The 115,343-nt window shown below is 69.4% G+C and carries 95 protein-coding genes, 1 tRNA gene and 7 pseudogenes (1 of these 103 running past the window's edge); 61 read left to right on the forward strand and 42 right to left on the reverse strand.

Going from position 1 to position 115,343, the window contains the following annotated elements; genetic code table 11:
• Positions 1 to 224, reverse strand: a pseudogene (locus tag ABZS61_RS07220) (electron transfer flavoprotein subunit beta); the annotation flags it as partial.
• A gap of 180 nt (positions 225 to 404) precedes the next feature.
• On the opposite strand from ABZS61_RS07220, the gene ABZS61_RS07225 reads away from it, so the two are divergent.
• The gene (locus tag ABZS61_RS07225; protein ID WP_356417510.1) at positions 405 to 1,076 is read left to right on the forward strand and encodes a TetR family transcriptional regulator; all 672 of its coding nucleotides are present in this window, start codon (positions 405 to 407) and stop codon (positions 1,074 to 1,076) included.
• 89 nt (positions 1,077 to 1,165) lie between these two features.
• Here the strand turns inward: ABZS61_RS07225 and ABZS61_RS07230 are convergent, their stop codons facing one another.
• Both ABZS61_RS07230 and ABZS61_RS07235 read right to left on the reverse strand, forming a co-directional pair.
• Positions 1,166 to 2,107, reverse strand: a complete 942-nt coding sequence (locus tag ABZS61_RS07230; RefSeq protein WP_356417166.1) for a DUF3048 domain-containing protein — start codon at positions 2,105 to 2,107, stop codon at positions 1,166 to 1,168.
• Positions 2,108 to 2,352: 245 nt separating this feature from the next.
• Entirely contained in the window at positions 2,353 to 4,488 is a 2,136-nt protein-coding gene (locus tag ABZS61_RS07235) for a cellulose binding domain-containing protein (protein WP_356417167.1), read from the reverse strand.
• A 420-nt stretch (positions 4,489 to 4,908) separates the two neighbouring features.
• On the opposite strand from ABZS61_RS07235, the gene ABZS61_RS07240 reads away from it, so the two are divergent.
• Positions 4,909 to 5,628: a DUF3592 domain-containing protein gene (locus ABZS61_RS07240; protein WP_356417511.1), complete on the forward strand. Its 720-nt coding sequence runs from the start codon at positions 4,909 to 4,911 to the stop codon at positions 5,626 to 5,628.
• Between the two features lie 102 nt (positions 5,629 to 5,730).
• Here ABZS61_RS07240 and ABZS61_RS07245 read toward each other — a convergent pair whose 3' ends face one another.
• Both ABZS61_RS07245 and ABZS61_RS07250 read right to left on the reverse strand, forming a co-directional pair.
• Entirely contained in the window at positions 5,731 to 5,976 is a 246-nt protein-coding gene (locus ABZS61_RS07245) for a hypothetical protein (protein ID WP_356417168.1), read from the reverse strand.
• 172 nt (positions 5,977 to 6,148) lie between these two features.
• Positions 6,149 to 7,324, reverse strand: a complete 1,176-nt coding sequence (locus ABZS61_RS07250; RefSeq protein ID WP_356417169.1) for a LuxR C-terminal-related transcriptional regulator — start codon at positions 7,322 to 7,324, stop codon at positions 6,149 to 6,151.
• A 188-nt stretch (positions 7,325 to 7,512) separates the two neighbouring features.
• Here ABZS61_RS07250 and ABZS61_RS07255 point away from each other — a divergent pair, with 188 nt between their 5' ends.
• Both ABZS61_RS07255 and ABZS61_RS07260 read left to right on the forward strand, forming a co-directional pair.
• Positions 7,513 to 8,952, forward strand: a complete 1,440-nt coding sequence (locus ABZS61_RS07255) for an FAD/NAD(P)-binding protein (RefSeq protein WP_356417170.1) — start codon at positions 7,513 to 7,515, stop codon at positions 8,950 to 8,952.
• Positions 8,953 to 9,169: 217 nt separating this feature from the next.
• Positions 9,170 to 9,487 carry a hypothetical protein gene (locus tag ABZS61_RS07260; RefSeq protein ID WP_356417171.1) on the forward strand — a complete coding sequence of 106 codons (318 nt, stop codon included), beginning with the start codon at positions 9,170 to 9,172 and terminating at the stop codon, positions 9,485 to 9,487.
• Positions 9,488 to 9,631: 144 nt separating this feature from the next.
• Here ABZS61_RS07260 and ABZS61_RS07265 read toward each other — a convergent pair whose 3' ends face one another.
• Positions 9,632 to 10,108 (reverse strand): hypothetical protein, encoded by a 477-nt coding sequence (locus tag ABZS61_RS07265; protein ID WP_356417172.1) that lies wholly within the window; start codon positions 10,106 to 10,108, stop codon positions 9,632 to 9,634.
• Positions 10,109 to 10,187: 79 nt separating this feature from the next.
• Positions 10,188 to 10,994, reverse strand: coding sequence for a VOC family protein (locus tag ABZS61_RS07270; protein ID WP_356417512.1), 807 nt, complete (start codon positions 10,992 to 10,994; stop codon positions 10,188 to 10,190).
• Between the two features lie 312 nt (positions 10,995 to 11,306).
• Here ABZS61_RS07270 and ABZS61_RS07275 point away from each other — a divergent pair.
• Both ABZS61_RS07275 and ABZS61_RS07280 read left to right on the forward strand, forming a co-directional pair.
• Positions 11,307 to 11,913, forward strand: a pseudogene (locus ABZS61_RS07275) (NAD(P)H-dependent oxidoreductase).
• A 200-nt stretch (positions 11,914 to 12,113) separates the two neighbouring features.
• On the forward strand, positions 12,114 to 14,459 hold the full coding sequence (locus ABZS61_RS07280; RefSeq protein WP_356417173.1) for a phosphoketolase family protein: 2,346 nt from the start codon (positions 12,114 to 12,116) through the stop codon (positions 14,457 to 14,459).
• Between the two features lie 593 nt (positions 14,460 to 15,052).
• Here ABZS61_RS07280 and ABZS61_RS07285 read toward each other — a convergent pair.
• Positions 15,053 to 15,427 carry a VOC family protein gene (locus ABZS61_RS07285; protein WP_356417174.1) on the reverse strand — a complete coding sequence of 125 codons (375 nt, stop codon included), beginning with the start codon at positions 15,425 to 15,427 and terminating at the stop codon, positions 15,053 to 15,055.
• A 380-nt stretch (positions 15,428 to 15,807) separates the two neighbouring features.
• Between ABZS61_RS07285 and ABZS61_RS07290 the strand changes: the two genes are divergently transcribed.
• From ABZS61_RS07290 to ABZS61_RS07310, 5 genes and pseudogenes are all read left to right on the forward strand, one after another.
• Positions 15,808 to 16,413 (forward strand): hypothetical protein, encoded by a 606-nt coding sequence (locus ABZS61_RS07290; RefSeq protein WP_356417175.1) that lies wholly within the window; start codon positions 15,808 to 15,810, stop codon positions 16,411 to 16,413.
• A 96-nt stretch (positions 16,414 to 16,509) separates the two neighbouring features.
• Entirely contained in the window at positions 16,510 to 17,583 is a 1,074-nt protein-coding gene (locus tag ABZS61_RS07295) for a hypothetical protein (protein ID WP_356417176.1), read from the forward strand.
• A gap of 43 nt (positions 17,584 to 17,626) precedes the next feature.
• Positions 17,627 to 17,959, forward strand: a pseudogene (locus ABZS61_RS07300) (hypothetical protein); the annotation flags it as partial.
• 186 nt (positions 17,960 to 18,145) lie between these two features.
• A complete protein-coding gene (locus ABZS61_RS07305; RefSeq protein WP_356417177.1) occupies positions 18,146 to 18,502 on the forward strand; it encodes a hypothetical protein in 357 nt (118 codons plus the stop codon).
• A 211-nt stretch (positions 18,503 to 18,713) separates the two neighbouring features.
• Positions 18,714 to 19,340: a class I SAM-dependent methyltransferase gene (locus ABZS61_RS07310; RefSeq protein ID WP_356417178.1), complete on the forward strand. Its 627-nt coding sequence runs from the start codon at positions 18,714 to 18,716 to the stop codon at positions 19,338 to 19,340.
• Between the two features lie 146 nt (positions 19,341 to 19,486).
• Here ABZS61_RS07310 and ABZS61_RS07315 read toward each other — a convergent pair whose 3' ends face one another.
• Positions 19,487 to 20,131 carry a type III effector protein gene (locus ABZS61_RS07315; protein ID WP_356417179.1) on the reverse strand — a complete coding sequence of 215 codons (645 nt, stop codon included), beginning with the start codon at positions 20,129 to 20,131 and terminating at the stop codon, positions 19,487 to 19,489.
• Positions 20,132 to 20,260: 129 nt separating this feature from the next.
• Between ABZS61_RS07315 and ABZS61_RS07320 the strand changes: the two genes are divergently transcribed.
• The 5 genes from ABZS61_RS07320 (at position 20,261) to ABZS61_RS07340 (ending at position 23,121) form a co-directional block, all read left to right on the forward strand.
• Positions 20,261 to 20,695, forward strand: coding sequence for an Hsp20/alpha crystallin family protein (locus tag ABZS61_RS07320; RefSeq protein ID WP_356417180.1), 435 nt, complete (start codon positions 20,261 to 20,263; stop codon positions 20,693 to 20,695).
• A gap of 339 nt (positions 20,696 to 21,034) precedes the next feature.
• The gene (locus ABZS61_RS07325; RefSeq protein ID WP_356417181.1) at positions 21,035 to 21,469 is read left to right on the forward strand and encodes a DUF2267 domain-containing protein; all 435 of its coding nucleotides are present in this window, start codon (positions 21,035 to 21,037) and stop codon (positions 21,467 to 21,469) included.
• A gap of 428 nt (positions 21,470 to 21,897) precedes the next feature.
• Positions 21,898 to 22,257 (forward strand): SDR family NAD(P)-dependent oxidoreductase, encoded by a 360-nt coding sequence (locus tag ABZS61_RS07330; RefSeq protein ID WP_356417182.1) that lies wholly within the window; start codon positions 21,898 to 21,900, stop codon positions 22,255 to 22,257.
• A gap of 240 nt (positions 22,258 to 22,497) precedes the next feature.
• Positions 22,498 to 22,626: a hypothetical protein gene (locus ABZS61_RS07335; protein ID WP_356417183.1), complete on the forward strand. Its 129-nt coding sequence runs from the start codon at positions 22,498 to 22,500 to the stop codon at positions 22,624 to 22,626.
• 153 nt (positions 22,627 to 22,779) lie between these two features.
• Positions 22,780 to 23,121: a DUF1330 domain-containing protein gene (locus ABZS61_RS07340; protein ID WP_356417513.1), complete on the forward strand. Its 342-nt coding sequence runs from the start codon at positions 22,780 to 22,782 to the stop codon at positions 23,119 to 23,121.
• 190 nt (positions 23,122 to 23,311) lie between these two features.
• Here ABZS61_RS07340 and ABZS61_RS07345 read toward each other — a convergent pair whose 3' ends face one another.
• The 4 genes from ABZS61_RS07345 to ABZS61_RS07360 all read right to left on the reverse strand — a co-directional run bounded on the left by ABZS61_RS07345 (position 23,312) and on the right by ABZS61_RS07360 (position 28,093).
• Positions 23,312 to 24,115 carry a phosphatidate cytidylyltransferase gene (locus tag ABZS61_RS07345; RefSeq protein ID WP_356417184.1) on the reverse strand — a complete coding sequence of 268 codons (804 nt, stop codon included), beginning with the start codon at positions 24,113 to 24,115 and terminating at the stop codon, positions 23,312 to 23,314.
• Positions 24,112 to 25,893 (reverse strand): histidinol-phosphate transaminase, encoded by a 1,782-nt coding sequence (locus ABZS61_RS07350; protein WP_356417185.1) that lies wholly within the window; start codon positions 25,891 to 25,893, stop codon positions 24,112 to 24,114. Before ABZS61_RS07350 ends, ABZS61_RS07345 begins: the two co-directional genes overlap by 4 nt.
• A 403-nt stretch (positions 25,894 to 26,296) precedes the next feature.
• A complete protein-coding gene (locus ABZS61_RS07355; protein ID WP_356417186.1) occupies positions 26,297 to 26,929 on the reverse strand; it encodes an SMI1/KNR4 family protein in 633 nt (210 codons plus the stop codon).
• A 294-nt stretch (positions 26,930 to 27,223) separates the two neighbouring features.
• On the reverse strand, positions 27,224 to 28,093 hold the full coding sequence (locus ABZS61_RS07360; protein WP_356417187.1) for an alpha/beta hydrolase: 870 nt from the start codon (positions 28,091 to 28,093) through the stop codon (positions 27,224 to 27,226).
• 257 nt (positions 28,094 to 28,350) lie between these two features.
• Between ABZS61_RS07360 and ABZS61_RS07365 the strand changes: the two genes are divergently transcribed.
• The gene (locus ABZS61_RS07365) at positions 28,351 to 28,905 is read left to right on the forward strand and encodes a 3'-5' exonuclease (protein ID WP_356417188.1); all 555 of its coding nucleotides are present in this window, start codon (positions 28,351 to 28,353) and stop codon (positions 28,903 to 28,905) included.
• A gap of 110 nt (positions 28,906 to 29,015) precedes the next feature.
• The gene (locus ABZS61_RS07370) at positions 29,016 to 29,513 is read left to right on the forward strand and encodes a hypothetical protein (RefSeq protein ID WP_356417189.1); all 498 of its coding nucleotides are present in this window, start codon (positions 29,016 to 29,018) and stop codon (positions 29,511 to 29,513) included.
• A gap of 829 nt (positions 29,514 to 30,342) precedes the next feature.
• On the opposite strand, the gene ABZS61_RS07375 is transcribed toward ABZS61_RS07370, so the two are convergent.
• Together ABZS61_RS07375 and ABZS61_RS07380 are read right to left on the reverse strand one after the other, a co-directional pair.
• Positions 30,343 to 30,768 (reverse strand): hypothetical protein, encoded by a 426-nt coding sequence (locus ABZS61_RS07375; RefSeq protein WP_356417190.1) that lies wholly within the window; start codon positions 30,766 to 30,768, stop codon positions 30,343 to 30,345.
• A 256-nt stretch (positions 30,769 to 31,024) separates the two neighbouring features.
• On the reverse strand, positions 31,025 to 31,222 hold the full coding sequence (locus ABZS61_RS07380; RefSeq protein ID WP_356417191.1) for a hypothetical protein: 198 nt from the start codon (positions 31,220 to 31,222) through the stop codon (positions 31,025 to 31,027).
• Between the two features lie 629 nt (positions 31,223 to 31,851).
• Here ABZS61_RS07380 and ABZS61_RS07385 point away from each other — a divergent pair.
• The 6 genes and pseudogenes from ABZS61_RS07385 to ABZS61_RS07410 all read left to right on the forward strand — a co-directional run.
• Positions 31,852 to 32,634 (forward strand): amino acid ABC transporter ATP-binding protein, encoded by a 783-nt coding sequence (locus tag ABZS61_RS07385; RefSeq protein ID WP_356417514.1) that lies wholly within the window; start codon positions 31,852 to 31,854, stop codon positions 32,632 to 32,634.
• A gap of 65 nt (positions 32,635 to 32,699) precedes the next feature.
• Complete coding sequence (locus ABZS61_RS07390) at positions 32,700 to 33,551, forward strand: glutamate ABC transporter substrate-binding protein (RefSeq protein ID WP_356417192.1); 852 nt, start codon at positions 32,700 to 32,702, stop codon at positions 33,549 to 33,551.
• An 88-nt stretch (positions 33,552 to 33,639) separates the two neighbouring features.
• Positions 33,640 to 34,305 carry an amino acid ABC transporter permease gene (locus tag ABZS61_RS07395; RefSeq protein WP_356417193.1) on the forward strand — a complete coding sequence of 222 codons (666 nt, stop codon included), beginning with the start codon at positions 33,640 to 33,642 and terminating at the stop codon, positions 34,303 to 34,305.
• Entirely contained in the window at positions 34,302 to 35,243 is a 942-nt protein-coding gene (locus ABZS61_RS07400; protein WP_356417194.1) for an amino acid ABC transporter permease, read from the forward strand. Before ABZS61_RS07395 ends, ABZS61_RS07400 begins: the two co-directional genes overlap by 4 nt.
• An 18-nt stretch (positions 35,244 to 35,261) precedes the next feature.
• Positions 35,262 to 35,366, forward strand: a pseudogene (locus tag ABZS61_RS07405) (IS5/IS1182 family transposase); the annotation flags it as partial.
• Between the two features lie 140 nt (positions 35,367 to 35,506).
• Positions 35,507 to 36,140: pseudogene (locus ABZS61_RS07410) on the forward strand (transposase family protein); the annotation flags it as partial.
• A gap of 519 nt (positions 36,141 to 36,659) precedes the next feature.
• Here the strand turns inward: ABZS61_RS07410 and ABZS61_RS07415 are convergent.
• Positions 36,660 to 37,184, reverse strand: a complete 525-nt coding sequence (locus tag ABZS61_RS07415; RefSeq protein ID WP_356417195.1) for a hypothetical protein — start codon at positions 37,182 to 37,184, stop codon at positions 36,660 to 36,662.
• Between the two features lie 296 nt (positions 37,185 to 37,480).
• Positions 37,481 to 38,020, reverse strand: coding sequence for a hypothetical protein (locus tag ABZS61_RS07420; protein ID WP_356417196.1), 540 nt, complete (start codon positions 38,018 to 38,020; stop codon positions 37,481 to 37,483).
• Positions 38,021 to 38,049: 29 nt separating this feature from the next.
• Between ABZS61_RS07420 and ABZS61_RS07425 the strand changes: the two genes are divergently transcribed.
• Positions 38,050 to 38,355, forward strand: a complete 306-nt coding sequence (locus ABZS61_RS07425; RefSeq protein WP_356417197.1) for a hypothetical protein — start codon at positions 38,050 to 38,052, stop codon at positions 38,353 to 38,355.
• A gap of 201 nt (positions 38,356 to 38,556) precedes the next feature.
• Here the strand turns inward: ABZS61_RS07425 and ABZS61_RS07430 are convergent, their stop codons facing one another.
• Positions 38,557 to 39,009, reverse strand: a complete 453-nt coding sequence (locus ABZS61_RS07430) for a hypothetical protein (RefSeq protein ID WP_356417198.1) — start codon at positions 39,007 to 39,009, stop codon at positions 38,557 to 38,559.
• Positions 39,010 to 39,140: 131 nt separating this feature from the next.
• Between ABZS61_RS07430 and ABZS61_RS07435 the strand changes: the two genes are divergently transcribed.
• Positions 39,141 to 39,491: a hypothetical protein gene (locus ABZS61_RS07435; RefSeq protein WP_356417199.1), complete on the forward strand. Its 351-nt coding sequence runs from the start codon at positions 39,141 to 39,143 to the stop codon at positions 39,489 to 39,491.
• A gap of 101 nt (positions 39,492 to 39,592) precedes the next feature.
• On the opposite strand, the gene ABZS61_RS07440 is transcribed toward ABZS61_RS07435, so the two are convergent.
• On the reverse strand, positions 39,593 to 40,483 hold the full coding sequence (locus tag ABZS61_RS07440) for a LysR substrate-binding domain-containing protein (RefSeq protein ID WP_356417200.1): 891 nt from the start codon (positions 40,481 to 40,483) through the stop codon (positions 39,593 to 39,595).
• Positions 40,484 to 40,577: 94 nt separating this feature from the next.
• Between ABZS61_RS07440 and ABZS61_RS07445 the strand changes: the two genes are divergently transcribed.
• From ABZS61_RS07445 to ABZS61_RS07455, 3 genes are all read left to right on the forward strand, one after another.
• Positions 40,578 to 41,276 (forward strand): HAD family hydrolase, encoded by a 699-nt coding sequence (locus tag ABZS61_RS07445; RefSeq protein WP_356417201.1) that lies wholly within the window; start codon positions 40,578 to 40,580, stop codon positions 41,274 to 41,276.
• A 146-nt stretch (positions 41,277 to 41,422) separates the two neighbouring features.
• Positions 41,423 to 42,232 carry a transposase family protein gene (locus tag ABZS61_RS07450; RefSeq protein ID WP_356417202.1) on the forward strand — a complete coding sequence of 270 codons (810 nt, stop codon included), beginning with the start codon at positions 41,423 to 41,425 and terminating at the stop codon, positions 42,230 to 42,232.
• A gap of 485 nt (positions 42,233 to 42,717) precedes the next feature.
• Complete coding sequence (locus ABZS61_RS07455) at positions 42,718 to 43,890, forward strand: amino acid decarboxylase (RefSeq protein WP_356417515.1); 1,173 nt, start codon at positions 42,718 to 42,720, stop codon at positions 43,888 to 43,890.
• A gap of 140 nt (positions 43,891 to 44,030) precedes the next feature.
• Here the strand turns inward: ABZS61_RS07455 and ABZS61_RS07460 are convergent, their stop codons facing one another.
• Together ABZS61_RS07460 and ABZS61_RS07465 are read right to left on the reverse strand one after the other, a co-directional pair.
• Positions 44,031 to 45,221, reverse strand: a complete 1,191-nt coding sequence (locus ABZS61_RS07460) for a S8 family peptidase (RefSeq protein ID WP_356417203.1) — start codon at positions 45,219 to 45,221, stop codon at positions 44,031 to 44,033.
• Positions 45,222 to 45,547: 326 nt separating this feature from the next.
• Positions 45,548 to 47,104, reverse strand: coding sequence for an RICIN domain-containing protein (locus ABZS61_RS07465; protein WP_356417204.1), 1,557 nt, complete (start codon positions 47,102 to 47,104; stop codon positions 45,548 to 45,550).
• A 143-nt stretch (positions 47,105 to 47,247) separates the two neighbouring features.
• On the opposite strand from ABZS61_RS07465, the pseudogene ABZS61_RS07470 reads away from it, so the two are divergent.
• A pseudogene (locus ABZS61_RS07470) lies at positions 47,248 to 47,480 on the forward strand (IS5/IS1182 family transposase); the annotation flags it as partial.
• Between the two features lie 12 nt (positions 47,481 to 47,492).
• Here ABZS61_RS07470 and ABZS61_RS07475 read toward each other — a convergent pair.
• Entirely contained in the window at positions 47,493 to 47,867 is a 375-nt protein-coding gene (locus ABZS61_RS07475) for a hypothetical protein (RefSeq protein WP_356417533.1), read from the reverse strand.
• Positions 47,868 to 47,920: 53 nt separating this feature from the next.
• Positions 47,921 to 48,085: pseudogene (locus ABZS61_RS07480) on the reverse strand (methylmalonyl-CoA mutase family protein); the annotation flags it as partial.
• A 131-nt stretch (positions 48,086 to 48,216) separates the two neighbouring features.
• Here ABZS61_RS07480 and ABZS61_RS07485 point away from each other — a divergent pair.
• A complete protein-coding gene (locus ABZS61_RS07485; RefSeq protein ID WP_356417205.1) occupies positions 48,217 to 48,897 on the forward strand; it encodes a TetR/AcrR family transcriptional regulator in 681 nt (226 codons plus the stop codon).
• An 83-nt stretch (positions 48,898 to 48,980) separates the two neighbouring features.
• Here ABZS61_RS07485 and rph read toward each other — a convergent pair whose 3' ends face one another.
• Positions 48,981 to 51,578 (reverse strand): rifamycin-inactivating phosphotransferase, encoded by a 2,598-nt coding sequence (rph, locus tag ABZS61_RS07490; protein ID WP_356417206.1) that lies wholly within the window; start codon positions 51,576 to 51,578, stop codon positions 48,981 to 48,983.
• An 858-nt stretch (positions 51,579 to 52,436) separates the two neighbouring features.
• Here rph and ABZS61_RS07495 point away from each other — a divergent pair.
• Positions 52,437 to 53,060: a hypothetical protein gene (locus ABZS61_RS07495; RefSeq protein ID WP_356417207.1), complete on the forward strand. Its 624-nt coding sequence runs from the start codon at positions 52,437 to 52,439 to the stop codon at positions 53,058 to 53,060.
• A gap of 385 nt (positions 53,061 to 53,445) precedes the next feature.
• Complete coding sequence (locus tag ABZS61_RS07500; RefSeq protein WP_356417208.1) at positions 53,446 to 53,811, forward strand: amphi-Trp domain-containing protein; 366 nt, start codon at positions 53,446 to 53,448, stop codon at positions 53,809 to 53,811.
• A 164-nt stretch (positions 53,812 to 53,975) separates the two neighbouring features.
• On the opposite strand, the gene ABZS61_RS07505 is transcribed toward ABZS61_RS07500, so the two are convergent.
• A complete protein-coding gene (locus ABZS61_RS07505; protein ID WP_356417209.1) occupies positions 53,976 to 54,599 on the reverse strand; it encodes a DUF308 domain-containing protein in 624 nt (207 codons plus the stop codon).
• Between the two features lie 196 nt (positions 54,600 to 54,795).
• Between ABZS61_RS07505 and ABZS61_RS07510 the strand changes: the two genes are divergently transcribed.
• The 10 genes from ABZS61_RS07510 (at position 54,796) to ABZS61_RS07555 (ending at position 63,310) form a co-directional block, all read left to right on the forward strand.
• Positions 54,796 to 55,641 (forward strand): endonuclease/exonuclease/phosphatase family protein, encoded by an 846-nt coding sequence (locus ABZS61_RS07510; RefSeq protein WP_356417210.1) that lies wholly within the window; start codon positions 54,796 to 54,798, stop codon positions 55,639 to 55,641.
• A gap of 246 nt (positions 55,642 to 55,887) precedes the next feature.
• On the forward strand, positions 55,888 to 56,589 hold the full coding sequence (locus ABZS61_RS07515) for a hypothetical protein (RefSeq protein ID WP_356417211.1): 702 nt from the start codon (positions 55,888 to 55,890) through the stop codon (positions 56,587 to 56,589).
• A gap of 7 nt (positions 56,590 to 56,596) precedes the next feature.
• Positions 56,597 to 57,232, forward strand: a complete 636-nt coding sequence (locus tag ABZS61_RS07520; protein ID WP_356417212.1) for a MauE/DoxX family redox-associated membrane protein — start codon at positions 56,597 to 56,599, stop codon at positions 57,230 to 57,232.
• Positions 57,208 to 57,756 (forward strand): hypothetical protein, encoded by a 549-nt coding sequence (locus tag ABZS61_RS07525; protein ID WP_356417213.1) that lies wholly within the window; start codon positions 57,208 to 57,210, stop codon positions 57,754 to 57,756. The genes ABZS61_RS07520 and ABZS61_RS07525 overlap by 25 nt, the downstream gene beginning before the upstream one ends.
• Positions 57,753 to 58,670, forward strand: a complete 918-nt coding sequence (locus ABZS61_RS07530; protein WP_356417214.1) for a peptidoglycan-binding protein — start codon at positions 57,753 to 57,755, stop codon at positions 58,668 to 58,670. Before ABZS61_RS07525 ends, ABZS61_RS07530 begins: the two co-directional genes overlap by 4 nt.
• Positions 58,671 to 58,859: a hypothetical protein gene (locus ABZS61_RS07535; RefSeq protein WP_356417215.1), complete on the forward strand. Its 189-nt coding sequence runs from the start codon at positions 58,671 to 58,673 to the stop codon at positions 58,857 to 58,859.
• Positions 58,860 to 58,931: 72 nt separating this feature from the next.
• Positions 58,932 to 59,435 carry a hypothetical protein gene (locus tag ABZS61_RS07540; protein WP_356417216.1) on the forward strand — a complete coding sequence of 168 codons (504 nt, stop codon included), beginning with the start codon at positions 58,932 to 58,934 and terminating at the stop codon, positions 59,433 to 59,435.
• 215 nt (positions 59,436 to 59,650) lie between these two features.
• Entirely contained in the window at positions 59,651 to 60,385 is a 735-nt protein-coding gene (locus tag ABZS61_RS07545) for a D-Ala-D-Ala carboxypeptidase family metallohydrolase (RefSeq protein ID WP_356417217.1), read from the forward strand.
• Positions 60,386 to 60,588: 203 nt separating this feature from the next.
• Positions 60,589 to 62,337 (forward strand): glycoside hydrolase domain-containing protein, encoded by a 1,749-nt coding sequence (locus tag ABZS61_RS07550; RefSeq protein WP_356417218.1) that lies wholly within the window; start codon positions 60,589 to 60,591, stop codon positions 62,335 to 62,337.
• A gap of 34 nt (positions 62,338 to 62,371) precedes the next feature.
• Complete coding sequence (locus tag ABZS61_RS07555) at positions 62,372 to 63,310, forward strand: penicillin-insensitive murein endopeptidase (protein ID WP_356417219.1); 939 nt, start codon at positions 62,372 to 62,374, stop codon at positions 63,308 to 63,310.
• A gap of 55 nt (positions 63,311 to 63,365) precedes the next feature.
• On the opposite strand, the gene selD is transcribed toward ABZS61_RS07555, so the two are convergent.
• The gene (gene selD / locus ABZS61_RS07560) at positions 63,366 to 64,409 is read right to left on the reverse strand and encodes a selenide, water dikinase SelD (protein ID WP_356417220.1); all 1,044 of its coding nucleotides are present in this window, start codon (positions 64,407 to 64,409) and stop codon (positions 63,366 to 63,368) included.
• 56 nt (positions 64,410 to 64,465) lie between these two features.
• On the opposite strand from selD, the gene ABZS61_RS07565 reads away from it, so the two are divergent.
• The 3 genes from ABZS61_RS07565 (at position 64,466) to selB (ending at position 67,692) form a co-directional block, all read left to right on the forward strand.
• Positions 64,466 to 64,559 (forward strand) — tRNA-Sec (locus ABZS61_RS07565).
• 23 nt (positions 64,560 to 64,582) lie between these two features.
• Positions 64,583 to 65,902, forward strand: a complete 1,320-nt coding sequence (selA, locus tag ABZS61_RS07570) for an L-seryl-tRNA(Sec) selenium transferase (RefSeq protein ID WP_356417221.1) — start codon at positions 64,583 to 64,585, stop codon at positions 65,900 to 65,902.
• Between the two features lie 2 nt (positions 65,903 to 65,904).
• The gene (selB, locus tag ABZS61_RS07575) at positions 65,905 to 67,692 is read left to right on the forward strand and encodes a selenocysteine-specific translation elongation factor (protein WP_356417222.1); all 1,788 of its coding nucleotides are present in this window, start codon (positions 65,905 to 65,907) and stop codon (positions 67,690 to 67,692) included.
• A 145-nt stretch (positions 67,693 to 67,837) separates the two neighbouring features.
• On the opposite strand, the gene ABZS61_RS07580 is transcribed toward selB, so the two are convergent.
• The 6 genes from ABZS61_RS07580 to ABZS61_RS07605 form a co-directional block, all read right to left on the reverse strand.
• Positions 67,838 to 69,859, reverse strand: coding sequence for an ABC transporter ATP-binding protein (locus tag ABZS61_RS07580; RefSeq protein WP_356417516.1), 2,022 nt, complete (start codon positions 69,857 to 69,859; stop codon positions 67,838 to 67,840).
• Positions 69,860 to 70,039: 180 nt separating this feature from the next.
• A complete protein-coding gene (locus tag ABZS61_RS07585) occupies positions 70,040 to 70,609 on the reverse strand; it encodes a hypothetical protein (protein ID WP_356417223.1) in 570 nt (189 codons plus the stop codon).
• Positions 70,606 to 74,673 (reverse strand): NEW3 domain-containing protein, encoded by a 4,068-nt coding sequence (locus tag ABZS61_RS07590; RefSeq protein WP_356417224.1) that lies wholly within the window; start codon positions 74,671 to 74,673, stop codon positions 70,606 to 70,608. Before ABZS61_RS07590 ends, ABZS61_RS07585 begins: the two co-directional genes overlap by 4 nt.
• A 4-nt stretch (positions 74,674 to 74,677) precedes the next feature.
• Positions 74,678 to 75,499: a carbohydrate ABC transporter permease gene (locus ABZS61_RS07595; RefSeq protein ID WP_356417225.1), complete on the reverse strand. Its 822-nt coding sequence runs from the start codon at positions 75,497 to 75,499 to the stop codon at positions 74,678 to 74,680.
• Positions 75,499 to 76,419 (reverse strand): sugar ABC transporter permease, encoded by a 921-nt coding sequence (locus ABZS61_RS07600; RefSeq protein WP_356417226.1) that lies wholly within the window; start codon positions 76,417 to 76,419, stop codon positions 75,499 to 75,501. The genes ABZS61_RS07595 and ABZS61_RS07600 overlap by 1 nt, the downstream gene beginning before the upstream one ends.
• Positions 76,416 to 77,777, reverse strand: a complete 1,362-nt coding sequence (locus ABZS61_RS07605) for an extracellular solute-binding protein (RefSeq protein ID WP_356417227.1) — start codon at positions 77,775 to 77,777, stop codon at positions 76,416 to 76,418. Before ABZS61_RS07605 ends, ABZS61_RS07600 begins: the two co-directional genes overlap by 4 nt.
• A 104-nt stretch (positions 77,778 to 77,881) precedes the next feature.
• Between ABZS61_RS07605 and ABZS61_RS07610 the strand changes: the two genes are divergently transcribed.
• Complete coding sequence (locus ABZS61_RS07610) at positions 77,882 to 79,054, forward strand: ROK family transcriptional regulator (RefSeq protein ID WP_356417228.1); 1,173 nt, start codon at positions 77,882 to 77,884, stop codon at positions 79,052 to 79,054.
• Positions 79,055 to 79,246: 192 nt separating this feature from the next.
• Positions 79,247 to 81,256, forward strand: coding sequence for a GxGYxYP domain-containing protein (locus tag ABZS61_RS07615; protein ID WP_356417229.1), 2,010 nt, complete (start codon positions 79,247 to 79,249; stop codon positions 81,254 to 81,256).
• A gap of 113 nt (positions 81,257 to 81,369) precedes the next feature.
• Here ABZS61_RS07615 and ABZS61_RS07620 read toward each other — a convergent pair whose 3' ends face one another.
• The 3 genes from ABZS61_RS07620 to ABZS61_RS07630 form a co-directional block, all read right to left on the reverse strand.
• The gene (locus ABZS61_RS07620) at positions 81,370 to 82,074 is read right to left on the reverse strand and encodes a DUF2470 domain-containing protein (protein ID WP_356417230.1); all 705 of its coding nucleotides are present in this window, start codon (positions 82,072 to 82,074) and stop codon (positions 81,370 to 81,372) included.
• Positions 82,075 to 82,159: 85 nt separating this feature from the next.
• The gene (locus ABZS61_RS07625) at positions 82,160 to 84,547 is read right to left on the reverse strand and encodes a SpoIIE family protein phosphatase (protein ID WP_356417231.1); all 2,388 of its coding nucleotides are present in this window, start codon (positions 84,545 to 84,547) and stop codon (positions 82,160 to 82,162) included.
• Between the two features lie 184 nt (positions 84,548 to 84,731).
• The gene (locus ABZS61_RS07630) at positions 84,732 to 85,526 is read right to left on the reverse strand and encodes a VOC family protein (RefSeq protein ID WP_356417232.1); all 795 of its coding nucleotides are present in this window, start codon (positions 85,524 to 85,526) and stop codon (positions 84,732 to 84,734) included.
• A 473-nt stretch (positions 85,527 to 85,999) separates the two neighbouring features.
• Here ABZS61_RS07630 and ABZS61_RS07635 point away from each other — a divergent pair, with 473 nt between their 5' ends.
• A complete protein-coding gene (locus ABZS61_RS07635; RefSeq protein ID WP_356417233.1) occupies positions 86,000 to 87,814 on the forward strand; it encodes an ABC transporter ATP-binding protein in 1,815 nt (604 codons plus the stop codon).
• Positions 87,815 to 87,857: 43 nt separating this feature from the next.
• Here the strand turns inward: ABZS61_RS07635 and ABZS61_RS07640 are convergent, their stop codons facing one another.
• Together ABZS61_RS07640 and ABZS61_RS07645 are read right to left on the reverse strand one after the other, a co-directional pair.
• Entirely contained in the window at positions 87,858 to 88,559 is a 702-nt protein-coding gene (locus ABZS61_RS07640; RefSeq protein WP_356417234.1) for a hypothetical protein, read from the reverse strand.
• A 145-nt stretch (positions 88,560 to 88,704) separates the two neighbouring features.
• On the reverse strand, positions 88,705 to 89,976 hold the full coding sequence (locus tag ABZS61_RS07645) for an alpha-L-fucosidase (RefSeq protein ID WP_356417235.1): 1,272 nt from the start codon (positions 89,974 to 89,976) through the stop codon (positions 88,705 to 88,707).
• Between the two features lie 469 nt (positions 89,977 to 90,445).
• Here ABZS61_RS07645 and ABZS61_RS07650 point away from each other — a divergent pair, with 469 nt between their 5' ends.
• The 6 genes from ABZS61_RS07650 (at position 90,446) to ABZS61_RS07675 (ending at position 97,566) form a co-directional block, all read left to right on the forward strand.
• Positions 90,446 to 91,540 (forward strand): substrate-binding domain-containing protein, encoded by a 1,095-nt coding sequence (locus ABZS61_RS07650; RefSeq protein WP_356417236.1) that lies wholly within the window; start codon positions 90,446 to 90,448, stop codon positions 91,538 to 91,540.
• Positions 91,541 to 91,668: 128 nt separating this feature from the next.
• Positions 91,669 to 92,976 carry a sugar ABC transporter substrate-binding protein gene (locus ABZS61_RS07655; RefSeq protein ID WP_356417237.1) on the forward strand — a complete coding sequence of 436 codons (1,308 nt, stop codon included), beginning with the start codon at positions 91,669 to 91,671 and terminating at the stop codon, positions 92,974 to 92,976.
• Between the two features lie 84 nt (positions 92,977 to 93,060).
• Entirely contained in the window at positions 93,061 to 94,020 is a 960-nt protein-coding gene (locus ABZS61_RS07660; protein WP_356417238.1) for a sugar ABC transporter permease, read from the forward strand.
• Complete coding sequence (locus ABZS61_RS07665; protein ID WP_356417239.1) at positions 94,017 to 94,949, forward strand: carbohydrate ABC transporter permease; 933 nt, start codon at positions 94,017 to 94,019, stop codon at positions 94,947 to 94,949. Before ABZS61_RS07660 ends, ABZS61_RS07665 begins: the two co-directional genes overlap by 4 nt.
• Before the next feature lie 80 nt (positions 94,950 to 95,029).
• Positions 95,030 to 96,007, forward strand: coding sequence for a hydroxyacid dehydrogenase (locus ABZS61_RS07670; protein WP_356417517.1), 978 nt, complete (start codon positions 95,030 to 95,032; stop codon positions 96,005 to 96,007).
• A 65-nt stretch (positions 96,008 to 96,072) separates the two neighbouring features.
• Positions 96,073 to 97,566 carry an HAD-IA family hydrolase gene (locus ABZS61_RS07675; protein WP_356417240.1) on the forward strand — a complete coding sequence of 498 codons (1,494 nt, stop codon included), beginning with the start codon at positions 96,073 to 96,075 and terminating at the stop codon, positions 97,564 to 97,566.
• 54 nt (positions 97,567 to 97,620) lie between these two features.
• On the opposite strand, the gene ABZS61_RS07680 is transcribed toward ABZS61_RS07675, so the two are convergent.
• The 3 genes from ABZS61_RS07680 to ABZS61_RS07690 all read right to left on the reverse strand — a co-directional run bounded on the left by ABZS61_RS07680 (position 97,621) and on the right by ABZS61_RS07690 (position 101,503).
• Positions 97,621 to 98,331 carry a hypothetical protein gene (locus ABZS61_RS07680; RefSeq protein ID WP_356417241.1) on the reverse strand — a complete coding sequence of 237 codons (711 nt, stop codon included), beginning with the start codon at positions 98,329 to 98,331 and terminating at the stop codon, positions 97,621 to 97,623.
• A gap of 93 nt (positions 98,332 to 98,424) precedes the next feature.
• Positions 98,425 to 100,899: a polysaccharide lyase 8 family protein gene (locus ABZS61_RS07685; protein WP_356417242.1), complete on the reverse strand. Its 2,475-nt coding sequence runs from the start codon at positions 100,897 to 100,899 to the stop codon at positions 98,425 to 98,427.
• A gap of 187 nt (positions 100,900 to 101,086) precedes the next feature.
• Positions 101,087 to 101,503 (reverse strand): DUF3459 domain-containing protein, encoded by a 417-nt coding sequence (locus ABZS61_RS07690; protein WP_356417243.1) that lies wholly within the window; start codon positions 101,501 to 101,503, stop codon positions 101,087 to 101,089.
• A gap of 122 nt (positions 101,504 to 101,625) precedes the next feature.
• Between ABZS61_RS07690 and ABZS61_RS07695 the strand changes: the two genes are divergently transcribed.
• The 6 genes from ABZS61_RS07695 to ABZS61_RS07720 all read left to right on the forward strand — a co-directional run bounded on the left by ABZS61_RS07695 (position 101,626) and on the right by ABZS61_RS07720 (position 111,922).
• On the forward strand, positions 101,626 to 102,621 hold the full coding sequence (locus tag ABZS61_RS07695) for a helix-turn-helix domain-containing protein (RefSeq protein ID WP_356417244.1): 996 nt from the start codon (positions 101,626 to 101,628) through the stop codon (positions 102,619 to 102,621).
• Between the two features lie 196 nt (positions 102,622 to 102,817).
• Positions 102,818 to 106,675: a S8 family serine peptidase gene (locus ABZS61_RS07700; protein WP_356417245.1), complete on the forward strand. Its 3,858-nt coding sequence runs from the start codon at positions 102,818 to 102,820 to the stop codon at positions 106,673 to 106,675.
• 233 nt (positions 106,676 to 106,908) lie between these two features.
• Complete coding sequence (locus ABZS61_RS07705; protein ID WP_356417246.1) at positions 106,909 to 108,063, forward strand: serine hydrolase domain-containing protein; 1,155 nt, start codon at positions 106,909 to 106,911, stop codon at positions 108,061 to 108,063.
• Positions 108,064 to 108,264: 201 nt separating this feature from the next.
• Positions 108,265 to 108,966, forward strand: coding sequence for a DUF4232 domain-containing protein (locus tag ABZS61_RS07710; RefSeq protein ID WP_356417247.1), 702 nt, complete (start codon positions 108,265 to 108,267; stop codon positions 108,964 to 108,966).
• 599 nt (positions 108,967 to 109,565) lie between these two features.
• A complete protein-coding gene (locus ABZS61_RS07715; protein WP_356417248.1) occupies positions 109,566 to 110,432 on the forward strand; it encodes an acetylxylan esterase in 867 nt (288 codons plus the stop codon).
• A 77-nt stretch (positions 110,433 to 110,509) separates the two neighbouring features.
• Complete coding sequence (locus ABZS61_RS07720) at positions 110,510 to 111,922, forward strand: carboxylesterase family protein (RefSeq protein ID WP_356417249.1); 1,413 nt, start codon at positions 110,510 to 110,512, stop codon at positions 111,920 to 111,922.
• A gap of 58 nt (positions 111,923 to 111,980) precedes the next feature.
• Here ABZS61_RS07720 and ABZS61_RS07725 read toward each other — a convergent pair whose 3' ends face one another.
• Both ABZS61_RS07725 and katG read right to left on the reverse strand, forming a co-directional pair.
• On the reverse strand, positions 111,981 to 113,093 hold the full coding sequence (locus tag ABZS61_RS07725; protein WP_356417250.1) for a helix-turn-helix domain-containing protein: 1,113 nt from the start codon (positions 113,091 to 113,093) through the stop codon (positions 111,981 to 111,983).
• A 141-nt stretch (positions 113,094 to 113,234) separates the two neighbouring features.
• Positions 113,235 to 115,343 carry the 3' portion of a catalase/peroxidase HPI gene (gene katG / locus ABZS61_RS07730; protein ID WP_356417251.1) on the reverse strand. It continues 123 nt past the right edge of the window, so 2,109 of the gene's 2,232 nt are visible here — the last part of the coding sequence; the start codon falls outside the window, past its right edge; its stop codon occupies positions 113,235 to 113,237.

The following is a 115,343-nucleotide window of genomic DNA, read 5'->3' on the forward strand; positions in this document are numbered from 1 at the left end:
TTGCGCAGCGCGTCCTTGGCGTCCTCGGGGCCCACCGTCAGCACGGTGATCTCCGCGTCGTCCGCCTCGTCGGCGATCTGCAGCGCCTGCTCGACCGCGTACTCGTCCAGCTCCGACAGCAGACCGTCGACGTCGTCACGGTCCAGGGTCAGGTCATCGGCGAAGTGCCGGTCGCCGGTGGCGTCGGGCACGTACTTCACACAGACAACGATCCTCAAGCTCACGCCGGCTCTCCTAGCTGATGCGGTTCGTGGGACCGACAGTATGGCACTCAGTACCCTCATGCAAGGCACGTAGTGCCATCAGTGCTGCTCCGGTGTTACGTTCCCCGCATGACTGAAGCGCGCAGGCGACGCAAGGCGGCAGCCGCACCGGACTCCGCAGGACCCCCCGTCAAGGTGCCGATGCGTGAGGCGCTCGCCGAGTCCGCCTTCCGGCTCTTCCTGGAGCGCGGCTTCGAGCGGACGACGGTGGACGACATCGTCGCCCGGGCGGGCGTGGGGCGTCGTTCGTTCTTCCGGTACTTCCCGTCGAAGGAGGATGCCGTCTTCCCCGACCACGAGCGCTGCCTGGCCGACATGACGGATCTCCTTGACGGGCGCGAGGATCCCGATCCCGTCGGTGTCGTGTGCGACGCCGCACGGCTCGTCATGCGGATGTACGCGGCGAACCCTCAGTTCTCCGTACAGCGCTACGGGCTGACGCGAGAGGTGCCGGGGCTGCGCATGTACGAGCAGTCCGTCGTGCGCCGCTACGAACGCACGCTGGCCGCCTACCTTCGCAGGCGCTGGGCCGGGGCCCCCGAGGGCGGGCTTCAAGCTGACGTGGTGGCCGCCGCGGTCGTGGCCGCCCACAACAACGCGCTGCGGTCGTGGCTCCGTTCGGGCGGCGTGGGGGATGCCGAGATCGCTGTGGACGGCGCCCTCCGCCTGGTGCGTGACGTGTGGGGGGAAGCGGCTGACCGGCCCCCCGGTAGGCCTGAACCGGAGGGTGAGGTGGTGGTCATGGTTGCCCCGAAGGGGGCCCCGATGTGGCGCGTCGTGCAGCAGATCGAGTCCGCCCTGGGTGAAGACTGATCCTGTGAGGGAACTCAGTGCCTTTCCCCTCGGCACTCGGTTCCATGCTCGGAAGCTTCGCGCGACCGACCGGGCGGGGCGGCACCGCGTCACTTCGGTACGAGCGCGATCCAGATCTGGCCGGTCGCGAACGTCATCGGCTCGCCGCCCTCGGTGGTGAAGCCGGTCGCCGACTCGGCGGTGTTCCGCTCCCATGCCACGTCGTACGACTTGCCGTCACGCAGGACGGCCGCCGAGCCGGACCCCACCGTCGCACTGAAGGGCGAGGTGTTTCCTCCGCGGTCCCGGAAACGCGAATCCTGCACGTCCACTTCCTGCAGGACCACTGTGGCCGCTCCGAGCCGGTCTCCGGAAGCCGTACGGGCCGGGGTGCCATCCAAACTCACCAGCCACTTGTGCCCGGTTGCGGACCAGGTGAAGGTGAACCGTGCCGACGGGTACGACACCGTGCGCCCGCTGACGGGCGTGCCGCCCGGGGGCGGCGCGGCGAAACGGAGCCCGATGTCCTCGGCCGCGTTCACCCCGGTGGGGGCGTGCGGGATCTTCCCCGGGCGCAGGTACAGATTGTGCGGGGCGGCGCGGTCACCGCTGCGGAAATAGGCGTTCGGTGCCTTCGACGGCGGCAGCGCGTCGAGGGGGGCTGCTTCGATCGACGGCCGGAGCGCGGACTGGGCGCCCGAGTACGCGAGCGTGGGCTCGTCGAACTGGCGCAGCAGCTCCAGATCCGTCTCGCGAGCACTGCGTACGGGACCGATGACGGACGGCACGTCGGAGGAGTAGGCGGCGAGTATGCGGCTGAGGCCTGCCTCCACCTGCTCCACGTAGACGATGTCGGCCTTCTCGAGTCCGGTGGGCGGCCGGGCCGTGGCTACGTTGTCGATCTTCACGGCGAGCACGTCCGCGCGTGCCGCGGATGATGCTGTCGTGGGAGCTTTCCCACCTTCGCCCGAGCTGCCGCAGGCCGCTGTGAGGACGAGCGTGAGCGCGGCGAGTGCGGCGGCGGCCGATCTCTTCGTTCCGGAGGTAGGCATGGCTGCCGCCCCTTTCGAGCCGACGCGGCGGTACGGCACCGGCTCATGTCTTCTGCGGCGATGACTCTTCCGTCCATCATCACGCAGAAGACCGGCCGGAGCGCCTCAGGCGCGGCGTCCGAACCTCACCGGCGCCTCGCCGCCGACCGGCGAGTCGGAGGCGGCTGTGGGCGGCGACGAGCCGGAGCGGTGGCCGTTCCGCCCGGGGCAGGTCGTCCTGCCGCCGTTCCCGGGCGGAACGGGTCTCAACCGACCGAGCAGACAGTGCCGTTGAGGCGGATGGCCGTCGGATCGGGGTTGGGGCCGTCGTTGGCACCGACGAAGCCGAACGACGCCGTCGACGCGCCGTCCGGGGCCAGCGGCCCGGCGCCCTCGGGTGCGGTCACGCGGACGTGTCGACCGGTCTGCTGGAACGTGGCGTTCCAGCCGGAGGACACCGACTGGCCGTCGGTCGGCCAGTCCCAGTCCACGGTCCAGCCGGTGATCGGGGTGTCCGAGAGGTTCCGGACGGTGACCGTCGTCACGAAGCCATTGCCCCAGCTCGTGTCGCGGTGGAAGGCCAGCGCGCAGGCTGCGTCCGCTGGAGTACCTGTGGTGAAGGTCAGCGGAACGGACGGACCGGAGATCCGCCCCGTGGCGTCGGCGGCCAGCACGTTGACCGTGTGGGTGCTGCCCGGGGGCAGATTCCGCAGGGTCACGGACGTGCCGGTGGTCTCGCCGACCAGCCGGGTGTGCGCGCCGTCCCGCTCCTGGACCAGGTAGCGGGCGGCACCGGCCGCCCCCTCCCACGACAGGCGCGCGGTGGTGTCGGTCGCCGCCTCCAGCTTCGGGGTGCCCGGAGCGCCCGCCGCCGAGGCACCGGCCCCCGTGCCGGGCTGCGGGGTGAGGGTAACGGTGAGCATCGCGTACGGTGGCACGGTGACCTGGGAGGCGGACGCCCCACTGCCGGTGACGTCGGTGATGTCGCTGTCGCCGCGGGCGTAGCGGCTGACCTCGGGTGCGGCGCCTGACGGGGTGAAGCCCGCGTACTCGAGGTCCACGGTTCGTGCGGCGTCGGGGTCCTTGTTGATGAGCAGGACGCTGAGGCGGCCGTCGCGACGGTGCACGGCGTGTGCGGAGACGTCCTGGGCGGAGGACGAAGCGGCGACCAGGGCGTCGCCGGCGGTGCCCAGTTCGCTGGTCATCTTCAGGCCGTAGTAGGGGTGGAACGGCGTGTTCGTCGCCGGTTGGCAGATGTCATCTGTGCAGGAACCGCTGGAAAGCATGCCCATGTCACCGAAGTCTGTTTCGCCGTCGACGGTGGTGATACTGCCCGGGCCGTTGTGGGTGTTCCACCAGTCGACGGTGAACACACCGTTCTCCAGAGCCGTCATGAAGGCGTCGGCGGCGAACAGGCCGTTGGGGCGGGCGGTGAGCAGGGCGCCGCCGGTATTGGTGTTGATTTCGGTGAGGGCGATGCCGATGCGCGGGGAGTCCTCGCCCGCGTACCGGTCGAGCTGGTTGCGCACTTCCCGAAGTTCGCCGGGCAGCCGGGTCAGCCGCGACAGGGCGGCGTCAGCGGTGGTGTCGGACCCGCCCGCGTACCAGTGGACGCTCACGAAATCGATGACGTCGGTGACCTCGGAGAGCACGGTGTGGTTCCAGTCGCCCGCATCGCCCTCGCCGACGACGCCGTCCGGCCAGTTGCCCGGGGTGGTGAGGACCGCGCCGACCTTGATGGTCGGGTCGACGGCCTTCATGGCGGCGGCGTAGGCGCGGACCTGGCGGGCGTACTCCCGAGGGCTCTTGTCCGCGTGGTCGTCGTGCTCCCAGCCGCTGCCGTAGTGGCCGTTTCCATAGATCTCGTTGCCGATCTCCCAGTACTTCGCGTCGTAGTCCTTGGTGACGTTCGCGTACCGGACCCAGCCGGCCGCCTCCTCGGGCGTGCCGGAGCCGTAGTTGGCGATCAGGATCGGCTGCGCCCCGGTGGCGCGGACAGTGCCCATGAAGGCGTCGAAGCCGGTGCCGGGGGCGACGTATCCGCCGGGCGCGGTGTGCGTTTCCCAGTGGTAGATGTCGGCGTACGAACCTCCCGGGTAGCGCATCGCCCCGACGTCGGCCGTCTTCATGAGGTCGGCGACTTCGGGGTCGTTCATGTGCGCGTCCCAGACAGCGGCGTTGACACCACGGGCGGTGTCGGACATTCGGCCGAGCGATGCCTGCGTGTTGATCCGGACACCGACGTCCGCGGTCGGCGCCTCCTGCGCGGCGGCGGATGCGTTTCCGGCGGTGCCGAGCGGGGACAGCAGGGCGAGCGTTGCCGCCACGGCTGCGGCGGTACGGGCGAAGTGACGGGGGCGACCGGCGCGGGCCGGCCCGACGGGTCTCTGCGGTAAGGCCATGGGGGTCCTTCCTAGGGGGCGGCGACACGAACTGGCCGGCGCGTGCCGGGCATGCCGTACGACCGGACGGGCGGGCGCCGGTGCGGCGGCAGGATGTTGCTCTCCGGGGCACGGGTGACGGGCGGTGCGTTGCGGTCTTGCACAGGTGGTCAGCGGCCGACGTGCGGCCGATACCGGAATGGGAGCGCTCCCATGATGGGAGGAGGGTGATGTTCTGTCAACGGACGGGGGTCAAGTGTTCTCCGCCGCCCCTCGCCAGGAGACGCGACCGCCTGACCTGAGCCTGCCCCGCCTCCGTTCCAGAGCGCGCGCCCCGTGGAGTGCCAACCATCCTTGTGCCGTCGAGCGTGCAACTGTTCCCGGTTGCGGACTGTCTCTGAAGACGAGTGCGGCGGCGAAGGGAGCACGGCGTTGGCCGAGGTGAAGTCCCCCGATTCGGAGCAAAGTTTCCCTGCCCTGGGCTGGCCGACGGTCCTTGTAGCGGTGTTCCTGTCGGCCTGGTTGGTCTTTCGGCCGTTCGGCACGCTCTGGATGTTCGTCGTCCTGGGTACCGCGCTCGCCCTCCTCAGGGTGCTGCGCCGTCTGGTGGCGCGGCACCCCACTTCCCGTATCGACAGATGGTGCCGCACGAACGCCACCCCCGCGCTGTTCCTGGCTCATCTGCGGCATGGCGGGAACCGGGCTTGGCTGCACGATGCTCAGTGGCGCACTGTCCGGGGGGCCGCCGTGTTCGCCATCGTGTGCGTGACTGCTGCGTGTTTCATGGGCTGGGATGCCTGGAAGGAGGACCAAGCGTTGAACGATCTGCGCAGCCGGGGCCGGGAGGTCACTGCCACGGTCGTTTCGGTCACCGGGTGGTCGGACGCTGACGAGGCGCTTCATGTCGACGTGCGGTTCGAGACACCGTCAGGTCCGATTCGCGAAGATGTGGATCTCGAAGGTGACGCCCTTGACTCGAGGCCTGGGGACCAACTGGCGGTCGTCTACGATCCGGTGCGTCCCGCCACCGTCAGGCTTCCCTCGCAACTCGACGGACATGCCATCGGCGGGTTGGTGACGGGCGTGGTCGCCGTGACGCTGCTGGCACTCTTCGTCCTCGCCCTCGCGATACGGGACGGACTGCGGGCCGGCAGGCGTTGATGTCGAATGCTGCTGGTTGCGCTGGTGCGGCGGTCGATGGCATCTACCGGTGGACCTCGCTGCCTACCGGAAGCGGGCAAGGCGAAGGGCAGTGACTGGCGGTCAGCCCTGCCAAAAACGCCAGCGGGCGTGAGGCGGTGCGCAGTCACCCGAGGCGACGGCCTGCCAGTAACCGCGATCCATGGCTTCCCGCTGTTCCGCCTCGGTCCCCAGCGTGAATACCGCGTACGTGCAGCTCGGACGGACGTCCTGTGCGGCGAACCAGCCGAGGGCACCAGCAGCGAGCGCCGTGACTGTGCAGGCGACGAGGAGAAGCTGACGGGTGCCGGCAGGTATGGGAGGGATCACCGGCTCATCGTACTGAGCACATCGGTGACCTCGGCCGAGGGGTCGGTGCCTGTGTGCGCCCCGCTGTCCGGGCCGCGCAGGCCGGAACCAGACCTGACGGTTTGCCGGTCGCAGTAGCTGCCCCGATCGACGCCGGCCACCCGCTATCAGGATCTGGGACGGCGTCAACCGCTCACGAAACGCGGACGTCCGGCCTTGAGCCGGCGCGGTCCATCCGACGGGGGAGCCGGCCTGACTTCGAGGCACTGGGCCGGTAGTGCTCAGCGAACAACCGCGCAACGAGCTCTCCCCGGCTGGAGACCTCCATCTTGCCGAAGACGGCCTTGACATGGTCGCGCACGGTGTGTGGGGAGATGAACAGCGTCGAGGCGATCTCGCTGGTGGGCAGCCCGCGCGTGATGAGCTGCGTGATCTCCAGCTCGCGCGGCGTGAGACCGTACGCGTCGGCGATGATGACCGCCCGGTCGGCGGCGGCCACCGGCTCGATGACGAGAGCCACGGGGCCGGGTCGCCCAGCGAGGCCGCTGAGGCACGAGGCGTGGCAGATGAGCCAGCGGCCGTCGACAGTTCGAATGCGCACCCTCGCACGGCCCGTCCGCTCGCGGCCCTGGGCGATTGCCCGCGCCTGATGTGCGGTGGCGACCACCCAGATCGGGAGCCGCAGACCCAACTGTGAAGGGATGGACGGGCCTTGAGGCAGCTGCGACAGATGCTGGCGCGCCTCCTCGTTGATCGACGTCGGCTCACCCGAGGAATCGAACAGCACCAGTCCGGGTGCGGGTACATCGGTTCCGGCGGCGGACGCGGACGGGCGGGCGAACCGGCGGATCAGCAAGGCCAGCGGACCGGACAGACCGGCGAGCAGCGTCGTCTCGGCCGGGCCGAACGGGGCGCCCCCGTGCATACGGAACAGGCTCACCACGGCCCACGGCCGGTCGTCGACCCGCAGGACTGCCCGCAGCTCGTCGTCCACACCCTGGCTTCCGAGCAGCCGTCGGAAGCGCGCGCTGCGCGCGGGCAGGTCGCCAGTGACCGCGCGCAGACCGGCCGCCGGCACGACGGCGCGGGCAAGGTCCCGAAACGGGAGGACATCCTCCTCCAGGAGTTCGCTCTCCCAATATGCGGAGCAGCCCTCGCCGGAGCCGAGGTTCTCCACCAGCATCGGTGCGGTGATGAGACCGGTCTCCGGATCGGTGGCCGCCCATACGGCGGAGTCGAACGGCATGAGCCGCCGCAGCTTCGCGGACGTACGGCCGAAGAGTTCGCGCGTGTCGGTGGCCCGCTCCGCACCCGACAGCACCTTGGCGTGAGCTGACAGCACCTCGGCACGGCGGTGCGTATCGGACATGGCGATCTCCCGTGTTCTGGATGCAGACCAGCCTGCCCGCCCGGCTTGCAGGAACCAACCCCCCATTTTGAGGGGGCCTTCCCGGCCGGTCACCGAGCCCGGGGGATGGGGACCCGGCCCGGTGCCGACGAGGCTCAAGGAAGCCGTGGCCCCTGTCTGCGGCGTCCTGGAACGTGGAGGGAAGAACATTGGACATCGCAATCGTCGGAGCAGGTGCTGCCGCGGTAGGCCTGTTGGACTCGCTGGCGGCCACCGCCCACAGTCCCGGAGCCATCACCGTGTTCGAGCCGTCCCCGCACCTTTGGCGGGGCCGCCCCTACGGCCCCGACCTGGACACGGTGCTGGTCAACGCACCCCCCGCCATCATGTCGATCCGCCACCTGGACTTCGGGCACTACGCGGCCTGGCTGGGCTCGCGTGGCACCGCCCACCTCGACGAACGGATGGGACAGCCGCTGGTTCCGCGCGCGCTGTACGGCGAGTACCTGGCGCACACCGCGGAGAGGGCAGTGGCCGCCCTGCGCGAAGAAGGCTGGCAGGTGCGCATCATCAACGCCCGCGTCATCGAGGTGACGCGGTCCGGGGCCGGCTGGTCGCTCCGTACCGAGAACGGGCATGGGCACGAGGCGGACCACGTGGCGCTGTGTGTGGGTGGGGGGACACCGCAGGACCACTACGGCCTCGGTGGTGCCCCCGACTTCGTGGGCGATCCGTACCCGCTGGCACGCACACTCGACCGGGTGCCGGCCGGCAGCAACATCGCGGTCATCGGGAGCGGGCTGACCGCGGTCGACGTCGTCGTGTCGCTCGTCGCGCGCGGACACACCGGGCCGATCACCCTGCTGTCCCGCAGCGGAATGCTGCCCCACGTCTGGCAGCGCCCGGTCGCACACCGGCCGCAGCACGTGACCGCCGAACGGGTGACGGCGCTGCACCGGCAGCACGGTGCCGTCAGCCTCGAGCACCTCGCCGGGTTGATGCGGGCCGAACTGGCGGACAGGGGGGAGGACTTCGAAGCTTTCGTGGCAGAACTGCTGGCGTCCGGGACCGAGGATCCGGTTCGGCGACTGAGGGCCCAACTGGCCGCTGTCGACGACCCCGGGATCGGCCGCCGGGTACTCCAGGAGACAGCGCACAGCGTTGGCCCCCACGCGTGGCGGTTCATGCCCGAGGCCGACCGACTGCGGCTCTGGCGTCACTTCCGCATGGTGACGAGTGTGGCGTCACCGATGGTCCCGGTGAACGCCGCCACCATGATGCGGCTGCTGGACTCCGGACAGCTCACCGTCGCTTCGGGCGTCCGGAGGATCGGGGTTGCCGATGGAGTGTTCCGGGTGCACGGAGGTGGCGGCGAACGCACCTTCGACGTTGCGGTCAACGCCGTGAACCCACCGCCGCGTTCGATCCCTCGGGGCGCGGGCCCGTCGGTCGCGTCCCTGCTCGCCGACGGCGCGGCCGACCGGCATCCGGCCGGTGGACCGGTACCGGCTGACCCGCGCCTGCACGTGGTGGGAGACCTTGCCGGGGGAGGGCCGTTCATCACGTCGAGCATTGCGGGCATAGCCGCCCAGGCGGCACGAGCCGCGCAGGCGATCGTTGCCGCGCCGCACGCAGCGAGGGTGATCTGACGCGCACGACGAGTCATCGGCCTCGGCGGTGACGGCGTCGCGGCGACATGGTGGACAACAGCCCGGTCGAGCAGGAGAAGGCGATGGAGTTCAATGCCCTGCCGACCCGATGGGTCGCCGAAGCCGCATCGTGATCCGGGCGATACCTTGCCGGGCTGGTGCTTCGGGCCCACCGGTGTGACGTTACTGGCACCGTCTACCGATATCGAGGTCCACCATGTTCGGCCTGGCTTTTGTCGCCCCCTGGCTGGTACTTGCCTCCGCGCTCTGGGCGATGGTTCCGCTCGTTCTCCCCCGGCGGCGCCGACCGGGCATCATCATCGCCGGCTCTCATATCGTCGTGACGCTGGCGATGATGCGGCCCTGGACCGAGGACTGGTACTGGCACGACGGAGCATGGCTGATCCTCGTCATCGGGCAGGGCGCCCTCATTGCGCTGGGACGGCTGGCCTTCGAGCTCAGCCCGCTCGGCGCCCGCCGGGCGAAGCCCCTTCCCCCAGTCGGCGACGCGGTGACAGCCCGGCCTCAGCCCTGACTGGGCGTGCGCTCCTGACGGCTTCAGGTCCGGAGTCCCGCCGAACTGATCCCAACGATGCCTTGGAGTAACGGGTGCCAAAACGGGGAGGGCCGGCAGTGGTCTGCCGGCCCTCCCCGGGGTCGTGTGCGTGCCGCGGTCCGGTCAGAGCCGGCCGCCGGTGAGACGGGTGATCGGCCCGGCATGGGTCCTGGCCGTCTGGCGTCCGAGGGTGAACGCTCCGGCGAGGAGTCCACCGACGCCTGCGGCGGCGCCCACAGCCATGGCCTTGCGGTGCTTGCCGACGGTCCGGGCGATGGTGGCGTTCGACGTCACCTTGCCCGCCGTGTCCAGGACGGTCTGGCGGCCCGTCTCCCACCCGGCGACAGCGGCCCGCTTCGCCGCCAGGCCGGCCAGCCGCACACCGGTCCCCGCCGACCCGGCGGCTTCCTGTGCCGACGACTTGGCGTCCTGGGCCGATGACCTGGCCTCCGAGGCTGCGACCGCCGAGCCGGACTTGGCCTGGTTCCCGGCGGTCTCAGTGATCTGTCGCCCCTCGGTGGCAGCCGTCCGGGCACCCGTACGGGCCTCCGCCGCAGAACCGTTCATGTTCTTCCTGGTGTCATCATTCTCTGCAGTCATGGTGTTCGTGTTACCCCTCGACGCAGCTCGAAACAGAGGGATGCTCAGGCACGCGTCCTCGCACCGGCATCCCGGGGCATCAGTCCGTCGAACCCGATCCGACCGTTGCCCCTCGATGGCTGAGTGTGAACAGGCCCCCGTCCGGGCTCTGCAGAGTCCGCGAGAACCCCTTCGGTGCCCAGGAAGTCGCTGCGAGCTGGGGCCTGGTCGCTCCGGCCCCGATCGCCGCAGAGACGGCGCGCTCGACGTCGTCCACCGGGAAGTTGACGAGCCAACGTGGCCGGAGCTGCGGTTGTTCAGCACGTGCAGCGCCACCGCCGCGCAGTGAGAGGGCTGGTCGGCCGTCCCGTTCGACGACGACATGTTGATGACGGTAGGTCACGTCGATCGACGCTTCCTCTGCCCAGCCGAAGACTTCCCCGTAGAACCTCGCTGCGTCGAACACGTCCCGGGTCTGCAGATCGAGGCGGGCGGGGGCGCTTTCCCCGCCCGGTGCCCACGTCAGGGCGGGACCTTCCCAGAAGCCGAATGTGGCCCCGTCCGGGTCGGCGGCCAGCCCGGCGCGCCCCCGGCCCAGAGGGATGGGTCCCACTGCGAGGGTGGCCCCTCGCTCCTGGATCCGAGCTGCCGTCACATCGGCGTCGCTCACGGCGAAGTACGGCGTCCACTCCGAGGCGGGAGCGAGCCCGGGCCGACGCTCGCCGATGCCCGCCACCGGCAAACCATAGGCCGACGCGACAACGAACTGATCGCCCAGGGAACTCCTACGGAACTCCCAGCCGAGTACCGCTGCGTAGAAGGCCCGCGCAGCGACGAGGTCGCTGACCATAAGGTTGATCCAGCACGGCATACCCGCAACCGGCACCACCTGCTCCGCGCCTGACACAGACACCTGCGCTCCTCACATCGACCGACGACCAGTGTGCGACCGGGGGCGTGTCCGCCCCGCCCAGCCGCACCCGCCGTAGCGAACCTATCCCGTGCCGGCTGTCCGTCGGCGTCGCCCCCTGCATGCTCCCGGGCAAGCCTTTCCGTGGGCGTGTTGACAGACGTCCGGGATGCCTCTTGTGGAACGGTGAACGCTCTTGCCCGCATGAGCTGGCCGAGTGGCCAGGCCCCCAGGAAGCGCGCAGGTGTCACACACCGGCACGTGACGATGGGGCAACCATTCCCTGCCAGGATCAGAAGGAGCTCACCGATGACGCGCGCACTCGCTCTCGTCTGCACCCTGTCACCGTCCCCGAACCCTTCCAGCAGCCAGCTTCTGGCGGATCAGATCATGGCTGAACTGTCGGGTCTCGGCGTCCGTGGAGAAACCGTACGTGTGGTCGATCACGAGGTGCGACCGGGTATCGAGCGGGACATGGGCGAAGGAGACGCCTGGCCCGAGCTGCGCGAAAAGGTGATGGACGCAGACATCGTGCTGGTGTCCACCCCCATCTGGCTGGGGCACCCTTCGAGCGTGTGCCAGCGCGTACTGGAGCGTCTCAACGCCGACATCTCCGAAACCGACGGCCAGGGGCGCCGGCTGACCTACGGCAAGGTGGGTATCGCCGCCGTGGTCGGCAACGAGGACGGAGCACACAAGGTCAGCGCGGACATCTTCCAAGGGCTCAACGACCTCGGCTTCACCCTGGCACCCGGAGCCGTGACCTACTGGGTCGGAAGAAGCGCAGCAAGGCACCGACTACCGGGACCTGGACCAGACCCCCGAAGCGGTCGCCTCCACCACACACACCCTCGCCGTCAACGCAGCGCACCTCGCCAAGGTGCTCTCCGACGCCCCGTTCCCGCCCAACTCGTAAGCGGCGGAAACGCAGCGTCCGCCCGGCAGGAGACGACGCCGCCGGCCAGATCAGTGGGCTTCGTCGGACGTTGCGGCGCGCTGGGGAGCGCGCGCGGACATCCGGCCGGCCCGGTGGGACGGACGTGAGGGACCCACCGGTGTCATGCGCTGTTGCCAGGGCAGCCGAAAGCGTATGCGCACGGCAAGGGAAGGCACTTCATGGATGAGGCAATGAACGGGACTTCGGAATACCGGCGAGCTGCCGACTACGTGGCCCTCGCGCTGATCTTCCTGCGGGACAACGTCATGCTGCGGGAGCCGCTACGCCCGGAACACCTGAAACCGCGGCTGCTCGGCCACTGGGGCTCCTGCCCCGGCATCACCATGACCTACGCCGCACTCAACACCCTGATCAAGGAGCGCGACACGGACGTCCTCCTCGTCACCGGCCCCGGGCACGGTGCCCCCGCCAACCACGCGAATCTCTGGCTGGAAGGCACACACGAAACGTACGACCCCGCGCTGGCACGGACCGAAGACGGTCTACGGGAACTGGCGCGGCGCTACTGCGCGCCCGACGGTTTTCCCAGCCACCTCTCGCCGGCCCTCCCGGGCACCATCCATGAGGGCGGCGAACTCGGCTACGCATTGGCCACGGCCTTCGGGGCGGCCTTCGACGCCCCCGACCGGCTGGTGGCGTGCATCGTCGGCGACGGCGAGGCCGAGACAGGACCGACCGCGGCAGCGTGGCACTCCTCCAAGTTCCTCGATCCCGTCACCGGCGGAGCGGTCCTTCCGATCCTGCATCTGAACGGCTACAAGATCTCCTCGCCCACCCTGTTCGCCACCATGTCCGACGAAGAGCTGACCGCCCTGTTCCGCGGGTACGGCTGGGTCCCGCGCATCGTCGACATGACCGAGGACCCCCACAGCGAGAAGATGACGGACGCGGTCCGTGACGCGCAGACGGCCATCGCCGACATCCAGACGCGGGCCCGGCATGGAGAAGTGATCGAGCGCCCGCCCTGGCCGATGATCGTACTGCGCAGCCTGAAGGGACAAGGTGCGCCCGCGGAGGTCGACGGACGACGCATCGAGGGCACCTACCATGCGCATCAGGTCCCCCTGGCCGAAGTCCACTCCGAGAAAGCACAGTTCGAAGCTCTGGAGACGTGGCTCCGGTCCTACCGTCCCGACGAACTGTTCGACGAGGCCGGCCGGCCGGTACCCCAGGTCCTCGCCGCGTGCCCCCGCGACGAGCGGCGCATCGGCACGCAGCCCGCAGGCGACGGCGGTCGGCTGCGACAGCCCTTGGACCTACCGGAGTTGGAGCCCTACGCCATTGACGTACAGGCAGGGCCGGGCGCTGTCTCCGAGAGCCCGAACCGGGTCCTCGCCGCGTGGCTGGCGGAGATCATGCGCCGGACGGAGGCGAGCCGCGACTTCCGGATCGTGTCCCCGGACGAACTGGCCTCCAACAAGCTCGACAGCGTCCTGAGCGCGAGCGGGCGTGGCTACGTGTGGCCTGTGGACGAGTACGCCGAGGACCTGGCCCGGGGCGGACGCGTCATGGAGGTTCTCTCCGAGCACAACTGCCAGGGCTGGATCCAGGGTTACCTCCAGACCGGCCGCCACGGGCTCTTCCCGACGTACGAGGCGTTCGCCTCCGTCGTGGACAGCATGTGCAACCAGTACGCGAAGTGGCTGAAGATGTCCCACGAGGTGCCGTGGCGCACGCCCGTCAGCAGCCTCACCTACCTGCTGACCAGCGAAGGGTGGCGCCAGGAGCACAACGGTTACAGTCACCAGGGCCCCGGGTTCATCAACAACCTGCTCACCAAGAAGAGCACAGTCACGGGCGTCTACCTCCCGCCCGACGCCAACACCCTGCTCGTCACCATGGAGCGCCTGCTCGCCGACACCGGCAGGATCAACCTGGTCGTGTCCGGCAAGCACGCAGCCGCCCAGTGGCTCAGCCTCGACGCCGCCCGCCGGCACTGCGAAGCGGGTGCGTCCATCTGGCGCTGGGCCTCCACCAACAACGGCGAGGACCCGGAAGTGATCCTTGCGTGTGCGGGAGGTACCCCCACCGTCGAGACACTCGCCGCGGCCGACCTTCTACGCCGCGACCTCCCCGAGGCACGCATCCGCGTGGTCAACATCGTGGACCTGTGCGTACTCGCCCCGCCGGACCGGCACCCCCACGGCATGGCCGACGCGGAGTTCCGTGACCTGTTCGGCACGGACACACCGGTCGTCCTCGACTTCCACGGCTACCCCTCAGCCGTCCACCAACTCCTACATGGCCGACCCGGGGCAGAGCGCTTTCACGTCCGCGGATACGTCGAGGAAGGGACTACCACGACGCCCTACGACCTCCTCGCCAGCAACCGCGTATCCCGGCACGACCTGGCCGCGACCGCGCTGGGGCACCTACGCGGACGCGCCACGGTCAGCGGTGACCTGGCCGCCGCACACGCACGCCATCGTGACAGGCTGCGCGAGGAGATCCGTCGCACCGGCACCGATCCGGCAGAGATCACCGAGTGGAAGTGGCGGACGTGAACTGTTCGGACACCTGCCTCTCACCGGGCGATGGCCGCGGAGTTCCTGGACACGGACTCGGCGACCGCGTCACGGAGAAGGTTTGTGTCCGAACGCCTTCCGCGGGCTCCGGGCATCCCAGGCGGTGGCAGCGACGAGTAGTCGGAGTGGGCGGGAGCACCCGGTGGTCGCGGCGCAGACCGCCAGTGAAATGACGACTCCCTGAACTCCGTACGGCCCGCGCGACCGAGCGGTCACTTTCACCTGAGCGCCTCGGCCTCGCGGGGGCTTCAGGTGGGTGGCTCGACCGCAGGAGGTGGTACGCGAAACCGTGGAACGACTCCGCGTGACAGATCCACCACGCTGTCGCCCGCAGGCGCAGGCGTACACCGTGGCGGGGGCGTCACCTGGACGAGGCCCGCCTCCCGCTGGGGACAGTGCACGAGCCTGAACGAGGGTGGCCGGCTTCCAGCTCAGGGCTACGCCCAAGGCCCGGCTCGCCGGCTGCTGCCGCCCCCACCGACGCTACGAGCGCAAAGCCGAGCGCTTCCTCGTCTGCACGAGCATCGCCTGCCCCCTCGTTCGCTACGCCGCACAGGCTCACCCCTTGATCCTCAGGCGCCGGGAAGGAAGAGGCAGAACGGATGGCCGTGCGGGTCGCAGAGGACCCTCACGTCCCTCTGCGGCTGGTACTCCTGCAGCGTCGCTCCCAGGGCGCAAGCCCGCTCGGTCTCCGCCTCCAGGTCGTCGACTTGTACGTCCAAGTGCGCTTGCATCTGCTGAGTGCCCGGGCGCTGCGGCCACATTGGAGGAGTGTGATCCGATTCCAACTGGAAACTGAGGCCGGGGCGTTCCTGTCCCGGAGCCTTCAGGCGAACCCACTCGGGCTCGCGCTCGACTTCCTGCCAGCCGAGGAGCGCCCGGTAGAAGTCTGCCAGCGCTTGAGGATCGGGAGTACCGAGAACAAAACCACCGAGTGTCGTAGCCATGCCTCCCACCTTGCCCCCGACACCCGCCGCCACGCGTCTGCGCGCACCCGTGTCCCCTGCTCGCCCCCAACGACCTCGCCGGCGCGGCCGGTCGAGCAGCTCGGCGTCTCTGCGCTGGACCGTTCCTGGTGGGAATGCAGGCACGTAAGTTGATCACGTCGGAACGTCGGGTCACAGGGCTACCAGCGGATGCGGTTGCTGACCAGGTGGCGGAGTGGGGCCGGTCCGGCAGGCCCGCAGCCACCGCCACCGCTCACCGTCCACGAGGTCGTCAGGGCTGTCCCGCTTTCCTGCAGCAAGCCCTATGGGGCAGCTTGGTAGGATTCGTGCGGTGGCTGGCTGGCGGACCGGCGGGCCCTTGGACTCGAGAGGAGGGCCAGATGCCGGTGAATTTTGCGTACCGGAACGTGGGTATCCCGGATCTGTACCGCCGTGGCCTCCGCCCTGAAACGGCACCTCTCGAGGTACTGCTGGTGGACATCGAAGCCGACTTGATCATCCGGGACGGCAGCCAGGTGGTGATGTCGGAAGGGCTGTTCCCGGTGGCTGAACTGGCACGCGCCCTGGTGGGCTGGCTGGGCCAGCTGCACGGTGACCGCGATGACTTCGAGTTCGACTCGATGTCCTACGCCGACGTGGGCGAGGTGCGGATCGTGGGGTCTGTCGAGGGATGGCGGGTCGGCTCTGTCTCCGAACCAGGTTCGTGGACCTCACCAGTTGGCTGGGATGTGCTCGTTTCGGAGATCGTGCAGTTCGTGACGGCTGTTCGCAAGGATGTGGTGGCGCTCGGCGTCGAGCCCGGCCTGATCCCCGACTTCGAGGCGGGCCCGGTAGTGCTTCGGCTCATGGATGGTCTTGCGGTGTTGGGTGTGATCACTGCGTCGGAGCCGTCATGGACAGTGCCGTTCACGGGGATGAGCCCGATCCCGTCCCCGCCTCCGACAGACCGCACGGGGACCGGGAGTGGCGGACAGCCTCGATGCTGACGGGGTGGCACGGGTTGGTTAGAGTTGCCGCGGGTCCGGGGCAGCGGTCGGTCGCGTGGGAGTCGGCGCGCACGGGCCGTGACAGAGGTGGCTCGAGTGGAACTGGCGACGGCCTTCAACGACGCGTGGCACCAGCAGCCGGATCCGGCGGACCGGCCCGACGGCCGCCGGCCGTCGAACCCGCAATGGGTGCTCGTCTCGACCCTGTGGTTGCTCGCCGCCTGGACACCGGAATCCACACCCGGGTGGGCGTCGACGCTCGTGCTCAACAACTCCGGTGACCGCCGCGAGCCATGGCCGCCTCCGCCCGAGCAGCTTGCCGCGATCGCGAAGCTGCCAGAGGTCACGGGCGCCGTCCCCTGCGCGGACGTGCTGTTGGCGAACGGCCCCTCCACGGAGCCCGAAGAACTGGTCTCGCTCATCACTGCGGCGGCCCACGTCCACGACGCGCGTCGGACGTCGTTGGTGCGGTACTTCGCAGCCGGCCAGGAGGGCGACCTCCTCCGCCTGACCACGACCGACGATGACCCAGCTCTGCACCTGTTGCACCGGGACTACTCCGGCACGGCGCGGATCACCCTCGCGCCGGCGCCGACGGTGCAACAGCCCCCGGTCATCGCGGACGACGCTGCCGACGGCGCGATCCGCACCCGGATCTCGTGTCTTGCCACGCTTCTGAGCGACCTGCTCATGGTGAACAACAACAACTCCGTCGACTTCCGGTTCCGGATCGCCACGCTCCCCGAAAGCGACACAGAGGACGACGACCGCCTCGCCGCTGCGACCCGCTGGTGGTCGGCCAACCGCGAAGACGCCGAGGAGTACGCCGACGAAGAAGCGACGTTTCATCCGATCACGTTCACCGAACTACGGGCGTCGCTCCACAACGACGCCCGGCTCTCCCTCGTGGACATCTGGGACGGCTCATGGAGCGGCATCGACGAGATGCCCGAGATCCCGGCCGGCCACATCGTGACCCATCTCGTTGACGACCTGGTCGACGTCATCGAGGGTCGGCTGGACGGCGCGCTTGTCGCGGTGAACGGGTACGTGCCCACCGGGTGGCCGCCGGCAGAACCGACCGACGAGGACGACGACGCCGAGTACACGTACGTGCTGTTCGCCCGGGGCAACGAGGTGGGCGTCCTCGACATCGACCGATCCTGCTGAACGCGACCGTTTCCAACCTGACGTCGGACGGCTTCGCTCACTTCTGGCCAGGGAGGGCGGCTGCAGGCCGCTGATCCAGTCGGTCACGCCGGGGCAGCGGGGCGACAGCCCACAGCTGATCCCGCGCTGGAACGCATCAAGGTCGACGGGCCCACCGTCGGGGCCGCGGCAGCACGAGAGGCCGGCCGGTGGGCTTCGACCGGCAGATGCAGAGGCGTCGCAACGAGGTCGAGCGGACGATCGACCGGCTCAAGCTCTCCAGGGCTGTGGCGACGCGCTCGACATGCGTGCCCACGTCTTCTGCGGCGTCGTGACCGCGGCCTCGGTCCGGCTCCGGTTCAAGGTCCTGACCCGGGGCACTGAAGCCCGTCTCTGATCAGCATGACGTCACTCAGCCACTTGACGCGGACGGCCCCGCACGATCGAGCTCCCGACGGCCTCAGGTGCTCTGGTTTTCTCTTGCTGAAGCCAACGCAGCCACCTGCGTCTCGTACGCCAGGGGCACTGCCGAATCTTCTGCTGATACGACCCGCACCGTCATCCGCTGTGGGAAGCTCGACGCGTGACGCGTCTCGCGGATCCACTTCGCTTTCTGACCATGCTCGCCGCCTGGATAGCCACCCCCTGGGCCCTCGCCCCGCACTCCGTGTTGCTTGCCGTTGTCTCGGTGGTCCTGCTGCTCGGTGCTCTCACCGTCTTCGCCACCCCGGGCGACAACGGGATGGACAGGGAGAAGATCCTTGTGCCCGTTCCCGGTGCGGTGACCATCGCCTTGGTGCTCCTCCAGTACCTCGCGGCTGTCATCTCCTCCTGGGTGGCCTGGCCGACGTGGGCTGCCGTCACCGTGGCGGTCCTGGCCGCAACCAGCCTGATCGCGGAACAAGCCCGCTGGCGGCACCTGCTCGCCGCACGGAGTTAGCGCGGCACGCGCAGGACGGTGACCCCCGAGAGCCGGACGCGGGGATCGCTCCCCGCATCTGAGCGTGGAGATCCCCAGAAGAGGCGGTCCCTGCCTCATCCGTCGACCGCGAGTCGTTCACAGTGTCCGCGCGCAACAGCCGGCCCGCGCAGAAATAGGATGACACCGTCCTTGTTCCAGTTGGGCGAGGCCGACGAAGGGCACCGTGAACATGACTGGGCAACGCGACCGTTGGGCGGAACTGACCGGCGGAGGAGCAGGGGAGGAGTACGCGCAGCGTTTCGCGCGGCTCGTCGAGTCAGGCCAGGACGTCCACGGAGAGGCGGTCTTCTGTACAGCCCTGTTGCAGCCTGCCGCACGGGTACTCGATGCCGGCTGCGGAACCGGTCGGATCGCGATCCGACTCGCCGAGCTGGGCCACCACTGCACCGGCGTGGACGTCGACCCGTCGATGCTCGCCGTCGCCCGCCGCGACGCACCCATGCAGGAGTGGCTCCTCGGTGACCTGTCCCGTCTGGATGCCCTCGACCTGGATCCTTGCTTCGACCTGGTGCTTGCCGCCGGAAACGTCATTCCCCTCCTGGCCCCCGGCACCGAGCCGGAGGTCGTCCGGCAACTGGCTGCCGCCATGTGTCCCGGCGGTCTGCTGGTCACGGGCATGGGGCTGGATGCGGCACACCTGCCACTCGCGGAAGCGACGGTGACCATCACGGAGTTCGACCGCTGGTGCACCGAAGCCGGACTGACCTTGCGGCAGCGATATGCCACCTGGAGCGGCGATCCCTACTACCAAGGCTGCGGCTACGCCGTCAGTGTGCACTCCCGTCCCACCACGTAAGTCCACGTCTCCCACGGCGACGGCCCGGACCAGGCATGCGACCGAGCGATCCCACGCCTTGATCGTTCACACCACGACCGCGTGTCCGCAGGGGTGCGCGGCCTGCGTCCTGCCGCTCACCGCCATGGACGTTCCCTCCGTCCTGTTCAGGGTGCGGTCCGCTGGTCGTCGCTGTCCTGGCGGAGTCGGTCGGTGTGGCGGCTGACGGTGTCGACGCGGGCCGCGAGGTCCAGGTGGTCGGTCGTCAGGTGTCGGTGCGCGTCGGTCAGCGGAGCGATCAGGCCGGCTGCGTCGTTGTCGGCGAGGGCGGCGGCGAGCCGGGCGGTCGTGGTGTCAGGGAGGTCGGCGAGGGCGGTGATCTGGCCGGCGAGCTGTCGCAGGTCCGCGGCGTTGTCCCGGGCCCAGGTGTTGATGGTGCGGTCCGCGGCGCGGTGGTTGCGGGTGGCTTGTACGCGTTGCTCCCCGGTGGCGCCGGGAGCTCCTGGGCGTACGCGCAGGTAGCGGCGTTCGGCGGCCTGCCGGCTGGCGACGCCGAGGGGATGGGCGAGGTCGGCCCAACTGGTGCCTGCGGCGCGGGCTGCTTCGATCAGGCCTGTCTCCCACCCCGCCAGCTGGTCGCGCAGCTCACGCAGGAGAAGCAGTGCGGCCAGAACCTGATCGGAGTCCGCTTCGTTTTCCGCCTGCGATTGAGGGGTCGGCCTCTGTGCGGCGCGCACGGCCTCATCGATGGCGTTCAGAGCTGCTGCGGCCGCAGCGAAGGATGTGGGTTCGCCGGTTCGGGGTGCGCTCATGGAGGGACTCCTTCGTAGTGTCACCCTTTCGACGACACTGAAGTTGTCATCGTTTGGATGACATGCTACAACGGAGTCAGACGAAGCGCATTGGCAGTTTTCTGCCTGACCAGTGGAGGTGTTTTCGCAATGTTGATGCGCACTGATCCGTTCCGCGAACTCGACCGTCTCGCTCAGCAGCTCACGGGTGTTTCCGGCACCTGGTCCAAGCCGTCGGCGATGCCGATGGACGCTTATCGCGAGGGCGAGGAGTACGTGATCGCCCTCGACCTGCCCGGTGTCGCGAAGGACGCGATCGATATCGACGTCGAACGGAACATGCTCACCGTGAAGGCTGAGCGCCGCCCCGTCGCAAGGGGCGAGGACGTGCAGGTGGAGCTCTCCGAGCGGCCGCTGGGAGTCTTCTCCCGCCAGCTGGTTCTGGCCGACACGCTGGATACGGAACGTATCAGGGCGGACTACGACGCAGGGGTGCTGACCCTGCGGATCCCGATCGCCGAGCGAGCCAAGCCCCGCAAGATCGTCATCGGCGGGGAGTCCGCCCCCGAGCAGATCGGCCGCTGAACCCGCCCCGCTCACTGCTGGCACGAGCCGAGGCGCGATCCTTCACTTGCCCGCCTGAGTGCCCGCATCCTCTGTGGCGCGGTGAATCTCAGGTCGAGTCTGACGTCGGCACCCCGACGCCCGACCGGTATGTGCTCCACCGCAGCGCGGATCATTCCCCGGAGCGGTCCGCGCTGCGGCGCAGCGCTCAGCGGTTACAGAGACGCGACCCAGGTCTCAGGACTTTCTTCTGTCATCCCGGGCACCTGACTCCACGAACTCTCCCAGAGATCAGCAGCGCGGCTGCCGGCCCTCGCCCGGCCCCAGCAGCAGCCGCCCGTCGAGAAAGGCACTCCACCGATGCGCTCCCTGCGCGAACCGACCCGCGCCACAGCCGGCGTGACGTTCGACCAGATGCTGGAAAAGATCAGGTACGAGGGCGCGTATCCCACGCGCGAACGAGCCGAAACCGTCACCCACGCCGTGCTGTCCGCCCTCGGTCGACAACTGACAGGCGACGAACGCGTCGACCTCGCCGCCCGCCTGCCCGTCGAGGCCGCACGCATCTTCACCGCGCAGATCCCCGACCCTGAGCCGCTCACCGGCTGGGGACTCGTCAAGGACCTTGCCACTCGCACAGGCGGCACCCCCGCCACCGTGCGGTGGGACACCGGAGCCGTCCTCGCCACCGTCGGCCACCTCGCCGGATCTGAACTCCTTGACCGCCTGCTTGCCCAACTGCCTTCCGGTTACGCTCTGTTGTTCGGCCGTGCGGAGCTCATCCAAGCAGCATGAGTCACTCCCGCACGTGGGCACCCGGACGGCGGCTCACGGGGGATATCTCAGGCATGCCCTGTTGACCCTACTGCGGCCTGCTCCGGGCGGCCGGGGCGGGCATCAAGCGAACGACATCGCGAACAGTTGTGGAGCGCCCGGCCTTCGGTTGATCCTGTGTCCCCACATTGAGGTACGGGATCAACCGAAGGCCGCTGCCATGAGCGTGATGCGTCACGAAGACCGGAGGGCAGCGCTCATGGAAACGCCACATTTCCGAGTCGGGACCTGTGACAGGCCGCGTTCCGTGACCATCGCTCCAAGAGCGGATGGGGGCGTGGCTGGATCGGGTTTGCTGGGTGGACTGGCCCGGAAGGCTGTTCACGGGGTCTATGAAAGCCACGGCCTCCCGGTTCAGGTGAGGGAACTTCCGTGAAGTAGGGAATGTCGTGCTGCTGGAGAACAAGACCGCCATCGTCTACGGCGGCGCTGGATCGATCGGCTCCGCGGTCGCCCGCGTCTTTGCCGGCGAAGGTGCCACGGTCCACCTGGTCGGGCGTACCCAGGCACCTCTGGAGGAGCTTGCCGGCACCATCGCCGAGTCCGGGGGGGTGTCGAGGTCGCGACACTCGACGCGACTGACCGCGCCGCGGTCGAGCAGCACGCCGCTGCCGTCGCCCGGGTCTCCGCGGGGATCGACATCCCCTTCAACGCCACTTCCAACGACGACCTGCACGGCACCCCGCTGGTCGACATGGCCGACGACGACGTGCTGCGCCCCGTCATCAAGGCAGTCACCACCCACTTGATTCTGGCGACCGCCGTCGCCCGCCATATGATCGCCCGTCGCACAGGGGTGATCCTGGCCATGGGTGGCGGACGGGAAGCCATCCCCGGCTCGGCGGTTCCCATAGTGCCTGGTCCGCCCTCTCCGGTCTGTGCCGCCGGGTCGCCGGTGAACTCGGCCCGCACGGCATCCGGGTGGCCTGGCTGCTCTCTCAGGCTCGCCCGATCCGTCCAACCCGCCCGAGGATGATCCTGAGGCGACGGTGACTCTGCTCAACCGCCGTCCCCGTCTCGAAGACGTCGCCTACGCCGCAGCCTTCCTCGCCTCCGACCGCGCGCCGATAATGACTGCCACAGAGGTCAATGTCACCGGCGGCGCCGTCGTCGACTGAACGTACCCGCCGAGCTGCAGGATGGTGTCCTCGGACGCGTGGGTCGCCTGCCTCAGGACGAGGGTGTTACCTCCGAGGTAATCGCACTGCCCCACCACGCTCAGCTACGTTCTGGTCATCGCTCACGCCCCCGGAAACGAAGGAAGCCCCGTGGTGCCCGCTTACGGATTCGCTCATCTCCGCAGCCGCCGGAATCACTCCGACATCATCGAGTACCTGGAGCGCATCCAGGCAACCCTCGACCCCTTCGCCGGCCGCTTCGTCATCCACGGCCCCCCGGCCGAAGTCGTCGAGGGGACGTGGCCCGGCAGCATGGTGCTGATCGAGTTCCCCAGCCTCGCCGCAGCCCGTGCCTGGTACGACTCTCCCGCCTACCGGGCCATCCTGAGCCTGCGTACAGACCACGTGAAGGGCGATTTGGTGCTGATCGAGGGCGTCGGCCCGGACTACGATCCGGCCGAGCGAGCTCGCACGTTGCGAACGGAAGCCGCCTGAGCGAGCCGGGCCGACCACGTCGCCCTGCAGTTGCCCCCTGGGGCACCGAGTGCTTCGTGACACTGCTTCGTGACACTGCTCCGTCGTGCCGACGTATGAGTGCTGGTGGGGGCGAGGTGAGTCGTGTGCGCGGCGGAGAGGCCGGTACTCCAGCCGGATTCCCGGAACCCCGGAGTCCTGCGTCGCTGAGTCAGCGCAGGAGGAGCAGGACGGCCAGAGCCAGGAGGAGTGAGTCGATCCGGTCGAGCAGGCCACCGGAGCCGGCCAGCCAGTGGGCGGAGTCCTTCGCCCGCGCTCCTCGTTTGACCATGGATTCGAGCAGGTCTCCCGCCGGGGCGCCCACCGCCACTGCGACCGCCGTCGGCCAGCTCAGTGCGGACAGCGCGGCGAGTACGCCGAGGGCGGCCGCGGCGCCGGCAAGGGTTCCGCTCCACCGCTTGGCAGGGGAGAGCGGTGACAGGCGTGGCCCGCCCAGCCGTTGACCCGAGAAGTACGCGACGACGTCGCCCACCGAGACAGCGATGAACAGGACGAGCGCGGTCGCGCCGAGCGGTGCCAGGGCCGCGAGCACGCTCAGCCAGACCAGCCCGAGCAGACCGGCCCCGAGCCGCCGCAGACCGTGGGTGGAGTCACCGGCCAGCATCGGGACCGCGGCGATGGCCAGGGCGCCGACCGCCACCGCCCGCACCTCCTGCCCGGGTGCCAGCCAGGAGGTCAGCACCACGCCGGAGACGGCGGCGGCCAGTACGACCCTGTCGGACCGGGACACGCGCATCAGCCCGCCGAACTCCAGCGCCGCGACCACTCCGACCACAAGGGCGAGTAGCGTCACTCCCGGGGTGCCCCACCAGAACGCACCGGCGACCAGGGGCACTCCGGCCGCCCAGCAATACCACCGGACCAGCAGTTCACGGCGGCCGGAGAGCGCTGCGGCGATCCCGCCGACCGCCAAGGCCCCGCCGAGGAAGGGCGCGAGGGAGGCGACGTCGGTCACCGGGCGAGACCCGTGACGGGCGTGGCCGGGCGTCCGGGGGCCCGCTTCGACAGGGAGCTGGGCAGCAGCGTCTCGAGCGCGGCTTCGTACGCCGCAACGATGCGCGCGTTCTCCGCCGCGTCCCTGACCGCGACGCGTACGGTGCGCCCTTCGTACTGCGGCGACAGAGGTGACAGGTCGCGCAGGTAGACATCGTGCCGACGGCACTCCCGCACCAGGCGGGCAGCGCTGGGTCCGTCGTACGGAAGCGTGATGTTGAGGAAGTTCGCGACGCCCTCCTCGACCGCGACGGTGTCGTCCACCTGCGCGAGGTCGGCGGCCAGCCGGCGGCGCAGGGCGTGGGTGCGGAGCCAGCAGGCGCGGTAGTACGCGGGGTCCCGCAGGGTTGCCACCGCGGCGAGTTGTGCGGGAAGGCCGACCGCCCAGGGCGGCGTCCACCGGCGCAACAGTGCGGCCGTTGCGGGTTCGGCCACCAGGTAGGCAGCCCGCGCGCCGGACAGCGCGTACATCTTGGACAGCGAGGTGCAGACCACGACCCGCGGGTCCACCGCGGCCAGCGGGGCGAGCGACTCGGCCAGGTCCACGTAGCCGAGATAGGCCTCGTCGATCCACCAGCGGGTCCGGGCCGGGGCGGCCTCGATCAGGGTGCACAGTTCGGCTGCGGGGGCGTGGCGTCCGGTCGGGTTGTTCGGGTTGACGACGACCACCAGGTCGTAACGACCCGCCTCGACGACAGAAGCCAGCCGGCCGATGTCGATTCGCCACCCGTCCTTCCGGTGCAACCGGAAGCGGTCCACCCGGCACCCGATCACGCGCTCGGTGACGTGGGCGTATTCGCCGTACCCGGGATCCAGCAGCAGCACCCTGCTGGTCGGGGTCAGCCAGCGGCCGAACGCTCGGAAGATCAGGTCCGACGAGCCGGCTCCGGCCACGAGTGTCTCCGCCGGCAGTGCCCGGGCCTTCGCGAGTTCCGACAGCATGCCCTCGGCGCCGGTGGGAGGCGAGGTCCGTGCGGACCAGGACAGGTCTTCGGCGAGCGCGGCGCGTACCCCGGGAGCGGGCGGGAACCAGGCGTCCAGCACGTCGGCGGCGACGATCTCGTGGCGCCGGTGCAAGGTGCGGAAGTCCGTTCCGATGGCAGTGAAGGAAGCGCCGCCATGTTCACAACCATCCGGCCCGGGCGCCCATTCCATGTCCAACTGCCAGTCCACGACGGTGCGGAACCGCTCCAGGGCGGTGCGGTACCGGGTGGTGGCGACCTGCGTCAGTGCGGCCACCTCGCCCGTCAGCACCTCGAAGGTCACCGCACCGCTGCGGACGGTGTGTCCGAGGGGCCTCAGGCCGACCGCCAGGTACATGTCGAGCAGTTCGGTGCGGCCCATCGCCACCACTGTGCGGCCACCCCGGGAGGATATCCAGCGCAGGGCCGCGTACATCAGCAGCGGTGCCACCGCGGTGCTGCGCCAACGAGGCTCCACGGTGAGGATGCGCACCTCGAAGGCTCCGCCCTCGGAGAGCAGCGGCAGTTCGTCGCGGCTCAGGTACTTGTCGAGGCCGTAGCGGCCCAGCCACGGCGGGGTCAGGTTGACGAAGCCCATGCGGACCGGCCCTCGGGCCGCGACGAGGTAGACGTTGTCGCCGTCCAGTGCGTCGTGCAGGCGCCGCTCCGGGCGCGGTGCGTGCTGACGGAGCTCCTGGGCGTACACGCGGTGTCTCAACTCGTGGATCCAGACCAGGTCCTCGGCATCAGCAACTCGTATCTGGACGTCGCGACTCATGAAACCTCTTTCGGTAGAGCAGGGGAGAGTGCCCCGATGCGAGAGCGCCGGAACGCACCTCGTGGGAGGGGGCATCGCCGATGCTCCACCGGAGGTTCGCGTCATGCGGACATCCTTGGTGGTGACGAGCGACCGCACATGAGTAGGTGTACCTGAGTACCTGAGTACCTGAGTGACTGGAGGGTGGCCGGGCGCAGTCGGCGGGCTCCTGCGGCGAGTCGATGACCGCCCGGATCGCGGCTGTGTCGGCGACCGGTGCGTGCCTTTCGCCCCGAAGTTTCGAGAGGCTGGGTGGGCACGTTGGTCGGTCTGTACGTGGCACCGTCACCCCTGGCTTTGATCGCGAGATTCGGTTCTGACTCAACTCCGGTCGTGACAAAGGTGATTGATGGCAGATGTGCGCTCAGGGCAGCCCGACGGGGGCTGCCCTGAGCGGTTGACCGTTCAGCTCGCAGCAGCCCTCTTCGTCCCACCACACCCCGCCTCGGACGGTGAGGTAAGGGTGCAGCCCGTGGACGTCTCCGCCTTCATGCAATGCCTGTGCGACCGCGTGGAGAAGGCTTGCCAGATCAGGCCACGCATCGGTGAAGTCGCCGCCACCGCCGTGCCCTGCCCAGCCGAGACGCCCCGCATCTGGTCCAGGACGCAGGTCGATCACCTGCGCGACACCATCGGCACTCTCAGCCCAGGGAACCCACAGCGGGTGCCACCACGGCTCGTCCTCCCAGGCGCTGGGGGCCAGACCGTCGTTCTCCGCCGCGGTGTCCATGCGGGTCCGCCAATGGTCCACGATGCCGCTCACCGGGAGCGGGGACTGTTCCGGCAGGACGGTCGTCCACGTGCTCACGCCGTTGTGGCATTGCAGAGACTCCGTGAGATCACCGGGCAGCGGGGCGCCGAGAACCTGTTCGGCATGTCGAATCCCGTCGGGTGTCGCTGGCGGATTCAGGTGTGCGAAGTCGGAGGCCGCGTGCGTCGCCAGCCAGGCGTCGATCCCGCGCCAGGACTCCGACGGGGGCAAGATCTGCTGTGCCATGGCTCCCATCGTGCCCCACAGCCCCGACAAGGCGGATCGAGGCCCCTGCCGGCCGATCAGGCGAGGTCAGCCCGGGGCCTGCGTTCGGGACAGGTGCGGCGGGTGACCGTCCGGCCGCCCTCACCGCGGACGGTCGCCGGACGGGTCCTCCGCACCATTCGTGTCGTGCCTCCGCGCCCGTTCTCGGGCTACGGGAGGGCACCTTGGTGCGCCGCGTGAGTCGTGGACGAGTAGCTCCGATATGGCTCGGTGACGAGCACCGAAGTACCCGGAGCCACTCGTCCGCCTGTGGTCCTACGAGGCGCCGTCAAGCACCTCACGCAACCGATGCCCGAACTCGTCGGGCTTTCCTGCATAACCGAATTCCCCGTCGAGGAATCCGCCGTGATGGCTCGGGAACACGGTCACCCGCAGGTCGAGCAGGTCGGCGGTCGCGACGGTGGTTCGCCCGGTCAGCACGTCCTCGGACTCCTCGCCCAGGGCGACCACCACGCGGGTCGCGGCCCTGGTGATCGCGTCGACGTCCGGACGGTAGCTGCTGATCGCCCATGACCGGTCGGAGAGCAGCGGATCATCGCGGGAGCCGTCATCTTCGGCGGGCATCCCGAACGCGGCGGGATCGGGATCGGGTTGCGCGAAGTACGCGTCGGTGAACTCGCCCTCCCAGGAGGTCATCGCAATGAACGCAGCCATCCCGGCGCCCCACCCATGCTTCTCGTACACCTCCCGGACTCGAGCCCGCGCCCGCACGGCCGCCGGGCCGTCCGGGGTGAGAGTGACGAGCGGCGGCTCGTGGGCGACCAAGGTGGTCACATCACCTGGGTACTTCGCCACGACCGCGAGCGCGGTGACCGCGCCACCACTGCTGGCGAACATGTCGACCGGCCCGGCCCCCAGCCCTTCGATGACGGCGTGTACGTCATCGGCCTGAACCTCGGGCGTGTGCTCGACGCGGCCGTCCTTACGGGTACTGCGACCGAGGCCGCGCGGGTCATATGTGACGACGGTCCGCTCCGGGAAGCGTGCCGCGAGTGCGGCGAAACCGCCGGCGTCCATGGGCTGCCCGATCATGAGCAGCAGCGGGCGCCCGTCTTCGGTCGGCAACGGCCCGCGGACGTCGTAGACGAGGTCCGCGCCGGCTGTCTCACGTGTGTAGGTATCCATACCTGTGCAGACCGGCCCCGCCCCGAAAACTCATCGGCTCACGCACTTTCCCCATGTACCGCGGATCGTTCCGATGGCACGCAGCAGTACCTGGATGGCCCCGCCGGCGCCCAGCAGGCCCTTCGCGTACACGGATTTCGAGGTCAGGCAGGAGCGCGCCTGCGCCCTCCTGCTTTGTGTGGTCTCCGCGTCGGAAATCAGGGTGACCGGTAGGCGTCTGCCTCCCTACGCTCGGGCGCGTGAAGAGTACTGGGGGAATGCTGAATGTCATTGATGTCGAGGCGACGTGCTGGGAGGGTGAGCCGCCGCCCGGTGCGGTCAGCGAGATCATCGAGATCGGGCTGACGGTTGTTGACCTCGGCAGGGGTGAGCGTGTCGGGCGGCATCGCGTTGTGGTGCGGCCCGAGCGGTCGGCCGTCAGCTCCTTCTGTACGGAACTGACGGGGCTGAGTCAGGCCGAGGTGACTTCGGGCGTGAGCTTCGCCGAGGCCTGTCGACTGCTGGCGTCCGAACATCAGGCGGGGGTGCGTCCGTGGGCGAGCTGGGGTGACTACGACCGTCACCAGTTCACCCGTCAGTGCCAGACAACCGGCACCGCGTACCCGTTCGGACGTCGGCACGCCAACGCCAAGGTGGTCTTCACCGAGGCCCATGGATTGCGAAAACGCCCTGGAATGGCCCGGGCCCTGACGATTGCCGGACTGCCGCTGGAAGGGCGTCACCACTGTGGCGCGGACGACGCATGGAACATTGCCGGGTTGATCCTCGACCTGGCCGCACGTGACGCCTGGCCAGAGGTGACAGCCCGCTGATGTCGGTGGATCAGTGTGGTCGTCTCGATGAGCACCATGGCGAGATGAGGCCGTTCGGGAGGTCCGGGCGGGGGGTTCTCAGGATGACGGCCGAGGCCCATCATGGCGGGATGGCTGTCAGCGAGGATCTTCTCTGGGACGCGGCGGACAGGAGCACACGGACCGTTCGGCGGCTACGGCGCATGGCGGTGATCGTCGCCTGCCTCGGCCTTTTCGGCCTGGTGCTGTGGATGGGTTCCGACGTCAGGTGGGCGGTCTGCGCGGCTGCGGTCTACGTACTCGTGGAGATCGCGCACTGGGCGTGGGACCGGCGGCGCCTTGTCGAGGCACGGATCGTCATCGGCGAGGACGACGCTCGCCCACGGCTCCGTCTCCGGCGTGCAGGCGGACGGATCACGGAACACGATCCCCACCAGGTGGCCCAGGTCCTCATCATCCACGACAACGTCGTCGACTCGGCGAACCTTCGGCTGCGCTTGCGGGGGAAGCAGCTCTTCTTCGCGCGTCCCGGGCGCTCCCCGGCGCTCACGACGTGGCGAGAGACGTGTCCGAGAGCCGCCGTCAAGGACAGGAACGCCTGGTGGGGTATGCCGGGAATCCCTGATTAGCACGGGCCCTCCCGTCTCCCGACGGTAGTGAGGTGTCGCACGTCAGCCCGCCTTCATGGGCTACGGGGATCAGCTGCCGGTGACCCCCCCCGTTACCTTCTTCGTGGCTCCGCAATGGGGCTACCGGCCTTCGGGTCCGGCATGACTTCCCCCCTTGTTGTTCATGATCCGGGGGGGGTGTCACCGGGCCCGGAGGCATCGACGTTCCGCTGATGAGAGGCTTGAGCACCGGCTTCACCCGCCGGAAGAGCTCTCCGTAACGTGGGTGTGGCAGCTCGGTGCCGAGGCAAGGCCGGACGAAAGCGTGATGGAGGGGCCTGCACGTGATCGACACCAGCGGCATCGGCCGTTCTGCCGGTAACCGAAGTGGACGACGCCACCACCGCCCAGCATCACGAGGAGCGTGTCAGCGGTGACAGAGAAGCGGGCGAGAACGTCGCGAGGAGGAGCTCAGGTTGGTCGACTCCTCGAAGCAGAACGACCACTCCCCGATCCTACCGAAACGCAACGGGAGGACCTCTGCGTCCGGACGACTGCAGTCGGAGATCCAGTCGAGCGTTTCTGGCCAATCGACGAAGTGGGTGGCTTCGGGTTGAAGCCATGGGCGGCCCCACTTTCGGGCGCAGCACCTCGAGTAGATGTCACGCACCACATCACACTATTCGGGCGCACGGCCCAGCCCATCCGGTCACGATGTCCTGCTTCATCTTGAGCCCCTCCCCCTCTCCCGGCAGCCCCTTCGATCTTGTCCAGCTTCCAGTGCAGCGCCGGAATAGCGTGCACCGCGCCACGGGCGGGTGTCACGGACCCGTGGCGCGGTGCGAACGGCTCAGACCGGCGGCGCAACCGGACCGGACTCACCCGAGAGCGGAATCGCAACTCCCCGGCCCCGGCCCCGGCCGGACCAGTCCACCCGCGGTGCATGTTCGTCCGCGACCAGGACAGTCGGGAGCGGGCCGTCGAGGGTGGCGTCTTCGAGGACGGAGCCCATGTGGTCGCAGATCATCCGGACCGCCACCAAAAGAGTGGGGTTGCTTCCCTCGGCTGCCTCACGGCGGCTCCGCAGGGTGTCCCGCCAGCGGGACACCGAGGACTGAGCAGTGCCCGGATCGTCCACCTCAAAGGATTCGACGCACCGGCCTTCACGCCAATATCCGAAGGTGTCCAGGCCGACGCCGTTGGTGGCGACAGTGAATGTCTCCGTGTCACGGGAGAGCGCCGACAGAACACCGGGCTTGCCCCCAGGACTCCCCATTCCTCGTAACAGAAGGACCAGTCGCCCAGCGAACCGACCCGCAGCACCGACGCCGGAGTTCCCGCTCGGTAGCCGTCGGCGCCGAGACGAAGAGCGTCCAACTTCGGTACTTCCCGGGCACTTTCCGGGACTGCGCCATAACGCTCGAGTACGTCGTGCGGTGCAATGCACCGAGTGAAGGTGGTGCACCACGATCCGGCATCGGTCCAGCTGAGGGAAGGGACTGTTCGCATATCTATCATTTCCGTTCCGCCCTTCAGGGGGTGATCGCCATCCAGAAGGCGTCGCCAGGAAGTGACTTGTCCAGCGTCCCGGCGATGCGATGGATCGGCGCCCAGACCGCCGGATCGTCGACAACCCGGCTCAGGTCTGTCATCTGTAGCTTCTCCAACCAGTCCGACAACACCAGCGCCTCGTCACTCGTGAGCTTGATCGTGACCTGGCTATCACCCATGCACACCCCTACGGTTCGGCCCCACCCTCGACCACACGAACCTACTGGTCCTCGACCTTGACCAAACAGATAGGGGCACCCCCCGATGACGGACCGGGCCGTCCACGTGTCACCTGTGAAGGAGCGCTGTCCACGCAGGGGACGCTCGGTTCGCCGAAGAACTCGTGGACTGCAGGAGAAGGCGTGCGTCCGGTCGGGTTCGAGCCGGCTTCGTCGGCGCGGGCCGGACGGGGCGGCAGGATCCGCACCCTCGATCGCGGAGTGATCATGGCGAGGGCCTCGTGCTCCGAGCTGTTCTCGTACGGGTGTCGGGGTGTGGACCGGTGATCGGCAACGGGAAAGTCCTGGGCCGGTGAAGGGGACCCTGGAGGGCCGCCCGCCCCGAGCGGCGCCTGCAGCCGGGGGCGTAGCGGCCACGACCGTCGGCCGAGGACCTGCGACGGCGCGGGCGCGGGAAGGCGTTGTCTCGGGTGCCGGCGCAGCCCACCGCGTCGTGGTCGCCGTCGCTCGTATGCCGTTGCTCCAGTGCCCGCGTCGACTCGTCCGCCCGGCAACCCGGGCCTACGCCGGCGTCCGCAGTCGGCCCTCTCCGCATGCGACCGCGGCGAGGTGGACGGACGATGAGCACGATGAGTGCAGCAGCGGTGACACACGGCGATGCGATTCCGGGAGCGAGCGATGCCCTGGTCGTGCTGAGTCATGTCAACAAGCACTTCGGCGCCCTCCACGTGCTCCAGGACATCGACCTGACCATCCACCGGGGTGAGGTCGTGGTCGTCATCGGCCCGTCCGGCGGCGGCAAGTCCACGCTGTGCCGCGCCATCAACCGGCTGGAGACCATCGACTCGGGCGAGATCGTCATCGACGGGAGGCCGCTGCCCGCCGAGGGCCGCGAGCTGGCCGGCCTCCGCGCCGATGTGGGCATGGTGTTCCAGTCCTTCAACCTCTTCGCCCACAAGACCGTGATGCAGAACGTGACGCTGGGCCAGATCAAGGTCCGCAAGAAGGGCAGGGCTTCGGCCGACGAGCGGGCGCGGTCCCTCCTGGAGCGGGTGGGTGTGGCCTCCCAGGCGGACAAGTACCCGGCCCAACTGTCCGGTGGGCAGCAGCAGCGCGTGGCGATCGCACGGGCCCTGGCCATGGACCCGAAGGTGATGCTCTTCGACGAGCCGACCTCGGCACTCGATCCCGAGATGATCAACGAGGTGCTGGAAGTCATGCAGCAGCTCGCCCACGAGGGCATGACCATGGCCGTCGTCACCCATGAGATGGGCTTCGCCCGTTCAGCCGCCAACCGTGTGGTCTTCATGGCGGACGGCCGGATCGTGGAGGAGACGACGCCCGAAGAGTTCTTCAGCAACCCGCGCAGCGAGCGCGCCAAGGACTTCCTCTCCAAGATCCTCCACCACTGAGCGGGACCACTCGCTCACCTCGTCCGCCCGCCGCACCCGTGCGGCAGTCCCAAGGAATGATCACCATGAACCCTCGCAAGACCACCGCCGCTGCTGCGGCCGCACTCCTGCTGTCCCTGACCGCGGCCGCCTGCGGTTCCGACGGTGGCAAGGACACCGCCGCGGGTACCGCAGCGGGCAGCCGCGCCGACACGATCACCATCGGCATCAAGTTCGACCAGCCGGGGATCGGTCTCAAGACCCCGGACGGCGACTACACGGGCTTCGACGTCGATGTCGCGACATATGTCGCCAAGCAGCTCGGCTTCGAACCCGAGGACATCGAGTGGAAGGAAGCCAAGAGCGCCGACCGCGAGACGCTGCTCGAGCGGGGCGACGTCGACTTCATCGCCGCCTCCTATTCGATCAACGACGAGCGCGAGAAGAAGGTCGACTTCGCGGGTCCCTACCTGCTGGCGCACCAGGACATCCTCGTCCGCGCGGACGACGACTCCATCAAGAAGCCCGAAGACCTGAACAACAAGAAGCTCTGCTCCGTCACCGGGTCCACCTCGGCGCAGAACGTCAAGACGAAGCTCGCGCCCAAGGCGCAGTTGCAGGAGTACGGCGGCTACTCGGAGTGCATCACCGGTCTGGAGAACGGGGTCATCGACGCGGTGACCACCGACGACTCGATCCTGGCCGGTTACGCCTCCCAGGAAGAGTTCAAGGGCAAGTTCAGGCTCGGCGGATTCAAGCTGAGCAACGAGAACTACGGCATCGGCATCCAGAGCGGCAGTGAACTCAAGGGCAAGATCAACAAGGCCCTGGAGAAGATGGTCGCCGATGGCACATGGGACAAGTACGTCGAGAAGAACTTCGGCCCGGCCGGCTACAAGAACGAGCCCGCACCGAAGATCGGCGTCGTCGTCACCTGAACGGGGCTGACCGGCGCTGACCGGCGCGCCGCCCCGCACGCAGGCGGCGCGCCTCACGCTTCACCCACCGGAAGTGCGGGAGGAGACCGTGTTCGACTTTCTTGAAGGTTACGACCTGCTGGGGGCCTTCTGGGTGACGGTGCAGCTCACCGTCTACTCCGCCATCGGCGCCCTGATCTGGGGAACGATCCTTGCCGCCATGCGGGTCAGCCCCGTTCCCCTCATGCGCGGCTTCGGCACCGGCTACGTGAACGTCGTGCGGAACATCCCCCTGACGGTGATCATCATCTTCACCTCGCTCGGACTGTTCCAGACCTTGGGCGTCAGCCTCGGAGCGGAGAACTTCGAGACCATCAACTTCCGGCTCGCCGTGCTCGGAATGATCGCCTACACCTCCGCATTCGTGTGCGAGGCGCTGCGCTCGGGCATCAACACCGTGCCCATCGGACAGGCGGAGGCCGCGCGCGCCATCGGTCTGAGCTTCCCCCAGGTGCTCAGGCTCATCGTCCTTCCGCAGGCATTCCGCTCCGTCGTGGGCCCGCTGGCGAACGTACTGATCGCCCTGACGAAGAACACCACGGTGGCCTCCGCGATCGGGGTCGCCGAAGCAGCCTCCCTGATGCGGGAGATGATCGAGAACGAGGCCCAACTCATCCTCATCTCCGCCGTCTTCGCAGCAGGATTCATCTGCCTCACCCTGCCGACCGGGCTGTTCCTCGGCTGGGTCGGCAAGAAGGTCGCCGTGAAGCGATGACCTCCGTCCTCTACGACGTACCCGGGCCACGCGCCAAGCGGCGCAATATCCTCTACACGATCGTGTTCCTGCTCGCATTCGGCCTGGTGGCCTGGTGGGTGATCCAGAGCCTCGCCGACAAGAACCAGTTGGAATGGGCGAAATGGAAGCCCTTCTTCACGGACTCCCGTGCCTGGTCCACCTACCTCTGGCCAGGACTGAAGAACACCCTCATCGCGGCCGCGCTCGCCATGGTCATCGCGCTGCCCCTCGGGGCGTTCTTCGGCATCGCCCGGCTCTCCGAACACTGGTGGGTGCGCGGAGCGGGCGGAACCGTCGTGGAGTTCTTCCGGGCCATCCCCGTGCTGATCCTGATGCTCTTCGCCAACGCGGCGTACGCGGAGTTCACCGACGTCAGCCCCGACAACCGCCCGCTGTACGCCGTGGTCACGGGGCTCGTCCTCTACAACGCCGCGGTGCTGGCCGAAGTGGTGCGCGCCGGAATCCTGTCGCTGCCCCGTGGACAGACCGATGCCGCCAAGGCGATCGGCATGCGCAAGGGCCAGACCATGACGAACGTGCTGCTCCCGCAGGCGGTCACCGCGATGCTGCCGGCGCTGGTCAGCCAGTTGGTGGTCATCGTCAAGGACACCGCGCTCGGCGGCGCGGTGCTCGGCTTCGCCGAGCTTCTCGCCTCGGTCCGCCCGATGAGCGCGAACTACGGTGCCAACACGATCGCCTGCTTCACCGTCGTCGCGGTGATCTTCGTCGTGCTGAACTTCGCGCTCACCACGTTCGCCTCATGGCTGGAGCGCAGGCTGCGACGCGGCAGGAAGTCCACCGGCGCGGTGGTCGGTGTCGACGCGGTTGCTCAGCTCTCCACCCCGGGGGAGCCCATGGAACCGGGCGGACCCGGAGCGGCCGGCGGCGCATCGAAGGACGATCGCCCCCGGTCGTGACGGCCGTGAGTCGGTCCTGTCAATCGGTTGAAGAAGCACCGGGCGGAAGCCACGCGTGACGACAAGCGCTGTTACGTCCGCCCCGGCACAGCCACTGCGGCAGCTCTCAAGATCCTGCTCCGAAACGATCGACGGGAACGCTCCGCGGCACTGAGCCTCTTCCAACCTGCTGGGTGGTTGGGACGGTGACCCCCGCGGCGGTATGAAGAAGGCTCCTGGTAGACGGGTTCACGACCAAGATCGCCAGTCCGCCAGGAGCTCTCGTGCTTGTCTACCCGTCCGCCATCGATCTGTCCAGCCGCACCCTGCAGCACCTTTCCGGTCTTCTCGCAGGTCACCGCCGCCGCATTGGCTCCCGTTGGCGCCGCCTGACCTGCGGGATACATACGCGAGGCCGTCGACCTCCTGGCCGCCCTCGCGCCCACGCTCAGACAGGCCATGGAGACCGTACGGAAGAAGGCGTACGTGATCCTGGACGGCACGTTGCTGCCCATCGACCGCATCGCCGCCAACCGCCCGTACAACTCGGGGAAGAAGAAGCACCACGGGATGAACGTGCAGGTCCTCGCGGATCCGGCCGGACGTCTGATCTGGGCTTCGGACGCGCTACCGGGAGCCACCCACGACCTGACCGCGGCCCGGACTCACGGCATTCCCACCGCTCTCGCCGCCGACGTCAAGTGCTGGGCAGACAAGGCGTACCAGGGTGCCGGGCCGGCTATCCGCGTTCCGATCCGGTGCAAGAACCTGCGCGGCTGGCGCCGGCGTCACAACCGCGATCACGCCAGGATCCGCAGCCTCGGCGAACGCGCCATGGCCACCCTCAAATGCTGGCGGGTCCTGCGGAAGCTCCGCTGCAGCACTAACCGGATCACCGCCATTGTCCGAGCCGTCGTTGCCCGAACTTGCCAGATGATCAAGATGGCAAAGCGCACGCTCGGCCACGCGTTTCAGCCTCGGCGGCTGGCTGCGAAAGCGATGAAGGCCCACAGACACATGGCGACGCAGATTAGAGCTGCTGCTGCACCGGTCCAGCGGAACGCGTCCTCACCGATGTGTGCCAGCCGGGAGGCAATACCTTCACCTGGCGTATTGTAGTCCGCGCCGTTGTTCCTGCCCTTGCACTGATGGCTGGAGAAGAGGATCCAGGCGACGCCGCGAACGCCTGCGAGGATGAGTAGAAGAATCATCCCGGTGATGGTCGGCGGTAAGAGGGGGTGGGCTGGCACAGGTGAGTAGGCGTCCATCCCGCCACGGTCCCACTTCGGGGCTTTGCCCACCCGAGTACGCATACTCAGGTGAACACCGTCCCATCGGTGGGTCGAGCGTTGGCCGAGCCGTGGGGGCCTTCGCCGTAAATCGAGCCGGATCTTTTGTGGGAGCGGATCCCGCATCACCAAACACATGCGACCCGAGTCACGGCGGAGTGAAATCCTCTCGGGGGGCGATGCTGGGAGACGGCAGTCCCGCCGCTGCACACGCGGACTGCGGGTGGTTCTCTGCGGCCAGTTCCCTGACGGTGACCGCAGGCTTCGGCTCGCCGTCCAGTGCGACATCGAAGGCGAAGCACCCAGTCACAAATGTCTCGCTGGTGAGGAATACTCCTGGCCCGACGCCCAGCAACTCTGCCCTCACGATAAGATCAGGGCCCTGCCGCTCGATGCTGACCAAGCCCTGAGCTGGGTCTCCCCGTGGGAGAATCCGAGCGATCTCGCTGTCGTCCAGCACACCGTCGGCGGCTGCAGCGACGAGCCTCTCCTGCCGAGCTTCAGCAGCACTCCGCACATCGGCGCGGGCCCTTCCCTCGGCGCGGCCGTCCGCCGTGGCTGCCCAGCCCCACAGTCCGATGAAGCACACAAGAAGCAGCACGAGCACAGCCAGACAACCGTTGAAGAGACATCCCCAGGCTGTCCCGCTGCGCACCCCTTCGCGTCTTCCCATGGCCCGAGCATGCCGGTGCCCAAACGGGCTAGAGGCTCACGAGTCCAAGCTGTTACTCACTCCGCCCCTGCCCGAAACCACTTCGCCCCGAGCTCGAACGATTCAGGCAGGGTCACCGCTGTGTCCGAAGACGAGTGCGGCCTTGACGATGTCGAGCAGGAGCCTTCTTCATGCCCGCCGCGGGGGCCACCGCCCCAACCACCCGTCAGGTTGGAAGAGGCTCACTGAGCCGACTTGGTGTTCCTCGCAGTCCTGGTTGTCGAGCCGCACAACCTCACAACAGCCATCGGACCCTGCTATGAGGGGCGAAGAACGGGATCGATCTCTGCCAAGCTCTCATGCAGCCGACGGGAACCCCGGGCAACCAGATCGTCGTTGTCACCCGACATCTCCTCGCAGAGCCTCAGCGCCTCGTCCAGGTCGTCCGAGAAGATGCTGAAGACCCTGACGACTGCGGTGTGGAGGTAATCGGCGTGGTTGTCGTCGGCCACTGCCATTGCGGACGCGACTATCGCCAGTCCGGCCCTGTCCTTTCGCCGAAGCAAGCCCTCCGCGGTCCGCTGGGTGACGAAGGTGTCGCCAGGGTCGAGCACAAGGCCCAGCAGCGGCCCCACGGCCTCCTGCATCTCGGCGAACCCCGCCAGGCTGTGACCGGCATCCGCCCGGTCACGCCAGTCCTCGCTCCGCCCGAGCGCGGTCAGCGCCACGACAGTCGCACGCCGCAGGTCACCGTCCACGTACTCGTCCGTCCCTCCCACGATTTCGGTCAAAATATAGTCGAGGCGTCCTACCGGATGATCGCCCAGGAGGGGGCCTGGGTGCTTCTTTCGGATCATCGTCCGGAGGGTCGCGGGCGGACGATACAGTGCGCGCCGTAAACATACCCGACTGGTTCGTCTGGATCGCCCTCGGTCTGGCCCTCTTGCAGGCCCTTGCCCTCGTCCCCATTGCCCGACGACTGCGCGAACCCGACTCCGCGGTGCGCTCCAAGGCACGTCTCGACCTGCTGGGAACCGGCAGTTCCCTGATGCTCTTCTGCGGCCTGCTCCTGAGCCTTCTGGTCGCTGAATCCTGGTTCTGGCTCGCCCTCGTCGGCTTCGCGCTCATGACCGTTGTCTACGCCGTGAAGGGCGTCCACCTACTTCGCGCCCGCCGCCGACCCGCGGCCTGATCCGGAAGCGGGCCATCGTTCTCGCGGGGCTGCTGGTACAGAATCTGCGGAGCGGCTCACTGGATAACCAGTGACTCCCGAGCTCGGAGCGCGAGTTGGATTCTCGTCATCCGCTCCATGACAAAGCCCCAGGCCGGCGGCCGGGGCTTTTACGTCGTACGGACCGGTTGTCCACAAAACATCCGGTGATCGACGGCTGCGTCACCTGCCCGGAGTCCACCGGACCCAGTAGTCGAGCCCATCGGGCCGGTAGCGGGCGCCCCCGTCGAACCGCCACTCGGCGACCAGGCACCGGGCATCGGAGGGTGCATTGTGGTGCGGGGCCAGCAGCGCTGTCAGCTCGTCGTACCTGGGGTCGATCCCTTCATGCCCGGGATGGCATTCGATCCCGGCAGTCCCGGCCTCGTACCGGGCGTTCCACCTTGCGAAGATCGCCCACTGCTCGCGCTCCAGCCGGACAAGCACCTGGCTCGCAGGCCACACCAGGTACTCATCGGGGGCGCGGGAGAAGTCGACGTCGTGACACTGGAAATAGTGTGGAACCCCGTCGATGTCCACGAGTCCGTCGCGGGGGCCGTCATACCACTCCAGCTCGACAAAGACGCGCTCGAAACCGTCGTCCATCAACTGCTGCTCGCCCCAGGTCTCCGCCACGAAGGCAGGCTACCGGCCGCAGCCTCGCCAACCATGATCACGAACAAACGCTTGAGTACCGGGATCTGTCGGCCGATCACGGCTGATGTGGGAACGGACCCCTATTCTGAGTGCATGGGGAGGGGGCGTCGGTGGAGCGCGATGTTCAGCTGGTGCGGGACTTGGTGGCGGCTGTGCCCGGCTTCGAGGACCTGTTTGAAGCGCACGTCTTCAACGAGGACGGTGTCCTGCCCCACCTCTTCTTCTGGGATGTCGTTCAGGAGACCGTTGCGTCGTTCCTCGAAGGCGACGAGACGGACTGGCGAGTCACACTGCGATTCCTGGAAGAGCAGCTTCGACTCGATGTCTCCGACGTGGCCCGGGTGATCACCACCTCATTCCTGTTCAGTCTGCCGTGGCCGGGCCAGCCCGGATATTGCCTTGTCGAGCACCTTGGTCCCGCCATGGGCGCACGGTTCGCTGCGATTCGGCCGGCCGGCTAGAACCTGTCCGGTCGACCGTGTGACCACCGCGTGCCCAGGCCGTTGGGCTGTGCATGGGGCGGGGTGATCCGAATGATGCTGAGTGGGCGCAATACACCTGATTACGTGCCGGATTCCCACTGGGCAATGATGTGCTCGGCTTGTCCGGTGAGGGCGGCCGTCAGGTCACGGGCACTGGTCGCCACTGTCGAGCGGAGGACCGCGACGCTGATCTCGCGGGCCAGCGGTGGTCCTTCCAGCGGGCGGACGACGAGGTCGTCGCGTGGGGCACCGAGTCCGAGACGGGGCACCAGGGCGACGCCGGTGCCGGCCGCGACGAACCCCTGCACCATCGCGTAGTCGTCGGTGCGCATCACTTGCAGCGGTTCGAAACCGTGCTGCGCGCAGGCCCAGGACAGTACGCGGTCGCAGGGATCGCGGGGGTCCGCGGCACCGACCCAGTCGTCGTCGCGAAGCTCTTGCAACGGCACCCGGTCGAGGGCCGCGCACCTGTGGTCGTGGGGCAGGACGAGCAGCAGCGGGTCGGTCAGCAGGGCGTGCAGCTCGAAGTCCTCGTCCAGATCGAGGCGGTCGCCAGGCTGGGAGAAGACCAGAGCGGCCTGCAGTTCACGGGACCGCAGTCCCTGCAGCAATGTGGGGAGTTCTCCCTCGGTGAGGGATACATGAACTCCCTTCTGGTGGAGGGCCTTTACGGCCGGTGGCAGGAGCAGCGCGCCGGCTGTGGGAAACGTGCCGATGCGCAGGGTTCGGGTGCCGCGCTCAGCCAGTGCGCGCACGTCCCGTTCGGCGAGCTTCACCCGCTCCAGGACCGCCTCCGCGTGGGGCAGCAGTGTGTCGCCGAGCTCGGTGAGGGTCGCACCACGGGGCCCGCGCTGTACCAGAGCGCCGTCGAAGTGGGATTCGAGGACAGTCAGGTGGTACGTGACCGTGGGCTGTGCGTAATGCAGAGCACGAGCGGCGCCGGCGAGTGAGGTTTTCTCAACGAAGATCATTTCTGGTCGTTGAGGGCAGCGGGCATCATGGGCTAGGAGCCTTGATTGACTCGCTGAATGGCGTGTGGCTGGACCGCCTTGCCTCAGGGGAGACATGCCGTTCTTCAAAGCCGTTCTGTTCGACTGGGTGGGAACGCTCATCGTCCCCAAGTGGGGTCCTGCAGAGGGACGCCCGAGAGGTGCCCTGTGGATCGAGCGCTCATTGCGGCAGCTCGGACGTGACGCGTCGGAGTCGCAGGTGCAGCGGATCAGCTCGGCGTTGAGTACGGCGGGCAAGCGGCCGGACGTCGAGCAGGGCTGGTTCCGGGCTGACGCGTCAGCCGAGTCGCACCGCCAGGGCTACAACCGCTGGGTGAACGCTGCGGGTATCGACTCTGCGTTGGCCCAGGAGATGTACTCGGCGTTGTCCGACCCCACCGACGCTCGTTTTGCCGCCGACACCGGGCCCACTCTCAGGACCCTGAAGGCAGCGGGGCTGAAGGTGGCGGTCATCAGCGACATCCACTTTGACCTCCGCCCGGGTTTCGTCAAGAACGACCTCGACGGGTATATCGACCACTTCGTGCTCTCCTTCGAGCACGGCATCTGCAAGCCCGATCCCGCTATCTTCCGCGTTGCCCTGGACGCGCTCGGGGTGCAGCCCTGCGAGGCGCTGATGGTCGGCGACCGCTCCGGTTACGACGGCGCGGCTGTTGAAGCCGGGGTAGCGACTCTGCTCGTGCCGCCACTGACACAGGTCTCCCAGGCGCGGCTGCACCTTGTGCCCGCAGCCTGCGGCATCTCCTCCCTCTGACGACTCCGCCCGCGGACGGCCTTCCATAAGCACGGCCCGCCGCTGACCGGGGACAGGGCATCCCGCCCAGCCGGAGGCAGACGAGATGCCCCAGGTAGGACAGGTCTCAGTAAAAGATCATGTTCACAACTGCCAGGAGCTCCACGTTGGTCACCTTCGTTGTCACGCTCGATGTTCCGAACCACGTCGTGGAGTACCTCGCCTGTCTGCTTGCCGCTCACCGGCGTCGTCTGGGAACCCCGCGCCGCAGCAGAGCACTGGGCCCTTTCCGGCAGGCGGTGGTCGTGCTCCGCTGGTTCCGTGAGCGCGGGTGCGTGCACTGCCTGGCCCGCGACGCCGGAATCTCCCAGACCACTGCCTACCGATACCTGCACGAGGGCATCGACGTCCTCGCACACAAGGCTCCCGACCTGCACGATGTCCTGACGCGCTGCCAGAAGCTGGGCGTGACGCACGTGATCCTGGACGGGACACTGATCGAGTCCGACCGAGTCGCCGGCGTCCGCGAGAACGGCAACGACCTGTGGTTCAGCCAGAAACACAAGGCTTTCGGCGGCAACGTGCAGTTCCTATCCGCCCCCGACGGCACTCCGCTGTGGGTCTCCGAGGTTGAGCCGGGCTCCACTCCCGATATCACTGCCGCCCGCATCCACGCACTCCCGGCTTTGTACAAGGCCGCAGCCGAAGGACTTCCAACGCTGGCCGACAAGGGCTACATCGGCGCGGGCATCGGCATCCACATACCCACCCGCCGCCCCAAAGGCCGCTCCGAGCAAGCACTCCATGTCGACATCCGCATGACCAACGCCCTGATCCGTCACGTCCGCGCCCTGGGCGAACGCGCCGCCGCCGAACTCAAGCAACGCTGGCGCACCCTGCAGCGGATCACCCTCAGCCCGAACCGCATCGGCGACATCGCCCGCGCTGCCCTCGTCGTCAATGGCATCTGGAAATGATCACGGTTGAGAAAACCTCAGTGAGCCCTCTTGGGAAATGGCCTTGAGGACCTGAAGATGACGTAGCTCGACCATATAGACAGTCTATGGAGCGACTCAGAGAAATACAGCATTCCTCTCAGGGGGCTGCACTGGCACTCTGATCGGCGTGAACCTCAGAACCGCCCAGAGGCGGCACCTGGTCCCGTCCGTTTCCCCTCAGCACCGTGCGCCGTACGCCGAAGCGCTCAGAGCCCACGCCGGACGGGGCTGGCTTCGTCTCAACGTCCCCGGTCATGCGGCCGAGGCCGGCAGTTTCGGCCCCCTTGCGGAGACCTTCGGGCCCGGGACACTGCGTCTGGACTTCCCGCCACTGATCGAGGGTCTCGATCTCGGCGCGGACACGCCGATGGAAGAAGCGCTGCAGCTGGCCGCCGAGGCATGGGGGGGCGCGGCGGACGTGGTTCCTCACGAACGGCGCGTCCCAGGGCAACCACATCGCGTCCCTGGTGACCGCAGCACTGGGGCGCACCCTCGTGGTGCAGCGCAGTGTGCACTCCAGTGTGATCGACGGCCTCGTACTGTCCGGGCTGAAGGCGGCGTTCGTCCAGCCGTCCGTCGACGCCGAGCAGGGAATCGCGCACGGGGTGACGGCCGGAGCTCTTGCCACGGCCATAGCCCAGCACCCTGACGCCGCAGCCGCCTACATCGTCTCCCCGAGCTACTTCGGTGCGGTCGCGGATGTGCCTTCGCTCGCTGCCGTCGCCCACGCCGCGGGCATCCCCCTGATCGTCGACGAAGCGTGGGGTGCGCACTTCGGGTTCCATCCTCGCTTTCCTGCGAACGCGCTCTCCCAGGGCGCGGACCTGGTGACCTCCAGTACGCACAAACTCGCAGGCAGCCTCACCCAGTCCGCGATGCTGCACCTGGGCGACGGGCCTTTCGCCGATGTGCTCGAGCCCTTGATCGACCGGGCGTTCCGCCTCGTGCAGTCCACCAGTGCGAGTGCCTTGCTGCTGGCCTCCCTCGACCGCGCACGCATGACTTTGGCCGGCGGCCACGAGGCACTCGGCGCGTCCGTCGAGGCAGCCGACACGGTGCGCGCGGCCATCCGGTCCCTCGGCCGGTTCGCCGTGGTCAGTGACGACTTCCCGCGGTTCCCCGACATCGTGGAGGCCGATCCGCTGAGGATCGCCGTGGACACCCGAGCTGGAGGTATCTCTGGCCACGAGGCCCGCCGCCGGATCTCACGGGACCATCAGGTGATGGTGGAGGTCGCCACCGGCTCGGCTGTCGTCGCGGTGGTCGGCGCCGGTTCGAGCCCTGACACGGACCGGTTCATCGAGGCACTGCACGGTCTGCCGTCGCCTCTCCGCGACTCCGGCACCGTCGAGCGACTGCGGGTGACACTTCCGCAGCCCGGCCCTTCCCGGCTCACCGCTCGTGAGGCATTCATGAGTCCCACCCGAGCGGTGCACGCGGCAGAGGCTGTGGGGCTCATCTCGGCAGACACTCTGGCCGCGTACCCACCGGGCATCCCCAATGTGCTGCCTGGTGAGGTCATCACCGCCGAAACCATTCGCTTCCTGCAGCTCACCGCGGCAGCACCGAGTGGCCATGTGCGCGGCGCACTCGACCCGGGTGTCACGAGGTTGCTCGTCGTCGACACCCCGGCGTGACCAAGGTCGGCGCAGACGCTGCCCGCCACCTCGACGGAGTTCGATGAAGGCGGCAAGGTGTCGCGTGGGTGGTGCCCGAGGAGCGGCCGTACCTGCCGGGTGAGAGCTCCTCGGGCACCATGTGCCGCGCCGCAGTCGTTCTAGAACCGCGAGTGCAGCAGCTTGTCGGGTGAACCCGTGAGAGGGTTCCGGACCTTGCCGCTCGTCGCGTTGTTCACCAGAGCGTTCCGGACCTGGGCCGGGGTCGCGGTCGGGTGGGCGGAGAGGTAGAGCGCCGCCACGCCCGCCGTGTGGGGGGTAGCCATGGACGTGCCGGAGATGGTGTTCGTGGCGGAGTCGCTGTCCTTCCACGCCGAGGTGATGTCCACCCCCGGCGCGAACAGGTCCAGGCACGTTCCGTAGTTGGAGAACGAGGCGCGGCTGTCCGTCCTGTCCGTCGCGCCGACCGTGATCGCCTCGGGAACGCGGGCGGGGGAGTAGTTGCACGCGTTCGCGGGGAGCCCCAGGATCGGTAGGCCGTTGCCCGCGGCGATCGAGTAGCTGACGCCGGAGGTGATCGACTTCTTCACCGCGTCGTCGAGCGAGGCGCTGGCACTCCCACCGAGGCTCATGTTGGCGACGGCCGGCTTCCTGGCGTTGGCCGTCACCCAGTCGATGCCTGCGATGACGCCGGCGGTGGTGCCGGAGCCGTCGCAGTCCAGAACGCGTACGGCGATCAGCTTGGAGCCCTTGGCGACGCCGTACGTCCTGCCGCCGACGGTGCCCGCCACGTGGGTGCCGTGGCCCTGGCAGTCCTGGCCGTTCCGGCCGTCGCCCACGGTGTCCTTGCCGACGCTCGCGCGGCCGCCGAACTCGTTGTGGGAGGTGCGGATTCCGGTGTCGATGATGTACGCGTTCACGTTCGAAGCGGACGTGGTGTGCGAGTACGTCGTCGACAGTGGAAGGTTGCGCTGGTCCACCCGGTCGAGACCCCAGGTCGCGTCGGACTGGGTGTCGTTGAGCCGTACGATCGAATTCTGCTCGACGTATGCCACGCGCGGGTCGGCCGCCAGCGCCTTCGCCCTGGCCTCCGACAAGGAGGCCGAGAAGCCTTCGAGGACATCGCGGAACGTGTGCTCGGGTGTCACGCCGAGGTCGGCGGCATCGGTTCTGCCGTCCTTCAGGACGACGATCCAGCTGTTCTGTACGGCGGTTACGGAGGGGGCGAGACGAAGATCGCCAATGATCGCACCTTGCGCAGTGGGGGAGACGGCGAACTGAAGACCGGTCGCAACTGCGAGCGCGGGTATCAGCGCCCCGACGCGACGGGCAGTGACTCTCATCCTGTGCACCTGACCTTTCGTTGACCGGGTTACGGGCAAGTACGGTCGTGCATGGTGCCAGGACGTGCAGGAGCGCGAACCAGAGCTCCGCAGTGTGACGTAGGCCACAACGTTACGACTGGTTGGTAAGTGCCCCTGTGGAAACGGGAGTTGAGCGACCATCATGAGGTGTGGATCTTGTGCGTGTGCGTCGTGTGCCCGAAATGCGGGGCGCGGTGCAGTCAGCAGGGCAGGAACGCCGTGGCATCTCCCGTGGTCCGGCGAGCGTTGTCGAGTGCGACCTCATCTCCACCGTCGATGACAGTCGCGTCATCGAGTCAGGCCGGTCATGTCACTCACCATCCCGTCGGCAGGCTCCTGAGGAACAGGGTCAGCCGGTCGGCGATCACCCGGTCGTCGTGAGCCGAGGTGTGCCGGTCGCATCCGAGGAAGTCCAGGCCCGCCTGGTCGAGGAACCAGTAGTGGACCCCGTTGTCACCGGCCTCGTTGCGCGCCTCGACCACCTGGCGCACATGCTCGGCGTTTCCGTCGAAGCCGACGGCCACGAGGGTGGTGCCGGCACCGTAGCGCGTCCGTAGTTTCCGGAGGAACTCGCGGTAGGCGGCGCGGTAGGCGGCCGCGAGGCTGTCGGGCGTCCACGGTTCACCGGGGGTGAGGTCGGAGAAGTCGTTGGCGCCGAGGTTGACCACCACGATCTGTGGGTGCCACGTCCCCGGGTTCTGCCAGACGTCGCCGTCCACGTTCAGCAGGGCGCGGTCGTAGTAGGTCCGGTACGTGACGTCCGGGCAGATGCCGGCGACGTTGCGCACCATGCCGAGGCCGGAGAAGCCGTTGATCTGGTAATCGGCGTCCAACTGCTGGGCGGTGAGGGCGCCGTGGCTCACGTCGGTGTTGGTGTTCCGCTTGAGCTGCTCCGGATTGCAGTCGCGGGTTCCCGAGACATTGCCGTAGCCCACCGTGAGGGAGTCCCCGATGAACTCGATCTGGCGCTCCCGGGGCGCGGGCTTGCTCAGAACGGCGCCCCCGGGCGCGGCGACGAAGCCTCCGAACGTGCTGACGTCCCCCGGGGTGTCGTTGCGTTTGACGACCCGGACCGTGTGCTCGCCGTCCCGCAGGCCGTTGATCCAGTGCGTGGTGTCGCCGGGTGTGACCAGGGTGACGACGGTGGCCCCGTCGATCTGGACGTCGTAGTCGGCGGCCGTGCAGTCGAGTACCACCCCGAGGCCGGTCCCGCGGAAGCGGCCCTCGAAGTACACCCCGGGCCAGCTGAACTGGACAGTCTTCCCCAGGTCCTTGATCCGCCCTGCGGTGTGCACCTGCTCCGAGACGCTCTTCACGGGGACCAGTTGCCACTGCTGGTTGGCGCTGCCCCGGTCGGTGAACTGCACAACCTTGGCACCGTCCGTGGTGGCAGCGTTCCGGACCTCGACGGCCTTGCCGCTGTTGCGGTTGATCAGACGGACGTAACCGTCCGCCGAGTCCTCCAGCCGGAACTGCTGGGTCGAGCCGTTGGTGTCGCCCCACTGCACGATGCCCGCGTGGTCGGCGCCGGACCAGCCGTGGACGTCGAGCACCTTGCCCGAGTGCTGGGCCTTGAGTCGGTAGTAGCCGTCGCCCGAGTCGACGAACTGGAACCGCTGATGGGCACCGCCGTTGCGGGTCCACTGCTGAACGGCGGTTCCCTCAGCAGTACGTGCGCCGGATATGTCCAGCACCTTGCCGCTGCCCTGGTTGATCAGCTCGTACCACGAGCCCGCGTCCACCGTGGCCGCTTGCGCGGTCCCGGTCGCGCCCAGCCCTGCCGGCGGAGCCGTCGGCAGGGTCGTCCCCGAGGCAAGTGCCGCCGGGCGCCTCCCGCGCCCCGGCTTGGGGTTCCTGTCTCCGAAAGTCATCTGCGTGCCATCTCTCCGGCCCTGTGGTGCATCGGTGGTCACGGCCGAACGTCCGACATTCCACCCCTGGATGTCAATCAGTTTTGAGCGGACGAGATAGACCAACAGGCAGCCGCATTGCATGACTTGATGAAACATCCACAGTGCGGGAGCGGGGAGGGAGCGATCCCGGTGTCAGCCGCCCGTGGTGCCTGCCGCCGACGGACCGGGTCCTCCTGGTGGCCGTCCATTACCGCACCAACCCACAACCCTGGTCCCGGCCCGAGACCGGACGGTCGCCGCGTCCTCCCGTGATTGTCGGCTCTCGGTGAATGCGGAGGCCATCATCGATGCGGACAGCCACCTGGTGATCGCCTCAGCCCGCCCGTCCCCGGGACTGCAACAACCTTTAGGCCGCAGCAGGCACCTGGACTGTGAAAACGGGCACTCTTCCGTCCGCGAACCGCTGGAAGCGTACGCGCGTGCCGATGCTGGGTGCGGCCAGGGTGCACCCGCTGAGGCGCGCCTCGATGCGGAATCCGTCGTCCAGGCCGACCAGGCACACGAGGCGGGGCACGTGCCCTTTTCGTGGCCTGTACTCGTAGTCGTCTATCCGGCCGGCACCCTGGCTGTCCTCCCAAATGAGGTCTTCGCCGCCGCAGTGCGGGCAGATGCAGCGGCGGCCGAACAAGGCGCTGGTGCACCAGGCGCATCGCTGGAAGCGGAGAAGGGTGGATTCTTCGGCATTCTCCGGTGCGGGTTCGTTGGTGGTCCGGTAGTGCACGTGTGCTCCTGGCCTTGTGGCGGTGGGGAGTGCGGGGTGTGTGCCGGGACCGTCGCGGTGCGGAAACCGGCGTTGTGCCGCATCGCCCAGGGCCCGACGGTGTACGTCGATGGGTACGCGCCCCGGGTGAACGGAAAGGCGCCGTTGAGGCCCAGTTCGGCGTCCGCGTCGGAATCCGTTCGTGCCCAGCCGTCGAGGAGCGGTGGAGCGGCAAGCAGGTCGGACGTGCTGTGCGCCACGGAACTCACACCGAACCTCCAGCGGTACTGAATCTCGCCCTGACGGTACTCAGTATCATTCGGCAGGGCAAGTGGCCTCCGGGGCCTGCAACGGGGAAAGATGGGCGATCATGAGCAAGCCATCCGCGCGGACCCGACTCGCAGAGGCCGCCTTCGCGCTGTTCGACGAGGGCGGATACGAGCGGACGACCGTCGACGACATCGCCGAGCGAGCCGGTCTGGGGCGCACGACGTTCTTCCGGCACTACCGGTCCAAGGAAGACGTGATCTTCCCCGACCACGACCGGCTCCTCGACCTGATCAGGGACCGGCTGGCGACCTCCAGCCACAGCACCGCCCTGGTCGCCGTCTCCGACGCGGTCCGTCTGGTGCTGCTCCACTACCTCGACGAAGGCGATCTCGCGCGCCGCAGGTACCTGCTCACCAGCAAGGTGGCCACCCTCCGGGACCGCGAGATCGCCAGCGTGGCGCGCTACCAGCGACTGTTCCGTGAGTTCATCGCGGACTGGATGGGAGATGCGGCCCAGTCGGCCTCACTCAGAGCCGAACTCATGTCGGCCGCGGTGGTCGCGGCCCACAACCACGTACTGCGCCGCTGGCTCCGGGGAGAGACGACGGACCCGGTCGGCGAGGTGGACGAGGCGATGCGCGAGGTGCTCGCCCTCTTCCCGGCAGCCGACTCCCCGGTGACGGGAGCCGGTACCACGGTCGTCGCGTTCCGGACCGGTCAGGACATCGACGCCTTGCTCCCCTCACTGCGGCGACTCGTCGAGGGCGGGACCGAAAGCTGAGGATCGCCCCGCCGTTCCTCCTGCCGTGTACAGGACGTGCTGGGGGTCCTATACAGGTCCTATACACGGCCGGGGGAGGTCGGTCAGGACAGGATCTCGATGTACCCGTCGGTTCCGTGCACGCGGATCCGCTGCCCGTCCTGGATCAGTCGGGTGGCCTGCTCCACGCCCACGACGGTCGGCAGACCGTACTCCCGGGCGATCACTGCGCCATGCGTCATCAGGCCGCCCACTTCCGTCACCAGGCCCGCGATTCCGACGAACAGGGGCGACCAGCTGGGGTCCGTGAACGTCGTGACCAGGATGTCGCCCGCCTCGAGGTCGGCCTCCGCCATGTCCAGGATGACGCGGGCTCGTCCCTCGACGGTCCCGGCGGAGACAGGCAGGCCGATCAAGGCGCCGCCCGGCACATCGTCGCGCCGGTACGCCCCGGTGACCGCCTCGCCGTCCGAAGTGAGCACCCGGGGCGGTGTGAGTGCGTGGTACGACTGGAAGGCGTCCTTGCGCTGCTGGATGAGGTGGCCGTCCACCTGGTTCGAGCGCGCGACGTCGTGGAGCTCCTGGAACGTGAGAGAGAAGATGTCCTCCTTCTCCGACAGCACGCCTGCCTGCACGAGGCGCTCGGCCTCCTCCAACAGCGCCTGCTTGTAGACGAAGTAGCGGCTGACGATGCCGTACTTCGGGTACTCCCGGTATCCGATGAAGGTGCGAACCCGGTCGATCATCCGCTTGGTCTCCTCGGCCTTCCGTTCCCCGTCCGGCAGGGCACGCAGGCGTGACAGCACGTCCCGTTCCTTCTCCTGCGCCCTCTGCCGCCCTTGCTCGAAGCGCCGCTCGGCGGCGCCCGGCTCGAAGATCCTGACGTTGTCGAGGATCACGGGCACGAGCGTGGAGGGGCGCTCACGCCAGCGCGGCCTCGTGATGTCGATCTCGCCCACGCAGCGCATGCCGTACCGGTCGAGGTAGGACTCGATGGCGTTGCGGGCCTCGGTCCCGCCCGGGAGTTTCGCCAACCCGTCGAGGAAGTCCTCGTCCTCGACACCCTGCAGGAACGCCAGTACCTCCGGGTGCGGACGGACCACGTCCGCGACGTCGAGCAGCGCCAGTCCCATCTCCGACGTGATGTTGTCGGGGGCGGACAGCGTCAGCGTGTCAGCCGCGTTCTTCTCGCCCAGCCAGTTCTGCAATGTGTCGTTGAGCCACCACGTGGCGTCCATCCCCGCCATGATCGCTTGAAGGTTCAGCGGATCACCGAGGACTCGCTTGTGCTCCTCGAAGGCCTCCAGCAGGAAGTCGAACAGCGCCGGTCCGCTCTTCGTCCGGATGTCGCGCTCCAGGGCGGCGACGGACGCCTGGCTGCGTTCGATCAACCCGGTGACGATGGCCGGATCGGTCTCGATCGGGGCGGACGCACTACCGGCCGGTGGCCCGCCGGGACTTGCGTCCGGGAGCGACGGGACGAAGCCGTCGTGGTCGAGGACCGTCTCCAGAGCGTCCCTGATCAGCGGATCGCCCCTCCCCATGGCGTCCAGGAGACCGGCGCGGCTGGTGGGCGAGGCCAGCCGTTGGGTGACGTCGACGAACAGTCTGCCGCCGGCCTCGTGCATCCGCACCATGGCCGTCAGCTGCCACATCGAGAACCCCAGGGGCTTCATGGGGTCGGTCATCATCTGCCCGTGACCGACGGAGACGTAGACGTGATTCTCCTGGTCGTCGGCCTCCGGAATGGGGAACAGCGTCGTGATCGGCCGACTCTGGACGACCTGGAAGCCGTCGTCGACCAGACACCATTCGATGTCCTGCGGGCGGCCGAAATGCGCTTCGATCCGCCGCCCGAGCTGCACGAGCCTCACGACCTGCGCATCCGTCAGCGCCGCCTCCTCCTGCTGCTGCGGGCCGATCGCCACTTCCTGCGTGCCGCCGTCCGGCAGGGCGTGGACGGCACGCTGTTTGGCGGCGATCGCCCTGGCGATGATTGCGTCGTCCCGCACCTTGAAGACGTCCGGGTTCACCAGGCCGGAGACCAGGGCTTCGCCGAGGCCGAAGCCGGCGTCCACAGTGGTGACCTTCCGGTTGCCCGTGACGGGGTCGGCCGTGAACAGGATGCCGGACGCATGCGGGAAGACCATCTGCTGCACGACCACGGCCATGTGGACCGTACGGTGGTCGATGCCGTTGCGTCGGCGGTAGATGACGGCCCGCTCGGTGAACAGTGAGGCCCAGCACCGGCTGATGTGCTGGAGGACCGCAGTCGGCCCCACGACGTTCAGGTACGTGTCCTGCTGTCCTGCGAAGGAGGCCGTCGGCAGGTCCTCCGCCGTCGCGCTGGACCGGACGGCGTAGGCGGCCTGCTCGCCGAGCCGGGCGAGTGCACGGGTGATCGCCGCCGCGAGATCGACGGGAACGGCCACCGCTTCGACGGTCCGGCGAATCTGCGCGCTGAGCGTGCGGATCCCCTCCAGGTCGTCCGGGTGCACGCGCGACAGCTGATCGAGCTGATCGTCGATCGACGGCTCTTCCGCCAGGATCCGCCGGAAGGCGTCCGTCGTCACGCAGAATCCCCCCGGCACGCTGACGCCTTCGGTCCGCGACAGGCCGCCCAGGTGCGCTCCCTTGCCGCCGACGACCGCGACCTGCGCCTCGTCGACCTCTTGAAGATCCAGAACATACTGGTCGATCATCGCGATGCCTCCGTGGCAGCCGTGCTTCCTTGCATGGGAGCGGCCGTTCGCATCACCGGCACCTCCAGCTCTGTCGATCCTCTCGTCGAGCACGTCGTCATCTTCTGTCGCCCTTCCTCCGACGAGTCGGCCGGCTGCGCCGCCCGGTCGGGCGGCGCGCACAGCCGAACCACCGCTCCCAGCGCCCGCGACCGAACTGCCGGCCCGACAACTGATTGGACGTCACCGCGTCCCCCACGCGTCGACAACACACGCACGTCGTGCCCCTCTTTCCGCAGGTTGTGGCCTCGGCCGACGATTCTGCGCCACCACCGGGGCCTTGCCGCAAGCCCCCCATTGCGCTATAAGTTGAGAGTGGCAGGGAGAGGGCTCTCCCTGCCTTTGTTTTTGCCGTCGCCGGGATTGACGAGCGTCTCGCGAGGGAGCGACGCACCGCGTATGGATACACGTCGTCGGCGCATGCATGCGGAAGTCATGAGCGAATCGAATGGAGTGATCCCACGCGGTGCCCCGAGCAGGCGCGCGTGTCCTACCGCTTCCACTCAGTGGCGAACGTGATGATGGTGAAGCAGGTCGAGCCGGATTCCGACAAGACCCCTCTCCCGAAGCGTGCGGCCTGGAGGGCGAATGGACCCTGAGTGCACCATCGAACGGCGCACAGCTATTCGGCTGGGAGGAATGATCGCACTCGGGGGGAGCGCCGCGGTCGTGGGAGCCGGTCCTCCGGCGTCCCCGGTGACGGGTAGCCCTGGACTTCCGCCATCGCTCCCGGGGCACACCTATCTTTTTGGGTACGGGTCCCTGATTCAGCGAGCCTCACGGACCGCGACATGGCCCGGCGCGGAAGAGGCCGTACCCGTGGTGGTCAGGGGTGTCAGTCGCGGCTGGTACGACAGGGTGGACACCGTCAGTTGGGGTCCTACGTATCTGGGGGCCGTACCCGAGAAGGGTGCCAGATGCAATGGCGTCCTCTTCTCCGTAACCCAGAGGGGACTCGAAGACTTCGCACGCCGCGAATCCGGTTACCGGCTGACCCGGATTCCCGCGGGCGACATCTCCCTGCTGGGTGGCACCAAAGACCCTCCCGCCGGTTCCGTGTGGTATTTCGACAACGTCGCCAAACGCCGTCCGAACGAGCGGTTCCCGATCGTTCAGTCCTATGTGGACGTGTGCCTGGACGGGTGCCTGGAGAACGAGGAGAGTTATCCAGATGCCCGAGAAGTTCAATTCGCAAAAGAATTCATCGAGACGACAGCCGACTGGGGGACGCCGTGGTTCAACGACCGGATCTACCCGTGGCGGCCCTTCGTGCACGTCCCGCGTGCCAACGCCATCGACACGCTGATTCGTGACGGACTCGGAAAAGACCTCTTCGACAGGATCACGCTCCCGCACAGCCCCGGTCGGCCGGCCTGGACCCACGGCGTGACGATCGGCCGGGGTGGGGGACTGGAACGAGGAAGTTCTTTGTGGCCTCCCTGATCCGACCCGGCTGACCCGGCTGACCCGGCTGACCCGGCTGACCCGGCCGAGCCGGGTGCGTCGGGCAGGCCGGTATCAGCCGTGCGCGCAGGCGGGCCCACACATGAGCTGGACCACCCCGGTGTGCGCGCCTGGCTCCTTCACGCGATCGGCCCAACGAAGCCGCACACGCAGCGGACACCGGTGCCGGCCTGCATGCGACGGTGAGGAATGGATGTGCGACGCGATGGACCTACGGAGGGCTGGATCGCCGCGTCGGATGGTGCCTCGGGCGCAGGCGGCGTGCCGGCTCTTCGCCTCCTTCGTGCGGATGTCCGATCCCCCGCACAGCTTCAGAATCGGTGCTACCGCGTCATGCGGTTTCCAGGGGATTGGAGACACCCTCATGAAGGACCTCAAGTTTGAGCAGAAGCGCTCGCTGTCACGCTTGGAAGCGGCCGACCAGCTCACGGCGATCGCTGCCGCGCTGAGGGAGGGAGGGGACGTCGAACTGGAACTGGGCGCCGTGACGCTGAGCCTGCGGATCCCCGACGACCTTCGCGGTGAGCTGGAGGTCGAGGTCGGTGACGGGGAGATGGAGCTGGAGATCGAGTTCAAGTGGCCTACCACGCAGGCCCGGACCGCGCCGTCGCAGGCGGGCGCGGGTAAGACCGCCACGAAACGGAAGAGCGCGCCCGCGAAGCCTCGTCGGAGCGGTCCGGGCGCGAGCGGGAAAGAGGGTGCGAAGCGGTCCGCCACCAGAACGCCGTGAGCCCTCGCGGTCGACGCACCCTCAACGTGAAGTGAACGTTCAGGTTCAGAAGCCGTCAGCAGTACCGCAGCCCCGCAGGCTTGGCCGCTCTCCGTGTCCACCGCGGCTGCGGGGCGGGGCCGTCTACGCGACGGTGCCACGGCCCTCCCGAGGCCCGTGGTCCGCTACCTGCGGAGGGCCGCCCGCCAGGCGAGGGCGAGCGCCACCTCGGCGAGGCCGAGCAGGACGAGCCACAGGCCGAGCAGCCATGTCAGGGCGCGGGCCGACTCGGCCGGCAGGACGAGCACCACGATTCCGGCCACGATGGCGAGCACTGCGGCGCCCAGGACCACGCCCCGGTGCGGCAGGTCCTTGGCGGCGATGGCCGCGTAGAGGGTGAGGATGCCGGACACGAGCCACACGAGCCCGACGATCAGTGAGAGTGCGGCGATGGTCTGCAGGGGGTTCCGCAGGCACAGCACCCCGGCCAGGGTGTACAGCACGGCCAGGAGCACCCCCGGGAGCCGTTCGCCGTGGCCCTCCCCGGCAAAGACGGCCACGAAGCGGAATACCCCGGTCACCAACAGGTAGAGGCCGATGAGGACGGCCACGACGTGCAGTGTCCCGTCCGGCCAGAGCAGGATCAGAAGGCCCGGTACCAGCGTTGCGATCGCCGAGCCCAGGATCCAGGTCCAGGAACGGCCGAGACGCGCCAGCACGTCCGAGGGGTCGCCCGTCGGGCCGGGCTCCGCACCGTAGGGATCGTGTCCCGCTCCGGTACGCGGTGCCGGACCATGCGACATGGTCATGGTTCCTCCTCGCACGATCGGCCGAGGCCGAAAAGCGACGACGTTCTTGCTGCCAGCATGGACCGTTTCGATGGGATCGGCACTCGACAGCCTGTCGACACCTGCGAGGGAGCCGGTCTTCACCTCGTGGCCACGGGCCGGCCAGGGAAGCGGACGATCATCGGGGGCCTTCGTGAACCTGTGCCAGGAGGCCACCATGCTCCGCCGGACCCTGTCCGTTCTCGCCGCTGTCGTCGCGCTCGCCGGAGCCACGGGCCAGGCCTCGGCCGCCGATGGCGTCCCGGCCACTCAGCGGTCCGGCCCTCGCGTGCTGGACGTCATGTCGTTCAACATCCACCATGCCCAGGGCACCGACGACAGGCTCGACCTCCAGCGGATCGCCCGTGTCGTCCGCGAGAGCGGTGCCGACGTCGTGGGCCTGCAGGAGGTCGACAACCACTACTCGGGGCGCAGCGAGTGGGCCGACCAGTCCGCCGAGCTGGCAGCCATGCTGGGTTACCACGTGGTGTTCGGCGCCAACATCGACAACGCCCCGCCGACCACGGGCGGGCACCGCGTCCAGTACGGCACCGCGATCCTGTCCCGGTACCCGATCACCGCGTCGGACAACACCTGGCTGTTCAAATCGCCGGGTCAGGAGCAACGCGGCCTGCTGCACGCCACGATCGACGTCCACGGCAGGACAGTGGAGTTCTTCAACACCCACCTGGCTGCCGGTTCGCAGACCGACCGCCTGCGGCAGACCGATCACATCGTGGACCTGATCGGGGCGAAGAAGCCCGGCATTCTCGTGGGCGACTTCAACGCCCTGCCGACCGCACCGGAGTCCCAGCCGCTGCAGGAGGCCTACACCGACGCGTGGGCCGATGCCCCGCACGGGCGCGGTGACGGCGCGACGTACCCGGCCGAGGCGCCGACCGAGCGGATCGACGTCATCTACACGACCGGCAAGGTGACGCCGCTCGTCACCCGCGTCGTGCAGGCTGCCCCGGCCGCCTCCGACCACCTCCCGCTGCTCACCAAGGTGCTCGTCACTTCCTGACCCGGCGACAACCGCCCGCTACCGCACCGGAGGACGACGAGTACGCAGCCGGGTCCCGTGAACGTCAGGTCACGGGGCCCGGGCGCATCCGGTGTTCCGCTGATCGTCAGGCCGGTGCGGACAACCGGGGCCGCGGCTGATCCGGCCTCTGGCGCGTTCCGAACGATTGACAGGGGCATGACTCTTGTCTAGTTTCCTCAGCGGCTGCGGTGTCACACCAGACCCCTGCCCCCCGGGAGGATGCACATGGCCGCATCGTTCGTCACTCATCGCGCACTCGATGGCGGGACGTACCACCTGGAGGGCGACGTCGACCTCCAGGCGCCGTGCACGTCCGCCGTCGAGGTGGTGGCCGGTGGCCGACTGATCGAATTCACCGCCGGGCCTGCCTCTCTGGGGGACGACGTCGCCGCTTCCCTGGGCATCGGGTCACCCGAGTCCGAGCTCACCTTCCAAAAGGGCACGCTGCGCATCTTCCAGTCGGTCGAGCGCGAGCCGCGCTCGGGGCTCGTGGAGCGGCCGTCGCTCGTCGTGTGGCGCGGCGAGCGCCACGCACTCGTGACCAGGCTGTACGGCCTGGGCGTGGCGGCGGTGCTCGGGCTGCTCCGGTCGGTTCGCATCACGGAGAGCAAGTACGGGCTCACCCTCCAGCCGGACCCCTCGGCCGGAAGCGCCTTCGCGCGGCCCGCGACGGTGATCAAGGAGGTGCCCGGCCTCGGGCTGCTGGAGCTGTCGCGGCGCACGAAGGAACACACCGCCCAGCTCCCGCCCTGGAAAGGGGTGGCCGTCGCATCCGGCGAGCTCTTCCGCGACACGCTGTCCGACGGCAGCCCGTTCTTCGTGCTCTCCTCCACCGAGATCTGGGCCACGGTGGTGCCCCTGGCGTCGACTCCGGTCGATCGGGTGCCCGAACTCGTCGGGCGACTCACGCTGCGGCACACAGGGTGATCCGCCGGTGATCGATTTCTGTGGCGGGCTGACCGCCTCCGTCGTCATCCTGACCCTGCTCATGGGCGCGGGCTCCCATGCGGCCGGCCCGGCCGCGCTGGGCGACGCGCTGTGGGCGCACGGCGTGCTGGGCCCGCGGTCCCGCCGGTCGGCGGCTGTCGTCCTGCCGGTCGCGGAGGGTGTCCTGGGAGCGGGCGGCGCAGCCGCGCTCCTGACGGGTCATCAGTGGGCGCTCCAGGTCGTACTCGCTTCGGGAGCCGCCCTGTTCGGGATCTACGCCGGCTACACGCGGCACGTCCTCGCCCTCGGTCGCGGGGGGCCGTGCGGCTGTTCCGGCCGGGACGTACCCCTGAGCCGCTGGGTGACCCGGCGGGCCGCGGCCCTCGCCGTGCTCGCGACGACCGGCGCCGTCGTCGTCGGGCTCGGCCCCGTACGGCTCTCCACGACGGAGCTGATCACGCTGATGCTCGCAGCTCCCGCCTGCACCGCGCTCCTGTGGTCCCTGCCTGCTGCCATGCACGAGCCGACCGCAGCCTTCGTTCACCCGTCGACCAGGGCCCCTGCTCACCACCGTGCCGAGAACACCGTGCACCGGACCGCCGAAGGAGTGCCAACGCGATGGACTTCACCACCAGCGCTCTGATTGCCTCGTGGGCGGCGATCGCGCTGCTCGCGCTGGTCGTCTCGGGGCTGATCAGGCAGGTGCACCAACTGTCACGAACACAGCCGCACCGCCCCGGGCGGGTGGGCATCGCCCCCGGCGCGCAGGCGCCCGGGCTCGATGCGGCCCGGACCGATCCGGCAGGGCTCGACGGTCTCCTGACGCCGGGCCGCGCCGCGCTGCTGCTCTTCCTCGACGCGGACTGCCGCACCTGCGGCCAGGTGCTAGCCGAGGCCGGCGCCTGGACGGTCCGCCAGGGCGACACGGCCGCCCCGCAGGTCCTCGGGCTCTACGCGGGCGCCGGACCGCAGGCCGACGAGGGCGCCGTCCCGGTCAGGGACCATCGTCCGGAGCTGTTCACGGCCTACGACATACCCGCCACCCCCTACGCGGTGGCCATCGATCCGGAGCGCCGGATCGTGCGTTCCGAGCCGCTCGGTTCACCCACCGCGCTGCTGCGGTTGCTCGACGACCTCGCACCCGCAACGCCGAGGAGCCGGCCATGACTTCACTGGACGATGTGCCCACGCTGCGCCGCTCGGGGACCGGTGGCCGCCGCTCCCTGACCGGGCGCGGGGCCCTTCCATCCTTCGCACCGTCCAGGCGCACCGTGCTGCAGGCGGCGACCGCCGCGGGCTTCGCCGCGCTGGGGGTGTTCTCCGCCGCGCGCGAGGCCTACGCCGACGGATACGACATCTGGACCGGTGCGTGTCCGAGCTACGCCGAGGACCACAACTGCTCCCCGGGCTGCGGGCCCAGCACCATCTATGCCGACGCGTGCGTGACGTCGGGGACGAACACCGGCTTCCACCGGACGGACGGAGTCACCTGGACCCTGCGGCCCAACCAGTGCTACGCCGGTACCTACGACGGCTGGCTGTGGCGCTACAGCGCGGCCTGCGGCAGCTGCGGGTGCGGTATCGAGCGGCGCTGCCACGACGGGTACCGCAACACCGGCTCCGGCTGGGTGAAGTCCATCTGCCGCTGGACCACCGACTGTGACTGCCCCGGCTCCGTCAGCTGGCCGACCATCGGCCGAGGCGCCACCGGGCCCGACGTCCACACGATCCAGCACCTGCTCACCCACCACGGTCATCCCACGGACGTCGACGGCATCTTCGGTACGGACACCGAGGCGCAGGTCGAGGCGTTCCAGTCGGCGAACGGACTCAGCCCCACGGGCAGTGTCAGCGCGGCCACCTGGCCGCTCCTGATCGTTACCGTGCGCCAGGGAGACGTGAACGATGCCGTGTGGGGCGCGCAGCGGCAGCTCAACAAGCACGGCTCGGCGCTCACCGTCGACGGCAACTTCGGTTCGCTCACCCGGCAGGCCGTCGTCTCGTTCCAGTCCCTGCACGGCCTGACCGCCGACGGCGTGGTCGGCCCGAACACCTGGCTCACACTGACCGGGACGGTCTAGGTGGGCGAGCCCGGCGGTCCCACGGACCGGTTGAGCGGCGCCCGTGCCGTAAGGGCGCTGCTCACCGACCCCGTGCTGCCCGTGGCGGTCCTGGGGATCGCGGTGATCGCCGCCGTCCTCCACGCCCCCGTGCTGACCTGGGCGATCACCGGCGGTCTGGCCGGGTACTCGCTCTCCGGCTCCGTTTGAACGCGTAACAGCGCATTCGCGCTGGCCTCGCCAGGTTGGCGGGCAACGTACAGACAGGCGCTGGTCCTCGGCGTGTTCACCTGCGGTCTGCTGGCCGGCGGGATGCTGACGGCCGGGGTGCTGTGGCTCGTGTCCGGTCTCTTCACACCGATCCCGGTCGGCGTGCGACAGGGGCTGATCGTGGCCGTCGCGCTGCTCGCCGTGCTGCGCGACACGGGCAAGCTGTCGCTGCGGCTGCCGCAGAACGCCCGGCAGATACCGCAGGACGTCCTGCGCCGTCATCTGGCGCGCGGCGCCCTGCAGTTCGGTTTCGAGCTCGGCACGGGTGTGCGCACCTACGTCTCGGCGAGCGCGCCGTACGCGATGGCGGTGGCGGTGCTCCTGTCCGGGGGCTCCTACGCGCCCGCCCTGGCCGTCGGACTCGGCTTCGGAGCGGGCCGGGCACTCACCCCTGCTCTGCGCAGGCTCTCCGGAGACGGGGAGAGCTGGGACGACCTGCTCGCGGGGCGGCTGAGCGGCATGACCGTCGCATGCTCCGTGCTGATCGCCGCTGCCGCCGCCGCGGTCTGGCAATAGCGTCGTCGCCTCGCTTCGCCGACCGGCCCTCGGCCGCTCGGCTCTCCTCCACAGCAATGCATCAGGTGTTCCAACTCCCGTTACACATAAGCCAGTTGTGCCGAAGGTCTGGTCCTGTGGCAGATGGTGATGGTGTGGACACGCCAGGGAGAGGGGGGTCAGACTCGCCTCAGCCCTGTAGCGGGGAATCGGGAAGGACTCACAACGGAGGCGCCATGTTGAGGCGTACGATCCAACTCGCCCTATCGTTTGTCATGATCATGACTGCAACGATCGGGGGAGTGCTGGCCACAGCCGCCCCGGCCCAGGCCGACGAGTGCTACAGCTGGGGCCGCACCCTGTCCGAAGGCATGTCCGGCGACGACGTGACCCAACTGCAGATCCGGGTGGCCGGGCACGTCGACTACGGCGAGATCCTCTCCGTCGACGGCAACTTCGGCCCGCGGACCAAGGCCGCGGTCACCAAGTTCCAGCAGGCGTACGGCCTCGGAGCGGACGGCATCGCGGGTTCCCAGACGTTCAGCAAGATCTACGCACTGCAGGACCCGGACTGCACCCCCATCCACTTCACCTACGCCGAGCTCAACAACTGCAACTCCGACTGGTCGGGTGGTGCGGTCAGCGCCGCGACGGCCAAGTCCAACGGCCTGCGCACGATGTGGAGGCTGGAGGCCATGCGGCACGCGATGGGTGACGTGCCGATCTCCGTGTCCAGCGGATTCCGCTCCACGGCCTGCAACAACGCGGCGGGCGGCGCCTCGAACAGCAGGCACCTGTACGGTGACGCCGCCGACCTGGTCGGCAGCCCGTCTTTCTGCGCCCTCGCCCAGCGGGCCCGCTCGCACGGCTTCGGCGGCATCTTCGGCCCCGGCTACCCCGACCACAACGACCACACCCACGTCGACGGACGCAGCAGCCGCTCCTGGTCCGCGCCCAACTGCGGCGTCTGACCGCCACGTCTTCACGCACCAGCACAGCAGCCCGCTTTCCCCGGGCCGGCCGCCGGCCCGGGGAAAAGCGGGCCCGCACCGTTCGCAGGTGCGCGGCCGATCAGCCTCCGGCCACGGGCAGGCGCCGCCCGTGGCCGAACCGGAGCGGACCTGCCGCGCCGCTCTCCCTCACTCTCCCCCCGCATCCGAACAGGAGTGAACCGATGTCGTCCTGGATCCCCTGGCGCGCCCGCGCCGGAACGGCCCTGCTGGCAGTGCTCGCCGGTATCGGCGCGTTCGCCGCCCCCGTCCCCGCCCTGGCCGATTCCCCGCCCGAGAGCCTGCAGACCGTCACCTACCACGGCTACCGCATCGAGGTGCCCGCCGAATGGCAGGTGGTCGACCTGGCCGAGAACCCGCGGGCGTGCCTCCGGTTCGACAGACCCACCGTCTACCTGGGCGAGCCCGCCGAGCAGAACGACTGCCCCGCCGGAGTCGTCGGCCGTTCGGCGGGCATCGTCGTGGAGCCCATCACCACCCGCTCCGCGCGCCAGGCGACCGCGGCGACCGCGCGGACCCAGCGCGGAAAGGCCATCGCCCCGTCCGCCCCGTCCAGCAACGACACCATCCAGATCGCGGTCGAGGACGCCGGCGTCCTCGTGACCGCCGCCCACACACCCGACACCGAGAACCTCGTACGCGGCGTCCTCGCCTCAGCCGAGCTCACCGGGGGTGCCGAACGCACCACGCTGCCCCCCGCGGCCCAGCGGTCCGACGCCACCCCCCTGGCCGCGGCCGGACCCCAACCCGGCAGCTACCTGGGCAAGGGCTTCGACGCCTGCACCGCGCCCTCGCAGGCCGCCATGAACGCCTGGCAGGCGAGCTCGCCGTACAGCGCGGTCGGCGTCTACATCAGCGGATCCTTCCGCGGCTGCGCCCAGCCGAACCTGACGGCGAGCTGGGTGACCAGCCAGACCAACAACGGATGGCGTCTGTTCCCCATCGACGTCGGCCGTCAGGCACCGTGCACCAACTACTCGCTGAAGATGTCCACCGACCCGGCCACGGCCAAGTCCCAGGGCGTCACCGCAGCCGCCGGTGCCATCACCGCCGCGTCGGGCCTCGGCATCCCGGCGGGCAGCGCCATCTACAGCGACATCGAGGCGTACACCTCCACCGCCTCCTGCAAGGCATCCGTGCTGTCGTACCTGTCCGGCTGGACCGAACGGCTGCACAGCAGCGGCTACCTGTCGGGCTTCTACTCCAGCGCCGCCTCCGGCATCAAGGACGCCGCCGCCGAGTACAACAACGGCGCCTACACACGGGTCGACCACCTCTTCTACGCGTGGTGGAACGGCGCCGCAGACACCAACACCGGTACCTACGTGCCGTCCTCCTACTGGTCCAACCACCAGCGGATCCACCAGTACGCGGGCGAGGTCACCGAGTCGTACGGCGGCTACTCGATCAACATCGACCGCGACTACCTGGACGTCGGCAACGGCTCCACGCCCACGCCCACCTGCACCGGGGCGAACCCCGACTTCACCGCGTACAGCACCGTCCAGAACGGCTCGACCGGAGACCGGGTCAAGGCCGCCCAGTGCCTGCTCAAGGCCGCCGGCTTCGACCCGGGCACCCCCGACGGGATCTTCGGGCCCGACACGACCGCCGCCGCGCGGAACTTCCAGTCCGGCAAGGGGCTCACAGCCGATGGTGTGGTCGGCGCGAAGACCTGGACGGCCCTGCTGTCCCGCGGATCCACCCCGACCATCCAGAACGGCTCGACGGGCGAGGCCGTCACCCGGCTGCAGCGTGCCCTGACCGCCGCGCTCGGCCGGACGGTGTCCATCGACGGGATCTTCGGCTCGGGCACCGCCCAGGCCGCACTCGACTACCAGTCCTCGCGCGGGCTGGGCGCCGACGGCATCGTCGGCCCCGCCACCTGGGGCGCCCTCCAGTCCGGAAAGTGAGCAGGCGAATGAAGAGGAAACCGAGGCAGAGACCGTGAGACGACTCGCACGCATCATCACGCTGTTCACCGCGCTGGCGGGCCTGCTCCTCGGACTGGGCGTCCCCGCGCAGGCCTTCCCGCAGGCGGCGTTCCCGCTGACCAGCAACGGCAACCGGGGCTCCGACGTCGTGGCGCTGCAGCACCTGCTCGCCGCGCACGGCCGCCCCGTTGCGGTGGACGGCGCCTTCGGCTCCGGCACACGGAGCGCAGTGGTGGGCTTCCAGCAGTCCAAGGGCCTGACCGCGGACGGCGTCGTCGGGCCCGCCACCTGGGGCGCGCTCGCCATCACCGTCCGCCAGGGCGACAACGGGCCGGCGGTGACGGCCCTCCAGTCGCTGCTCAACGCCAAGCGGGGCGCCGGCCTCTCGGCCGACGGGGCCTTCGGACCCGCCACCGGCACCGCTGTCCGCACCTTCCAGTCCCATGCGGGAATCAGCGCGGACGGCGTCGTCGGGCCGACCACCTGGCAGAACCTGCTGTGGCACTACGAGAACATCAACTTCGGCGGCAGCACGATGTGCGCACAGAGCCCCGACGGCAACGCCGGTGCCCACTGGGCGACAGCCGGCGCCGTCGGCCAGCTGGAGGCCGCCGCCGCCACCTTCGCCGCCACCGGGAACGGCAGACTTCCCGTCGGCGACGCGGGCTTCGAGCACGGCGGGGACATCCCCGGCCACGGCAGCCACGAAGTCGGGATGGACATCGACGTGTGGCCCGCCCGCACCGACTCGGCGCAGTGCACCGCGGGGCGCATCACCTGGCAGTCGAGCACGTACGACCGCGCGGCCACCCGCAGGCTCGTTCAGGAGATCCGGGCGAAGGCCCCCGGCCACGTCCAGCTCATCTTCTTCAACGACCCGCAGCTGATCTCGGAAGGGCTGACCACGAGTTACGCGAACCACGACAACCACCTGCACATCCGCTACCGGTAGCCGCCCGGCCGCGGGACCCGGGCCCCGCCCGCGGACCCGCGGCCGTCCGCAACGCTCAGCGGATCACCAGTGTGGTTCCGGCCACGGCGGGAACCAGTTCCCCGATGACCGGATGTCCGGGTATTTCCCCCGCGACCAGCAGTCCGCCGGAGGTCTGGGCGTCGGCAAGCAGGTGCAGTAGGTCCTCGGTCGCCCGGCCCGTGTCAAGGTACTGGCGCACCCATTCGAGATTGCGCAGGGTGCCTCCGCTGACGTACCCGGCCCGCAGGGACTCCCGGGCGCCGTCGAGCACGGGGACGGCGGCGGCGTCCACCACGGCCGTGACGCCGCTGGCCCTGGCCAGCTTGTGCAGATGGCCGAGCAGCCCGAATCCGGTCACATCGGTGGCGCACACGGCGCCGGCCTCCAGGGCAGCCGCGGAGGCCTTGTCGTTGAGCGCCGCCATGGTGGCCACGGCGTGCGCGAAGACCTCGCCGGTGCGCTTGTGGCGGTTGTTGAGAATCCCGACGCCCAGCGGCTTGGTCAGGGTCAGCGGCACGCCCGGCCGGCCGGCGTCGTTGCGCAGCAGCCGGTCCGGATCCACCAGGCCGGTCACAGCCATTCCGTAGAGCGGTTCCGGGCTGTCGATGCTGTGGCCGCCCCCGACGAAGCAGCCGGCATCGCGGGCCACTTCGAGCGCACCCGCCAGGACCTCACGGGCCAGCTCCGCGGGCAGTACGTCACGGGGCCATCCCAGCAGATTGAGCCCGACGACGGGCCGGCCGCCCATCGCGTAGACGTCGGACAGCGCGTTGGCCGCGGCGATCCGGCCCCAGTCGCGGGCGTCGTCGACGACGGGTGTGAAGAAGTCGGCCGTCGACACCAGGGCGGTGCCGTCAGCGGTGAGCACCACCGCGGCGTCGTCGCCGTCCTCGAGGCCGACCAGCAGCCGGTCCTCGTCGCTGCCGAGGGCCTGTCCGGGGTTCCGGGGCGGCAGCAGTTCCTCGACCATCGCCTCCAGTTCCCCCGGAGGGATCTTGCAGGCACAGCCGCCGCCGTGGGCGAACTGGGTCAGCCGAACGGGCGCGGCCGGTACGGCGGCGGGACCAACAGTCGTCATACGACGATCATTTCACCTCTTGCCCCAGGAGTGTGCGGGGACCACAATCTTGCTCCGGAGGCGTTGGGCGGGCTGGTGCCCCTCCCGATCTTCAAAATCGGTGTGGTCCGGAAACCGGGCCAGGCGGGTTCGATTCCCGTCCGCCTCCGCTGACTTCGATCGGGGTGGCGCGGGTGGCGGACACAACGGACGAGCCGCCTGCGGACATCCGGAGGCAGGTGCCGAGCACCACGGTGCTCCTCGGCGACCCCAGGCTGAGCGAGGCGACCGCGCGGCTGGGAAGGCCCCTCGTCAAGGCCGCGGTCGGCACCGCCCAACAGCTCGTACGCGACGGACGCATCGGTCCGGGCGACGCGGTCCACGCAGCACTTGCCGCGCTCCCCGCGCACACGGCCGGACCCATCCCCGTGCACAACGCCACCGGCGTCGTACTGCACACCAATCTGGGACGGGCCCCGCTGTCGCGGTCCGCACTGGAGGCGATGGCGGCGGCCGGCGGATACACGGACGTCGAGCTGGACCTGAGCACCGGCAGACGGGCGCCACGCGGCCGCAGCGCCATGGCCGCCCTGCGGGAAGCGGTGCCGGCAGCGGAGGCGGTGCACGTGGTCAACAACGGAGCCGCCGCCCTGGCCCTCGCCGCGGCGACCCTGGCCCCTGGGCGCGACATCCTGCTCAGCCGGGGCGAGTTCGTGGAGATCGGTGACGGATTCCGGATACCCGAACTGCTGGCCTCCTGCGGCGCCCGGATACGCGAGGTCGGAACCACCAACCGGACCCGTCTCGGCGACTACGCGGACGCCGCGGGCCCGGACACCGGATTCATCCTCAAGGTCCACCCGTCGAACTTCACGGTGAGCGGCTTCACCGGGGGAGTGGAAGCCGAGGAACTGGCGTCCCTGGGGCTGCCCGTCGTCGTCGACATCGGCTCCGGCCTCCTCACCCCCGACCCGGTGCTGCCGGACGAACCCGACGCGGCCACAGCCCTGCGCGCCGGGGCCACCCTGGTCACCGCCAGCGGGGACAAGCTGCTCGGCGGGCCGCAGGCGGGGCTGGTCCTCGGCCGGGCCGCCGTCGTGGAACGGATGCGCCGCCACCCCCTGGCCCGCGCCCTGCGCGTGGACAAGTTCACCCTGGCCGCGCTGGAAGCGACACTGCGCGGTCCCGAGCCACCCGTGCACAGGGCCGTGCACATGCCGCTGCCGCAGCTGCGCATCCGCACGCTCCGCATGGCCGAGGACATTGCGCGCCGAGGTCTGGACGCGCGCGTCGTCCCCCACGAGGCGGTCGTCGGAGGAGGGGGCGCGCCCGGAACCGCTCTGCCGTCCTGTGCGCTCAGCCTCCCCGACGGCCTGGCAGAACCACTGCGCACCGGTGAACCGGCCGTGCTCGGGCGGGTGATGCGCGGCCGGCTGCTGCTGGACCTCCGGTGCGTACCGGAGGCGTGCGACAGCGAGATCCTCGCCGCGGTGCTGCGCGCGGCGGGGCAGTGATCATGCGGGTCATCGCGACGGCCGGGCACGTCGACCACGGCAAGAGCACACTGATCCACGCACTGACCGGCACCCACCCCGACCGGCTGGCGGAGGAGCGGCGCCGTGGCCTGACCATCGACCTGGGCTTCGCCTGGACGGACCTGCCGTCGGGCGAACGGCTGGCATTCGTCGACGTACCGGGACACGAGAGGTTCGTGCCCACCATGCTGGCCGGAGTGGGGCCCGTGCCCGCCGTGCTGTTCGTCGTCGCCGCCGACGAGGGCTGGAAGCCCCAGTCCGCCGAACACCTCACTGCGGTGGACGCCCTCGGCGTACAACACGGACTGCTCGTCATCACCCGCTGCGACAAGGCCGACCCCGGTCCCGCCACGGCGCAGGCACGGGACCGGATCCGGTCCAGCACCCTCGGCAGCGTCGAGGCCGTGGCCGTCAGCGCCCGCACCGGCGAGGGACTCGCCGAGCTGCGCGCCGCCCTCGACCGGCTGGTCGCGCGGCTGCCTGACGGGGACGCCGACTCCCCGGTGCGGTTGTGGATCGACCGGTCCTTCACCGTGCGCGGCAGCGGGCTGGTGGTCACCGGCACCCTCGGGGCGGGGCGGATCCGCAGGGGTGACGTCCTGGTGACCGCCCGCTCCGGCAGCCCAGTGCGCGTCAGGGCGCTGCAGGCACTCGGCGAGGAGGCCGCCTTGGTGCGGGCCACCGCCCGGGTCGCCGTCAACCTCCGGGGCCTCGACAAGGAGTCGACGGGCCGTGGTGACGCCCTGCTCACGCCCGACAGCTTCCTCCCCTGCCTGAGCTGCGACGTGCGCGTGCACGGAGGAACACCTGCCGCGGAACTGCCCCGCACCGCGGTGGCCCACATCGGCTCGGCGGCCGTGCCGGTCCGCGTACGGCCGCTCGGACCGGGCCTGGTCCGCCTGACCCTGCCTGAACCACTGCCCCTGCGCATCGGCGACCGCGCGGTGCTGCGCGATCCCGGCCTGCGGCGGGTGCTCGCCGGTCTGACGGTGCTCGACCCCCAGCCACCCGAACTGCGGCGCCGCGGCTCCGCGGCACGGCGGGCGGCCGAGCTGGGTGACGCTCACGGCATCCCGGGCGAGGCGGCCGAGCTACGGCGCCGACTGCTGGTCAGGCGCGGGGAGTTGACCGCGATGGGGGTGGCCGTCCACACCGCACCGGTAGCGGGCGACTGGCTCGCCGACCCAGCACATTGGACGACCCTGCGCGCCCGGCTGGCCGAACTGGTGGCGGCGCACCTCGCCGAGAGCCCCATAGAGGACGGCATACCGGTGGAGTCCGCCCGCCAGCGTCTGGGGCTTCCGGCCGTCTCCCTCGTGGAGGCACTGGTCACGCCGCCCCTGCGGCTGAGCCGCGGACGCGTGACCGCCGGGCCCGGGGCACAGCCCGCCCCTGTGGCGGACGCGGTGCGCCGGCTCGCCGCTGAACTCGACGGGCGGCCCTTCGCCGCACCCCGTGCCGAGCGGCTCGCGGAACTCGGCTTCGGCCGCCGTGAGCTCGCCACGGCGGTCCGCCACGGAGCGATACTGCGGCTCGCGGAGAACGTGGTGCTGCTGCCGGACGCCCCACGGCTGGCGGCCGACCGGCTGAGCGAACTCGACCAGCCGTTCACCGTGGGAACGGCGAGCCGCGCCCTGGACACCACCCGACGCGTCACCATTCCCCTGCTGGAGCACTGCGACGGGCAGGGAATCACCGAGGTGCTTCCCGACAGGCGCCGCCGGTGCGCGCCCCGCAGCCGGCGGGAGTCGGTCACCCCGGCGCGTTGACGGCGCCTGCCGTCATAGCCTTACAGCGAGGGGATTCCGGTGAAACCGATCTTGGCCAGGTTCCGCCGCCGTATCCATCCGCTGATGTCGTGCAGCCCCGGGTCCGTTGCTTCGTCTGCGCGGAAGCGCGCCCGGAGGCCGGCACTCACGGCGTGTCCATCGTCGGTGGTGAGGCGCAAGTGCGCCCGGAGGCCGAGTCGTCTGCCGGGTCGGGCGGCGCACTCGGGTGCGGGACGGTGACATGCGGCTGCGGATCCGGTGCGTACTGGGCCGCCTGCGTGGCGAACATGGCCGCGTAGCGCCCCTGTGCGGTCATGAGTTCGTCGTGGCTGCCGTGTTCGGTGAGGCGGCCCCGGTCGAGAACGTAGATGGTGTCGGCGTGCCGGACGCCGGACATCCGGTGGGTGACCAGGACGACGGCCCGGTGCGGGCCGGCGAGCCGGCGGATGGCGTCGAAGGCGGCGATCTCAGCTTCGGGGTCGAGCGCCGAGGTGGGCTCGTCGACGATCAGCACGCTGTCCGAGTGGGAGGTTTCGGTGCGCCAGTGGGTGCGGGCGAGGCCGATCTTCTGCCATTCGCCGCCGGAGAGTTCGGACGCTCCGCGGAACATGCGGGCCAGCAGGCTGCGCAGGCCGTGCGGGAGTTTCGCGATGACAGGGGCCGCGCCGGCGTAGTCGACCGAGGGCTGCAGATCCTCGTGCCCGGCCGGCCGGCCGGGGCGGCCGATGCGGATGTTGAGCGCGGCGGTCACCGGCCAGCGCTGGAAGTCCTGGGTCAGCAGGGCCACACGCTCGAACACCTGGTAGCGATCGAGCTTGGAGAGTTCTTCCGCACCCCAGTGCACCGTGCCGCTCTGCGGCAGCAGCAGGCCGGCGAGAACCTTCATCAGAGTGCTCTTGCCCGAGCCGTTCTCACCCACGACGGCGGTCACGGACCCCATGGGAAGTGTTATCGAGACCCCGCCCAGTGCGGGAGTGTCGCGGTCCGGGTAGCGGTAGGTGACCTCGTCGAGCACCACCTGGCCCACCCGCTCGGGCAGGTCCTGCCCGCCGTCGGCGATGGCCCGTCGTGCGGCCTCGGACAGGAACCGGTCGTGGTCCTGCACGTAGAGGCTCTCCTCGTGCAGCTGGTTGATGTTCATGACGAGCCCACCCAGACTCGCTGACCCGGACCGCACGGCGATCACCGCGGTACCGGCCACGGCCAGGCTCATGTGGCCGGCCATGATCAGCCAGAGCATCACGCCGTACGTACACGCCATCGCGAGCCCGGACAGCGCGGCAGCCACCAGTTCGGTCAGCGCCTTGCCGTTCGCGAGCCGCTTCTGTTCGGTTTCGGCACTCTCGGCCATGCCACGGTACTTCTCCAGCAGGAACGTACCCACCCCGTGGATCCGCACCTCCTGCGCCGCACTGCGCTCGGTCAGCAGGTTGCCGATCAGACGGCTGGCGCGCATGTGCTCCACCCATGTCATCACCGACACATACCGCTCCTGCGCGACCCGCATCGCACCCCAGCCGCGAGGTGCAGCGATCAGCAGCAGCATCGGAAGCAGCGCCGGGTGCAGGACGGTCAGGATGCTCGCTGTCGCGATCAGGGAGATCGTGCCGTTCAGCGCGGCCACGCACGCGCTGATCATGCGGCGTGCGGAGGCAGCGCCGAACTGGGCCACATCGATGAGCCGGCGGAACTCCGGATCCTCTATCGCCTCCAACTCGACCACCGTGGTCGCGGCCAGGTACTCCGTGGTCGCGATCCGCTCGACCAGGGGTTCCAGACGACCGGCCCGGGACGTGGACAGACCGGCGAGGCCGGCGTTCACCACCGCGACCACCGCGCCCACGACGAGCGCGGGAACCGCTGCGTGCAGCCGGTCGACGGGGTCCCCGCTGCCGAGCAGGGCGTGCATCACGGAGTTGACCGCCAGCAGACCCACGGCTGCCGCGATGCCCTGTCCGACCTCACTGACGCCGACGACGAGCAGCGCCGGCCGGTCGGCCACCCATGCCCTGCGCAGTGTGCCGGCGACCAGCCGGGGCATGGCACGGATCGCCGAGAGCAGCGTCAGGTCCAGTCGTGCCCGCTCGTGCTCGGCAAAGGCCATGTCGTAGCGCAGAGGGCCGCCGAACAGCTCCTGCTCGGCAGGGGAGACCGTCGGTTCGACCATCCTGGCCCGCTGTAAGTACTTCCTCACGTTGCTGCCCCCTCGGCCGTCGTTCGTCCGCTTCGGCGCCGGACGACGGGCTGCGCCGAAGATGCGGAGAATGGTCACGGCGTCAGGGTGGCAGTTCCGAGCAGCCCGCGGCAGGGCGCTCGGGGGTGAAGCGCCCTGCCGCGTCGTGCCGCGTCAGTGCCGGTGGGTGGCGTCCGCGTGGCGAGGGTCGGCCGGGTGCTCGAAGCCGGGGTGGAGGGTGACCGTCGTCGCGTGGCGGCGTTCGAGCCAGAGGGTGAAGTGACGGTCCGCTGCCGCTCGGCGCAGTTCGTCCGTGATGGCCGGGCGGGACGTGTCGTACGTGCCGGGGTGCTGGTCGCGGTTGCGGTCGTAGTAGGCGCGCACCTCGGACGGGGGGACGGTGATGTGGGCCGTGATCCGGTCGTACACGGCTCCTGCGACCGGGAGCGAAGCGAGGACGGCTGCTGTGACGCCCCCCGTACCGAGCGCGGCGGACAAGCTGAACTCCTGGCGCCGGCAAGCCTGTTGAGCGGTCAGTCGCATGGACGCCGCCGCGTCCTCGATCACCGCCTCGTACGTCAGCAGCTGGACCACCCAGCGGCGCAGGTTGCGGGCGTCCGCCGTGCCCGGGCGGGGCAGCCGGGAGGCCAGCGGCCCCCGGCGCAGGGCTGTGACGCGTGCCTCCACGGCCTCCTCGGTGACGGCGCGAGCCCCGACGTGCGCGGCCACCCCGAGCCCGGTCACGGGGTCACCTCGATCTCTACCGCCTCGGTGTAGTGCAGCCAGCCTGCCGCCGCCAGCTTGACCACGGCCCACCAGCGTCCGGGGCGGGTCCCGGCCGGGACGGTGACGGGGAAGCGCACCACGGCCGCGCCGAGTGCGGGGACCTCGGTGCCCTTGTCCCAGTCGGGGAAGAACTCGAACGTGCCCCACGGGCTGATGAGTTGAGCCTGCACGGAGACAGCTGTGCGCACCTGGGAGGTGAGCGTCACCTCCACGGCCCCGGACTCGCCCGGCGCCAGCCGCACCTCGGACGTCACCGGCGTCGCGACCGGCTCGTCGGCCGGAGCGTCGCCGATCAGCACCCGTGTCACGTCCTCGAAGACCTGGCCGTCATGAGCCGTGCGCGCCCGCACCCAGTACGTGCCCGGCTCGGCCGCCGCGGGCGGAGTGACCTTGACCGTACGGGAGGTGTGACCCCCGGGCTCGAGGTCGTACGGGAGCGGGCCGGTCCGGGACGACCAGCCCTCGGGGAGTATGAACTCGACGTTCCCCGCAGCCCGTTGGTCGGCGAGTGTCGAGGCGACCGTCACCGTGATCTCGTCGTCGGTGTTCCGCAGGACGGACGGTTCGAGGTGCAGTGCGAGCGGCATGTTGCCGAGGGGAGCGGGGCCCGTGTTGTTGAGCCAGTAGCGGGTGAAGACCGGCTGGTGAGGCTCCCGGCCGGGAGCGGGAGGGCCGCCCGTGGTGGTGAGCGGGGCGACGACCGTGGCGATGTCCATGCCGCCGAGGTCCAGGGTGAGGCCGGGGAGGACGCGGCCTGGGTGTTCCAGCAGGTCCGCGCGGCGGACCTCGGTCACCGGGAGCCCGGTGGTGATGGCCGCCCGTACGTCCCGGCCCACCGCCTCGTGCCAGCGCATCGTGAGGCTCTCGACCGGGCCGGCGACATGGCCGTCGGACAGGGGGTTGCCGGTGGGCTTCAGAGCGGTGAGGACCACCTGCCCGGCAGGTTCCACCGACAGGTACGAGCGCCGCTCCGGTTGGCCCCGGCGCTCGCCGGGTGCCGCGCGCAGCGGGTGGTTGATGTCGTGGGCGAGCGGTACGACACCCCGGGCCCGCCAGTCCCCGGCGCCCGCGAGGAGCGTGTAGTCGAAGGAATGGGTCCAGTGCTGCTGCTGGAAGGCGGACCCGTCGGGAGTGGTGCGGCGCGGCGGGTCGATCCATACACCCGAAGGCCAGCCGGTGCAGGAGCGCATCAACGACAGGTGCAGCGCGCCACCGGAGTCCACGGCGAAGCCCGGCATGCCCTGGTTGACGAGGGCGACCGTGTAGTCGTCGAGCGGCGGCTCGGTGAGCGATCCGGCCGCGGCGACCTCGATCACGGCGTCGTCGAGGTCCGCCACGAGAGCCTCCACCGCACCCTCGCCGGCGATCACCAGCACCGGCAGCGTACGGGCGCCGCGCAGGTCGGCGCCGGGCACCCACACCTTCTCCAACGGGGTGTCGGCCGGAATCCACAAACGCACCCGGCCGGTGGCGGCCAGCTGCTCGGCGAACGCGTCGGCGTACCCACCGCTCAGCACCTCCGCGGTGAACGGGTTCTCCTCGGGGCCGCCGACCGTGATGCGTACGTCGGGCAGGTTGGAGTCGAAGGCCAGGTCTCCGTACCGCGCGCCCGGCGCGGCCGAACAGGTGCTGGTCACCCCTGACTTGACCAGGGCCACCGCCAGGTCGCGCGCACCGCCTCCGTCCGGCGTGACGATCTCCGCTATGCCGATCGCCCGTTCCCCACCCGGCAGTTGGACCCGCGCCGTCGACGACAGCGCGAACCAGTTGCCGGCCGGATTGTCCAGGGTCCAGGGGTGCTCGTCGGAGTCGACATCGATGAGCCCGAAGCCGCGCCCGATCACCGCGTCGGCGACCTCACTCACCGGCAGCGCACCCGGCACGTGAACCGGCCAGCGCAGCCGGAGCAGCTGGTCGGCCCCGTCGAAGGCGTCGACGTGGGTGACTCCGTCGAGCCGGTCCAGCCCGTGCCACAAGGTGAGCCTCTGGGTGTACGAGACCGGGCCGACCGTGCCCGTGACGGTGATCCGCTCGCCCAGCGGACTCGTCTCGACCGTCACCGACTCGGCGGGAAGGGCCGCCGAGCCGGTCACCGTGCCGCTGGGGACCAGATGCCAGGGGCCCTCGTGGTAGCGCGGATGGGACGGGTACTCCTCGTACACCAGCAGCTCGTTGCCGACCCGCCCCGGCTGGAGCAGCTCGCGGCCCTCGACGGTCAGCCGGGAGACGCAGCCGCCGCGCCGGGGGTCGATCTCAAGAGTGTGGGTGGAGTTCGCGATCCGGTGGCCCTCGGACGGCGTCCAGCCGGAGCCCGTACGCGAAGGGCGCGGCCGGTAGAGGCGGTGGCCGAGCGAGGGCACGTCACGGGCGAGGAACACGAGGTCCGCCTCCGCGAGCGAGCCGTCCTCGTGGAGCACGCCGTTCTCCACGAGGGTCGGTGTCCCGTCCTCGAACTCCCAGCCCCGAAAACCTGGCTGAGGCAGCGACAGGTGCATGCGGACCATGTCGGTGCGCGGCCAGGCGGACGGGTTGAACACGCTGATCGCGCCCTCCGCGCCCAGACTGCGCAGCGACGCGTCCAGCACGTCGCGCCCCGTGTCGTACGCCTCCCGCCAACTCGTCACCAGGTCCAGATAGACCTGGTCGGACTCGGATCCGGTGATCGCGTCGTGATGCGCGCCGTACGCGAGCTGCCGCCACGCCTTGTCGATGCGGGCGTGCGGGTACGCGGCCCCGGTCTCGACCGAGTCGATGGTGGCGAACTTCTCCGCGTCGGTGAGCAGGTTCTCGGCTGCGCGCTGGGCCTGCTTGGTGTCGATGAACGACACGTCCTTGCCCGTGTAGACAGGGTTCATGTCCCGGGTCTGCGGCGAGGGCGCGGGGAGTTCGGCGCGGACCGCGGCGAAGAAGTCGCGAGGCAGCGCACACACCAGGCGCGGCCAAGTGTAGCGGGCCGCGAAGTCGCGGTGGATCTCCGTGACCCAGCGGTTGGGCGGTGTGTAGTCGGTACCCACGGGCAGCAGGATGTTGCGGGTCGCGGACACCGGGCGCATCAGCCGGTACAGATCGAGGACCGCGTCCTCCGCCTCGCCGAGGGTCGTCGCACTGTCCATCCACCAGCCCGCGCTGTAGTGCGCGGGCATGTAGTGGGTGAGCACACCGCGCCCGCTGGGCGACAGCCACTCGAACTCGGCCGGGAACTGCATCCCCGACGGGTCGCCCCAGCCGTCCTGTTCCCGGTCGCGGTCGGTGAGCATCGGACCCCACTGGTGGTACGGGCCTCGCGCCCACGACGACGACGTCAGTCCCGCGTCGGCGACCAGACCCGGGAACTGCGGGTCGTGGCCGAAAACGTCCAACTGCCAGGCGGTCCGGGGGTCGCCGCCCATGACGCCGCGCTGGAACCCGATCCCGTAGACGAGGTTGCGGGCGGTGGACTCGGCGGACGTGAGGTTGGTGTTCGGCTCGTTGTACGTGCCGCCCATCAGCTCGATCCGTCCTTCGGCGAGCAGCCGGCGCAGCAGGGCACGGTCGCCGGGATGGGCGTCCCAGTACGGCTTGAGGTAGTCGATCTCCGCCAGGACGAAGCGGTAGTCGGGGTCACGGCGGGCGGTCCGCAGGTGCAGGCGCATCAGCTCGAAGCCGGTCTGCTGGAAGTCGATCCGGAACTGCTGGGCGGTGTCACCCGCCGCGTCCCAGGTCGTGGTGTAGGCGGCCTGGGTGTTCCACCACACCGGGTCGTAGTGGAAGTGCGGCACCATCCACACCGTCCACCCCGGTTCGGCCACGGTGAGTTCCGCCTCCACCCGTGCGTCGCCGGATCGGACGGTGATGGGCACGACGGTGCCGGGCACGGCGGCCTCGCACCGTACGCCGATCTCGCCGGCGCTCCCTTCCCCGTGCACACCGGGGCCGGTGATGACGACCCGTCCCGGTTCGCTCAGCGTGACACGTACGACCTGCAGCGGATCGTCCGCGGATCCGACGAACAGGTCGGTCGACTCGACCTCGACGATGCGCACCCTGCTATCCCTTCACCGAGCCGGCCATGTTGAACGAGCCGGAGAGGTATTTGCTGACCGCGACGTAGAGCAGGACCGCGGGAGTGGTGTAGATGACGGAGAACGCGGCCAACTGGCCGTAAGCGACCCGCCCGTACTGGGAGAAGAACGTGTAGATGGTGACGGCCGCCGGCTGCTCCTCCGGGGAGTCGAGCAGTACGAACGGGACGAAGAAGTTCCCCCACTGGCCGACGAACACGAAGATCGCGACGACCGCGATGCCCGGGGCCATCAGCGGGGCGACGACGAACCGCAGCGACTTCATCCACCCGGCTCCGTCCACCCAGGCGGCTTCCTCCAGGTTGATCGGAACCCCGTCCATGAAGTTCTTCATCATCCAGATGGAGAACGGCAGCGAACTCGCCGTCAGGAACAGGACCATCGCGGGGACCGAGCCGTACAGGCTGAAGCGGAAGAACATCGCATAGACCGGGACCATGATCGCGGTCAGTGGGAGGCCGGTGGAGAAGAGCAGGGTGAGCATGAAGTGGCGCTTGAAGCGAAGCTGATAGCGGGAGAGCGGGTAGGCGGCCAGACCCGCCACGACGACGGTGAGGACGGCGGTCCCTCCGGAGATGACCACGGAGTTGAGCAGCGGTCCGTACACGGTGTCGTAGGTGAGGACGGCCCTGAAGTTGTCGAGCGAGAAGGAGAAGGCGGGTTCGGCCGCGGGGGAGGATCCGGGCTGGACGGAGGAGAGCAGCACCCAGAGGAAGGGGCCGACGAAGGACAGGGTGATCAGCGCGAGTACGGCGTGGGCCGACCAGCGTGCGCCCCAGCGGGCCATCAGGACTCCACCTTGATCAGTCGCAGGTAGACCAGCGAGAAGAGGGCACCGATGACCAGCATCACCAGCGCCATGGCACTGCCGTAGCCGATCTCGAAGTACCGGAACGCCTGCTCGTACATGTACAGCGGGGTGGTCTGGCTGGCCTCGCCCGGTCCGCCGCCGGTCAAGGCGTAGATCAGGCCGAAACTCGCCAGGGTCTGGAGGGTCGTCAGCATCAGGTTGGACAGGACCGAGCGGCGGATCAGGGGCAGCGTGACTTGGAAGAACGTACGGAGGGTGGAGGCGCCGTCCACCTTCGCGGCTTCCAGGAGGTCGCGCGGGACCTCGGAGAGCGCCGCCGAGTACACGAGCATCGAGAACGCGGTGCCGCGCCAGACGTTGGCGAGGATCACCGCGAAGAGCGGTGCGTCGACCAGCCACTCCTGGTGGATCCCGAACAGCGAGTTCAGGGTGCCCTCATCGCCGAGGAACGAGAACCAGCAGGCGGCGGCGACCACTTCGGGCATCACCCACGCGGCGATGACCACGCCGTTCACCACGCCGCGCGTCATGCGGCTCTTGCCGCGCTGGAGCAGGGCGATGAGCATGCCGAGGACGTTCTGCCCGATGACGGCCGAGCCGAGGACGAAGACGAGGGTCCGGAACAGCGAGCTGACGAACGCCTCGTCGTCGAAGAGCCGGGTGAAGTTGTCGAGCCCGATGAAGCGGGCATTGACGGACGCCGAGCCGGTGAGCGTCTCGTTCGTGAACGCGACGTACACGCTCCACCCGACCGGGCCCACCAGGAAGATCGCCAGCAGTACGAGCGTGGGGCCCAGGGGGAGCAGCCAGCGAAGGGTCTTCCCGCGCCGCGCAGGCGACGGCAGCGTGTTCGCCGCCGGCGCCCGCTTCGGTCCGGCCGCCGCGGTGAGCGTCACGACGCCTTGCCGACAACGTTGTCGGCTCCTACGGCCCGCTTCACACCCTCCGCGTACTGCTCGGCCGCCTCCTCGGGCGACTTCGAGCCGAGCGTGACCGCTTCCATCGCCTCCTGGATCTGCGTGGAGACCTTCGGATACGCCTCGTACGCCGGCCGGTAGTGCGACACCTTCGCGAGGTCGGTCCAGAACTCGACCGACGGGTTCTCCGCGACGTACTGCGGATCGGACGCCACGTCCTTGCGGACCGCGAGGTCACCGGTGCCCAGCGAGTACTCCATGGCGTGCTTCTTGTTCATCGCGAACGTGATGAAGTCGAAGCCCTCCTGTTTGCGCTTGCTGTACGAACTCACCGCCATCACCCAGCCGCCCGACATGCTCACCGCGCCCGGCGCCTCACCGTTCTGGGTGGGCATCGGGGTCCAGCCCATCTTCTTCGTCCAGTCGGCCCAGGGCGTGGGGCTCGTCGGCTTCCAGGCGCCCGAGGCCCAAGCGCCGTCCAGTGCGATGCCGAGCTTGCCGTTGGGGAACCACTCCAGGAGCACCTTGTCGCCGAGCTTGGCGTGGAGGGCGTCGGCCTTCTTCGGGCCGAGGTCCTCCCGGTAGACGGTGTCGACGAACGTCAGCGAGTCGGTGATGCCCTTGCCGGACGTCACCCACTTCTCGTTCTCGAAGAGGGTCCCGCCGGGTGTCCCGTACAGCAGCATCTCGAAGCCCTGCATGGTCGCGGCCTCGCCGAGGATCTTCGTCGAGTACATGGAGAACGGCGTGACCCCGCGTACCTTGCGCTTGACGGTACGCGCCGCCTCCAGCACGTCGTCCCAGGTCTTCGGCGCCCAGGGGATGGGCAGGCCCGCGGCCTGGAAGACGTCCTTGTGGTACCAGAGACCGCGGGTGTCGGTCGAGATGGGCACCCCGTACGTCTTCCCGTCGAGACCCTGCGCCGCCTTCTGGACCGGCTCGGGGAACTGCGCTTGCCAGTCGGGCCACTTGGCGAGGAAGTCGTCCAGCGGGGCCAGCTTCCCGGCGGCGACGTCCGCGTTCACCTGGAAGGTGTCGTGGAGGTAGACGTCGGGGGCGGAGTCGGCGGACCGGTTCAGCAGGGCGAGCTTGGTGTAGTAGTCCTCGTTGGAGCCCTGGACGGCCGTCAGTTTGATCTTGACGTCCGGGTGGGCGGCCTCGTACTCGGTCCTGGCTCCCTCGAGGGACTTCTCCAGGTGGGGCCAGGTCGGCTCCACCCGGTAGAGGACCTCGATCTCGTTCGACTTCTTCCCGGAACCACTCGAACAACCGGTGACGGCGGTCGCACCGGCGGCTGTCGTCGCGAGTGCCCCGGCCAGCAGAGTGCGCCTCTTCAACTCGTCCTCCTAGTGACGGTGTTGTGCGCTGTCGTGCCTCAAGTGCCGGGAAACGTAAGTCAGTCTGATTTACTAAGTCAATACGCTGTGTGATATTGCCTCGCATGCCGATGGGAACGAACCACCCCGGTATGGGGAGTTACAACCAGGCCGTGGTGCTGGAGGCGATCCAGACCTCGGACGGAATCAGCCGGGTCCAGATCGCCGACCGGACGGGCCTCACCGCGCAGACCGTCTCCGTGATCGTGCGACGACTCCTCGGCCAGGGACTCGTACGCGAGGGCGGCACGCTTCCGTCCACCGGCGGCAAACCGCGCACGATCCTGCGGATCGATCCCGACGCCGGATACGCGATCGGGATCCACTTCGATCCCGCCGAAATCACCGTCGTCCTCGCCAACCTGGCCGGGATCCCGGTACGGACCTGCCGCCGCACCCTGACCCACGGAATCCGGCCCGCGGCCGTGATCGCCGTCATGGCGAGGGCCGCACGGTTCCTGCTGGACGCCGCCCAGGTCCCCGACGCCCGGATCCTCGGTGTCGGACTCGCGTGCCCCGGCCCGCTGGACGCGGACGGCACCATGTACTCGCCGCCCCAGCTGAACGACTGGGACCGGATCCCCCTGCGGGCGCTCCTGGAGGAGGCCACCGGCTTCGCCGTCGCCTTCGACAACGACGCCACCGCCGCCGCGATCGGCGAACGCTGGGCCGGCGCCGGCCGGTCCGTGCCCAGCTACGCGTACCTGTACTTCGGTACGGGAATCGGCGGAGGCCTCGTCCTCGACCACCAGATCTACCGGGGGCGGTCCTTCAGTGCGGCGGAGTTCGGCCACCTCACCGTCGTCCCCGGCGGGGCCGAGTGCTACTGCGGCAACCGCGGGTGCCTCGAGGCCGAATGCAGCCCCGCCGCGATCGAGGCCGCGCACGCCGCTCGCACCGGCCACCGGCTGACCCATGCCGCGATCTGCGCGGCCTTCCGGGCCGGGGACCCCGACGCTGGGGCAATCATCCGGGGTGTCGCCGCGCGGCTGGCCGACGCTGCCGTGAGCATCGTCAACCTGCTCGATGTGGACCTCCTCCTGATCGGCGGCCCGGCCCTGCGCGAGACCGCGGATGCCTTCCGCGACGCCATGGCGGAAGCGGTGAACACCCGCTCGTTCAACCGCCGTCTGCACGACGTGCGGGTGGAGATCGCTCCGATGGGAGCCGACGCCGCTGCCATCGGCGCGGCCTCCCTGGTCTTCCACTCGACCTACGCGCCCACGCTTCCGACGTGAGCGCCTCGTCCGGATCACGCCGGTTCGGTGCGCCCTGGCACGCTCTTCCGAGTTGATCCCAAATGGGGTGCGCATGGTGCGCGTTGATGTGCGCACTCGTGTCCGGACCCTTTACACGTGCCACAGGCGTCGCTACCTTCACTGGCTGATGACAACGATGTCAACTCCGCACCTGAGGAGCAGTGATCGTCCATGGTTTCCCGAAGAGACTTCCTGCTGACCAACGGAACGATCCTGGCCGCAGCGGGACTCGGCCTCGGCCTCCCCGGCCCGGCCGCCGCCGCCGCACAAGGCGGTCCCACCCGCCTTCTGCCGTCATTCGGCCGTGCCACCAGGCTCGACGTCGCCGACGTGAGCACGCTCCACGGTGACGATCAGCTGCTGCTGACCACCCTCCAGGGAGTCGTCAACCGACGCCGCCCTCGCCTCTACTTCGCTTACGACGCCAGTGGCCTGGACCTGCGCTGGCTGCCCGGCACCGGTGCCGACGTCACCCGCCACGACAACGCCCTCGACCTGATCGGCCGCTACCGCAGCGAGGTCCGCGGCGCCGTCCTGCACGACCCCGAGGTCCCCGACTCGGTGAACGTGGCCACGACCCTGGCCGGACTGGAGAACGCCGTCGCGGCCACCGCCGAGCAGGCGGCCCGGTACGGCCTCAAGGTCGTCGCCGATCTGCGAGGCCGTTTCGCCGCCGGCGACCCGCACGCGGTCTACCGCTGGCAACTGGACAACCTCTTCCCCCGCTGCGCCCACACCCTGCTGGCCGGACTGCCGCCCACCAGGACCGTGAAGGTGGACGGTGTCCGGTGGCGGGAGATCGCCCGCGAGCCGAACCGTGTCCGCGACTCCTCAAACCGTGCGGTGCGCACCTTCGACCTCAGCACCGAACTCCCCGGCCCCGACGGCGCGTTCCTCCGCTTCCAGGACTCCCTCGGGGACGACGGCTGGGGCGCCTCGGTGGGACGGATCACCGTACGGGCCGACGGCCAGGAGATCGCTTCCTTCGCGCCGGGTACGGACGCCGAGGCCCCGTACCTCTTCGACGGACTCAACTCCTCCGTCGGCAGTGACGGCAACCGCTTCTGCGACGGCGGCGGCTACTTCATCTACCGGTTCACCGCACCGGCCGGGACCACTCGGCTGACGGTCGACGCCGACCTCTGGAACCAGTACCTCGTCACCGCCACGACCACGTCGCCCACCCGCGTCGAGCCGTTCCCGTACTTCCGCGACTACGCGGTCGCCTCCCGGGCCATGGTGGTGTGGCTGCCCCCCTCGGGGGCCACCGGGGAACTGCTCGACGAGGTGTTCAGCCGGGTCGAGCCGACCACCCCGTACTGCGGCTGGTTCTCCAACGACGTGGCGGGGGAGTGGGGCGGCGTCGACCGGGCCTCACAGCATGGCGTGGAAGTGGTGCCCACCGACTTCTACATGAACGGCACGGTCCACGCCGGAACCGGGGCGAAGGTCTCCGACCGCGTCCGCCCCCGCCCGCGGGCGACGCTTCGCAAGCGGGTGTACCTCACGCTCACCGTCGGCGAGGGCGACAACATCCAGTACTGCCAGCGCCGCATGCGCGACCTGTGGGACGACCCGGCCCGCGGGGAGGTGCCCGTCAACTGGACGGTCAGCCCGCTCCTGGCCGACATCGGCCCCGCACTGCTGGCCCACTACCAGCGCACCGCCACGGCCAACGACCTGCTGATCTGCGGCCCGTCCGGCGCCGGGTACACCTACCCCGGTTCCTGGCCGCAGGAGGCGCTGGACGCGTACACCCGGCTCACCGGGAGTTTCCTGCGCCGCACCGGCATGGACCTGGTCTACGCCTACAACCAACGGCTCCAGGAGGGCAACGGATGGGTCCCCTTCGACGAGCGCATCGTCCGCTCCTACCGGGACCACACCCCGCTGCGCGGCATCATCCAGTCCTGGGAGACCGGTGACCTCCGGATCCGGCCCGCGGGACTGCCGGTGATCGGCAACTACTGGCCGCAGGGCAACGCGGCCGAGTACCGGGACGGCCTGGTGAAACACATCGAGGACTGGGACGGGAACGGTCCGCTGTTCATCGCCGGAGCGGTCAACGCGTGGAACTGGACGCCGAGCGACATCGCCGAGCTCGGCGAACTGCTCACGGACCCGTTCGAGGTGGTGCGAGGTGACACCTTCTTCGAACTGATGGACAGGGCCGCCCGGTAGGGGCATGCCCGCCCCGTTCCTCCTCCGGTGCGGGGGCGTGCCCGCCCCGTCCCTCCGACGGTGACCCGGACGAACGGGGCGGCGTTCCGAACGCCCGAGCCCGTGGTCGGGGGTCAGGCGAGCAGGCGATTGGGGTGGGAGGCGCGGCGGGCAGCCGCCAGGAGTGCGTGGATCTGCGGGCGGGCTTGAGCGATGTCGGTCACGGGCGTGGCGAACGGAAGCCGGACGTCCCGGTGGGTGCTGTGGCTCTCCAGACGCAGCGTCACGCTGTACCGGTCCATCGCCACCGGGACGGCGCGCGCGATCCCCCTGGTCAGCTTCGGCCGCACGAGGCGCAGGAGCAGGGGAACCAGCTCTCTGTGGCCGTCGATGAGATGGGTCAGCATGCCCGCCTCGCTCGTGGCGATCGGATCGAGGTCCGTCGCCTGCAGCGCGTCCAGCGTGACGAACGCCCGGCCGCCGGAGTCATGGAGTACGGCCTGACCGAACTCCATGCAGGTGCTCTGCGTGGATTCGGCCGTGTACGGGGCTGCCAGCAGGCCGGTCACCGTGACGCGGGCGCGCAGTCGGTCGCGTACGGGCGTGGGTGCGATGTCGGTGAACTCGAGCCGTACGGGGATTCGCGGGGAAGGAAGGGAGGGCCCGGTCTCGGACGGTTCGTGCATGTGGATGTGCCCCATGGCGCCCTTGCCGTCGAGGTGGCGTACCTCGGATTGAAGGCCGTCGCTCACGACCGTCATCGAATGGGCCGCGGTCAGGATCGACCGCACGCGTTCGGCGGGGGTCGGCCGGGTGGGGCGGGCGCTGAACGGGTGCATCCACATTCTCCAGGGGAGCGGGCGGCGGAGCCAGGGACGGTTACTTAGGTATGCCTAACCTAACTCATGACGTGGGTGCTGGGGTTCATCCCGTCGAAGGGAAGGCCTGCTCGGTCCAAATGGTCTTGCCGGAGCGGGTGTAGCGCGTTCCCCACCTCTGGACGAGTTGCGCGATGATGAACAGGCCGCGCCCGCCTTCGTCGTCCTCGCCGCTGTGGCGCAGGTGCGGTGACGTGTGGCTGGTGTCCGCGACCTCGCACAGAAGGGTGCGGTCGCGGATGAGGCGTACGTGGAGCGGCCCTCCGGAGTACCTGACCGCGTTGGTCACCAGTTCGCTGACCACGAGTTCGGTGGCGAACGACAGCTCCTCCAGGCCCCATTCGTGCAACTGTTCGTTGGCCAGCTCCCGGGCGCGGCTCGCGGCGATCGGTTCTGCGGGCAGCTCCCACTCGGCGACCTGCGATCGGTCGAGTTCGCGGGTGCGGACGAGCAACAGCGCGGTGTCGTCGGCCGTTGTGCCGCCCGGCAGGAGTTCAGCGACGGCCCGGTCGCACAGCTCTTCGAGCGACGCGTGACGGTCGCCGAGTACACGGCCCAGGATGGCGAGTCCCTCATCGATGTCCCGGTCGCGGGACTCGACCAGGCCGTCGGTGAAGAGGGCCAGCAGACTGCCCTCCGGCAGCTCGATCTCCATGGACTCGAACGGCAGGCCGCCGAGGCCCAGTGGCGGGCCGGCCGGCAGGTCCGGGAAGGACGCACCTCTGTCCGGGTCGACGACCGCCGGTGGCAGGTGTCCGGCCCGGGCCATGACACAGCGCCGCGAGACAGGGTCGTACACCGCGTAGAGGCATGTCGCACCGATGGTCACATCGGCCTCGGGCGTGCCCAGCTCGCCCCACCGCTCCTCCGCCGGCTGCCCCACGAGGTCATCGAGCCGTGACAGCAGCTCGTCAGGATCGATGTCCATCTGCGCGAACGCGCGCACGGTCGTACGCAGCCGCCCCATCGTGGCCGCTGCCTGCAGGCCGTGGCCGACCACGTCGCCGACCACGAGCCCGACCCGGGTCCCGGACAGCGGGATGACGTCGAACCAGTCACCGCCGACCCCCGTCACGGCGTCCGTGGGCAGGTAGCGGTAGGCCAGGTCGACGGCGGACTGCTGCGGCACGTGCTGCGGCAGCAGCTGGCGCTGCAGGGCCAGGGAGGCGGTGCGCTCACGGGTGAAGCGCCGGGCGTTGTCGATCGACACTGCCGTACGGGCGACCAACTCGTCGGCCAGTGCCACTTCGCCGCTGTCGAAGGTGGCCCCACTGGTGGTGCGGACGAAGGTGACCAGTCCCAGCGTGCTGTTCCCGGCCCGCAGCGGGACGACCAGGGTCGTGTCGTCGAGGACGAGCCCGCCCGAGGCGAGGCTGCGGTACTGCGGGGAGCCGTGCGGGTACTCCAGGGGGGAATGCCTCACCGGGGGAGGAGACCGCCGGCCCGCCTTCTCCTGGTCGGCTTCCTCGGCCGAGCGGCGGGCGACCCTGACCAGAGCCATCTCCGCCGAGCCTCCGGTGGCCGGCACCTCGCCCTCCAGTACCGCCCTCGAAAGGTCGACCGTGACCGTGACGGCGAACGCCGGCACCGCCACCTCGGTGATCTTCTCGGCGGTGACCACCACATCGAGGGCCGTGCCGATGCCGCGGCCTGCCTCGACCAGCAGGGCCAGCCGCCGCTGGGCCCGGTAGCGATCGGAGATGTCGAAGGCGTCCTCGCACACCCCGAGCACGTGTCCGTCGGCGTCCTGGAGACGGTAGTACGCGCAGGACCAGAGGTGGTCCGTCTGCGGGTCACTGGGTGGCCTGCCCTGGAAATGCAAATCCAGAAAGGGTTCGCCCGTGTCCAGTACATGACGCATGACCGCGTCGAGCGTCGGCGGATGCCCCTTGGTCAGGAAGCTTCCTCCGGAGTACAGCTCATCGGCCCGCAGACCACGGAACTCGGCGAACGGTCGTCCAATCTCCTGCTCGTACGCCGCGTTGCACCAGGTCAGGCGCAGATCGGTGTCGTAGATGGCCAGGCCGAGGGGTGACTGGGTGGCCAGACCGTTCAACAGGGCCAGCTGGGATTCCCACAGCCGGAGGTCCTTCAGCTCCGTCGCGACGAGGACGCGCTCCGCCGTGCCGCCGCCCCGCAGGGGACACACCGCGGTGGCGACGACCAGCTCACGCCCGTCCCGGTGCCGGGCGACACAGGTCTCGTTCCCCCGGAAGCGGGAACGGAGAGGGGGATCGGAGGGCGACGGGCCGGGTGACAGGAACGTGGCCAGAGGCCGGCCGATGACCTCGTCCGGGGGGAAACCGAAGAGCCGCTCCGCCGCAGGGCTCCATCCGATGACGGTGTCCTGGGCGTCGACCACCGCCGTGGCCGCCCGGGTGACATCGAGGGGACCACGGAAGTCGGCACTCTGCTCAGCGTTCCATGCAGTCAATGGCGCCACATCAGCCCCATCCATCCCCTACAGAATCCGCCGTCCCCGGGGCAGGCACAACCGCGGTAGGTCCGTCCAAGGGAAGCCGCGGGGGCATTCCCGCCGGTTCGGCCCACCGCGCGGGCGGCCTCCCGGGGTGCCGGCCGCCCCCGCCCGGTACCACCGCGGCCGACCGGAGCAGGGCCTACATCGGGGCCGGGGTGAGGACTACGAAGTCCGCGCCCGCCGGGTCGGCGCAGAGGGCCAGCCGCCCGACTCCCTCCGCGTCCTCGGGGCCCATCAGCACCGAGCCGCCGTTGGCCCTGACCAGGTCGACCGTGCTGTCGCAGTCCCCGGAGGCGAACACCGGATGCCAGGAGGCCCGACCGCCCGTCGCGACGAGCTGGTCGGCAGCCATCTCCATCAGGCCGCCGTGCATGCGCTCCGGCGGCCGACCGGCCGGGGCGATCATCGAGTACGTTCCGCCGCCGCCCGGAAGGGGCATGTCCTGGGTCGTCCAGCCGAACAGGTTGCCGTAGAAGTCCTTGGCGCCGGCCGCGTCCGTCGTGTACAGCTCGGTCCAGCACAGGGATCCCGGCTGGTCCGCGACCTCCAGCCCGTTCATCGTCCCGGGCTGCCAGACGGCGAACTGGGCCCCGCGCGGGTCGGTGTACTGCGCCATCCGGCCCGCGCCGTCGGCGTCCATCGGCTCGACCCGCACGGTGCCGCCGAGGCGCCGAACGGTCTCGGTCGTCGCAGCGGCGTCCGACGTGTGGAAGTAGATCATCCACGCCGAACGGGCCCCCTCCTCGGTGAGCCGGCCCAGACCACCGACTGCCTTGCCGTCCAGCTTGAAGGCGCCGTACTCCTCCGCACCGGGACCGAGGCTCTGGAACTCCCAGCCGAACACGGCGCCGTAGAAGGCCACCGACGCCGCGACATCGCGCGCGCCGAGATCGAGCCAGCACGGGGAGCCGGGGACGAAGTCAGTAGTGATCACGGTGGTTCCTCGGGTCGCAGGGGGCAGCACGGACGGTCAGGGAAGGTCACGCACCTCGTACCGAGCAGCGTGCCACCGGGCACCGGCGCGCGCTCCCCGGACAAGGCGAACCGGTACACCCCGCCCGGCCTGCCTCGCGAGTCCTGATGGGCTCCGTACCCCCGGTGCCGGCCCCGCTTTCCGTGGCCCACCGGCAGGGGTGGGGATGACCCGATTGCGGCGTTGCCGGTGGCCGAGAAAAACGCGTGGACCGCCCCGACGCCGACGCGGGAGACTGCGATTCCTGGCCCCCCGTACTCGCGCGGACACATCACCGCGAGCCGTGTGGGGGCTCCGCAGTCATGCCCTGCTCGGTCGGAAGGCGATCCCGCCGAGGCATGCAGCCGAACCGGATCGCCCCGCGGCCGGTACCGCGACGACGCCTCCCCGGAGACGCTCGGAGCGGGCCCGCCGCACGACCGCACAGGGTGGGAATGGGACTGACCGAGGCACACGAGGAATCGCCGGGCCAAGGGTCCGTGCTCCTGGCACTGCGTTACTACGGCAAGGAGTTGGCCCGGCTCCGATGGCTGACGGCACCCGCGATGCTGTCGCCGGCACTGGGCAACATCGGCATCAACTACATCGCGCCGCTGATCGTCGCGAAACTCGTCGGCCACATCGCCGACGGCGGCACCACCACCTTCACTTCGATGATGCCCTACGTGCTCGGCTTCGCCGGTGTCCTGCTGCTCGCGGAGGCGTTCTGGCGCATCGGTCTGCACTTCCTGAACCGCCTCGACGCCCGCGGCATCGAGCACCTCTACGTGATCGGCATGGACGAACTGTTCGCCAAGGACGCCACGTTCTTCCACGAGAACTTCGCCGGGTCGCTGACCAAGCGGGTCCTGAGTTTCGCCTCGCGCTTCGAGGAGTTCGTCGACACCCTGACCTTCTCGGTCGTGGGCAGTTTCGTGCCGCTGCTGTTCGGGTCGGTCGTGCTGTGGAGCTACGAACCGCTGCTCGTCGTGGGTCTCCTGGCGATGATCGTGGTGACCGCCCTGTGCGTGATGCCTCTCATCCGCCGCCGGCAGGCGCTCGTGGACCAGCGGGAGGAGGCGATCGCCCAGGTGTCGGGGCACGTCGCCGACAGCCTCATGAACATGGACACGGTCCGGGCCTTCGGCGCCGAGCGACGCGAGGCCGCCGAGCACCGCTCACGCGTCGCGAAGTCGCGCCGGCTCACGTTGAGGTCCTGGGACTACGGCAACCTGCGCATCGACACGCTCGTCGCTCCGATGTCGGTGCTCACCAACGCCATGGGCCTGCTGCTCGCGGTGACCCTCGGCGGGGGAGGACACGGCGTGGAGGCGGTCGTCGTAGCTTTCACGTATTACACCAACGCGACGCGGATCATGTTCGAGTTCAACCAGATCTACCGTCGCCTGGAGAGCTCGATGACGGAGGCCGGGCAGTTCACCGAACTGCTGCTGGAACAGCCCGTCGTGCTCGACCCGCCGTCGCCCGAACCGCTGCTGTCGAAGGCCGCCGACGTACGCTTCGAGCAGGTGACCTTCGCCCACGCGGGCGCGAAGCCGCTCTTCGAGCGCCTCGACCTCGACGTGAGCAGCGGTGCGAAGATCGGACTCGTCGGCCGGTCCGGCGGCGGAAAGACCACGCTCGGCCGACTGCTGCTGCGCATGACGGACATCGATTCCGGCCGGATCCTGATCGGCGGGCAGGACATCACCAAGCTGCGCCAGGCCGATCTGCGCAGCCTGATCGCCTACGTACCCCAGGACCCGGCGATGTTCCACCGCACGCTGCGGGACAACATCGCGTTCGCCCGGCCCGACGCCACCGAAGCCGAGATCCGCCGCGCGGCCGAGGCGGCTCACGTCACGGAGTTCGCCGACGGCCTGGCGGACGGCTTCGACACCATGGTGGGCGAGCGGGGTGTCAAGCTGTCCGGCGGCCAGCGGCAGCGGGTCGCCCTCGCCAGGGCGATCCTGCGCGACGCGCCGATCCTCCTGCTCGACGAGGCGACCAGCGCACTGGACTCCGAAAGCGAGGTCCTTGTCCAGAAGGCGCTGTGGCACCTCATGGAGGGGCGGACCGCGCTGGTGGTGGCGCACCGGCTCAGCACGGTCGCCACCATGGACCGGCTCGTCGTCCTGGACCGGGGGCGGATCGTCGAGCAGGGCACGCACCAGGAGCTGCTCGCATCCGACGGCACCTACGCGAAGCTCTGGCAGCACCAGTCGGGCGGCTTCCTGGACGATGCCCCCGCGCAGGCCGACCTGATCTGAACCCCCGAACCGGCAACCACGGTCCTTCCGCCCGGGTGGGGTGTCACCCCGGCGGAGTCTCCGACGCGCGCCAGGCGGTCGCGAGTCCTTCCAGCCATGCCGGAGGCAGTTCCGCGTGCTCCCATTCCGCCCGGAGAGCAGCTGGTGCGGCGGTGAGTCGCTCGAGTACGGCGATGCTCGTGGGGGAGTGGAGCAGGGAGTAACGGCCGTGGACGGCGATGCGGCTGCCGGGACCGTACCGCGCGTACACCTGCGCGAGCCGCTCTCGATGGGACTCGGTGAACTGCTCCAGTCGTCCCGCGTAGCCGACCCGTCCCACGACGCTCATCGTGCCGAGCACCGCGGTGAGGACCTCGTCCGACACCTCGGGGTCGAGGCCCGAGACGTCACTGAAGGCACGACTGAGCGGCGTCACGGCGACCTTGGCGCGCTCCACGTCCACCTGCCCGACCGGGTGATGGCCCCGTACGGTGCCGCCCGCCGAACCGGACATCGCCGGGCCGATGGCACGATCGAGGGCCCGCTCGGCGATGCGGCCGAGTTCGTCACGTACGGCCCGGGCGCCGTCGTGCCGGCCGGTGGCGTACGCCTCCTCCTTGTCGTCCGGGACGCCTTCCGCCTTTCCGACCTCGCTGTGCGCGTCCGCGATCGCGCCGGCCTCGACGAGCGCGATCAGCTCTTCGGCCTCGTCCCGGAAGACTCCGGCGCGGCCCAGAAGTTCAAGGAGGGTGTTCCTCGCGTTCATGATGCTGGCGGAGTCCAGCGGGTGCCGGCCCACTTCGGCGGTGTCGATCGTGTCCTCCTCGTCGGCCTCGGTCTGGTGCTTCCGCAGGTGCTTCAGCAGGACGTGGCTCTGTCGTCGCGCTTTCCGCGCCTCGGCCGTGAGGCTTTCAGCTGGGACGGCCGCCGTCCAGCTTCTCCACGGGTGTGTGCGGCTCAGGTCGCACGGGTTCGGTGCCGTGGCCCGTGCGGAAGCCGCGGACCGCGAGCAGGCGTGCGTGCGCTCCCGCCAACCGGATACGGAGCTCGCGGACCTCGACGGCAGGGAAGGCATGGAGCCGGCGCACACCGACGGTGTGGCCGGACGCGAGGACGCGGCCGTCGGCGCATACCTGGTGTCCGTCGACGTGCTGACCGTCGGACAGGTCCTCCCGCAGTTCCAGATGGTCCAGAACCACCGGCTCCGGGAAGCGAGCCACCACAGTGCCGTCCGCCCCGGCGACCAGCGCGGCGGTCGCCGGCCGCGCGAACCGGCGCCCCAGCTCTTCGCGGAGTTCCAGCAGCCGTTGCCGGTCGGCGGGGTCGATCCGTCCGCTGCGGTCGGGCGGAACGTTCAGGAGCAGCCCGGCGCCCAGTCCGACCGAGTGGTACCAGATGGCCAGCAGGTGGTCGAGGCCCTTGAGCGTGTCCAGGTCGTCCGGCTGCCAGAACCAGTTGCTGCGGATCGGTACGTCGCACTCGGGCGGCAGGTACCGGAGCCCGCCCAGCCGGGTCGTGTCGTCGTCGTACACGCTGATGCCCGTCGAATCGACCGTGTACCGGCACGGGTCGGCGGCGAGCCCGTCCTCGTTGCCCACCCACCGGATGGTCGGGCGGCCCATGTTGAAGACCATGGCGTCCGGCTGGTGCTCGTCGACGACGGCCATGACGGCGTCCCAGTCGTACGTACGTCCCTCGGAGCCCGCACCGTCGAACCACAGTTCGTGCAGCGGGCCGTAGCCGGTGCAGAGTTCGGTCAGCTGCCGCAGATAGAAGGCGTCGTAGGCCTCCGGATCGTCGTAGCAGTCGGCATGGCGGTCCCACGGCGAGAGGTACAGCCCGAGGCCGATGCCTGCCTCGCGGCATGCCTCGGCCAGCTCGGCGACCACATCCCCCCTGCCCTCGCGCCAGGGCGACGCGGCGACGGAGTAGTCCGTGGTGCCGGTAGGCCAGAGACAGAAGCCGTCGTGATGCTTGGCGGTCAGGACGACGTACGCGGCGCCTGCCGCGACCGCCGTCCCGACCCACTGCCGGGCGTCGAGTCCCGTCGGATCGAACGTGGCAGGGTCGAGCGAACCGTCGCTCCACTCCTGCCCGTTGAAGGTGTTGATCCCGAAGTGGAGGAACAGCCCGAAGCCGTCCTGCTGCCAGGCCAGTTGCGCGGCGGTGGGGCGAATGGGCACGGTGACTCTCTCGTGGAAGGGTCGGGCAGGACGAGTGTTTCGGGCGTGGTGGCGGACCCGCCTGTCGGCCGCGGCCCTTGATCGGTCCCGCCCTGCGTCCACGCTAGGAGCCCGACCCGGCCGGGCGCGTGGGTCCTGATCACCACTGCTGGTAAATTCTCACCGCCCTGTCGGTCCGGCTGAGCCGGACAGCCCTGGGGCGGGTCGCCGGGAGGCCTCCCGCTGTGAACCGCTCCGTCCCGTGTCCTGCGGCCGCCGTTGCGTACATCGAGGCACGTCAGGCCTTCGACCAGGTCTGCCGGCACGCGCGCGGGGCGTCTCCGGGACCTACGGGCCGGCTCGAAGAAGCGACGGAGCTCCGCACCGGAACGATCGTATTGAACGCAAACGTTCGATACGCTATTCGACATACAGTGACCTGCGCGGAGCCACTCTTCGCTTCCGTTCGGCCTTGCCCCAGGGGGAGCCCATGCGTCTGCACGTCGACCAGCGCCACGAGCGGGTGCTCGAACTCGTCCGGGAACGTGGCAGCCTCCGGGTTGCCGAGCTGGCGTCCGAGCTCGGGGTCTCCGCGGTGACCCTGCGGCGGGACGTGGAGGCTCTGGCGGCCCAGGGAAGGGTGCAGCGGCTGCACGGGGCCGTGGTGTGGCCGACGGAGCAGACCACCGCGGAGGCGGTGCCGCAGCCGCCGACGGCCGAGGGTGCGGTGATCGGAATGATCGTGCCGACCACCACTCTGATCTTCGCGGACATCGTGCGGGGGGCGCGCGAGACCGTTGAGGCCCAGGGGGGCCGCCTGGTGCTCGGGATGTCGGGCTACGTGGACACCGAGGACCCCGTACAGGCGGAACACCTCCTGGCGGGCGGGGCCGAGGGCCTGCTGATCGCTCCCAGCTGGTTCGGCGGTGTACCGGCCGACGGCCAGGAGAAATGGCTGCTGGAGTGTTCCGTCCCGGCTGTGCTCATCGAGCGCTCGGCGCCCGCGGGCAACCCCGCCGCGGTGCTCGACCGGGTGCGCACCGACCGGTCCCACGGTGCGGCGGAAGCAGTCGGTCACTTCGCGCAACTCGGCCACCGTGCGGTCGCCGCCGTACTCCAGGAAGGGCCGCACGCCGCGCAGATCACCGCGGGGTACCTGGCCGCCGTGGAGGCGCTCGGGCTGACGCCCGTGGCCGGATCACCGGCCATCAGGGGGCACGGCGAGTACGACGAGATCGCGGACTACCTGGTCGACGCGGTGGAGAACAGGGGGGTCACCGCGGCCCTCGTCCACAGCGACGAGGACGCGGTCGTGCTGGTCCCGCGCTTGCGGGCGCGCGGCATCAGCATCCCCTCCGACCTGGCCCTCATCGCGTACGACGACGAGGTGGCCGGGCTGTCCGACGTGCCGTTGACCGCGGTCGCGCCACCCACCCGCGCGGTCGGTGAGCTGGCGGCGAAGCTGCTTCTGCAGCGCCTGGCCGAGCGTTCGTCGGGCCGGACGCCGACACCGCGCCAGCACCTCGATCTGCTGCCCGAGTTGCGGGTCCGAGCATCCTGCGGAGCGAACGAAGGGGCGAAGTGAGCATCAAGGTGATCGCAACCTGATCGATGTGATTGTTATGCGCGTTCTCTCTTGACTGTGATCGATGTTGCGCAAATGATGTTCCTCGTTCGCCTCTCGCCCGTACGAGGTCTCGTAGGAGCCGTGCAATGTCGCGCACTTCACGTTCGTTCCGTATAGCCGCCGTTTCCTCCCTCGCCGCTCTGGGGCTGCTCGCCACAGCCTGCGGCGGGGACAACGGCTCGGCCGACGCCGCTTCGGACGGCAAGCCGGTCACCATCGACTACTGGACCTGGACCCTGGGCGCCAAGGCGACCGCGGAAGAGTTCAACCGGACCCACAAGGACATCCAGGTCACGTTCACGGAGATCCCGAGCTCCGCCGAGGGCTACAGCAAGTTGGCCAACGCCGTGAAGGCCGGCAACGCGCCCGACGTGGCCACCATCGAATACCAGATGGTCCCGGAGTTCGCCAGCCAGGGAAACCTGGTCGACCTCACCGAACTCGCCGGGGACACGGTCAAGGAGAAGTTCCCCCAGCCCATCCAGGACCTGGTCAACTTCGGCGGCAGAACCTGGACGGTCCCCTTCGACGCCGCGCCGCAGCTGTACTACTACCGAACCGACCTGTTCAAGAAGTACGGCATCGAAGTCCCCAAGACCTGGGACGAGTTCGAGACGGCCGCTGCCGAGGTCAAGCAGCAGGACAAGAGTGTCCGACTCGCCTCGATGCCCAAGTCGGACCCCGCGCTGCTCGCCGCACTCGCCTGGCAGGCCGACAGCAAGTGGTTCTCCATCAAGGGTGAGGCGTGGAAGCCCGCCGTCGACGACGCCGGCTCCAAGAAGGTCGCCGCCTACTGGGACGGGCTGATCAAGAACGACCTCGTGCAGACCTACACCGGATGGAGCCCGGAGGAGACCAAGGCCCGGATCGAGGGCAAGACCCTCAGCTTCCTCGGCGCCTCCTGGTCCGCGGGCGGCATGAAGACCTCCCTGCCCGACCTCGAGGGCAAGTGGGCCGCGGCGCCCATGCCCAACTGGGGCACCCCCGCCAGCGGCAACTACGGCGGCACCTCCTACGGCGTCCTCAAGGGCAGCAAGCACGCCGAGGCAGCGGCCGAGTTCATCAAGTGGGTCACCACCGACGGCGCCGCGGTCAAGGCCCGGCTGAGCGACAAGAAGTCCCCCAGCAGCGCCCTGCCCGCCAACCCGGAGATGCGTGAGGTCGCCGCCGCGCAGTTCGACACCTCGTACTTCAAGGGCCAGGACATCTACGGGCTGGCTTCCGAGCAGGTCGACACCATCGTCCCCGGCTGGACCTGGGGCCCGAACCAGATGGACGTCTACACGGCGGTGCAGGACGCCTCGGCCAGGAGCGGCTTCAGCGGCGGAGTCGTCGCCGGCCAGCGCAAGGCGGAGTCGGGCATCGAGGACCGCGGGCTCAAGCTCGCCAAGTGACCCGTCGGGGGCCGGCCGCGACCGACCGCGGCCCGCCCCCGACGACCACCCTCCCCGCAGCGCCCACCCGCCAAGGAGCCCACCGTGGCAGCACCCGTCCTCAAAGCCGCGCGCCCCGCGCGTGCCGGCACGCCCCGCGCCGGCACGTCCCGGCTGAAGCAGAACCAGCGCGGCGCCGCGGCTCTGTTCATCGTTCCGTTCTTCGTGCTCTTCGCCGCTGTCATGGCGGCCCCGATCATCTACGCCGTGTGGATGAGCCTGTTCCAGGAACGCGCCTCCACGGGCCTCGGATTCGGTGGCGCGGAGCGGGCGTTCGCGGGCCTCGACAACTTCACCAACGCACTGTCCGACCAGGGCTTCCGTGAGTCCTTCCTGCATATCGCGGTCTACTGCGCGCTGTACATCCCGGTCATGATCGGGGCCGCGCTCGGGCTGGCCCTGCTCGTCGACTCGGCCCTCGCCCGGGCGAAGAAGTTCTTCCAGCTGGCGATCTTCCTCCCGCACGCGGTGCCGGGCCTCATCGCCTCGATCCTGTGGATCTACCTCTACACACCGGGACTCAGCCCGGTACTGGACTGGATCGGCGCTCTCGGCGGTACATGGAGCTTCTTCAGCGACGACCATGTGCTCTCCTCCATGGTCAACCTCACCGCATGGCAGTGGATCGGCTACAACATGGTGATCTTCTACGCCGCACTGCAGGCAGTACCGCGAGAAGTCATCGAGGCCGCCGTCGTCGACGGGGCCGGCGCCGTCCGCACCGCCCTCCGGATCAAGGTGCCGATGATCGCCTCCGCGGTCGTCCTGACCGTGCTCTTCACCTGCGTCGGCGCGATCCAGCTCTTCACCGAGCCCAAGCTCTTCAACCAGCGGGGCACCTCGTCCGTCGACACCGAGTGGTCGCCGACCCTCTTCATCTGGAAGGCCGGCTTCGTCCAGCACGACTACGGCCTGGCCGCCGCCGCGTCCCTGATGCTCGCCGCCCTCGGCGTGCTGCTCTCGTACATCGTCACCAAGCTCGGAAACCGGTGGAAGTCCGCATGAGCACTCACACGGTCACCAAGGCATCCGCCCCCGCCCCCGCGCCGGCCACTCCCGCCGAGCGCACCCCCGCCACGGCCGGCCGGCGGCGCGGGCCGACGCAGTTGCTCTCCAAGGGCGTCGTCAACGGCATCCTGCTTCTCGCCGCCTTCTACATGCTGATGCCGGTCAGCTGGCTGTTCTTCGCAGCGACGAAGAACCACCGCGACCTGTTCGCCACCGGCGGCTTCTCGTTCGGCGACTTCAACCTCTTCTCCAACATCCACGACGTCCTCACCTACAACGACGGCATCTACCTGCGGTGGTTCGGCAACAGCCTCCTGTACTCCGTGGTCGGCTCGGCCGCGTCGGCCTTCCTGTGCACCGCCACCGGCTACGCCTTCGACAAGTACGACTTCCGCGGCAAGGAGAAACTGTTCGGCCTGGTGCTCGGCGGGGTCCTGGTGCCGGCCACGGTCATCCAGCTGCCCATGTACCTGCTGGCCTCCAAGGCCGGAGTCGTCAACACCTACTGGGCGATCCTGCTGCCCGCCCTGGTCAACCCGTTCGGCGTCTATCTGGCACGGGTCTTCTCCGAGGGATACGTGCCCGGCGAGGTCCTGGAGGCGGCACGGGTCGACGGAGCGGGCGAACTGCGGATCTTCAGCCGGATCTCGCTGCCGATGCTCGCCCCCGGCTTCATGACCATCTTCCTGTTCTCCTTCACCGGAAGCTGGAACAACTTCTTCGGCGCCCTGGTCATGCTGAACGACGACTCCCTCTACCCGGTCAACCTCGGCCTGTTCATGTGGAACACCACCACCGCCCAACAGCCCGAGTTCTACTCGCTGGTGATCACCGGCTCGCTCATCGCCGTCATCCCGCTGATCGTCGCGTTCATCGCCCTTCAGCGGTTCTGGCGCTCCGGCCTCACCGCGGGCGCGGTGAAGTGACCGTGCTCGTACCGGAAGGCACCGTCCTGCACAGCCCCGACCACACCCCCGGCGTCCGGCGACCCGTCACCCTGCTCGCCATGGGCGGGGACGTCCACCGCACGCTGCTCCTCGAAGGCGGCCTCGACAGGCTGGCGGACATCGCGGCCGTGGACACCTCACTCCTGGTCACCGACTACGCGACGGCCGACCCGGCGGCCCTCGCCGCCGCCGAGGTCCTGTTCACCCACTGGGGATCCCCGCAACTCACCGACGACGTGCTGGGCCTCATGCCGCGGCTGCGTGCGGTCGTCCACGCGGCGGGCTCGATCAAGCACCACGTCACCGAGGCCGTGTGGGCGCGAGGCATCACCGTCTCGTCCGCCGCCGCGGCCAACGCACTGCCCGTCGCCGAATTCACCCTGGCCGCCATCCTGTTCGCCAACAAGGGGGTTCTCGGCGCCGCCCGCCAGTACCGCGAGGCCCGGGGCGCCTTCGAACTCCTCCCGCACTTCGCGGGCCGGGGCAACTACCGCCGCGTCATCGGGATCGTGGGCGCCTCCCGGATCGGCCGCCGCGTGATCGAGCTGCTGCGCCCGTTCGACCTCACGGTCCTGCTGCACGATCCGTACGTCGACCGAGCGGACGCAGCGGCCCTCGGTGTGGAGCGCGTCGGGCTCGACGAACTCGTCCGGCGCAGCCATGTGGTGTCCATCCATGCACCCGAACTCCCCGAGACGTGGCGCATGTTCGACGCCCGCAGACTGGCGCTGCTGGCCGACGGGGCCACGCTCGTCAACACCGCGCGCGGCTCGCTCGTCGACACCCGCGCCCTCACCGACGAACTCGTCTCCGGCCGGATCCACGGCGTCATCGACGTGACCGACCCGGACCACCTTCCCGCCGACTCCCCGCTGTACCACCTGCCCAATGTGCTCCTGACCCCGCACATCGCCGGCTCTCTCGGCAACGAGATCGGCCGCATGACGCACTGGGCGGTCGACGAGGTGGAGAGGTACGCACAGGGCGCGCCCTTCGCGTACGGCGTCGGCCCCGACGAGCTCGACCGCTCCGCCTGAGGAACACCCCGCATGCGGCACGGCCGACCGCCGTGACCGGCCGCCCGACCGGAAGGACCACCCCTATGCCTGGCCGTGCCCGCCGAGTCCTCGTCGTCGGCATCGACGGCGTACGTCTCGACACGCTGCGCCGACTGCGGACCCCGCACCTGGACGCCCTCGCCCAGCAGGGCTTCCTGGCGCCGGTGGCGATCGACGCGGACACCCCGACGATGTCGGGTCCCTGCTGGGCCACGGTCGTGACCGGGGTGACCGCGGCCAAGCACGGCGTGTGGAGCAACGACTTCAGCGGCCACCGCCTCCGTGTCTTCCCCGACTTCGCGACCCGGCTCGCGGAAGGGGACGGGCGCCGTACCTTCGTCGCGGCCGGGTGGGAGCCCCTGATGCTCGCGCGCGGCGGCGGGCCGCTCTTCCAGGCCCCGGCCAGGGCCGCGTACGTATCACCCGACGCGGACACCCCGGCGGGCTGGGAGAAGTGCGACGCGCAGATCACGGAGGAAGCCGTACGGGTCCTCTCCGATGACGATCCGGAGGCCTCTTTCGTCTACCTCGGCGCCCCCGACGAGACCGCGCACTTCCTCGGCTGCGGGAGCGAGTACGACCGTTCCGTCCTGGCGGCCGACGAGCGACTGGGGCAGCTCCTGGAAGCCGTTCGTTCGCGGCCCTCGTACGAGCACGAGGACTGGACGTACCTCGTCGTCACCGACCACGGCCACGTGGACGCGGGCGGGCACGGCGGCCGCTCGGAGGCGGAACGCACCGCGTGGCTGATCGCCGCGGGACCCGGCATCGACGCCGGAAGTGCTCCCCGTACCGTCCGCCATGTCGATGTGGCACCCCAGGTGTTCGCCTCGCTCGGCCGGCACCCCGACCGCCACTGGACGCTGGACGGCAGGCCCTTCGCCGCCGCCCCGCACGCCGTGTTCCTCGACATGGACGGCACACTCGTCGACACCGAGGCCCTGTGGCTGCGGACCGTCCGGGAGACCGCGGACGGACTCGGTCACGAACTGGGCGAGGAGGACCTGCCGTTCGTGCTCGGCCGCGCCGTCGCGGACACAGCCACCCGTCTCCACCACGTCTCCGGTACCGGCCGCAGCGAGGCATCCGTGGCGGGGGAACTCGACGCGGCCTTCCTGGCCGCCGTCGAGCGCGAGACCGAAGTGCTGCCCGGTGCCCTCGAACTCCTCGATCTGCTCGCGGAGTTGGACATCTCTGTCGCCCTGGTCTCGGCATCCCCCAGGCCCGTCGTGGACGCCGTGCTCAAGGTGCTCGGTGCGGAAAGGTTCCGCACGACGGTCGCCGAGGGCGAGACGCCGCGCACCAAGCCCGCATCCGACCCCTACCGTGCGGCGGCACGTTCCCTCGGTGTCGACCCGGCGGCGTGCCTGGCCGTGGAGGACAGCCCGACCGGCGTCGCGGCCGCCGAGGCCGCGGGGTGTCGGGTACTCGCGGTGCCCTCGTTCACCGACATCCCGCCCGCGCCCGGCAGGACGGTGCTGCCCGGCCTGTCCGCCGTGAGCCGGCAGACCCTGTGGACCGCGGGCCTCGCCAGGTGAAGCGTGGGGGCCGGCGCGGCGGTATGCCGCGCCGGCCCTCACGGGTGGAAACGGCTAGGACGCCACGTCCGCGTAGCTGGTGCCGACCTTCAGCCCGTCGATCCAGTTGATCACCCGCTTGTCCTGCACCTCGGCGCCGTAACTTCCCCACCGGGTGTCGTTGCCCAGGTCGTCCCAGGTACGACCGGAGAACTCGGCCACCTTCGCTCCGTTGTAGTACGCCTCGACCCAGCCGGCGGAGGCGGTGTCGGACGTGTGGATGCCGAGGACGATTCGCTTGTACGTGCTGGTCGTCACCGGGGTGGACCACTTCAGGGTCCAGACCTCGCCCACCTCGATGTGGAAGAGCTTCAGGACTCCGCCCTCGACCTTCATGAGCACCGGGTAGTTCTGCTGGTGCTGGTCGTTGGTGCCGTAGGACTTCCACTGGAAGATCGTCCCCGCGTCCGGGGTGTTGGTGGAGGTGTCCCAGCCCAGGTAGTACGTGCTGTTGTTCTTGAAGGTGTAGCGGGAGCCGCCCACCGACAGGCCGTGCGCCTCGCAACGTAGCAGCCCGAGGGGCTTGTTGAACTTGAAGACGGTGCCCCGGCCGTCGCTGTTGTCCTGGGCGGTGACGCTGCCGGGGGAGTCGCACAGGACGCCGTCGAACACGGCCGTACCCGCGGAGGCGTCACCGTTCCAGATCACGGACGCGCTTGCGGGGTGGGCCACGACGAGACACCAGGCGAAGGCCGCGGCGGTGGCGGCGAGAAGGGATGGGCGCATGGTTCGTCCTCCGAGGTGAGATGAACGAGGATGCGCCGGGCAGGGCGGGCCCGGCCGTACCGAGGCCGCCCTGCCCGGCGCGGGGCCCTGGTGTCAGGCCGTGCGGACCTTGACCCGGTGGGTCGCGCCGGCGGTGGCGCTCAGGTCACCGAAGGTCAGGGTCAGGGAGGAGCCCGTCCGGGCACCGGTGACCGCGGGAGCCTTGGAGAGGACGGAGGCGACCGGTCGGCGCCAGGTCAGGGTGAGGCTCTTGACGCTGCGGGACGGGTCCGCCACCGAGACCGTCGCCGTGCCGTCGCGCTTCTCCCGGATCTGCACGCTCACCGGTGCGTCGGCCGTGACCTTGCCGGCCGTACCCGCGGCCCAGAAGTTGATTCCGGTGAAGCCGAGGGAAGGGACGCGAATGCCGTGCTGCTGCGGGGTGTTGGCAAGGATCTGCAGCCACAGCGGGTCGAGGGCGCGAGCCGCGGTACGGATCTTTCCGGCGCCGGGCATGAGGATGTACGCGTAGGAGGCGTCCTGCGGGTCGGTGCCGTGGTCCTGCCACAGGGTCACGTAGCGCCGGGTGAAGGGGGCGGGGGAACTGCCGGCGTTGATGTCCTTCCACGCGCCGGTGCGCTCCTCGCGCAGTGCGCTCACCCGGCTGCCGCCCGCCTCCGGGAAGACGTAGCCTGCGTGCCCCTCGATGTGCGCCCACCTGGTGTGCTCCCGGGTGGTGTGCCAACCCTGCGCGCCCGACTGCGGGATACCGTTGAGGGTGAGCGCGGCGGTGCCCGACGCGCCGAGGTTGCGGTTGTCGATCACCGTCTCCACCGCTGCGCCGTCGGCCGAGGTGATGCCCGCGCCCAGGCAGACGACGGAGTCGTCGAGCCAGAACCACGACTTCTTCGCGGTCATCGTGCTGCCGACGCCCCGCAGGTGCTGCCCGGTGGTGCCGAACTCGCCGTCGGTGGTGCCGCCCACCCAGGTGGTGTCCGGCTTCGGGTTGCCCCAGTTGCCACCGAACCCGTCCGGAAGCTGCTTCTTCGAGACGGTGACACCGGGCAGCCGGTACGGGTCGACGGTCGGCCAGAAGGTGTCCGAGTACTGGGCGAGGCCGTGGTCGCCGCCCCACCAGGACAGCCAGCCCGAGCCGGTGTGGTAGCCCCGGGCGTGCTCCCCGTTGCCGAACTCGTAGTGCGCGATGCGGGCGGAGGCCATGCTGACGGATGCGCCCCAGTCGCGGCGGCGATGGGTGGCACGGTCCATGTTGGGGAAGGCCCGGTGCTCGCTCGGTTCGGGCGACGCCCGGACCGTGTCGTCGTCGTACAGCTTCTGCAGCCGCGCCGTGTTGACCAGGCTCAGCTTCGGGTTCTTCAGCGCGGGACCGTAGGAGTCCCGCAGGAGCCAGCCCTTGACCATGGAGTTCCAGCGCGCCTGCTCCTCGGCGCTCGCGCCCTGGCCGACCAGGACGACCGAGGCCATCACGCTGTGCGCGCGCGTGTGGTCGTCCTGCGGGAGCTGGAAGGAGTCGGCCTCCGTCAGACCGCGGCTGATCCCGCGGCTGGAGACGTTGTCCATCATCAGGCCGTCGTAGATGAACGGGGCGATGGCCTTCTCGACGGTGTCGAGGAACAGCTGGCTGCCCGGGTCGTCCACCTGCCACGTCGAGTCCCGCAGCAGCGTGAACAACCGTCCGAGGCCGTCGTGGAGCACCGCCCCGTAACCCCCGATGTACGGGACATCGGTGTGCTGGACGAACGAACCGTCGGCATAGAAGCCGTCGCCGGACGTCACGTAGGGGAAGACGGGTGACAGCGCGTCACGGCCGACTTCGATCTTGGCCGCGCTGCCGCCGACGACGCCGCGCAGGATGAGCCCGCGACACAGGTCGACACGGTTGGCACCGGTGCTGGTGCCGGTGTACTTCGCCACGGCCGAGTCGGGAAGGAAGCGGTCCACGGACCGGCAGTAGACGGCCACCTGCTCGGCCGAGAGGTGGTCGTGGAGCAGCACGGCGGTGTCGAGGAGCGCCTGCGGTGAGCCGATCTGGAAGTTCCACCAGTTGCCGAACGGCGCCCGCTCCGCGCTGTAGATGTCGGAGCACAGGTGGTCCAGGCCCGTGATCACGGCGTCCCGCAGCGCCGTGTCACCGGTGACACCCGTCCCGGGCTGGGCATACGCCTGGGCCATCGTGCTCAGCCGCGTGAAACTGTCGTTCATCCGGGCGGAGTAGCCGTACGACTCCTGGTCGGTGCCCGGGGTCGGATCCGCGTAATCGAGGCCGGGCCAGAGAGAACCGGTAGCCGGTGCCATGGTGGCGCGGAAGCCGGTTGCCTGGGTGCCGAGCGTGGTGAGCTTCGACCGGAACGGCTCAGCCGTCGGACTGAAACCCTCGCCGAGGATCAGGGTGCGCCACTTGGCGCGCAGCGCGACGAAATCCTCGTCGGCCTCCGCGGCAGCCGTGGCCGTGCCGCGGGGGGCCGCCGCGGCGGTGCCGGTTTCTGCTAGGCCGACGGCGACTGCGGTGCCGCCGGTCGCCGCGAGGAAAGTGCGGCGGGACCAAGGGGGCGGGGGAGGGGGCGTCATAGGTGCTCCGGAGGCCGGGAGAGGAACGGGAGTTCGCGTGGAAGTAAGGCGGTTTTTAGCACGCATGCGCTCAACTGCTCAATGGAATCGACGGAATTGATCGTTTCGATCGGAATGAACAGAAACCTCTGGTGAGGTATGCCAGAAATACGCCTTTCGGTCCTCCGGTCGCCCAACGGCCCCGCGGTCATTCCCGCCGGAGCCAGACCGCTGTGTCCGGAGGCAGGACGGCACCGCTGCGGAGAGGGCCGCTGGTCAGCAGCACCTCCGTGGTGTCCGGCAGGGGAATGCTCCGCCCGGACTGATTGACGATGCAGGCGAGCTTCCCGTCAGCGCCCCGGGTGAACGCGAGGACGCCGTCCTGCGCACGGCCGCCTTCGGACCACCAGGCCAGGGGCCCGTCGCCGAACGCGGGGAGCCGCTTCCGCAACGCCAGCGCCTTCCGGTCGAGGACGAGTGCGGAGTCGGGATCGGCGGCCTGCGCGGCGACGGTCAGGGCGGCCCAGGACGCGGGCTGCGGCAGCCACGGCTCGTTGCCTTGCGCGAGGGACGGCCCGTGCGGGACCGAAAAGTGCGGATGCCGTGACAGCCCGGCCGAAGGCATGCACGGGGCCGTACGCGGGCCGTGACCGGCCGTGTTCCCGTACCTTCTCACCTGCTGTCTTCGGCCAACGGCTTGTCCGGCGCCCCGCTATCCTCTGCTGGTCTTCGAGGGGAAGGGCGCACATGCTGGAGACGCTGGGGCTGAGCACGAGCGAGTCGCAGATGTATCAATTTCTCGTCAGGTCGGGGCGCATCCGCACCGATCAGATGCGGCAGCGGCTCAACCTGAGCCATGCACAGACGGTGGAAGCGACACAGGGGCTCGTCGCCAAAGGTCTGGTGACCCTCACCGACGAGAGACCCGCGCAGGTGGTTCCCTCTCCTCCCGACATCGCCGGAGAGGAGCTCCTGCTGCTGCGGATGAACCAGCTCCGGACGGCCCGGGGCGTCATGGACCGGCTCGCCAAGGAGTACCGGAAGACTGCCTCGGGCCCGGCTGCCCTGGAGGAGATCGCCGAGATCGTTCCCGAGGACTGCCTGGCGCTCCGGTACGAGCAGATCCAGCGCAGTGCCCGTAAGCAGGTGCTGAGGTTCGACGCACCGCCGTACCTGGTGTCCGAGGACCTCAATGCGGCCGAGCTCGACCAACTGACGGCCGGGGTCAGGTACCGGACCGTGTACGACCGCTTGGCGGTCGCCGAGACCGGTGCGATCCACGAGATAAAGCAGTACGTCGACGCCGGCGAACGGGCCCGTGTACTCAACCAGGTTCCGCTCAAACTGGTCATCGTCGACAGATCCGCGGCGCTGGTGTCCTTGCGGGCCGAGGAGGCGCAACTGCCGCAGGTTGCCCTCCTGATCCACCCCGGCCCGCTCCTCGAAGCACTGCTCGCCCTCTTCGAGATGGTGTGGGCGAGCGCGCTGCCGCTGGACCCCGTCTCCGATCAGGGGCCTCTCACGCAGCCGGACGCCCAGATGCTGACCCTTCTCCTCTCGGGCCTCACCGATGATGCGATCGCACGCCAGCTCGGCATCGGCAAGCGGACGGTGAACCGGCGGGTGCACGGCCTCATGGACCAGGCAGGCGTCTCCAGCCGCATGCAGCTGGGATGGCAGGCCGCCCGGCTGGGCTGGATCACGGAGGTTCACGACCCGGTCACAGGGCGCCGACAGGGTTGACCCGCGCGACGGCTCGTGGCAACAAAGCGCCATGTGGCGCAGATGCGCCACGGTACCTATGGATCCGCCCGCCACCTGCCGGTTAGGTTCCCGGGCGGCGCGGCATCGTACGGACGTTTGGGCTGGTCACCACCAAGCCCGTTCCGGCATCACTTTCTTTGGCGCGCCGGCCTGTCGAGCGTGTGAAAGGAACCTGATGTACATATTCCGCGAGAGACGGCGGCGTACCGCTGCCGTCGGCGGAGTGGCAGTGGCGGTCGCCCTGTCACTCACGAGTCAGCTACCGGTAGCAGCTGCTGCGGCGACCCCGCAGAGCGGCTCCCTCGTGCAGCCCACGACCGAGAAGAAGACCACGACCACGTCGACACTGACCCTGATCACCGGGGACACCGTGGCACTGACCACCGAGGCGGACGGCAGGCAGGCGGTCAGCATCATGTCGGCGGCCGGGACGTCCAAGACGTTCGAGACCGCGAGCGGGCAGAACGGTGACCTGTACGTCTATCCGGACGACACGACGGCCGCCATCGCCTCGGAGACGGTGGACCGCGAACTGTTCAACATCAGCCGGATGATCAGGGACGGCTACGGCGACGCGAAGACCGACAAGGTCCCGGCCATCGTCGACTTCAAGGGCACGCCGGCTGCCGCAACGCTGAAGCAGAAGGCCGGAGCGCTGCCGGGCAGCGACACCCGGCGCGTCCTGCCGAAGCTGGGCCTGTCCGCCGTCCAGGTCGACAAGGACGGCGCCAAGGGATTCTGGCGGGCGGTCAAGCCCACCACCTCGCTGACCCGCAGTGGCGAGAACAGCGTCGTACCCGGTACCGCCGGGGTGGCCAAGGTCTGGTACGACGGCCGGGCGAAGGTCTCGCTGGACAAGAGCGTGCCGCAGATCGGTGCCCCGGAGGCATGGGCCAAGGGGTACGACGGCAAGGGCGTGAAGGTCGCCGTCCTGGATACCGGTGCGGACCTGAACAACGCCGACATCAAGTCCGACATCGTTGCCAGCCAGAGCTTCATCGACGGCCAGACGGTCCAGGACGGCCACGGCCACGGCACCCACGTCGCGGCCACCGTCGCGGGCAGCGGCGCCAACGCCGACGGCGCGTACAAGGGCGTCGCCCCGGGCGCCGACCTGCTGATCGGCAAGGTGCTCAGCAACACCGGTCAGGGTCCGACCTCCAGCATCCTGGCCGGCATGGAGTGGGCGGTCGCGCAGGGCGCCGACGTCATCAGCATGAGCCTCGGCGGCGCCGACACCCCCGGCGAAGACGTCATGACCAAGGCGGTCAACTCGCTCAGTGCCTCCTCCGACACCCTGTTCGTCATCGCGGCAGGCAACGACGGCAGGAAGGGCGAGTCGACCCTCGGCACCCCCGGTGCCGCCGACGCGGCCCTCACGGTCGGCGCCGTCGACAAGTCCGACGCGCTCGCCGACTTCTCCAGCCGCGGCCCGCGGCTCGGGGACATGGCGATGAAGCCCGAGATCACCGCCCCGGGTGTGGCCATCGTCGCCGCCCGCGCGGCCGGCACCACCATGGGCACCCCCGTGGACGACAACTACACCTCCGCCAACGGCACCTCGATGGCCACCCCGCACGTGGCCGGTGCCGCAGCGATCCTCAAGCAGCACCACCCCGACTGGACCGGGCAGCGCATCAAAGAGGTCCTGACCGCGCACGCCAAGTCGGCGCCCGAGCAGACCGTCTACCAGCAGGGTTACGGCAGGGTCGACATCCCCGCCGCGCTCGACCCGTCACTGGAGCTGTCCGGCACGGCCGACTTCCGAGTGATCCCGTGGCAGAAGGGCACGTACGAGAAGCGGAACCGCACTCTCACGCTCCGCAACAACGCCACGAGCGACACCGTCGTGACCCTGGCCGCATCAGTCAAGGACAAGAGCGGCGCCGAGGTCCCCGCCGGCACGCTGGCCCTCTCGGGAGCGGGACTGGCCGACGGCCGGGTCACCGTCCCGGCCGGCTCCACCGCCGAGGTCACGGTCACCCTCGACCCCAACGGACTGAAGACCAGCCACTACAGCGGATCCATCACCGCTACCGCCACAAGCGGTGAGTCGGTGCACGCCGCGCTCGGCTTCGTCACCTCCGTCGAGCAGCACGAGGTCACGCTGAACGTGACCGACCGCTTCGGGAACACCCCCAAGGCGCTCAGGTTCACCCTGCACGGGATCGACAACACCGTCTGGCAGAGCCAGACCATGTACGGCAACGGCACCACCACCCTGTCCGTACCGCTCGGCCACTACTCCATCGAAGGCACGCTCTACACGGCGGACCCCGCCGGGGGTGCGGTCTCCTACGCGGGCGACCTGTTCACCGTGCCCGACATCGAGGTGAGTGACCGGGACCAGACCTTCACCGTCGACGGCACCACCGCCACCGACCTCAGCGTGAAGATCAAGGGCGAGAAGCGGCCACTGGAGAACGGCCAGGTGACCTCGTTCATCTTCCGTGAGGCCGGTACCGCAGGCGGGTACCCGAGCTTCGCCGGCATCGGCAACCTGCTCAACCTCGCCGACTTCAGGCAAGGTGCCGTCCCCAGCCCCGGGGCCACCACCGGCGCGCTGCGCCTGGAGACCTCCATGGCCCTGCGTGAACCGCTGGTCCAGCTGGAGGTGACGGGCCCTGGGCACGTGACCATCCCGCTGAAGTCCTCGGTGAACGCGAAGCGTTTCGCAGGCACCAAGCGCACCGACCTGGTCGACCTGGGCGCCGGTACCGAGCAGGACTTCGCCGGTGCCGACGTCAAGGGCAAGACCGTACTGGTAACCGTGGCCGACGTCACCGAGGCCGAGGGCCAGGCCGACAGGGCCGCGGCTGCCGGAGCTGCCGCAATGATCGTGGCCCCTGCCGCCCCCGGCCCGAGCGGCAGCGGCGTCCCCGTCGGTCAGACCATCCCGGTCGCCCACGCCTCGTACGACAACGCCGCAACCCTCAAGGGCCTGCTGGCCAAGGGCAAGGTCCGGATCGTGCTCAAGGGTGTCCAGGAATCGGGCTACGTCTACCACCCCCACTTCACCGACGACCGGATCCCCACCGACCTGGCCAAGACCGCCGACGTCAAGGACTTCGCCAAGGTAGCCAATACGTTCCACTCCGACGGCGCCCGGCGCATGGGCGCCGAGTACATGAACGTCTGGGGCCCCCAGCAGGTGACCACGGTCGCCGTCGCGCAGCCCCTCTACCACGGCACCACCCGCGACGACTACTTCGTGGCGGGTACCGGGGTGACGTACCAGCCCACCACTACGGCCGACTTCAACTCCACCGTCTGGTGGATGAACGGCGCACGCGCCGCCTACGGCACCCCGGGCAAGTCCTACACCCGGAGCTGGTTCGCCGGCCCGGTGCGCACGGCCCAGAACGACTTCGGGCCGTGTGTGTTCTGCCGCACCGACGTCTGGCAGCGCATGCCCAGCGGCAACGGTGGTGACGACGAGGCCGACCACTACCTCACGGGCAGGACGAACACCTGGAGCTACTACCTCAACGGAAAGCCCATCACCGGTTTCGGACAGCTGGTGCCGGAGAAGGCGGACTACCGGTACGTTCTCGACCAGAAGCTCACCGGTCTCCCGGGCGTCACTCTGGGCCGCCAGACGCACACCGAGTGGAGTTTCAGCCAGGCGGCACCGACCACCATGGCCATCAAGGACTGCGACACGGCGTTCATTCCCGCGCCCAAGGTCTGTGAGTCCATGCCCGTGATCCTGCTCGACTACGACCTGCCGCTGGACAAGCTCAACCAGGCGCGGGCAGGACTGCCGTACACCTTCACCGTCGACGCGGGCCGCCCCACGGGCTGGACCGGCTCCACCGCGATGGCGGGGGCCAAGGTCTCCGTCTCCTACGACGACGGCGCCACCTGGAAGTCCGCCGCGATGCTGCGCAAGGACGACAACTCCTTCCAGGCGCTGCTGTGGCACCCCAAGGCTGCGGACACCAACGGCTTCGTGACTCTCAAGACCGAGGCCTGGGACTCCGCGGGCAGCCGCACCGTCCAGACCATCACCCGGGCCTACGCCCTCAAGTGAGGACCTGAACCACAGGCCGGTCGCTGACCGGCCGTACACAGGAAGGCGAGGGGCCCGGAGTCCGAGAGGACTCCGGGCCCCTCGCTTCGGCCGTTCCTACGGGGGGCAGCCCCCTGCACCGCCCTGAGGACAGCGTGTCGGCACGTCAGGGGGACAGCCGGATGGGCCCATCGACTCCCCGCTGGTGGGATGGAACCGGACGCGCAGGCAACCCGAACCGAAGAGAGATCATCATGTACGTGTTAGCAAGGCGTCGGCGGGACCTGATCGCGCTGACGGGCCTGGCCGTGGTAATCCTCACCGCGTCAACCGGGCTGTCGGCGGCGGCGAAGCCCCAGCCGACCGATTCGCTCCAACAGCAGGTGGACGCGATCCATGACACGGGGACCGTCGGCGTGTTCGCCGAGGTGACGTCACCGGTCGGACATGACAGCGCGCGTGCCGGGACGGCCGGGACGAACACCAGGAGGCCGATGCCACGCAACGGCAGGTTCCGGATCGGCAGCGCCACCAAGACGTTCACCGCCACGGTCGTGCTGCAACTCGTCGGCGAGGGGCGGATGTCCCTGGAGGACACCGTCGAGCAATGGCTGCCGGGAGTGGTCCGGGGCAACGGCAACGACGGCAGCCGGATCACCGTGCGGCAGCTGCTGCAGCACACCAGCGGCATCCATGACGTCGGGCCGGAGATACCCGCACTGAACAGCGCGGACGGCTATCGGACCGAGTGGTTCCGCACCTACACCCCCGCGGAGTTGGTGGGAGCGGCGATGCGGCACGCTCCGAACTTCGACCCGGGCAAGGGCTGGTCGTACTCCAACACCAACTACATCCTCGCCGCGATGATCATTCACCAGGTCAGCGGCCGGAGTTGGGCACGGGAGGTGAAGGACCGGATCATCCGCCCGCTGGGTCTGAAGGACACGAGTACGCCCGGCTCCTTCCCGTTCATCATCGGCCCGCACGCCCAGGCCTACGCCGCGTTCGACACCGATGCGGGCCCGGGCCCCGACGTCACGGCACTCAATTCGAGTATGGCGGTCGGCGCCGGCTCGATCATCAGCACCACGCACGACCTCAACCGGTTCTATGCCGCGCTGCTCGGCGGCCGACTGCTGGCTCCGGCGCAGCTCGACGAGATGACGACGACCGCACCCGCGCCCGAGCTGGGTGTGAACTACGGACTCGGTCTCGCCGAGATCCCGTTGTCCTGCGGCGGCAGCTACTTCGGTCACCGGGGCGAGCTCCTCGGCTACGTGACCTGGGCCGGCGCCACCCGGCACGGGACCCGGACCGCCGTGGTGTACGGCACCAGCGACGGGAGCCGGGACACCCAGCGGGCCATGACCACACTCGTGGACCAGCAACTGTGCAGGACCAGCTCATAGGGTCCGTCCTTCGCCGGTGTCCTCCCCCGGGCCCTGCAGCGGATCCAGGCCCTGGCAGACGCTCTCGGGGACATCGGCCGGCTGGTCCAGATCGACTCCGCCATCGTCTGCGGAAGGAACCGCAACGGCCTCAACCCTTCAGGACGGTGCGCCCTGTCGTACGAGAGGTTCGGACGGCCCGAAACTGAGCAGGCGACAACTATGGGCTCACACGCGCGCACCACCCCGTCGCTGTCCGCGCGATTGCTCCGGCCGCCGAGCCGGAGGACGGACCGGAGGGCTCGGACGCTCCGTCGGCAGGTCCTTGCTCCGGTCGCGATCGCATCGATCGCCCTCGTCACCGCCGGATGCACCGGTACCTCGGCCCCGCCGGGACCGTCCGGGGCGACGCGGGCCACATCGGGCAACGAACGTCCCTCCGCCACGTCCTCCTCCGTCCCTGCCGCGGTTGCGGTCGCCCCCGACGACTCCGCCGGCTCGGAGCCTGCGGCAGCCGGTCCGGGTTCCCGGCGCTGTGGGGCCGAAGGCCTGGCCATGAGCCTGGGCCGTGCCGAGGCGAGGGCTGGGCAGATCTACTACCGGCTCACGTTCGAGAACACGTCCGAGGCTCCATGCACTCTGCGTGGCTTCCCCGGTGTCTCACTGATCAAGCGTGACGGCAGTGTGATCGGCGTGCCGGCCGAGCGTGAGGGCGAAATGTTGGAGCAGACGGTAATCGGTCCCGGCAGGACCGCGCACGTCACCCTGCACACTCTGAACCAGGGCATCAAGGACTCAGGATGCTGGGACCGGCCCGACTACCTGCGGGTCTATCCGCCGGGTTCCACGGACGCACTCACCCTGCGCACCTCCCAACTCCACATCTGCGGCGGCCGCTTCACGACCACCGCGGTGGACGGCTGACGAGGAGTCCTCTGTATGAACGGGCCGTCAGTGCGGTTGGAGCTCGAGGCCCGCACCCGGAAAAGGGGCGTGGCTGGACTCCGAAACCGGGTCCACCACCGAAATCGCAGAAATCCTGTAGTGCCACCGCAACACCGTGCGCAACCGGCTCGACTGCGTCACCCGCCTCTCCGGGCGGTCCCTGCTCCGGCCCGCGGACGTCGCCGCGAACCTGATCGAGCGTGACTGCCTCGCGCGTGCCGACGGGCAGCGAGGCCCGGGCCGGCGTTGCCTGGCGCAGGGCGTCGGCGCTCTCCCGCAGCCGGATGTACGCGGGGCTGAGGCCCGCCTGGCCCGCTCGGTCCTCCCGCCGGCACGGCGGGACGCACTCGCGCCCAGGGTCGTGGTGTCAGGTCCGTACTCGGCCGGCAGCGGCTGCGGCCGGACCGAGCATGGCACCACCGCCGAGGTCACGACTCTCGGCACGGTGCACAAACTCTGCCGTCGGGGATTGCCGCGATTGCGCAGAGACGGCCGCCGACCACTCGCACAGGATGTGCGGTCAGACACCGAAGTGATGTGGATGAATCACTCGGTCCACCCTGACGTCAGGAGTCGCCGTGTTGTGGAGAAGGAATCTGCTCGCCCCGTTGGCCGCGCTCGCTCTCGTCCTGTCCGCGTCGGCCGGCGCGGGCGCAGCGGCGGGGCCCACGCCCGTCGGTGCACCGACGGTCGCGGCCGCCGGTGACTTCGATGCCCCAGGCCCTTACGCGACCGCTGTGGAAGTCGGGGCGATCACCACCCTGTACTACCCGCGTGACATCGCGAGCAGCGACCGCCGCCACCCCGTCATCGTCTGGGGCAACGGCACCAACGGAATTCCCCTCGTCTACCGGGACCTGCTGCTCCACTGGGCCAGTCAGGGCTTCATCGTCGCCGCCGCGAACACCCCGCAGTCGAACCTCGGCATCTCCATGCGAGCGGGCATCGACATGCTCACCCGCAGGAACGCCGACCCGGGCAGCATCTTCCTCGACCACGTCGACCTCGAGCACATCGGCGCATCGGGTCACTCCCAGGGCGGTGCGGCCGCCATCGTCGTGGGCGCGGACCCCCGCATCGACACCATCCTGCCGATCCAGCCCGGTCCGCTGGCCAACATCAACGCGGTGCAGGTACCCGCGCTCCTTCTGGCCGGGGAGAAGGACAGCATCGTCTTCCCCTTCCTCGTGAAGGCCTTCTACGACGCCGCCGACCACATCCCTGCCCTCTACGGCGAGCTGCGCGGGGCCGACCACTTCACGGTCGTCGGCGACCCCGGTCCGTTCGCCGCTCCGACAACCGCGTGGTTCCGTGCCCATCTCATGGGCGACCGGACGGCCCGTGCCCAGTTCTTCGGCCCCGGCTGCGGCATCTGCACCGACACCACCACCTATTCCGACGTCCGCCGGAACAGCATGGCCCTGAACGTAACGGCCACCCCGTAACCCGCAGATCTCCCTCGTCACCGCCTTCCCTGCCGCCGCCCGGCAGGGAAGGCGGCACCGCTCGTGAAAGGACGGACATGGACATCATCGCGACGACCTGCCAAGGGAAGGTCCGAGGCCGCGTCCGCGAAGGAATCGCCACCTTCCTCGCGATCCCGTACGCCGCCGCGCCCTTCGGCGTGCACCGGTTCCGTGCCCCTGCGCCCGTCGAGCCCTGGGAAGGGGTGCGCGACGCGCTGGAGCACGGGCCGATCGCCCCGCAACGCCCCTACCGGCCGCCCCTGGACCAGTTGATTCCCGAGGTCGACATCAAGGGGGAGGACTGTCTCCACCTCAACGTCTGGACACCTGATTCAGGTGGCGATGCCGGTGCCGGACTACTGCCGGTGATCGTGTGGATCCACGGAGGGTCCCTGCGGAACGGTTCGACGGCCATGCCGCTGTACGACGGCCGTGCCTTCGCGCGCGACGGCGTGGTCCTCGTCTCGATCAACTACCGGCTCGGTGTCGAGGGATTCGGCGTGTTCCCCGACGCACCCGACAACCGGGGCCTCCTGGACCAGATCGCTGCCCTGACCTGGGTGCGGGACAACGTCGCAGGATTCGGCGGAGACCCTGACCGCGTCACGGTGTGCGGCGAGTCCGCCGGAGCCGTCAGTATCGCCGCCCTCATCACGAGCCCGCGTGCCGACGGCCAGTTCCACCGGGCGATCCTGCAGAGCGGCCCGCCACAGACCGTGACGCGCGGTCAGGGCGCGAAGACCGTGCGGGCGATGGCGAAGGAGCTACGGGTGCCCGCCACGGCGGAGGAGTTCGCCGCGGTGAACCGCGGGCGGCTGCTGGATGTGCAGGACGCGGTGGTCGGCAGGGCAGATCCGATCACCGGCGGGCCCGGCTTCCACATCGTGGTCGACGACGACGTCGTACCGGCCGATCCTCCACTTCCCTCGGTCGACCTGCTGCTGGGCTGCAACCGGGAGGAGTACCGACTGTGGTTCGTGCCCGGCGGAGCGGTGGACCGCGTCAGCGGGCTCACTCTGCGGCTGGCACTTCTGAAGTTCCGGATCCCAGGCCGGGTGGCGCGGCTGTACCGGGCCGCCAGGCCCGGAGCGAAGCCGGGGGTGATCCTCGGTGAGATGGCCACGGACCTGCTGCTGCGCGGGCCTCTCAACCGGCTTGCCGACTCCCGGCCCGCCCGCACGTTCCTCTACGAGTTCGCCTGGTGTTCGCCGGTCCTGGGACTGGGTGCGTGCCATGCCCTGGAGATCGGTTTCGTCTTCGACAACCTGCGCCAGGCTGAAGCACTGACCGGGCCGGATGCCCCACAGCCGCTTGCCGACGTCATGCACAGGGCCTGGGTCGCCTTCGCCACCTCGGGAGACCCCGGCTGGTCCGCCTGGGACGCACGACGGCCGGTCATGGTCTTCGACCATCCGGACACCGGTACGGTCCTCGCGCCGCGGCAGGAGGAGCTGCGGGCCTGGCTGTAGTGGCGGGCCCGGCCCGCCGCGGGGGCACGCAGTCGGGTCCCGCAGCCGGGATTCCTGGTCAGGTGAGGTCCGTGGCGACGAGTGCCGCCTGGAGCAGCCGCGCCTCGGCAGGGACTGTGAGGTCCAGCCCGGTCAGCGTGCTCACCCGGTGCAACCTGTAGTCCAGCGTGTTGCGGTGGATGCACAGCTCCGACGCGGTCCGGCGGCGGTTGTGCCCGTGGTCGACGAACACGCGCAATGTCTCCAGCAGGTACGGATGGTCCGCCAGGGGGTCGAGCTTCGCCGCCAGCCGCAGCAGCGCGTCACCGGGACGCGCGAGCTGGTACTCCAGCAGCACGTCGTCGAGCCGGTACAACCCGGGCGGCCGGCCCAACCGCTGTACGAGTTCGAGTACGCGCCCCGCCTCCGCCGCCGCGGCAGGAACGGCAGCCGGCCCCACGGCCGGGGCGGCAGCCGCGAACACGGACTGCCCCACGTCCTTCCCGAGCGAATCCGGCAGCCCGGACAGGTCGCAACTGCCGGGCAGCAGCGCGATCCCGGCGACGTGATCCATCAGCACCGGGACACCCGCGAGGGCCTCCAGCGACGACTGCACCAGCCTGGACGGCGGACTCGACTCGAAGGCCAGGGCGACGACCTCATGCCCGCCGGCCACGGTGACCCGTGCCGCCTCAGCCAGCTCGACGTACGGCTGTCCGGCCAGCAGAGCGGTCAGCAGCGCCCGCCGTACCCGCTTGTCCTCACTGTGGATGTCTTCCTGGGCATTGCGGTGGGCGAGCACGACAGCAGGCATGGCCGCGTGCAGACAGGCCAGCAACTTCGCTCCTGCCCCGGTCAGCTCCTCGGGCTCCGCCGTCTCGGACAGGGCCTGCCACCACACCTCGGCGCCGATGAGATAGGCGGCGATCACCGCCTCCAGGGGGACGCGTTCCTCGGCCCGGCGCCCCGACCACTCGATGAGCCGGGTCAGTTCACCCGGTCCCATCACGCCGTCCTCACGCAGTGCCCGCAGCAGCAGGTCGTGCACCGCCGTGATCGACCGCGTCACCTCGCCCTCGAGCGTCCGGCGCGGCAGTTCCCCGTAGAACGGCACCTCCGCCGCACAGCGAGCGACGACGGCGCCGGTGAAGTCACCGCGGCGAACAGCCATCCGTGCGTGCAGACCAGGCATCGGCGTATCGTCACACCGCCCAAATGTTCCCGTCAATCACTCGCTGTCCACCGTGGTCGCACCGCCGGACAGCATGCTCGGGCCGACGACGGCGGAGGTACTGTCCGGGCCGGCCGGTGACGGCCGGCCCGGACAGCAGGATCAGACGAGGTCGAACCGGTCGAGGTTCATGACCTTGTCCCACGCCGCGACGAAGTCGCTCACGAACTTCTCCTTCGCGTCGTCGCTCGCGTAGACCTCCGCGACGGCGCGCAGCTCGGAGTTCGATCCGAAGACGAGGTCGGCGCGGGTGCCGGTCCACTTGACCTCACCCGTGACGGCGTCGCTGCCCTCGAAGGTGTTCGCGTCCTCGGACGTCCCCTTCCACGTCGTGCCCAGGTCGAGCAGGTTGACGAAGAAGTCGTTGGTCAGCGACCCAGGGGTCGCGGTCAGGACGCCGAGCGAGGACTGCTGGTGGTTCGCACCCAGGACGCGGAGGCCACCGACGAGGACCGTCAGTTCGGGGGCGCTCAGGGTCAGCAGGTTCGCCCGGTCGAGCAGCAGGTACTCGGCCGGCAGCCGGTTGCCCTTGCCGAGGTAGTTGCGGAACCCGTCGGCGGTCGGCTCCAGCGCGGCGAAGGACTCCACGTCGGTCTGCTCCTGCGACGCGTCCACACGGCCCGGCGTGAACGGGACCTCGACGTCGAAACCGGCGTCCTTGGCCGCCTTCTCGACGCCTGCGGCGCCGGCGAGCACGATCAGGTCGGCGAGAGAGATCTGCTTGCCGTCGGTCCGGCCGGAGTTGAAGGACTCCTGGATCCCTTCGAGCTTGCGCAGCACCGTGGCCAGCCCGTCGGGCTCGTTGACCGTCCAGCTGCTCTGCGGCTGGAGGCGGATGCGCGCGCCGTTGGCGCCGCCGCGCTTGTCGCTGCCGCGGAACGACGAGGCCGAAGCCCACGCGGTGGAGACGAGCTCGGACACCGTCAGGTCCGAGGCGAGGACCAGGTCCTTGAGGGAAGCGATGCCCTCGGCGTCGACGGGCTGGTGCGTCACGGCGGGCAGGGGGTCCTGCCACACTAGTGTCTCCGCCGGAACCTCCGGGCCGAGGTAGCGCACGACGGGGCCCATGTCGCGGTGGGTCAGCTTGAACCACGCGCGTGCGAAGGCGTCCGCGAACTCGGCGGGGTTCGCCAGGAATCGCCGCGAGATCACCTCGTAGGCCGGGTCGATCCGGAGCGAGAGGTCGGTCGTCAGCATCGTGGGAGCGTGGCTCTTCGACGCGTCGTGGGCATCGGGGACCGTGCCCGCCCCGGCGCCGTCCTTCGGCCGCCACTGGTGCGCGCCGGCGGGGCTCTTGAACAGCTCCCACTCGTGGCCGAACAGGATCTCGAAGAAGCTGTTGTCCCACGTGGTCGGGGTGTTCGTCCAGATGCCCTCGAGGCCGCTGGTGATCGCGTCCCCGCCCTTGCCGGTGCCGAAGGAGTTGCTCCAGCCGAGGCCCTGCGCCTCGATCGGGGCGGCCTCGGGGTCGTCGCCGACGCTTTCCGCCGGGCCCGCGCCATGGGTCTTGCCGAACGTGTGGCCGCCCGCGATCAGGGCGACCGTCTCCTCGTCGTTCATCGCCATGCGGCGGAACGTCTCACGGATGTCCCGGGCCGCGGCGAGCGGGTCCGGCGTGCCGTTCGGGCCTTCGGGGTTCACGTAGATGAGCCCCATCTGGACCGCACCGAGGGGGTTCTCCAGCTCCCGGTCGCCGCTGTAGCGCTCGTCGTCGAGCCAGGTGGTCTCGGGACCCCAGTACACGTCCTCGTCGGGCTCCCAGACGTCCGCCCGGCCGCCGCCGAAGCCGAAGGTCTCGAAGCCCATCTGCTCCAGGGCGACGTTTCCGGTGAGGATCATGAGGTCGGCCCACGAGAGGCTCTGGCCGTACTTCTTCTTGACCGGCCACAGCAGGCGACGGGCCTTGTCGAGGTTCCCGTTGTCCGGCCAGCTGTTGAGGGGGGCGAAGCGCTGCTGCCCGGCCCCGGCGCCGCCGCGGCCGTCGCTGATCCGGTAGGTGCCCGCACTGTGCCACGCCATCCGGATCATGAACGGGCCGTAGTGGCCGAAGTCGGCCGGCCACCAGTCCTGCGAGGTCGTCAGCACTCCCGCGATGTCCTGCTTCACGGCCGCGAGGTCGAGGGTCTTGAACGCCGCGGCGTAGTCGAACTCCTCGCCGAGGGGATTGGCCACGGCGGGGTTCTTGGCGAGGATCTTCAGATTGAGCCGCTC

This window comes from Streptomyces sp. NPDC005566 (assembly GCF_040605575.1).
GTDB lineage: Bacteria > Actinomycetota > Actinomycetes > Streptomycetales > Streptomycetaceae > Streptomyces.

Coding starts and splice junctions, on each gene's coding strand:
- ABZS61_RS07695 (WP_356417244.1), top strand. CDS start 101,626: ATGCTGGAGACGCTGGGGCTGAGCACGAGCGAGTCGCAGATGTATCAA.
- ABZS61_RS07250 (WP_356417169.1), bottom strand. CDS start 7,324: ATGTCCGATACGCACCGCCGTGCCGAGGTGCTGTCAGCTCACGCCAAG.
- ABZS61_RS07400 (WP_356417194.1), top strand. CDS start 34,302: ATGACCTCCGTCCTCTACGACGTACCCGGGCCACGCGCCAAGCGGCGC.
- ABZS61_RS07265 (WP_356417172.1), bottom strand. CDS start 10,108: ATGACTGCAGAGAATGATGACACCAGGAAGAACATGAACGGTTCTGCG.
- ABZS61_RS07385 (WP_356417514.1), top strand. CDS start 31,852: ATGAGTGCAGCAGCGGTGACACACGGCGATGCGATTCCGGGAGCGAGC.
- ABZS61_RS07260 (WP_356417171.1), top strand. CDS start 9,170: ATGTTCGGCCTGGCTTTTGTCGCCCCCTGGCTGGTACTTGCCTCCGCG.
- ABZS61_RS07550 (WP_356417218.1), top strand. CDS start 60,589: ATGTCGTCCTGGATCCCCTGGCGCGCCCGCGCCGGAACGGCCCTGCTG.
- ABZS61_RS07315 (WP_356417179.1), bottom strand. CDS start 20,131: ATGAGCGCACCCCGAACCGGCGAACCCACATCCTTCGCTGCGGCCGCA.
- ABZS61_RS07595 (WP_356417225.1), bottom strand. CDS start 75,499: ATGGCCCGCTGGGGCGCACGCTGGTCGGCCCACGCCGTACTCGCGCTG.
- ABZS61_RS07655 (WP_356417237.1), top strand. CDS start 91,669: ATGTCGCGCACTTCACGTTCGTTCCGTATAGCCGCCGTTTCCTCCCTC.
- ABZS61_RS07440 (WP_356417200.1), bottom strand. CDS start 40,483: ATGATCTTCGTTGAGAAAACCTCACTCGCCGGCGCCGCTCGTGCTCTG.
- ABZS61_RS07710 (WP_356417247.1), top strand. CDS start 108,265: ATGGGCTCACACGCGCGCACCACCCCGTCGCTGTCCGCGCGATTGCTC.
- ABZS61_RS07580 (WP_356417516.1), bottom strand. CDS start 69,859: ATGGTCGAACCGACGGTCTCCCCTGCCGAGCAGGAGCTGTTCGGCGGC.
- ABZS61_RS07365 (WP_356417188.1), top strand. CDS start 28,351: ATGCTGAATGTCATTGATGTCGAGGCGACGTGCTGGGAGGGTGAGCCG.
- ABZS61_RS07360 (WP_356417187.1), bottom strand. CDS start 28,093: ATGGATACCTACACACGTGAGACAGCCGGCGCGGACCTCGTCTACGAC.
- ABZS61_RS07510 (WP_356417210.1), top strand. CDS start 54,796: ATGCTCCGCCGGACCCTGTCCGTTCTCGCCGCTGTCGTCGCGCTCGCC.
- selD (WP_356417220.1), bottom strand. CDS start 64,409: ATGACGACTGTTGGTCCCGCCGCCGTACCGGCCGCGCCCGTTCGGCTG.
- ABZS61_RS07465 (WP_356417204.1), bottom strand. CDS start 47,104: ATGACTTTCGGAGACAGGAACCCCAAGCCGGGGCGCGGGAGGCGCCCG.
- ABZS61_RS07675 (WP_356417240.1), top strand. CDS start 96,073: ATGCCTGGCCGTGCCCGCCGAGTCCTCGTCGTCGGCATCGACGGCGTA.
- ABZS61_RS07635 (WP_356417233.1), top strand. CDS start 86,000: ATGGGACTGACCGAGGCACACGAGGAATCGCCGGGCCAAGGGTCCGTG.
- ABZS61_RS07720 (WP_356417249.1), top strand. CDS start 110,510: ATGGACATCATCGCGACGACCTGCCAAGGGAAGGTCCGAGGCCGCGTC.
- ABZS61_RS07725 (WP_356417250.1), bottom strand. CDS start 113,093: ATGCCTGGTCTGCACGCACGGATGGCTGTTCGCCGCGGTGACTTCACC.
- ABZS61_RS07375 (WP_356417190.1), bottom strand. CDS start 30,768: ATGGGGAGTCCTGGGGGCAAGCCCGGTGTTCTGTCGGCGCTCTCCCGT.
- ABZS61_RS07610 (WP_356417228.1), top strand. CDS start 77,882: ATGCCGATGGGAACGAACCACCCCGGTATGGGGAGTTACAACCAGGCC.
- ABZS61_RS07350 (WP_356417185.1), bottom strand. CDS start 25,893: ATGAGTCGCGACGTCCAGATACGAGTTGCTGATGCCGAGGACCTGGTC.
- ABZS61_RS07285 (WP_356417174.1), bottom strand. CDS start 15,427: ATGGCTACGACACTCGGTGGTTTTGTTCTCGGTACTCCCGATCCTCAA.
- ABZS61_RS07685 (WP_356417242.1), bottom strand. CDS start 100,899: ATGACGCCCCCTCCCCCGCCCCCTTGGTCCCGCCGCACTTTCCTCGCG.
- ABZS61_RS07290 (WP_356417175.1), top strand. CDS start 15,808: ATGCCGGTGAATTTTGCGTACCGGAACGTGGGTATCCCGGATCTGTAC.
- selB (WP_356417222.1), top strand. CDS start 65,905: ATGCGGGTCATCGCGACGGCCGGGCACGTCGACCACGGCAAGAGCACA.
- ABZS61_RS07680 (WP_356417241.1), bottom strand. CDS start 98,331: ATGCGCCCATCCCTTCTCGCCGCCACCGCCGCGGCCTTCGCCTGGTGT.
- ABZS61_RS07650 (WP_356417236.1), top strand. CDS start 90,446: ATGCGTCTGCACGTCGACCAGCGCCACGAGCGGGTGCTCGAACTCGTC.
- ABZS61_RS07320 (WP_356417180.1), top strand. CDS start 20,261: ATGTTGATGCGCACTGATCCGTTCCGCGAACTCGACCGTCTCGCTCAG.
- ABZS61_RS07230 (WP_356417166.1), bottom strand. CDS start 2,107: ATGCCTACCTCCGGAACGAAGAGATCGGCCGCCGCCGCACTCGCCGCG.
- ABZS61_RS07420 (WP_356417196.1), bottom strand. CDS start 38,020: ATGATCCGAAAGAAGCACCCAGGCCCCCTCCTGGGCGATCATCCGGTA.
- ABZS61_RS07235 (WP_356417167.1), bottom strand. CDS start 4,488: ATGGCCTTACCGCAGAGACCCGTCGGGCCGGCCCGCGCCGGTCGCCCC.
- ABZS61_RS07515 (WP_356417211.1), top strand. CDS start 55,888: ATGGCCGCATCGTTCGTCACTCATCGCGCACTCGATGGCGGGACGTAC.
- ABZS61_RS07310 (WP_356417178.1), top strand. CDS start 18,714: ATGACTGGGCAACGCGACCGTTGGGCGGAACTGACCGGCGGAGGAGCA.
- ABZS61_RS07705 (WP_356417246.1), top strand. CDS start 106,909: ATGTACGTGTTAGCAAGGCGTCGGCGGGACCTGATCGCGCTGACGGGC.
- ABZS61_RS07505 (WP_356417209.1), bottom strand. CDS start 54,599: ATGACCATGTCGCATGGTCCGGCACCGCGTACCGGAGCGGGACACGAT.
- ABZS61_RS07325 (WP_356417181.1), top strand. CDS start 21,035: ATGCGCTCCCTGCGCGAACCGACCCGCGCCACAGCCGGCGTGACGTTC.
- rph (WP_356417206.1), bottom strand. CDS start 51,578: ATGATCGACCAGTATGTTCTGGATCTTCAAGAGGTCGACGAGGCGCAG.
- ABZS61_RS07415 (WP_356417195.1), bottom strand. CDS start 37,184: ATGGGAAGACGCGAAGGGGTGCGCAGCGGGACAGCCTGGGGATGTCTC.
- ABZS61_RS07525 (WP_356417213.1), top strand. CDS start 57,208: ATGGACTTCACCACCAGCGCTCTGATTGCCTCGTGGGCGGCGATCGCG.
- ABZS61_RS07690 (WP_356417243.1), bottom strand. CDS start 101,503: ATGCCTTCGGCCGGGCTGTCACGGCATCCGCACTTTTCGGTCCCGCAC.
- ABZS61_RS07700 (WP_356417245.1), top strand. CDS start 102,818: ATGTACATATTCCGCGAGAGACGGCGGCGTACCGCTGCCGTCGGCGGA.
- ABZS61_RS07390 (WP_356417192.1), top strand. CDS start 32,700: ATGAACCCTCGCAAGACCACCGCCGCTGCTGCGGCCGCACTCCTGCTG.
- ABZS61_RS07545 (WP_356417217.1), top strand. CDS start 59,651: ATGTTGAGGCGTACGATCCAACTCGCCCTATCGTTTGTCATGATCATG.
- ABZS61_RS07370 (WP_356417189.1), top strand. CDS start 29,016: ATGGCTGTCAGCGAGGATCTTCTCTGGGACGCGGCGGACAGGAGCACA.
- ABZS61_RS07615 (WP_356417229.1), top strand. CDS start 79,247: ATGGTTTCCCGAAGAGACTTCCTGCTGACCAACGGAACGATCCTGGCC.
- ABZS61_RS07500 (WP_356417208.1), top strand. CDS start 53,446: ATGAAGGACCTCAAGTTTGAGCAGAAGCGCTCGCTGTCACGCTTGGAA.
- ABZS61_RS07225 (WP_356417510.1), top strand. CDS start 405: ATGCGTGAGGCGCTCGCCGAGTCCGCCTTCCGGCTCTTCCTGGAGCGC.
- ABZS61_RS07530 (WP_356417214.1), top strand. CDS start 57,753: ATGACTTCACTGGACGATGTGCCCACGCTGCGCCGCTCGGGGACCGGT.
- ABZS61_RS07280 (WP_356417173.1), top strand. CDS start 12,114: ATGGATGAGGCAATGAACGGGACTTCGGAATACCGGCGAGCTGCCGAC.
- ABZS61_RS07355 (WP_356417186.1), bottom strand. CDS start 26,929: ATGGCACAGCAGATCTTGCCCCCGTCGGAGTCCTGGCGCGGGATCGAC.
- ABZS61_RS07620 (WP_356417230.1), bottom strand. CDS start 82,074: ATGCACCCGTTCAGCGCCCGCCCCACCCGGCCGACCCCCGCCGAACGC.
- ABZS61_RS07640 (WP_356417234.1), bottom strand. CDS start 88,559: ATGAACGCGAGGAACACCCTCCTTGAACTTCTGGGCCGCGCCGGAGTC.
- ABZS61_RS07485 (WP_356417205.1), top strand. CDS start 48,217: ATGAGCAAGCCATCCGCGCGGACCCGACTCGCAGAGGCCGCCTTCGCG.
- ABZS61_RS07380 (WP_356417191.1), bottom strand. CDS start 31,222: ATGGGTGATAGCCAGGTCACGATCAAGCTCACGAGTGACGAGGCGCTG.
- ABZS61_RS07665 (WP_356417239.1), top strand. CDS start 94,017: ATGAGCACTCACACGGTCACCAAGGCATCCGCCCCCGCCCCCGCGCCG.
- ABZS61_RS07445 (WP_356417201.1), top strand. CDS start 40,578: ATGCCGTTCTTCAAAGCCGTTCTGTTCGACTGGGTGGGAACGCTCATC.
- ABZS61_RS07670 (WP_356417517.1), top strand. CDS start 95,030: ATGGGCGGGGACGTCCACCGCACGCTGCTCCTCGAAGGCGGCCTCGAC.